97 protein-coding genes and 1 pseudogene (2 of these 98 running past the window's edge) are annotated in these 115343 nt (G+C 56.5%); 42 read left to right on the plus strand and 56 right to left on the minus strand.

The window, feature by feature from the left end; genetic code table 11:
* Nucleotides 1-604 carry the final stretch of an L-asparagine permease gene (gene ansP, locus AAIE02_RS07350; protein ID WP_008458826.1) on the plus strand. The gene continues 845 nt to the left of window position 1, outside the view, so the window shows 604 of its 1449 coding nt (coding positions 846-1449); the start codon falls outside the window, past its left edge; it ends in the stop codon at nucleotides 602-604.
* 82 nt (nucleotides 605-686) lie between these two features.
* Here the strand turns inward: ansP and AAIE02_RS07355 are convergent, their stop codons facing one another.
* From AAIE02_RS07355 to AAIE02_RS07365, 3 genes are read right to left on the minus strand one after another with little or no spacing between them, the layout of a single operon-like run.
* Nucleotides 687-1346, minus strand: coding sequence for an anti-sigma factor (locus AAIE02_RS07355; RefSeq protein WP_498532278.1), 660 nt, complete (start codon nucleotides 1344-1346; stop codon nucleotides 687-689).
* Nucleotides 1343-1897, minus strand: coding sequence for an RNA polymerase sigma factor (locus tag AAIE02_RS07360; protein ID WP_498532279.1), 555 nt, complete (start codon nucleotides 1895-1897; stop codon nucleotides 1343-1345). The genes AAIE02_RS07355 and AAIE02_RS07360 overlap by 4 nt, the downstream gene beginning before the upstream one ends.
* A gap of 43 nt (nucleotides 1898-1940) precedes the next feature.
* Nucleotides 1941-2501, minus strand: a complete 561-nt coding sequence (locus AAIE02_RS07365; protein WP_166992351.1) for a fasciclin domain-containing protein — start codon at nucleotides 2499-2501, stop codon at nucleotides 1941-1943.
* Nucleotides 2502-2728: 227 nt separating this feature from the next.
* Here AAIE02_RS07365 and pqqU point away from each other — a divergent pair, with 227 nt between their 5' ends.
* Both pqqU and AAIE02_RS07375 read left to right on the plus strand, forming a co-directional pair.
* Nucleotides 2729-4876, plus strand: coding sequence for a TonB-dependent receptor PqqU (gene pqqU / locus AAIE02_RS07370; protein WP_498532280.1), 2148 nt, complete (start codon nucleotides 2729-2731; stop codon nucleotides 4874-4876).
* A gap of 47 nt (nucleotides 4877-4923) precedes the next feature.
* A complete protein-coding gene (locus tag AAIE02_RS07375; RefSeq protein WP_336707194.1) occupies nucleotides 4924-5379 on the plus strand; it encodes a GNAT family N-acetyltransferase in 456 nt (151 codons plus the stop codon).
* Here the strand turns inward: AAIE02_RS07375 and AAIE02_RS07380 are convergent.
* Nucleotides 5356-6255: a LysR family transcriptional regulator gene (locus AAIE02_RS07380; RefSeq protein ID WP_498532281.1), complete on the minus strand. Its 900-nt coding sequence runs from the start codon at nucleotides 6253-6255 to the stop codon at nucleotides 5356-5358. The genes AAIE02_RS07375 and AAIE02_RS07380 overlap by 24 nt on opposite strands.
* Before the next feature lie 114 nt (nucleotides 6256-6369).
* Between AAIE02_RS07380 and AAIE02_RS07385 the strand changes: the two genes are divergently transcribed.
* The 3 genes from AAIE02_RS07385 (at nucleotide 6370) to yidZ (ending at nucleotide 9220) form a co-directional block, all read left to right on the plus strand.
* Nucleotides 6370-6882: an SRPBCC family protein gene (locus tag AAIE02_RS07385; protein WP_336981251.1), complete on the plus strand. Its 513-nt coding sequence runs from the start codon at nucleotides 6370-6372 to the stop codon at nucleotides 6880-6882.
* A 204-nt stretch (nucleotides 6883-7086) separates the two neighbouring features.
* A complete protein-coding gene (locus tag AAIE02_RS07390; protein ID WP_498532282.1) occupies nucleotides 7087-8271 on the plus strand; it encodes an MFS transporter in 1185 nt (394 codons plus the stop codon).
* Nucleotides 8240-9220: an HTH-type transcriptional regulator YidZ gene (gene yidZ / locus AAIE02_RS07395; protein WP_166992333.1), complete on the plus strand. Its 981-nt coding sequence runs from the start codon at nucleotides 8240-8242 to the stop codon at nucleotides 9218-9220. Before AAIE02_RS07390 ends, yidZ begins: the two co-directional genes overlap by 32 nt.
* 74 nt (nucleotides 9221-9294) lie before the next feature.
* Here yidZ and AAIE02_RS07400 read toward each other — a convergent pair whose 3' ends face one another.
* Nucleotides 9295-9870: a PadR family transcriptional regulator gene (locus AAIE02_RS07400; RefSeq protein ID WP_498532283.1), complete on the minus strand. Its 576-nt coding sequence runs from the start codon at nucleotides 9868-9870 to the stop codon at nucleotides 9295-9297.
* 11 nt (nucleotides 9871-9881) lie between these two features.
* On the minus strand, nucleotides 9882-10646 hold the full coding sequence (locus AAIE02_RS07405; RefSeq protein WP_498532284.1) for a siderophore-interacting protein: 765 nt from the start codon (nucleotides 10644-10646) through the stop codon (nucleotides 9882-9884).
* A gap of 261 nt (nucleotides 10647-10907) precedes the next feature.
* Between AAIE02_RS07405 and AAIE02_RS07410 the strand changes: the two genes are divergently transcribed.
* Nucleotides 10908-11129 (plus strand): HP1242/YdcH family protein, encoded by a 222-nt coding sequence (locus tag AAIE02_RS07410; RefSeq protein ID WP_008458803.1) that lies wholly within the window; start codon nucleotides 10908-10910, stop codon nucleotides 11127-11129.
* Between the two features lie 50 nt (nucleotides 11130-11179).
* Here the strand turns inward: AAIE02_RS07410 and AAIE02_RS07415 are convergent, their stop codons facing one another.
* From AAIE02_RS07415 to AAIE02_RS07425, 3 genes are all read right to left on the minus strand, one after another.
* A complete protein-coding gene (locus AAIE02_RS07415) occupies nucleotides 11180-12568 on the minus strand; it encodes a hypothetical protein (protein ID WP_498532285.1) in 1389 nt (462 codons plus the stop codon).
* 106 nt (nucleotides 12569-12674) lie between these two features.
* Nucleotides 12675-12986: a N(4)-acetylcytidine aminohydrolase gene (yqfB, locus tag AAIE02_RS07420; protein ID WP_008458801.1), complete on the minus strand. Its 312-nt coding sequence runs from the start codon at nucleotides 12984-12986 to the stop codon at nucleotides 12675-12677.
* A 39-nt stretch (nucleotides 12987-13025) separates the two neighbouring features.
* Complete coding sequence (locus AAIE02_RS07425; RefSeq protein WP_166992322.1) at nucleotides 13026-14228, minus strand: NAD(P)/FAD-dependent oxidoreductase; 1203 nt, start codon at nucleotides 14226-14228, stop codon at nucleotides 13026-13028.
* A 172-nt stretch (nucleotides 14229-14400) separates the two neighbouring features.
* On the opposite strand from AAIE02_RS07425, the gene AAIE02_RS07430 reads away from it, so the two are divergent.
* From AAIE02_RS07430 to AAIE02_RS07440, 3 genes and pseudogenes are all read left to right on the plus strand, one after another.
* Nucleotides 14401-14907: an RrF2 family transcriptional regulator gene (locus AAIE02_RS07430; RefSeq protein ID WP_008458799.1), complete on the plus strand. Its 507-nt coding sequence runs from the start codon at nucleotides 14401-14403 to the stop codon at nucleotides 14905-14907.
* Nucleotides 14908-15172: 265 nt separating this feature from the next.
* Nucleotides 15173-16132, plus strand: a pseudogene (locus tag AAIE02_RS07435) (PLP-dependent cysteine synthase family protein); the annotation flags it as partial.
* A gap of 22 nt (nucleotides 16133-16154) precedes the next feature.
* Nucleotides 16155-17297, plus strand: coding sequence for a trans-sulfuration enzyme family protein (locus AAIE02_RS07440; protein WP_498532286.1), 1143 nt, complete (start codon nucleotides 16155-16157; stop codon nucleotides 17295-17297).
* 123 nt (nucleotides 17298-17420) lie between these two features.
* Here the strand turns inward: AAIE02_RS07440 and AAIE02_RS07445 are convergent, their stop codons facing one another.
* Complete coding sequence (locus AAIE02_RS07445) at nucleotides 17421-18077, minus strand: GntR family transcriptional regulator (protein ID WP_166863791.1); 657 nt, start codon at nucleotides 18075-18077, stop codon at nucleotides 17421-17423.
* A gap of 184 nt (nucleotides 18078-18261) precedes the next feature.
* Between AAIE02_RS07445 and AAIE02_RS07450 the strand changes: the two genes are divergently transcribed.
* From AAIE02_RS07450 to AAIE02_RS07480, 7 genes are read left to right on the plus strand one after another with little or no spacing between them, the layout of a single operon-like run.
* Entirely contained in the window at nucleotides 18262-19755 is a 1494-nt protein-coding gene (locus AAIE02_RS07450; protein ID WP_166992315.1) for an ABC transporter substrate-binding protein, read from the plus strand.
* Nucleotides 19752-20612 (plus strand): ABC transporter permease, encoded by an 861-nt coding sequence (locus tag AAIE02_RS07455; RefSeq protein WP_166873644.1) that lies wholly within the window; start codon nucleotides 19752-19754, stop codon nucleotides 20610-20612. The genes AAIE02_RS07450 and AAIE02_RS07455 overlap by 4 nt, the downstream gene beginning before the upstream one ends.
* Nucleotides 20612-21526 carry an ABC transporter permease gene (locus AAIE02_RS07460; protein WP_008461517.1) on the plus strand — a complete coding sequence of 305 codons (915 nt, stop codon included), beginning with the start codon at nucleotides 20612-20614 and terminating at the stop codon, nucleotides 21524-21526. The genes AAIE02_RS07455 and AAIE02_RS07460 overlap by 1 nt, the downstream gene beginning before the upstream one ends.
* Nucleotides 21523-22857 (plus strand): M20 family metallopeptidase, encoded by a 1335-nt coding sequence (locus AAIE02_RS07465; protein ID WP_498532287.1) that lies wholly within the window; start codon nucleotides 21523-21525, stop codon nucleotides 22855-22857. Before AAIE02_RS07460 ends, AAIE02_RS07465 begins: the two co-directional genes overlap by 4 nt.
* 36 nt (nucleotides 22858-22893) lie before the next feature.
* Nucleotides 22894-23892 carry a 1-aminocyclopropane-1-carboxylate deaminase/D-cysteine desulfhydrase gene (locus AAIE02_RS07470; RefSeq protein ID WP_336981270.1) on the plus strand — a complete coding sequence of 333 codons (999 nt, stop codon included), beginning with the start codon at nucleotides 22894-22896 and terminating at the stop codon, nucleotides 23890-23892.
* Between the two features lie 2 nt (nucleotides 23893-23894).
* A complete protein-coding gene (locus AAIE02_RS07475) occupies nucleotides 23895-24890 on the plus strand; it encodes an ornithine cyclodeaminase (RefSeq protein ID WP_498532288.1) in 996 nt (331 codons plus the stop codon).
* Nucleotides 24880-25695 carry a sulfurtransferase gene (locus AAIE02_RS07480; RefSeq protein WP_498532289.1) on the plus strand — a complete coding sequence of 272 codons (816 nt, stop codon included), beginning with the start codon at nucleotides 24880-24882 and terminating at the stop codon, nucleotides 25693-25695. Before AAIE02_RS07475 ends, AAIE02_RS07480 begins: the two co-directional genes overlap by 11 nt.
* Here the strand turns inward: AAIE02_RS07480 and AAIE02_RS07485 are convergent, their stop codons facing one another.
* Nucleotides 25696-27324: a dipeptide ABC transporter ATP-binding protein gene (locus AAIE02_RS07485; protein ID WP_498532290.1), complete on the minus strand. Its 1629-nt coding sequence runs from the start codon at nucleotides 27322-27324 to the stop codon at nucleotides 25696-25698.
* A gap of 151 nt (nucleotides 27325-27475) precedes the next feature.
* Here AAIE02_RS07485 and AAIE02_RS07490 point away from each other — a divergent pair, with 151 nt between their 5' ends.
* A complete protein-coding gene (locus AAIE02_RS07490; protein WP_498532291.1) occupies nucleotides 27476-28459 on the plus strand; it encodes a nickel/cobalt transporter in 984 nt (327 codons plus the stop codon).
* 11 nt (nucleotides 28460-28470) lie between these two features.
* On the opposite strand, the gene AAIE02_RS07495 is transcribed toward AAIE02_RS07490, so the two are convergent.
* From AAIE02_RS07495 to patD, 4 genes are all read right to left on the minus strand, one after another.
* The gene (locus AAIE02_RS07495; protein WP_008461495.1) at nucleotides 28471-28644 is read right to left on the minus strand and encodes a GhoT/OrtT family toxin; all 174 of its coding nucleotides are present in this window, start codon (nucleotides 28642-28644) and stop codon (nucleotides 28471-28473) included.
* Nucleotides 28645-28726: 82 nt separating this feature from the next.
* Entirely contained in the window at nucleotides 28727-29455 is a 729-nt protein-coding gene (locus AAIE02_RS07500; RefSeq protein ID WP_498532292.1) for a YnfC family lipoprotein, read from the minus strand.
* Between the two features lie 131 nt (nucleotides 29456-29586).
* A complete protein-coding gene (gene lysM / locus AAIE02_RS07505) occupies nucleotides 29587-30033 on the minus strand; it encodes a peptidoglycan-binding protein LysM (RefSeq protein ID WP_008461492.1) in 447 nt (148 codons plus the stop codon).
* Between the two features lie 67 nt (nucleotides 30034-30100).
* Complete coding sequence (patD, locus tag AAIE02_RS07510) at nucleotides 30101-31525, minus strand: aminobutyraldehyde dehydrogenase (RefSeq protein WP_498532293.1); 1425 nt, start codon at nucleotides 31523-31525, stop codon at nucleotides 30101-30103.
* A 281-nt stretch (nucleotides 31526-31806) separates the two neighbouring features.
* Here patD and AAIE02_RS07515 point away from each other — a divergent pair, with 281 nt between their 5' ends.
* Nucleotides 31807-32235, plus strand: coding sequence for a TOBE domain-containing protein (locus tag AAIE02_RS07515; protein WP_008461486.1), 429 nt, complete (start codon nucleotides 31807-31809; stop codon nucleotides 32233-32235).
* 45 nt (nucleotides 32236-32280) lie between these two features.
* On the opposite strand, the gene AAIE02_RS07520 is transcribed toward AAIE02_RS07515, so the two are convergent.
* Entirely contained in the window at nucleotides 32281-33072 is a 792-nt protein-coding gene (locus AAIE02_RS07520; protein WP_166992285.1) for a polysaccharide lyase family 7 protein, read from the minus strand.
* Between the two features lie 144 nt (nucleotides 33073-33216).
* Here AAIE02_RS07520 and AAIE02_RS07525 point away from each other — a divergent pair, with 144 nt between their 5' ends.
* Nucleotides 33217-34089 carry an MBL fold metallo-hydrolase gene (locus AAIE02_RS07525; RefSeq protein WP_498532294.1) on the plus strand — a complete coding sequence of 291 codons (873 nt, stop codon included), beginning with the start codon at nucleotides 33217-33219 and terminating at the stop codon, nucleotides 34087-34089.
* Between the two features lie 27 nt (nucleotides 34090-34116).
* Here the strand turns inward: AAIE02_RS07525 and AAIE02_RS07530 are convergent, their stop codons facing one another.
* The 12 genes from AAIE02_RS07530 to AAIE02_RS07585 all read right to left on the minus strand — a co-directional run bounded on the left by AAIE02_RS07530 (nucleotide 34117) and on the right by AAIE02_RS07585 (nucleotide 45659).
* Nucleotides 34117-34647: a GNAT family N-acetyltransferase gene (locus AAIE02_RS07530; RefSeq protein ID WP_498532295.1), complete on the minus strand. Its 531-nt coding sequence runs from the start codon at nucleotides 34645-34647 to the stop codon at nucleotides 34117-34119.
* Nucleotides 34634-36061: an aminotransferase-like domain-containing protein gene (locus AAIE02_RS07535; protein ID WP_336981289.1), complete on the minus strand. Its 1428-nt coding sequence runs from the start codon at nucleotides 36059-36061 to the stop codon at nucleotides 34634-34636. Before AAIE02_RS07535 ends, AAIE02_RS07530 begins: the two co-directional genes overlap by 14 nt.
* A 131-nt stretch (nucleotides 36062-36192) precedes the next feature.
* Entirely contained in the window at nucleotides 36193-37500 is a 1308-nt protein-coding gene (locus AAIE02_RS07540; RefSeq protein ID WP_166874469.1) for an ABC transporter substrate-binding protein, read from the minus strand.
* A gap of 7 nt (nucleotides 37501-37507) precedes the next feature.
* Nucleotides 37508-38581, minus strand: coding sequence for an ABC transporter ATP-binding protein (locus tag AAIE02_RS07545; protein WP_498532296.1), 1074 nt, complete (start codon nucleotides 38579-38581; stop codon nucleotides 37508-37510).
* 5 nt (nucleotides 38582-38586) lie between these two features.
* The gene (gene gpdQ / locus AAIE02_RS07550; RefSeq protein ID WP_498532297.1) at nucleotides 38587-39411 is read right to left on the minus strand and encodes a glycerophosphodiester phosphodiesterase GpdQ; all 825 of its coding nucleotides are present in this window, start codon (nucleotides 39409-39411) and stop codon (nucleotides 38587-38589) included.
* Nucleotides 39412-39422: 11 nt separating this feature from the next.
* Nucleotides 39423-40310, minus strand: coding sequence for a carbohydrate ABC transporter permease (locus AAIE02_RS07555; RefSeq protein ID WP_166863751.1), 888 nt, complete (start codon nucleotides 40308-40310; stop codon nucleotides 39423-39425).
* The gene (locus AAIE02_RS07560) at nucleotides 40300-41175 is read right to left on the minus strand and encodes a carbohydrate ABC transporter permease (RefSeq protein ID WP_442892178.1); all 876 of its coding nucleotides are present in this window, start codon (nucleotides 41173-41175) and stop codon (nucleotides 40300-40302) included. Before AAIE02_RS07560 ends, AAIE02_RS07555 begins: the two co-directional genes overlap by 11 nt.
* Before the next feature lie 182 nt (nucleotides 41176-41357).
* Nucleotides 41358-41660, minus strand: coding sequence for a hypothetical protein (locus AAIE02_RS07565; RefSeq protein WP_336981295.1), 303 nt, complete (start codon nucleotides 41658-41660; stop codon nucleotides 41358-41360).
* Between the two features lie 104 nt (nucleotides 41661-41764).
* Complete coding sequence (locus AAIE02_RS07570; RefSeq protein ID WP_336981297.1) at nucleotides 41765-42580, minus strand: ABC transporter permease; 816 nt, start codon at nucleotides 42578-42580, stop codon at nucleotides 41765-41767.
* Entirely contained in the window at nucleotides 42577-43410 is an 834-nt protein-coding gene (locus AAIE02_RS07575; protein WP_336981299.1) for an ABC transporter permease, read from the minus strand. The genes AAIE02_RS07570 and AAIE02_RS07575 overlap by 4 nt, the downstream gene beginning before the upstream one ends.
* Nucleotides 43411-43466: 56 nt before the next feature.
* Complete coding sequence (locus AAIE02_RS07580; RefSeq protein WP_498532298.1) at nucleotides 43467-44606, minus strand: ABC transporter substrate-binding protein; 1140 nt, start codon at nucleotides 44604-44606, stop codon at nucleotides 43467-43469.
* Between the two features lie 27 nt (nucleotides 44607-44633).
* Nucleotides 44634-45659: an ABC transporter ATP-binding protein gene (locus AAIE02_RS07585; RefSeq protein WP_498532677.1), complete on the minus strand. Its 1026-nt coding sequence runs from the start codon at nucleotides 45657-45659 to the stop codon at nucleotides 44634-44636.
* A gap of 161 nt (nucleotides 45660-45820) precedes the next feature.
* Here AAIE02_RS07585 and AAIE02_RS07590 point away from each other — a divergent pair, with 161 nt between their 5' ends.
* The 4 genes from AAIE02_RS07590 (at nucleotide 45821) to AAIE02_RS07605 (ending at nucleotide 48953) form a co-directional block, all read left to right on the plus strand.
* On the plus strand, nucleotides 45821-46591 hold the full coding sequence (locus tag AAIE02_RS07590; RefSeq protein WP_498532299.1) for an MBL fold metallo-hydrolase: 771 nt from the start codon (nucleotides 45821-45823) through the stop codon (nucleotides 46589-46591).
* 8 nt (nucleotides 46592-46599) lie between these two features.
* Complete coding sequence (locus AAIE02_RS07595; protein WP_498532300.1) at nucleotides 46600-47607, plus strand: LacI family DNA-binding transcriptional regulator; 1008 nt, start codon at nucleotides 46600-46602, stop codon at nucleotides 47605-47607.
* A 9-nt stretch (nucleotides 47608-47616) separates the two neighbouring features.
* The gene (locus AAIE02_RS07600) at nucleotides 47617-48387 is read left to right on the plus strand and encodes an inositol monophosphatase family protein (protein WP_498532301.1); all 771 of its coding nucleotides are present in this window, start codon (nucleotides 47617-47619) and stop codon (nucleotides 48385-48387) included.
* 251 nt (nucleotides 48388-48638) lie between these two features.
* Nucleotides 48639-48953 (plus strand): tlde1 domain-containing protein, encoded by a 315-nt coding sequence (locus AAIE02_RS07605; RefSeq protein ID WP_498532302.1) that lies wholly within the window; start codon nucleotides 48639-48641, stop codon nucleotides 48951-48953.
* Between the two features lie 941 nt (nucleotides 48954-49894).
* Here AAIE02_RS07605 and AAIE02_RS07610 read toward each other — a convergent pair.
* Nucleotides 49895-50548, minus strand: coding sequence for an Ssp6 family T6SS pore-forming effector (locus AAIE02_RS07610; protein ID WP_498532303.1), 654 nt, complete (start codon nucleotides 50546-50548; stop codon nucleotides 49895-49897).
* Between the two features lie 559 nt (nucleotides 50549-51107).
* Here AAIE02_RS07610 and AAIE02_RS07615 point away from each other — a divergent pair.
* The 4 genes from AAIE02_RS07615 to AAIE02_RS07630 all read left to right on the plus strand — a co-directional run bounded on the left by AAIE02_RS07615 (nucleotide 51108) and on the right by AAIE02_RS07630 (nucleotide 54093).
* A complete protein-coding gene (locus AAIE02_RS07615) occupies nucleotides 51108-52502 on the plus strand; it encodes a cytochrome ubiquinol oxidase subunit I (RefSeq protein WP_336981308.1) in 1395 nt (464 codons plus the stop codon).
* Nucleotides 52502-53515, plus strand: coding sequence for a cytochrome d ubiquinol oxidase subunit II (gene cydB / locus AAIE02_RS07620; protein WP_336707222.1), 1014 nt, complete (start codon nucleotides 52502-52504; stop codon nucleotides 53513-53515). The genes AAIE02_RS07615 and cydB overlap by 1 nt, the downstream gene beginning before the upstream one ends.
* Nucleotides 53515-53637 (plus strand): DUF2474 domain-containing protein, encoded by a 123-nt coding sequence (locus AAIE02_RS07625; RefSeq protein WP_008461441.1) that lies wholly within the window; start codon nucleotides 53515-53517, stop codon nucleotides 53635-53637. Before cydB ends, AAIE02_RS07625 begins: the two co-directional genes overlap by 1 nt.
* 168 nt (nucleotides 53638-53805) lie before the next feature.
* A complete protein-coding gene (locus AAIE02_RS07630) occupies nucleotides 53806-54093 on the plus strand; it encodes a YdgH/BhsA/McbA family protein (RefSeq protein ID WP_008461440.1) in 288 nt (95 codons plus the stop codon).
* 38 nt (nucleotides 54094-54131) lie between these two features.
* Here the strand turns inward: AAIE02_RS07630 and AAIE02_RS07635 are convergent, their stop codons facing one another.
* From AAIE02_RS07635 to nfrB, 4 genes are read right to left on the minus strand one after another with little or no spacing between them, the layout of a single operon-like run.
* Nucleotides 54132-55046 (minus strand): DUF4434 domain-containing protein, encoded by a 915-nt coding sequence (locus AAIE02_RS07635; protein WP_498532304.1) that lies wholly within the window; start codon nucleotides 55044-55046, stop codon nucleotides 54132-54134.
* Nucleotides 55046-56569 (minus strand): NfrA family protein, encoded by a 1524-nt coding sequence (locus tag AAIE02_RS07640; protein ID WP_498532305.1) that lies wholly within the window; start codon nucleotides 56567-56569, stop codon nucleotides 55046-55048. Before AAIE02_RS07640 ends, AAIE02_RS07635 begins: the two co-directional genes overlap by 1 nt.
* Nucleotides 56569-57429, minus strand: a complete 861-nt coding sequence (locus AAIE02_RS07645; protein ID WP_498532306.1) for a tetratricopeptide repeat protein — start codon at nucleotides 57427-57429, stop codon at nucleotides 56569-56571. The genes AAIE02_RS07640 and AAIE02_RS07645 overlap by 1 nt, the downstream gene beginning before the upstream one ends.
* Nucleotides 57426-59651 carry a cyclic di-3',5'-guanylate-activated glycosyltransferase NfrB gene (gene nfrB / locus AAIE02_RS07650; RefSeq protein ID WP_166992224.1) on the minus strand — a complete coding sequence of 742 codons (2226 nt, stop codon included), beginning with the start codon at nucleotides 59649-59651 and terminating at the stop codon, nucleotides 57426-57428. Before nfrB ends, AAIE02_RS07645 begins: the two co-directional genes overlap by 4 nt.
* 316 nt (nucleotides 59652-59967) lie before the next feature.
* On the opposite strand from nfrB, the gene AAIE02_RS07655 reads away from it, so the two are divergent.
* Nucleotides 59968-60297, plus strand: a complete 330-nt coding sequence (locus AAIE02_RS07655; RefSeq protein ID WP_008461433.1) for an SMR family transporter — start codon at nucleotides 59968-59970, stop codon at nucleotides 60295-60297.
* Between the two features lie 42 nt (nucleotides 60298-60339).
* On the opposite strand, the gene AAIE02_RS07660 is transcribed toward AAIE02_RS07655, so the two are convergent.
* Nucleotides 60340-60888 carry a helix-turn-helix domain-containing protein gene (locus tag AAIE02_RS07660; protein WP_008461431.1) on the minus strand — a complete coding sequence of 183 codons (549 nt, stop codon included), beginning with the start codon at nucleotides 60886-60888 and terminating at the stop codon, nucleotides 60340-60342.
* Nucleotides 60889-60994: 106 nt separating this feature from the next.
* On the opposite strand from AAIE02_RS07660, the gene AAIE02_RS07665 reads away from it, so the two are divergent.
* The 9 genes from AAIE02_RS07665 (at nucleotide 60995) to AAIE02_RS07705 (ending at nucleotide 69837) form a co-directional block, all read left to right on the plus strand.
* Nucleotides 60995-61654: an AzlC family ABC transporter permease gene (locus tag AAIE02_RS07665; RefSeq protein ID WP_336981386.1), complete on the plus strand. Its 660-nt coding sequence runs from the start codon at nucleotides 60995-60997 to the stop codon at nucleotides 61652-61654.
* Nucleotides 61654-61977, plus strand: coding sequence for an AzlD domain-containing protein (locus tag AAIE02_RS07670; protein WP_008461429.1), 324 nt, complete (start codon nucleotides 61654-61656; stop codon nucleotides 61975-61977). The genes AAIE02_RS07665 and AAIE02_RS07670 overlap by 1 nt, the downstream gene beginning before the upstream one ends.
* Nucleotides 61978-62295: 318 nt before the next feature.
* Nucleotides 62296-62535 (plus strand): DUF2554 family protein, encoded by a 240-nt coding sequence (locus AAIE02_RS07675; RefSeq protein WP_039302993.1) that lies wholly within the window; start codon nucleotides 62296-62298, stop codon nucleotides 62533-62535.
* 118 nt (nucleotides 62536-62653) lie between these two features.
* Nucleotides 62654-64279 carry a TIGR04028 family ABC transporter substrate-binding protein gene (locus tag AAIE02_RS07680; protein ID WP_166992221.1) on the plus strand — a complete coding sequence of 542 codons (1626 nt, stop codon included), beginning with the start codon at nucleotides 62654-62656 and terminating at the stop codon, nucleotides 64277-64279.
* A 9-nt stretch (nucleotides 64280-64288) separates the two neighbouring features.
* Nucleotides 64289-65233, plus strand: coding sequence for an ABC transporter permease (locus AAIE02_RS07685; RefSeq protein ID WP_008461425.1), 945 nt, complete (start codon nucleotides 64289-64291; stop codon nucleotides 65231-65233).
* Nucleotides 65230-66090, plus strand: coding sequence for an ABC transporter permease (locus tag AAIE02_RS07690; RefSeq protein WP_498532307.1), 861 nt, complete (start codon nucleotides 65230-65232; stop codon nucleotides 66088-66090). The genes AAIE02_RS07685 and AAIE02_RS07690 overlap by 4 nt, the downstream gene beginning before the upstream one ends.
* Nucleotides 66087-67706 (plus strand): dipeptide ABC transporter ATP-binding protein, encoded by a 1620-nt coding sequence (locus AAIE02_RS07695; RefSeq protein WP_498532308.1) that lies wholly within the window; start codon nucleotides 66087-66089, stop codon nucleotides 67704-67706. The genes AAIE02_RS07690 and AAIE02_RS07695 overlap by 4 nt, the downstream gene beginning before the upstream one ends.
* Complete coding sequence (locus tag AAIE02_RS07700) at nucleotides 67703-68749, plus strand: putative FMN-dependent luciferase-like monooxygenase (RefSeq protein ID WP_213714456.1); 1047 nt, start codon at nucleotides 67703-67705, stop codon at nucleotides 68747-68749. The genes AAIE02_RS07695 and AAIE02_RS07700 overlap by 4 nt, the downstream gene beginning before the upstream one ends.
* Nucleotides 68746-69837, plus strand: coding sequence for an alkylhydroperoxidase domain protein (locus tag AAIE02_RS07705; protein WP_336981325.1), 1092 nt, complete (start codon nucleotides 68746-68748; stop codon nucleotides 69835-69837). The genes AAIE02_RS07700 and AAIE02_RS07705 overlap by 4 nt, the downstream gene beginning before the upstream one ends.
* A 69-nt stretch (nucleotides 69838-69906) precedes the next feature.
* On the opposite strand, the gene paaK is transcribed toward AAIE02_RS07705, so the two are convergent.
* The 11 genes from paaK to paaA are packed head-to-tail and all read right to left on the minus strand — an operon-like array spanning nucleotide 69907 to nucleotide 79421.
* Complete coding sequence (gene paaK / locus AAIE02_RS07710; RefSeq protein ID WP_166863696.1) at nucleotides 69907-71223, minus strand: phenylacetate--CoA ligase PaaK; 1317 nt, start codon at nucleotides 71221-71223, stop codon at nucleotides 69907-69909.
* A gap of 23 nt (nucleotides 71224-71246) precedes the next feature.
* A complete protein-coding gene (pcaF, locus tag AAIE02_RS07715) occupies nucleotides 71247-72455 on the minus strand; it encodes a 3-oxoadipyl-CoA thiolase (protein ID WP_166992203.1) in 1209 nt (402 codons plus the stop codon).
* Entirely contained in the window at nucleotides 72452-72877 is a 426-nt protein-coding gene (paaI, locus tag AAIE02_RS07720) for a hydroxyphenylacetyl-CoA thioesterase PaaI (protein ID WP_166992200.1), read from the minus strand. The genes pcaF and paaI overlap by 4 nt, the downstream gene beginning before the upstream one ends.
* Nucleotides 72867-74291, minus strand: a complete 1425-nt coding sequence (locus AAIE02_RS07725; RefSeq protein ID WP_498532309.1) for a 3-hydroxyacyl-CoA dehydrogenase — start codon at nucleotides 74289-74291, stop codon at nucleotides 72867-72869. The genes paaI and AAIE02_RS07725 overlap by 11 nt, the downstream gene beginning before the upstream one ends.
* Before the next feature lie 2 nt (nucleotides 74292-74293).
* Nucleotides 74294-75082 (minus strand): 2-(1,2-epoxy-1,2-dihydrophenyl)acetyl-CoA isomerase PaaG, encoded by a 789-nt coding sequence (gene paaG / locus AAIE02_RS07730; RefSeq protein WP_498532678.1) that lies wholly within the window; start codon nucleotides 75080-75082, stop codon nucleotides 74294-74296.
* Complete coding sequence (gene paaF / locus AAIE02_RS07735; RefSeq protein WP_008461413.1) at nucleotides 75082-75849, minus strand: 2,3-dehydroadipyl-CoA hydratase PaaF; 768 nt, start codon at nucleotides 75847-75849, stop codon at nucleotides 75082-75084. The genes paaG and paaF overlap by 1 nt, the downstream gene beginning before the upstream one ends.
* Nucleotides 75849-76916 carry a 1,2-phenylacetyl-CoA epoxidase subunit PaaE gene (gene paaE, locus AAIE02_RS07740; RefSeq protein WP_166992191.1) on the minus strand — a complete coding sequence of 356 codons (1068 nt, stop codon included), beginning with the start codon at nucleotides 76914-76916 and terminating at the stop codon, nucleotides 75849-75851. The genes paaF and paaE overlap by 1 nt, the downstream gene beginning before the upstream one ends.
* A gap of 7 nt (nucleotides 76917-76923) precedes the next feature.
* The gene (gene paaD, locus AAIE02_RS07745) at nucleotides 76924-77418 is read right to left on the minus strand and encodes a 1,2-phenylacetyl-CoA epoxidase subunit PaaD (RefSeq protein WP_166992188.1); all 495 of its coding nucleotides are present in this window, start codon (nucleotides 77416-77418) and stop codon (nucleotides 76924-76926) included.
* 10 nt (nucleotides 77419-77428) lie between these two features.
* Nucleotides 77429-78184, minus strand: coding sequence for a 1,2-phenylacetyl-CoA epoxidase subunit PaaC (gene paaC / locus AAIE02_RS07750; RefSeq protein ID WP_498532310.1), 756 nt, complete (start codon nucleotides 78182-78184; stop codon nucleotides 77429-77431).
* 8 nt (nucleotides 78185-78192) lie between these two features.
* Nucleotides 78193-78480 (minus strand): 1,2-phenylacetyl-CoA epoxidase subunit PaaB, encoded by a 288-nt coding sequence (gene paaB, locus AAIE02_RS07755; RefSeq protein WP_008461407.1) that lies wholly within the window; start codon nucleotides 78478-78480, stop codon nucleotides 78193-78195.
* A gap of 11 nt (nucleotides 78481-78491) precedes the next feature.
* A complete protein-coding gene (gene paaA, locus AAIE02_RS07760) occupies nucleotides 78492-79421 on the minus strand; it encodes a 1,2-phenylacetyl-CoA epoxidase subunit PaaA (RefSeq protein WP_166992182.1) in 930 nt (309 codons plus the stop codon).
* A 284-nt stretch (nucleotides 79422-79705) separates the two neighbouring features.
* On the opposite strand from paaA, the gene paaZ reads away from it, so the two are divergent.
* Both paaZ and tynA read left to right on the plus strand, forming a co-directional pair.
* Nucleotides 79706-81751 (plus strand): phenylacetic acid degradation bifunctional protein PaaZ, encoded by a 2046-nt coding sequence (gene paaZ / locus AAIE02_RS07765; protein WP_498532311.1) that lies wholly within the window; start codon nucleotides 79706-79708, stop codon nucleotides 81749-81751.
* A 298-nt stretch (nucleotides 81752-82049) separates the two neighbouring features.
* Complete coding sequence (gene tynA, locus AAIE02_RS07770; RefSeq protein WP_498532312.1) at nucleotides 82050-84323, plus strand: primary-amine oxidase; 2274 nt, start codon at nucleotides 82050-82052, stop codon at nucleotides 84321-84323.
* A gap of 70 nt (nucleotides 84324-84393) precedes the next feature.
* Here the strand turns inward: tynA and AAIE02_RS07775 are convergent, their stop codons facing one another.
* The 3 genes from AAIE02_RS07775 to AAIE02_RS07785 form a co-directional block, all read right to left on the minus strand.
* On the minus strand, nucleotides 84394-84978 hold the full coding sequence (locus AAIE02_RS07775) for a hypothetical protein (protein ID WP_498532313.1): 585 nt from the start codon (nucleotides 84976-84978) through the stop codon (nucleotides 84394-84396).
* 1112 nt (nucleotides 84979-86090) lie between these two features.
* Nucleotides 86091-86795: a class I SAM-dependent methyltransferase gene (locus tag AAIE02_RS07780; RefSeq protein WP_498532314.1), complete on the minus strand. Its 705-nt coding sequence runs from the start codon at nucleotides 86793-86795 to the stop codon at nucleotides 86091-86093.
* A 257-nt stretch (nucleotides 86796-87052) separates the two neighbouring features.
* Nucleotides 87053-87682 (minus strand): hypothetical protein, encoded by a 630-nt coding sequence (locus tag AAIE02_RS07785; protein WP_498532315.1) that lies wholly within the window; start codon nucleotides 87680-87682, stop codon nucleotides 87053-87055.
* A 554-nt stretch (nucleotides 87683-88236) separates the two neighbouring features.
* On the opposite strand from AAIE02_RS07785, the gene AAIE02_RS07790 reads away from it, so the two are divergent.
* Entirely contained in the window at nucleotides 88237-89088 is an 852-nt protein-coding gene (locus AAIE02_RS07790; protein WP_008461399.1) for a hypothetical protein, read from the plus strand.
* 34 nt (nucleotides 89089-89122) lie between these two features.
* Here the strand turns inward: AAIE02_RS07790 and AAIE02_RS07795 are convergent, their stop codons facing one another.
* The 5 genes from AAIE02_RS07795 to AAIE02_RS07815 form a co-directional block, all read right to left on the minus strand.
* Nucleotides 89123-90298, minus strand: a complete 1176-nt coding sequence (locus AAIE02_RS07795; RefSeq protein WP_166992168.1) for an HlyD family type I secretion periplasmic adaptor subunit — start codon at nucleotides 90296-90298, stop codon at nucleotides 89123-89125.
* Nucleotides 90295-92475, minus strand: a complete 2181-nt coding sequence (locus tag AAIE02_RS07800; RefSeq protein WP_498532316.1) for a type I secretion system permease/ATPase — start codon at nucleotides 92473-92475, stop codon at nucleotides 90295-90297. Before AAIE02_RS07800 ends, AAIE02_RS07795 begins: the two co-directional genes overlap by 4 nt.
* Nucleotides 92476-92615: 140 nt before the next feature.
* Complete coding sequence (locus tag AAIE02_RS07805) at nucleotides 92616-108848, minus strand: Ig-like domain-containing protein (RefSeq protein ID WP_498532317.1); 16233 nt, start codon at nucleotides 108846-108848, stop codon at nucleotides 92616-92618.
* Nucleotides 108849-108984: 136 nt separating this feature from the next.
* A complete protein-coding gene (locus AAIE02_RS07810; protein ID WP_498532318.1) occupies nucleotides 108985-110328 on the minus strand; it encodes a TolC family outer membrane protein in 1344 nt (447 codons plus the stop codon).
* 845 nt (nucleotides 110329-111173) lie between these two features.
* Nucleotides 111174-112676: an aldehyde dehydrogenase family protein gene (locus tag AAIE02_RS07815; RefSeq protein ID WP_498532319.1), complete on the minus strand. Its 1503-nt coding sequence runs from the start codon at nucleotides 112674-112676 to the stop codon at nucleotides 111174-111176.
* Between the two features lie 190 nt (nucleotides 112677-112866).
* Between AAIE02_RS07815 and feaR the strand changes: the two genes are divergently transcribed.
* Entirely contained in the window at nucleotides 112867-113781 is a 915-nt protein-coding gene (feaR, locus tag AAIE02_RS07820) for a transcriptional regulator FeaR (protein WP_498532320.1), read from the plus strand.
* 71 nt (nucleotides 113782-113852) lie between these two features.
* Here feaR and AAIE02_RS07825 read toward each other — a convergent pair whose 3' ends face one another.
* The 3 genes in view from AAIE02_RS07825 to AAIE02_RS07835 are tightly spaced (at most 14 nt apart) and all read right to left on the minus strand, a layout consistent with a single transcriptional unit that may run on beyond the window.
* A complete protein-coding gene (locus AAIE02_RS07825; RefSeq protein ID WP_498532321.1) occupies nucleotides 113853-114176 on the minus strand; it encodes a YdbL family probable chaperone protein in 324 nt (107 codons plus the stop codon).
* A gap of 14 nt (nucleotides 114177-114190) precedes the next feature.
* Nucleotides 114191-114382, minus strand: coding sequence for a YnbE family lipoprotein (locus AAIE02_RS07830; protein ID WP_008461390.1), 192 nt, complete (start codon nucleotides 114380-114382; stop codon nucleotides 114191-114193).
* Nucleotides 114379-115343 carry the final stretch of a YdbH family protein gene (locus AAIE02_RS07835; RefSeq protein ID WP_498532322.1) on the minus strand. 1681 nt of this gene lie beyond the right edge of the window, so only the last 965 of its 2646 coding nucleotides appear in the window; the start codon falls outside the window, past its right edge — the gene reads right to left on this strand; its stop codon occupies nucleotides 114379-114381. Before AAIE02_RS07835 ends, AAIE02_RS07830 begins: the two co-directional genes overlap by 4 nt.

The following is a 115343-nucleotide window of genomic DNA, read 5'->3' on the forward strand; positions in this document are numbered from 1 at the left end:
TCAGGCGGGACAAAGCCCGTTCGTGACCTTCTTCTCGAAGCTCGGCGTGCCTTACATCGGCGACGTGATGAATATCGTGGTGTTAACCGCCGCGCTCTCCAGCCTGAACTCCGGCCTGTACTGCACCGGGCGTATTCTGCGTTCGATGTCGATGGGCGGTTCCGCGCCACAGTTCATGTCGAAAATGAGCAAGAATCAGGTGCCGTATGCCGGGATTCTGGTCACCAGCGGCGTGTACGTGCTTGGCGTGTTCCTCAACTATCTGGTGCCTTCGCAGGTATTTGAGATCGTGCTGAATATGGCGTCTCTGGGCATCATCACCTCCTGGGCGTTTATCGTGCTGTGCCAGATTCGCCTGCGCAAGGCGATTAAAGAAGGGAAAGCGGACGACGTGAGCTTCAAGCTGCCGGGCGCGCCGTTTACTTCCTGGCTGACGCTGCTGTTCCTGCTTGGCGTGCTGGTCTTGATGGCGATGGATTACCCGAACGGGACGTTCACGATTGCTTCTATTCCGGTGCTGGCGATTCTGCTGACGCTGGGCTGGTTTGGCGCTCGTAAGCGCGTGCATGAAGTGGCTCAGCAGGTCCACGATCACCACGAGTAGTGCCCCTCAACCTAACCCTCTCCCCACCGGGGAGAGGGGATACGTATCCCCTCCATCGCCATCACATTCGCAGTAAACTTATTCACAATACCCCGCTATACACTACCGGCCCCGTCGGCTGCCCGGTTGGCGAACCGCCCTGCGGCTCCAGGCTGATAGCGATCGTCACGCCTCGTGACAACGTCACATTTCCATTGCTAACCTGAGTCACCGCTTTGCTGTCCAAAAGCCCAAGCGAGACGGGCTTCGCGCCAACCGGGATAGCCCACAGCTGCAGGCTATTGCTGGCGGAGACGGAGGCCAGCTGCAGCGGCGTCAGGCGCAGCGTTTTACGGTCGCTGTCGGCGCTCACCAGCCACTGCCCCTGCTGGCTGGCACCGTTAAGCACCATAAGCGGTGCCAGCTCCGGTGCTTTGCTACTGAAGTATGGCACCAGCGCAACTGCAGCCAGCCCGGCGGCGAGCGCCCAGCCAAGATAGTTCCAGTTCCAACGCGAGCGCACGACAGCATTCCGCTCGGGCGGCAGGCTAAGCTGAATTTTCTTCCACACCGTTTCCGGCGGAAGCTGCGGCTGGGTCTGGCTGTCCAGGCCACCAAGCAGGGTTTGCCAGCGGCCCACGAGCGCGGCGAGATCCGGCTCGGCATGGAGACGTTTTTCGAAGCGCAACCGGGCACTCCCGCGCAGCGTGCCCAGCGCGTATTCAGAGGCCAGGGCGTTATCTATTTCTTGGCTGCTGTTCATAGTCCGACGCAATCCTTAAGGTGATCCAGCGCCCGCCGAATCCAACTTTTCACCGTGCCGAGGGGCTGCTGTAGCCAGTCGGCGATATCGCCGTGGGACATCCCCTGGTAGTAGGCCAGCACCACGCTCTGCCGCTGCTCGCTGGTCAAATTGTCCAGGCAACCGCGCAGGCGGCCTGCCTGTTGTTCATCGCCCCAGCCGTTGTCCCCTTCATTTTCAATGTCGGCCGCGTTGTCGCCGAGTTCGTCTTCCTGATTTGCCGCGCGGGACTGGTCGCTGCGCAACCAGTCGATACAGCGGTTGCGAACGATGTGGGTCAGCCAGGTCACGGGGGCGCTGATGGCCGGATCGTAGCCTGAGGCTTTATTCCATACCGTGAGAAAAGCATCGTGCAGAATCTCTTCGGCCCACGCCCGGCGCTGCACGGTACGCAGCGCCACGGCAAACAAATGGGGGGACGTCAGGCGATAGAGTTGTTCAAATGCGCGGCGGTCGCCCTCAGCAACCGCCCGCATCAGTTTTACCTGCTGTTCTACCAGAGTTTTATCCATAATTTTCTCGACCAGGCGACGGGCCTGGATCGAGTATAGACACTCACTTCGGCATCAGTACGGTATCAATCACGTCTATCACGCCATTTTTCTGGTTCACGTCATAGGTGCTGATATTGGCGATGTTGCCTTTCCCGTCTTTAATCTGGATATTGTGCGGGCCATTGTTCATGATCCACAGCGGCTGGCCGTTCACCGTTTTTAATTCTGCGCTGCCGCCACCCTGCTGGATTTTTTTCTCCAGCGCTTTCATGTCGTATTTCCCTGCCACCACGTGGTACGTCAGGATGCTGGTCAACGTGGCTTTATTTTCTGGTTTCACCAGGTTGCTGACCGTGCCCGCCGGCAGTTTGGCAAACGCGGCATCGGTTGGGGCAAAGACGGTAAACGGCCCTTTGCTCTCCAGCGTATCCACTAAACCTGCGGCCTTCACCGCCGCAACCAGCGTGGTGTGATCTTTAGAATTCACCGCATTTTCAATGATATTTTTCGACGGGTACATCGCCGCGCCGCCGACCATAACAGCGTCGTGATTCATCGCGGCAATGCATAGAGAACTGAAAAAAACGGAGGCGCACACGGCGGAGGTAAAGTACTTGTTCATGTTCAATTCCTCAATTGTAGGGAGCAAGAGAGTTCCTCACAGTCTGATATACGATTGAGGGGGCGCCGCTGGATGCAGAAAAAATTAAAAATATTTCGCCGTTAATTTCATCAGTCATAACCTATTGTTAACGTTACGTGCGCTAATAATTTTCAAAACTTACACACAGGAACTAACATATACAGTTCACAATCCTGACAATTGCGCATACCGTAAAACACTCCCCGATGAAGAAACCCCAGAAAAAAACGCTCCACACGCATAAAACCGCCCTTTCCCTTCTCCTGATCCCGGCTTTCACTCCCGGTTTTACACAAGCCGCTGACACACAGCCCAAAGACGAATCTACGCTGCTGGTCACCGCTAAACCGACAACCGTTTCTGAACTCGATACGCCAGCTGCGGTCAGCGTGGTGTATGGCGATGATTTGCGCCAGGCCGCCCCACGGATAAACCTGTCGGAAAACCTCGGCAGCGTGCCGGGCCTGCAAATTCAAAACCGCCAAAACTATGCTCAGGATTTACAGCTTTCCGTGCGCGGTTTTGGTTCACGCTCGACGTACGGCGTGCGCGGCGTGCGCATGTATGTGGACGGCATCCCGGCCACCATGCCGGATGGCCAGGGGCAAACGTCCAATATCGATTTGAACAGCGTGGACAGCGTGGAAGTGCTTCGCGGCCCGTTCTCAGCGCTCTACGGCAACTCGTCCGGCGGTGTGGTTAACGTCAAAACGGAAACAGGCCGACAGCCGCCAACCGTTGAGGCCAGTAGTTACTACGGTAGCTTTGGCAGCTGGCGCAACAGCGTGAAGGCCACCGGCTCCACCGGCGACGGCACGCAGGCCGGAGATGTGGACTATGCAATTTCTGCCTCGCGCTTTACCACGCACGGCTACCGTGACCACAGCAGCGCGCAGAAGAATCTTGGGAATGCGAAGCTCGGCGTTCGTCTGAATGACGTCAGCAAGCTGACATTGCTGTTCAACAGCGTGGATATTGACGCCAACGATCCCGGCGGCCTGACCGAGCAGGAGTGGCGCGATAACCCAACGCAGGCCCCCCGCGCCGATCAGTACAATACGCGAAAAACAACGAAGCAAACTCAGGGCGGCCTGCGCTACGACCGTCAGCTCAGCGAGCACGATGACCTGAGCGTGATGATGTACGCGGGCGTGCGCGAAACTACGCAGTTTCAGTCCATTCCTGAATCAGCGCAGAAAAACCCAACGCATCCGGGGGGCGTGATCCAACTGGCAAGGCATTACCAGGGCATCGATACCCGCTGGACGCACAGCGGTGAACTCGGCGGCGTGCCGGTGAGTTTCACCACCGGGCTCGACTACGAAACAATGATCGATAAGCGCAAAGGCTATGAGAATTTTGTGACGGTGAACGGTGCCACGGTGCTCGGCGAACAGGGCAATCTGCGCCGGAACGAGCGCAACCTGATGTGGAACCTCGATCCGTACCTGCAAAGCACGTGGCAGCTCACCGATAAACTCAGCCTGGATGCGGGCGTGCGCTTCAGCTCGGTCTATTTTGATTCCAACGATTATTACATCGTCGGGAAAAACGGCGACGACAGCGGCAGCGCCAGCTATCACAAGTGGCTGCCTGCCGCCTCGCTGAAATATGCCGTCACCGACGGCTGGAATATTTACACTTCCGCTGGCCGCGGGTTTGAAACGCCGACCATCAACGAGCTGTCTTACCGCGACAACGGCGCGGCCGGGCTTAACTTTGCCCTGCAGCCTTCCACCAGTACAACGGTAGAAGTGGGCAGCAAAAACCGCATTGGCAACGGCCTGTTCACCGCCGCCCTGTTCCAGACCGACACCGACAATGAAATCGTGGTGGATCAAAGCAGCGGCGGGCGTACCACCTATAAAAATGCCGGTGAAACTCGCCGCCGCGGGCTGGAGCTTTCCCTTGATCAGCAGTTTGCCGCCGACTGGCGACTGAAAATGGCCTGGACGTACCTGGAGGCGACCTACCGCACCAACGTATGCGGGGTAAATGACTGCCGCGACAACCGAATGCCGGGCATCGCCCGTAATATGGGGTACGCATCGTTTGGCTACGCGCCTGAAGACGGCTGGTATGCGGGCGCAGATGTTCGCTACATGAGTGATATCCAGGCCGACGATCAGAACGACGCCAAAGCCCCGACCTGGACCACCGTGGGATTGAACACCGGCTACAAACTTCACGTGCGGCAAAACTGGCTGCTGGACATCTGGGGGCGAGTTGATAACTTGTTCGACCGCGACTATGTCGGCTCGGTGATTGTCAATGAAGGCAATGGCCGCTATTTCGAGCCAGCGCCAGGGCGTAACTATGGCGTGGGCGTCAACCTCAGCTACAGCTTCCAGTAAGCTTTTTCCCCTCCGGCTTTTGTCGGGGGAGATTAAAAAGGAATTTTATGTCACCTAATCTCACCCTTCGGGATGCCACCCTGGCGGACATCGAGACTATTTTCACCATCCGTACCAGCGTCAAAGAGAATCATCTGTCGCGCGAAGAAATGGCCGAAATGGGCATCACACCGCAGACTATTGCCGATATTATTGCCGAATCGCCGTGTATCTGGCTGGCAGACGTGGAGGGTGAGCCGGCCGGTTTCTCGATGGCGATTGCCGAAGAAGCCTGCCTGTTTGCCATGTTCGTTCTGCCTCAGTTTGAAGGCCTGGGCGTCGGCAGACTGCTGCTGGAAAAAGCCGAGGCGTTTCTCTTTGCTCAGCAGCCCACTATCTGGCTTGAAACGGCGGCAGCCAGCCGCGCCGCTGCGTTTTATCAGCGCCACGGCTGGCTGGCTGTGGGTGAGCAAGGTGGGGAAGATATTCGCTTCGAAAAATCACGCCCCGCAGCTGCGAAATAACAACTCCCTTACCCATCGGTGCGCGCTGTCGTGATGCGTGCGCTCATGCCAGGCGGCGACTTTGGTAAAACCAGGGATCGCCAGCGGCGGCTGATGGCTGACGATACTCCCTTGTCCGGCAATAAGCCTCGCGGGTACCACGGCGATCAGATCGCTGGTTTTTAAAATCTCGGTTAAAAATAAGAAGCTCTGCACCGACAGACTAACCCGCCTCGAACGCTTTATTTTTTGCAAAGCGCTGTCGGTCACGCCGCTAAACTCCCCACCGCTCCACGACACCAGCGCATGATCGCAGGCGCAAAACTGATCCAGGGTGATCGCCCTCTGCCGGGCCAGGCTATGCTGCTGCCCCATCGCACAAACGTAATGCTCCTCATACAGCGTATGAACGTGGAGGTCAGCCGACAGCGAAAAAGTCGTCATGATGGAAAAGTCCAGCTCGCCGCTTTCCAGCATCGGCTGAAGCTGGCCGTCAACCGGCGGGCGCACCGAGACGCGCATATTCGGCGCTTCACGCCGGAGTGCATTAATAAAAGGCAGCACGATGGCCTGCAGCGCATAGTCCGTGGCCGCGAGGGTAAACGTCAGCGTAGATGTTTTAGGATCGAACTCAGCCGGGCGCAGCAGCAGTTCAACTTCGTGCAGGATGCGTTTCACTTGCTGCTCGAGCTGTAACGCTCGCTCCGTTGGCACGATGCCCCGCTGGCTGCGGATAAACAGCGGATCGTCGAAGCTTTCGCGCAGCCGCGTCAACATCCCGCTGACGGCAGGCTGCGTCAGAGACAGGCGCGAGGCGGCGCGAGTTACGCTGCGCTCCTGCAGCAAAGCATCGAAGGTTTTCAGTAAGTTAAGATCCAGACTGCGTAAATCGCGCATCGCCTGCCTCCAGATATAAAATTACATTATATCTGAGATTAAATTTGACGATTGGTTTTATATCCAGCGTGTCGATATTCTCGCCTCACAGTAACGAAACGTGAGGAATCCAAGATGCATTCAATTCATTGGCCGCAGGGCTTTATCCCCGGTTTTAGCGACAACTTCGCTTCTAACGAAATCATTATGATCGGGCTGGACGCCAGCGAAGTCTGGCGCTGGCTGACGCAAACCTCGGCCTGGGAACGCTATTACAGCAACGTGTCCGATATTGTGTTTCATGATGCCAGCGGGCCGACGTTAACGGCAGGGTCGCGCTTCCGCTTTACGACATTTAGTTTCCCGGTTGAAGCCGAAGTGGTGGAGTTTGTCGCCCCGCAGGGGGAAATCCCAGGCCGTCTCGCCTGGCACGGCTGGGTTGGCAGCGAAGCGTCCCCAGAGCTGGACGTGCATCACGCCTGGCTGATTGAGAATCTCTCGTCTGGCCGGGTACGCATCTTGACTCAGGAAACGCAAAACGGGCAGCCCGCGCGTGACCTGGCGAGGACGTTGCCTAACCCTATGCTAAACGCACATCAGGAGTGGATTTGCGGCCTGGCAAATTATGCGCTGAGCCACAAGAAATAGCGTTAAGGTTTTTGCCCCGCCGTCTGTGCCGTCTGCCAGCGTTATAAAATACCCACCATGTAGCGCTGTTCCTCATCGGCCAGCGCTCTCCCCGACCGTATCGCGTGCTAATTTCCTCACAGGAAAAGAGTGTTGTCCAGATGGCAATTCGTATCTGCAGGATTCTCCCCTTATGCTGAGCGTCGCTATTACACTGAGGACGCCATGACACGCTTTCTAATCTGCAGTTTTGCCCTGATTTTGCTCTACCCTGCGGGCATTGATATGTATCTGGTCGGTTTACCGCGTATTGCGGCCGATCTTAACGCCAGCGAGGCGCAGCTGCATATTGCCTTCTCCGTTTATCTTGCCGGAATGGCCTGTTCCATGCTTTTTGCCGGCCGCGTGGCGGACCGCTCGGGGCGTAAGCCGGTGGCAATATTCGGTTCGGTAATTTTTATTGCCGCCTCCCTGATATGCGCCTCGGCGCAGCACAGCACGCTGTTTCTGGCAGGCCGGCTGGGTCAGGGGATCGGGGCGGGAGCCTGCTACGTGGTCGCTTTTGCAATTCTGCGGGATGCCCTGGATGAGCGACGCAGAACCAAAGTGCTCTCGTTAATGAACGGAATCACCTGCATCGTGCCGGTGATGGCGCCGGTGCTGGGGCATCTGATTATGCTTATTTTTCCGTGGCAAAGTTTGTTCTATACCCTGACCGGAATGGGGCTCGCGGTATTGCTGCTTTCCCTGCTGGTACTGAAAGAGACGAGGCCAGCAGCCAACGGTGCCAGCTCATTGGTTTCTTTGCCGAAAGCCGAGTCGTTGATTAACCGTTTCTTCCTCAGTCGGCTGACCATAACAACCCTTAGCGTAACGGTCATCCTCACCTTCGTTAACACCTCCCCCGTGTTATTGATGGAGGGGCTGGGTTTAGCTCGCGGGGAATACGCCACCACAATGGCGTTAACGGCCGTCGTCAGCATGAGCGTTTCATTCTCTACTCCGTTTGCCCTGAGCATATTTCAGCCCCGCACAATGATGATAACGTCTCAGACGCTGTTTCTGGCGGCGGGTCTGCTCCTGAGCATGGCCGATTCAAACTTGCTCACGCTGGTCGGACTCACGCTTGTTTGCGCAGGTTTCTCCGTCGGATTTGGCGTGGCCATGAGCCAGGCGCTGGGGCCATTTTCACTTCGGGCAGGAGTAGCCAGCTCAACGCTCGGAGTGGCACAGGTGTGTGGTTCATCATTGTGGATATGGCTGGCCGCCATTTTGCGTATCGATGCGCTGAATATGCTGATCGGAATTCTGATTGGCTGTAGCATTGTCAGCCTTTTACTGATTTTCCTTGTCGCCTCTCCCAGAGCCGTAGTTGAGTATGAAGAAAACAATCAACAGCCTCGATCTTAATTTGCTGCTCTGCCTGCAGTTGCTGATGCAGGAGCGCAGCGTCACCCGCACGGCAAAACGGCTGAGCGTCACGCCTTCGGCGATCAGCAAATCGCTGGCAAAACTGCGGGCGTGGTTTGATGATTCATTATTTGTCAATACTCCTCAGGGACTCGTCCCTACGCCACTGATGGTAAGCATGGCTCAGGAACTGGCGGACTGGATGCAGATGAGCCATCAGCTGCTGGATAACGCTCACCATGAGACGCCGAGCGGACTGAAGTTTGAGCTTGTGGTTGAATTACCGCTGATGATGATCATGTTCAATGCCCTGTCGCAGCAGATTTATCAGCGCTATCCTCAGGCGACTATCAGGCTGCATCACTGGGATTACGACGCGCTGGACGCCATTACGAGTGGAAGTGTGGATGTTGGTTTCACCGGTCGTGAGAGCTATCCGCGTTCTCAAGGGCAGCTGAGTCTGCCGTTGTCTATCGACTGTGAAGTGCTCTTTTATGACTCTCCCTGTGTCTGGCTGAGGGAAGATCATCCGGCTCTCCAGGAAGAGTGGAACCTGGACACTTTTTTGCGCTATCCCCATATCAGCATTTATTGGGAACAAAGCGATACCTGGGCGCTGGATGATATCCTGAGAGAAATGGGGCGCAAGCGGGATATTGCGTTGAGCCTGCCGGGATTCGAGCAGTCTCTGTTTATGGCCGCTCAGCCCGGGCACTCTCTGCTGACGACCGCTCCGGGCTACTGCCGGCATTACGGCCAGCTTCACCACCTGCCGCTGGTCTCACGTCCCCTGCCGTTTGATGCCGGGCTTCTGCAAAAATTCCGGGCACCCTATATGATGATCTGGCACAAACGTAACCGCCATAACCCGAAAATTATCTGGCTCAGGCAGGCGATTAAGGCGCTTTATGCCGATCTCGTTATCGCCGGTAAAACAGCCAATGTCTAAACGTTTTCCAGCTAAGCAAGGCCGATAGAATCCCGGCGCGAGTGAATGTTTCTTCCCCCGCGCCAGGGCAGGCTCTAGCTGCGTTCGATGTCTTTTGCCGCCTGATCCAGCGTGTCGATAATCTTATACAGCGTCTCTTTCGACAGCTCGGCGCTGCCCAGTTTGGCGTGCAGCGCCGTTTTAAAATTATGAATAGCCCGCTGCACTTCGGGCAAACGGCGGTTGTCGCCGAGAACGCCAAGGGTAGCGAGTCGAGTGGTCACCGCTTCCAGTTCGAGCTGCTGCTCTTCAAGCGAGGTTTGTCCTTCCGCCGTCAGCGTGAAGGATTTTTTCCCACTTTGCCCTTCGCCCACCGTAATAAAGCCCATCTCCTCCATCAGCGTCAGGTTCGGGTAAATAATACCGGGGCTCGGCACATATTCCCCTTTCGCCATCCCTTCGATGGATTTGATCAGTTCGTAGCCGTGGGCCGGGCCATTTGCCAGCAGATGCAGGATCAGCAGGCGGATATCGTTGGCGTCAAACAGACGTTCGCGGCGATGGCGAGCGCGCCCCTCCGGGTGGCTTTGCTCATGGCGGCCATGACCGCCCCTGCCGCGATGCTGTTCGTGGCGCTCGCATTTGTGCTGTCTCAGATGATTAATACGCATAGTTTGGGACCTTATTTGTCATGCCAGTAGGCGACGGCGCGTACCAGGTCGGCGTCCAGGGCGCGGACTTCCAGCAGGTAATCTCCCAGCGCTTTAGCCTCTTTGCCTTCGCCAACAATCCAGATGTAATAGTCGTCGGCAGGGATCTCAATCTGCTTCAGGTACCCGGCGATCTCCGCGTGAGTTAACGCCCGCACATTTACCGCAGGGAATTCGCTCAGATAGCCCAGGCTGTCGGGATCATGGCAGTTAACTAAGACTTCGACCTGAACATCCTGACTCAGCGACTGCAGACGGCGGCGCACCGCAGGCAGCCCGCTTTCATCGGTCACGTACAGCTGCCAGTGATAATCCGTTGGGGTGACCAGAGAGCCCCGTGGGCCACCGATGAACAGCTTGTCACCCGGCTGCGCATCTTTCGCCCAGCTGCTGGCAACGCCGCCGTCGTGCAAATAGAAATCCAGGGTTAATTCACCGCGATCGGCATTGAAATCCAGCGGCGTATAGTCACGCGACTGTGGGCGAGCCCCCTCTCCCCAGACAATGCCCTCGCTGGTGACCTGCGGCGGAGTGAATTCGCCATTTTCAGCCGGGAAGAAGACTTTGATGTGGTCGTCAAATCCCTGGGAAGAGAAATCCGCCAGCTGCGGGCTGGTGAAGACCAGACGGTAAAACGTATTGGCAATCAGCGTTTTCGTTTTAACCGTTAATTCACGAAACTTCAGTTCGTTACGAACCCGAACCGGCACTTTTTTAGCGTTATTTTGCGTTGTCATAGCGTACCTTTTAGGTGTGTAAGATATATCATAGACATATCTTAGAGCACGACACAGCGGCTGTCTTTATCATTTTGCGGCGTTATCACCAGGTTTAAACAATGAGAATGACATCCATTCCGGCAAGGTGCTGCCGGGATCGCAAATTGACAAAACGATGCTTTTTTGTACTTTCCCTTATCGCAAATTCGGTTCTAAACTGAAGTTGGCATCAGCCAGTTGTTAATCCACTCACCAACCTACTGACCAGGGAGGCCTGACATGTTTCCTGAGTACCGTGATTTGATTACCCACCTGAAGTCCGAAAACCCCCGCTTTCTCAGCCTGTTTAACAAACACAACCGTCTTGATAGCGAGATTTTGCGCAAGGAGGGGCCGCAAGGGACGGGATACAACGATGAAGTTGTGCAGATGAAGAAAGAAAAACTGAGGGTAAAACAAGAGCTTTATCAGATGTTGAAACAGGCCAGCCAGCCGGCCTGATAGCATTGAAACCGGGGAAGGGTTTGCCCTTCCCTTGTTGTCTCCAGAGGTTACAGCGCCACACCCAGCGCCCGCAGTATGCCAATCATTTTCCCAGCCCCCAAATAGTTCAGGTGATCGCCGTCGCGGAAATCTTCGCGTGCAAAAGCGGGATGTTCTGAGAGATCGATAAAACGCGAATGCGCCCCTTCAAGGTCTGCAAAATATTGGCGATGCGTCTGTTTCATCTCAGCATCAAGATTGTCCACGTAGTCTGACGGGAAAGACGGCGTTAGCCAGATAACCTTTTTGCCTTTTGTCGCCAACAGAACGCTCATCTCAGCCACGCGGGGTTTATTCTCTGCAAGCGTTGTCTGGTGCTTCACTGATTTCGAGTGAGAGATCCCCCGCTTCTGGGCTTCCTCTTTCTGCTGCATGGCAGGGAGTGAGTCGCTGCGGGCAAAAACAAGGCGTGCGGACGCACAAATTTGCGTCCTGGCATTATTATCCTCGAGTCCATATATCGCTTGCCCTTGCACCGGCGTCGGCATCACCAGCCGGCTAAACGCCTGCATGCCGTCGGCGGTTATCCCTTCTTCCGGCTTTATCCTGTAATGGCTATTGAGCTGGCTCCAGGCGTGGATGATTTGCTGGTTAAAGTCATCTTTTGTTTTTAACAGGTCGCTGTACAGATCAAAGAAGCCCAGGCAATACACAAAGTTTTGCACGTGCGGATAACGCTCAATAATATGCGCCGTTAATTGCTGGGCCTGCTTCAGCCCCAGGCTGTGGGTAGAAAGATTTATGCTGTGTTCAAACAGCGCGTCAGGGAAGCCATAAAAACTGTAGGAGTTACCTATAATGACTGTTCTGACGTTTGGATTAGCCAGCGCGGTATATTGCTGCGCCAGCAAATGCGCGTACTGAGTAGCTGTTGTGCTTAAGGGAATGAAATTATCAATCAGCAAATCGTACAACGAAATGCAGCCTATGGCCTGAGGATGTTCAACCGCAAAGGCCAGCTTTAATCCCTGCGGATCGTAGAGAATAAAAGGGGCCGTGCTGGCGGTAATTTTGTTATGAAAAGCGGTGATTTCCTGCTGATTTGTCTCTTCATAACTGAGGTAATAGAGGTTATTGATGGCCGAATCTCTGAAGCGCGATCCGAGCATTTGCAGCTTGTTCAGCTCGCCAAAATAAAAAATATCGATACCGTTGCGCGCCAGCGCGCTCAGCCAGAAAAGATAGAGTGACAGGTAGAGTTGATTCAGGTTTTGCTGTTTACCTTCCAGCCAGTCACTCAGGGCATTAATCAAATCGAGCGTAATATTGCTTTCATCCAGGCACGCCTGGTTTGAGAAAAGATAATCGGCGAGCCTCTGAGGAACCTGAGCCGCCTGCTCAGCGTTTTCTATGTCCCTCAGAAAATGCTGGAGCTGTTTTAAAAAGTGATTTTGCATAATGTCTTGTTGTATTCGCGCAAGAAGTATCGCTGATACTACCAGTCACCAATACAAGCAAACGGACGATTACCCCTCTTCCATCATGCTAATCTCGGGCGAAGGTTCACTTCACCAGCCGGAACGAAATCTCGTACAACGCATTCAATCCTGGATAGATTTCACCAATCACCTGTTTAAGCTCTGCCAGCGTCATGTTCTCCTGGCGGGCGTGCTCCTCGTCCAAATCATCAAGCAGCACCGGCGTCACGCCGATCACGTCGATCGTACAGAAATAGACGTCATCTTCGTAGCGGCCCACGCGCAAACGCTGGCCGGGCTGAAAATGAGATTCGCTGCTGTCGCGCAGCGTAATCGTTTTTAGCCCGGCGATAATGTCGTGCTCAAAGCGGCGGAAAAAAGTGATATCGTTAGCCATGCTACCTCCTGATAAACATTCGGCAGCATGATAAATCCCTTAGACGAACGGCGCTAACGGATCCGCCGTTTCAAAGGCGATTTTTCTGTCTGCCACCGGCGGGTAAATGAGTTCCTGAGTAATCGACAACTTAATTTTCTTCGCTTCCTCGCGCACGTGCGTCACTTTTTGCTCCCAGCCTTCGGTAAACACCGCGCCCCAGCCGCCGAGATCGAGACAGGTGACATAGTTAATCTGGCGGTACGGCAGTGGCGCGACGTCCAGCAGACTTGCCGCCACGTTATAGCCCACAAAGCGGCCTAGCATGATGGCGTGCTGGCAGGTCATTAGCGCGAGGTTGCCCTGTTCATCCGTCTCGGCACGCGCCACATCCCCCGTCGCAAAAATAGCTGGCTGCCCTTCCACCCGCAAAAAAGCATCCACGTGCAGACGGCCTTGCTTATCACGTGGGGCATTAATCTGCGCGGTTAGCGGGCTGGCCTGCACGCCTGCGGTCAGAATTACCGTGCTGGAGGCGATGCGTTCGCCGTCGGCCAGTACAATGCCGTTCGCATCAATTTCGCGGACGTCGGTATTCAGTCGCCACTCCACGCCCAGCTCTTCGCTGGCGGTAGCAATCACATCCCGCAGTTCGCGGCTGTAGCGACCGCCGATTTTATCGCCCCGTTCCACCACAATAACGCGAGCATTTGTTTCTTTGCCCAGTACCGCGCGCAATCTGCCCGGCAGTTCGGTCGCCATTTCAATGCCTGTAAAGCCGCCGCCACAGACAATGACCGTGTTGCGGGCTTCGCTTTCCGGCTGCTGCGCTAAGTCTGAAATGTGCTGCTCCAGGCGCAGGGCGCTCTCGAGCTGGTCGAGGTCGAAAGCATGCTCTGCCGCGCCGTCGATCAGGTCGCGTTTGAGGTTGCTGCCGGTAGCCAGAACAAGCCGATCGTACTGTCGCGGTGTGCTGTTGCCCTGTTCGTCACGGTACCAGACGCACTGATTGACGCTGTCGATACGCTGCGCCTCGCCTTTCACAAAGGTCACGCCGGTAACGTCGAACAGCGGCTGAAGAGGAGCGACCAGCGAAGCCACCTCGGTTTCGTAAAAACGTGGGCGAACGCGCAGCTCAGGCTGGGGAGCCAGCACGGCGATCTCAATGTCGTCACGGTTATGCATCGCCACCAGTCTGGCCGCGCTCAGGGCCGCCCACATACCGGCAAAGCCGGCGCCAAGGATCAGGATCTTCTGTTGCATGGTTCTACTCCGGTAAAGGCCCTCAGTGGCCAACGACTGCGACTATACTTGTCGCAGTTAACTACGACAAGATCTTTCGGAGTTTATTTTTAATCCTCTGTTTTCGGGGTTACAGATTGCATCGCGTGAGTAAAATCCCTACATTACCTGGATTAAATGAGTCGGAGGCAGCATGGCGTTTTACAGTTCGGGCGTGGAGTACGGCATTCATAGCCTGATATGCATGGTGGATGGCAAAGGCGAAGGCCGCGAAATGAACGTGCGCGAAATCGCCGAACTGCAGGGCGTGCCCTACGACTACCTCGGTAAAATTTTCACCAAACTTTCCAGGGCGGGGCTGGTCATCAGCAGCGAAGGTAAAGGCGGGGGGTTTATCCTTTCTCGCCCGCCGGACCAAATCAGCGTGCTGGACATTGTGGCAGCCATCGACGGTGAGAAAAGTATTTTCGACTGCAAAGAGATTCGACAGCGACTGGCCGTCTTTGAAGCAACGCCGCCCGAATGGGCCTGCGAAGGGATTTGCGGCGTGCGCGCGGTAATGAACATTGCCCAGCAGCGTATGGAAGAAGCGCTAGCCCAGCATACCGTACTGGATCTGGCCCGCCGCATGTACCGCAAGGCACCGGATGAATTTGTTATCGAAGTCCAGGACTGGATCCGCGACCGGCGGAGCAATTAGCCTTTCGCTTAGTACAATTTCGCAGATTCAAAGCCAGCCAGCGCATAAGCCGCTGGCTTTTTTGTGTAAAAAACAGGCTTAAACCGGCAAAAGACGGCTCGTTTAGCCATCCCCCATTCCGGACATCCGAACGGCTTTCCTTCCCTACCGCCAGAGCAGCACATTATATTACTTTCCGATCTAAACCACGGGTTTATGTTCTTTAGAAGCGTCAATTCGCCGCCCTATCATTCCATACATGAACACTTTTCATGTTGAGAGAACGATGATTGCCGATTCCGTCCTGGACCTGATAGGCCACACCCCGCTGCTGCGGCTCAATCACCTTGATACCGGCCGCTGCGAGCTGCTGCTTAAGCTGGAAAACCAAAACCCCGGCGGTTCAATTAAAGACCGCGTTGCCCTGTCGATGATCGAACATGCCGAGCGCAGCGGTAAGCTGCAGCCGGGGGGCACGATTATTGAAGCCACAGCGGGCAACACCGGGCTGGGGCTGGCGCTGATTGCCACGCAAAAAGGGTACCCGCTGATTCTGGTGGTGCCGGACAAAATGAGCCAGGAAAAGATTTTCCACCTGCGAGCGCTGGGCGTGGACGTGCGCCTGACCCGCTCGGACGTCACTAAAGGCCACCCTGAATATTACCAGGATTACGCCCTGCGGCTGGCGGCAGATATCCCGGGCAGCTATTACATCGATCAATTTTCTAACGCAGCAAACCCGCTGGCCCACACCAGCGGCACGGCCGTTGAGCTTTGGGAGCAAACCGGGGGCCACATTGACGCCATCGTCGTAGGCGTCGGCTCCGGCGGCACGCTGGGCGGCCTGCAGCAGTTTTTCCACCAGCATTCCCCGCAAACCGAGTTTGTGCTGGCCGATCCCTGCGGCTCCATTCTTGCCGATGTGGTTGAGCACGGTAGATATGGCGAAGTGGGCAGCTGGCTGGTGGAAGGCATCGGTGAAGACTTTGTGCCATCGCTTGCCGACTTTGAGCGCGTCCAGCACGCATACCGGATCAGCGACCGCGAAGCGTTTTCCACGGCCCGTGAATTGCTAACCCACGAAGGCATCCTGGCGGGTTCTTCAACTGGCACCCTGCTCGCCGCCGCCTTGCGCTATTGCCAGGCACAGAACACGCCGAAACGCGTGGTCACCTTCGCCTGCGATAGCGGTAACAAATATTTATCAAAAATGTTTAACGATCAATGGCTCAGCCAGCAAAACCTGGCGTAACTATTAAGGAAAATTCATGAATAAATTTGCTACCCAGAGCGTGCACAGCGGTACTTTCGAGGATGCACACGGCGCGGTGATGCCACCGATTTATGCCACATCGACTTTTGCCCAACCGGCACCTGGCCAGCATACCGGTTTTGAATACTCGCGCAGCGGCAACCCCACCCGCCAGGCGCTGGAAACGGCGATTGCCGAACTCGAAGGCGGCCAGCGGGGTTACGCGTTTGCTTCTGGCCTCGCGGCTATCTCAACCGTGCTCGAGCTGCTGGACAGCGGCAGCCATATTATCGCCGTTGACGACGTGTACGGCGGCACCTGGCGACTGATTGAAAACGTGCGCAAACGCAGCGCCGCGCTCCAGGTAAGCTGGGTAAAGCCTGACGATCTCGACGGGCTGCAGGCGGCCATTCGGCCTGAAACGCGCATGATTTGGGTGGAAACCCCCACCAATCCGCTGCTCAAGCTGGCAGACCTGGCGGCGATTGCGGATATCGCCAAACGCCATCGCCTGATAAGCGTGGCCGACAACACCTTCGCTTCGCCTGCGCTTCAGCGCCCGCTGGAGTCCGGGTTCGATATCGTGGTGCACTCGGCCACCAAATACCTGAACGGCCATTCTGATGTTGTCGCCGGGCTGGCGGTGGTCGGCGCTAATGACGACCTGGCGCAGCAGCTGGGTTATTTGCAAAATGCGGTCGGCGGCGTGCTCGACCCGTTCAGCAGTTTCCTGACGCTGCGGGGCATTCGTACTCTGGCGCTGCGCATGGAACGCCACAGCAGCAACGCGCTCCAGCTGGCAGAGTGGCTTCAGACGCATCCTGAGGTAGAAAAAGTCTATTTCCCATGGCTGGAGACTCACCCGCAGCATCAGCTTGCACGCCAGCAAATGTCGCAGCCTGGCGGCATGATTTCTATTGTGGTTCGCGGGAATGAAAAGCGGGCCGAGGAAGTGATCCGTAAGCTGAAGCTGTTTACGCTCGCCGAAAGCCTGGGCGGCGTGGAAAGCCTGGTCAGCCAGCCCTTCAGCATGACCCATGCTTCTATCCCGCTAGAACAGCGTTTAAGTAACGGCATTGTGCCGCAGCTAATTAGATTGTCAGTGGGGATTGAAGATGCCGGAGATTTGCAGGCCGATCTCGCGCAGGCGCTGAGTTAGCCGAACGCCAATTAATGCTGCCATAAATATAAATGATGGCCTTTTGCTGGCTCTGAGCACATCCAGAGTAATACAAAAGGCCATTTATTTGCTGTGCGTTAATAAATTAAAGACGTTTAGTCTTTAACCAAAGTACTGTCGGCGTAAAATATCTGCCCCGTCGTCTATCGCTTTATGAATTGCTTTCACGCTGCGCTTTTCATCTTTTTCGGCCAGGGCTTCCAGCAGATCGTCGTAATTATGATGCCCCTGAGTCATTTCTTCCGACTGCGGGTACAGATAATTAAAACATGGTCCAATGCGCACCCAAAGCTGCTCAATTAATACGGTAAGCGTTGGCATCTCGGCGTACTCAAACAGCTGGAAACGAAACTCCCGATTGGCCTGCAGCGCCGCCTCAACGCTGATATGTTTCGCTTCAAGAAACGCATCGCAAAGCTGCTGCAAACGGGCGAGTTTGGTTTTATCCATGTAACGCGCCGCCTGCTCTACCGCCATACCCTCCAGATTTTTACGGATGGTTGTAATTTCGTGGTAGCGCCCCAGAGAAATTTCAGGCACCAAAAAAGCCTGCGCCGGCGTCGCGTCCAGTGCGCCAGAAGAAACAAGACGCAACAGCGCTTCACGCACCGGCGTAATGCTGGTGCCAAGCTGCTCTGCAATCTCTTTGGTCACTAATCTTGCGCCGGGTTTTAAGGTTCCCACGATCAACGCACTCTTTAACCTGCCCTCGACTTGCATGGTTAAACTCATTCTTTGCGCTTTTTCTAAGTCAAGCATGTTTATTTCCTATAGCAAAATAACTACTTTGTATTTGCAGTTTAATAACTGGCTTGTCATCAATGGAGTATATAGGATATATCATGTACTCTTACCACAAATTTATACCACCATGCGAATTAACCTGACGAAACATTCGATATCCGTCAATAATTTAGACGGTAACGTATAGGGATTGACTACAATGAAAGCATCTGGCCGTAAGCTCGCAACTCTGGCTGTATTAATTAGCCTGGTAACCCCCTTTAGCTACGCAAGTGAATTAGTTATAGCCCAACCGGCTTCCGCCACCGCGATGGATCCCGGTTTTCTTAAAGAAGCCGCCACCCTGGTGGACAATATTTTCGATACGCTGGTCCTGCGCGATAAAAACATGCAGCTCCAGCCCGGTCTTGCCACCTCCTGGAAAGCGCTGGATGACACGACCTGGCAATTCGACCTGCGCCCCGGCGTTACTTTCACCAACGGTGAACCCGTTAACGCGGCGGCAGTGAAATTCTCTATTGACCGCATTCTGGACCCGGCCAACCACGCGCCAACCATCTCTTACATCCGCACCATCAAGTCGGTGGAAGTGATCGGCGACTATCAGGTTCGCATTCACACTGACGGCCCTGACCCGCTGCTGCCAACCCGTATGAGCCGTTATCCGACCTACATCGTGCCGCCTGCCTATGTAAGTAAAGTCGGTGCTGCGGAATTTGCACGAAAACCTATTGGTAGTGGAGCATATACATTAAAAGAATTTATACCAGATGAACGTGTCGTTATGCAGGCTAATCCACATTATTGGCGTGGAAAACCTACAATTGACCAGGTGACATGGCGCCCAATCCCGGAAGCGACTGCCCGCATTACCGCCCTGTTAACAGGAGAAGTACAGCTGGTTGACAGCGTCCCTGCTGACCTCGTTTCTACGTTAAAAAATAAACCGGGCATTCATCTTGAGCAGGTGAAAGGCGGCGGATTGACTATTTATCTCGGCCTGAAGAATGGTGAGAAACCTTTAAGTGATGCGCGGGTTCGCCAGGCGCTGTCGCTGGCGCTGAATCGTCAAGCCTATACCACCCAGCTGCTGCACGGTTTTGGTACGCCAACCGGTACCATGGCTGGCGCCAAGGACTTTGGTTACCTCAATGTTCCGGCCCCTGAGCAGGACATCGCCAAAGCTAAAGCCTTGCTTAAGGAAGCGGGTTACCCGGACGGCTTCACGCTGAAATTCCAGGCGCCGCGTCGCTATATCGCCAGCGCCGAAGTGGCTCAGGCGATTGTGCAGGACTTGGCTGCCATCGGCGTGAAGGCGCAGCTTGAGGTGCCTGAGTGGTCCGTCTATACCCAGCAGGTGGCTTCCGGTAAACAGGCGGAAATGTACATGCTGGCGTGGGGCTCAACCCAAACCCTGGATGCCGATGCCGCGCTGTACCCTATCCTGCACTCCGGCGAGCCTTACTCCACGGTCAGCAACCCTGAACTGGATAAACTGCTGAACGCCAGCCGCTCAACGGTAGATGCGAAGAAGCGTGAAGTTATCCTGCAGGATATCCAGAAAGTTGTCGCCAAAGAGCAGCCGCTGATCCCGCTGTACCGCGAGGATTCTCTGTATGCCAACAGCGACAGCCTGAACTTTACCGGTCGCGCCGACGCCCGCATCCCGCTGTATGATTTGAGGCTGAAATGATTTTTCCCGGACGCGCCCTGACCCGTCGCCCTCGCCGCCTGATTTCAGGTGACGGGGCGCTGGGGGGCTTATTGCTTGGCATCGTGATCCTGCTGGCACTGGTGGCCCCGTGGCTGCCCTTGCCCGACCCGTTAACCAACAACCTGGCGGATACCTTCCTGCCGCCGGGCAGCGAAACGGCAAGCGGGATGCACTGGCTCGGCACCGATCAGCTCGGGCGCGATTTGCTGGCAAGGATCCTGGCGGGTACCCGCCTATCCCTGACGGTGGTGTTACTGGCGGCGGCAATTGCCGCCGTTATCGGTACCCTGCTGGGCATGCTGGCAGGCTATGTTGGCGGCTGGCTGGATGCCGTTATCATGCGCCTGATGGACATCCAGCTGGCGGTGCCGTTTATTCTGTTAATTTTGCTGGTGATGGCGCTGTTCGGCACTTCACTGGAAAACATTATTCTGATCATGGGCGTGACCAGTTGGGCGATTTACGCCCGCGTGGCGCGCGCCAAAACGCTCGAGTTACGCGAACTGGAATACATCGAAGCCGTTCGCGCCATGGGCTTTTCCACGCCGCGTATTCTGCTGCGACATATTCTGCCTAACCTCGCCACGCCGCTGGTTGTTCTGCTGACGCTGGATATTCCAAGGCTGATTGTCCTCGAAGCCTCCATTGGCTTTCTCGGGATGGGGATCCAGCCGCCAACGCCTACGCTCGGCAACCTGATTGGTGAGGGGCGTTCCTACATGCTGCTGGCGGAATGGCTGGTGCTGTGGCCGGGGCTGATTATCGCGGCGCTGGTGGTCGGCTGTAACCTGCTCGGCGACAGCCTGCTGCGTAAAACCCACACGAGGCTCGACTGATGCTGCGCTACATTCTTTCCCGCTTCGCGCAGGCCGTGCTGGTGATGTTTGGCGTCTCACTGCTGATCTTTTACAGCCTGCACCTGACCGGCGATCCTGCCGCGGTGATGATGCCGCCTGGCTCTTCCCAGCAAGAAATAGACAACTTCCGCCACGCAATGGGTTTTGACCGTCCGCTGCTCTGGCAATACGGCCATTACCTGACCGGCCTGCTGCACGGCGACCTTGGCCTGTCGCTCCGCTATGATCAGCCAGTGACCGAACTTATCGCCCAGCGCGTGCCTGCCACGCTGCTGCTGGCCGTTTCTGCCCTGGCGTGGAGCACCCTGGTTGGCCTGCTGCTTGGCCTGGTGAGTGCGGTCTGGCGCAACAGCGTTTGGGACTTACTCGCCCGCCTGTTTGCCTTCAGCGGCCAGGCCGTGCCGGTATTCTGGCTGGGTCTGTTGATGATTATCTGGTTCAGCCTGCATCTACGCTGGCTGCCCTCCAGCGGCTACGGCACCTTCAGCCATCTGATCATGCCCGCCATCAGTCTTGGGGCCTATTACATGAGCGCCATTGCGCGCCTGGTACGTGCCAGCCTGATCGACGTACTGGCTCAGGATTACATCCGCACGGCGCAGGCCAAGGGGCTAAGTTCGTGGCGGATCCTGATTCGCCACGGCCTGCGCAATGCGCTGATCCCGGTCGTCACCGTGCAGGGAATGTATTTCGCTTCCCTGCTGGGCGGCGCGCTGGTCACCGAAATTATTTTTGCCTGGCCCGGCATTGGCCGCCTTGCGGTGCAGGCCATTCAAAACCGTGACTTCCCGCTGGTGCAGGCGATTGTCCTGCTGGCCGCGCTGGTGTTTGTGGTAGTGAACCTAATCATTGATTTGCTGTACGTGGTACTGAACCCGAGGATCCGGCTATGAAGTCACTCGATGCAACGCTGGATCTCCTGCACCAGCTGACGCCTTTCCGAAGCGTGGCGGGCAATATCGACCAGCAGCGCGACCTGGCGCAGTGGCTTGAGCGTTGGTTAACTGAAGAAACTGACGCTGAAGTGCTGTACCCGGTCAGCCAGCAGCTTCAGGACGACGCACCGCCGCTGGTACACGTGCGAATTAATATCGGCTCGCCACGAACCCTCGTGCTGTACAACATGTACGACGTGATGCCCGCCGAAGAAGACGGCTGGGAGGTCGACCCGTTCGTGGGCGGCCTCAAACACTGGTCGGATAAAGGCGATGTGTTTATTTCTCGCGGGGCGGAGAACAACAAAGGCCCGCTGGCAGGCATGCTGAGGGTGGTGCGCGATCTCTATCACTCGGGCCGCCTGCATACCAACGTTGAAATCCTGCTGGAAGGCGAAGAAGAGATTGGCAGCGGCAACCTGCGCCGCTACCTCGCCCGGCAGCCTTGCCCGGTTGCCCCGGCAGAAGCAGTGCTTTTCCCTTCCCTGTGCGAATACGGTGGCGGCGCACCTCGCATATACCTCGGCTTCACCGGCCGCAGCGGTGGCCGCCTGGTAGTCAAAGGCGGCAGCTGGGGCGGCCCGAAAGCGGCAATTCACGCCAGCAACGCCGCATGGATCGATAGCCCGGTCTGGCGACTGGTGCAGGCGTTAAGCACTCTTGCCCCGCCTCACGCCAACGGCGTGCTCGAAACGGGCGAGCTGGACGAAGAAGCCAGCTCCATTCTGGACGACCTCGCGCGGGAATTTAATTTGGCGGACGAACTGACCTTCCGCCGCAGCGAAAAATACGCCATCACTGGCGACAGTTTCAGCAACCTGGCATACCTGCTGGGCAGCGCGGTGCTAAGCGTGTCGGAGATAGCCAGCCTGCCGCGCGGTGCTCAGGGCGTGATCCCTCCGGAAGCCTTCGCCGATGTGGTGTTAAGAACACCGCCCGTCGTCGATGGCGAACGCCTGATGCGGCGCATAAAAGAACAGCTTGCCAGCCCGGCACTTGCCGGAGCGGTGCTCGAACCGGGGGACAGCTACCCCGGCTACCGCTTCAGCATTGATGACGTCGGCGTGCTTGAGCTGATGGCGAGCTATCACCAGCAGCAGGCAAAACCGCAAATCTGGCCCTGGGCGCCAGGCTGCGCCCCGGCCTACGCCTTCGCCCCTGTGGCACCAGCCTTCCTGATCGGCGGCCTGGGCTACGGCGGCAACGCCCACGGCGTGAACGAATTCGTCACGCTCAGGGGCTTACAACGCTACCAACAATCGCTTAATGACTGGCTACTTGCCTTTTAAATACGGCCAGCACCCGGGAACCAGACAGGATAATGCATGAAAAACGTCAATGATTTTGAACGTGTTACGCTCGGATTCTTCCCCACGCCGCTGGAATCTTTACCTCGTCTGAGCGAAACGCTAGGCGTTAACATAAAAATTAAGCGCGACGACTACAGCGGTTTTGGCGGCGGTGGCAACAAAGTCCGCAAGCTAGAGTACCTGATGGCCGAAGCCTGCCGCGAAGGGGTAAAAGTGGTGATAACCACCGGCGGTCACCAGTCTAACCACGCGCGCATGGTCGCGGCAGCCGCCCGTAAATTTGGCATGAAGCCGGTACTGGTTTTACGCGGCGATGAGCCACAGACTTATCAGGGAAATCTCCTGCTGGATAAACTGTTTGGGGCAGAGCTGGAGTTCCTCGACCCGGAAGGCTATTTCACCCAGATTGAAGGCGCGATGCAGGCCCATGCCGATGCGGCCACGGCTCGCGGCGAAAAGCCAATGATCATTCCGCTGGGGGGGGCCACGGCGCTAGGTGCGCTGGGCTATGTTCGCGCCGTTGAAGAGATGGATGCCCAGCTTCGCGCCGCGGGCGAATCTGCCCCGGACGTGATTATCGCCCCCACCGGCTCCGGCGGCACGCTGGCCGGGCTGTATGTCGGCGCTCGCCGTTACTGGCCGAAAACGCAGATTATCGGCGTCAGCGTCAGCGCCAAAGCCGACTGGTTCCAGCCCCGAATCTCCGCCATGGCCGAGGACTGCGCTCGCCTGCTCGACTGGGATCAAACCTGGCAGCCGCAGGATATCCTGATCGAAGACGGATTTGTTGGCAGCGCCTACGGCGTGCCTTCTGACGGCGGCATTGAAGCGATTTATCAGGTCGCGCAGCAGGAAGGCGTGCTGCTGGATCCGGTTTACACTGGTAAAGCGATGCACGGTTTAATCACCCTCGCGAAAGAAGGCCGTATTGCCGCCGGCAGCAGCGTAGTGTTCATGCACTGCGGGGGCTCTCCGGCGCTTTACCCGTTCGCTCAAAAACTTCTGGAGCACTGATCATGCAGATAGTGAACCGTCAGCAGGTGGCCGACCTTGGGGGGAATGATCCGGTACAGGCTCTGCAGGACATCGAGGACACCGTGCGGTTGCTGAGGCGCGGCGAGGCAGCGATGCCCGCCGAAACCCACGTCAACCTCGATACGCCGCTGGGGAAGGTTTACGCCCTCCCGGCCAGGGTCGGCGGGCGGTTCAATGCGACGGGCGTAAAATGGACGGCGCATCGACCTCGCGCCAACGACGGCTATCCACAGGCGATGGCCACCACGCTGGTTAATCGCGCAGACAACGGTTTGCCGATAGGCCTGGTCGAAAGTGGCAGCCTGACCGCGACCCGAACCGCCGCCGTGTCGGCCCTCGCCTTGAAGCTGGCGGCTCCCCGCCGCCCTTCACGTGTTTTATTGCTCGGCGCTGGCGTGCAGGCCCGCGCTCATCTCGAGATGCTGGCTGCACATTTTCCCGATCTGGACATGGTCTATTGCTGGAACAAAACGCCGGAGCCTCTCGCCGACATGCTCAGCCATGCCGACAAACTCCCCTGGCCTGTCACCCAGTTTGAAACACTAAACGATGCCCTGCGCCAGCACTGGGACGCGCTGATTACCTGCACCAGCGCCAGCGAGCCGTTTTTACGCCCTGGCATCTGGCGGGCCGGCACCCTGGTGCTGCAAATCGGCTATCACGAAGTGGCCTTTGAGACGATTGCCGCCGCCGACAAGGTCGTGGTCGACCTTTGGGGAGACTTCAAGCTGACCAGCGCCAAAAGCCTGTTTCAAATGTACCGGGCCGGGCTTTTTGATGAGCAAAACGTCTCTGCAGATTTAACAAATTTACTGATCGATGGCTGGCGACCTGCGGAAACGGACAAGGTTTATTTCTCTTCTTTCGGCCTCAACGTGTTTGATATCGCCCTCGCCGCCCGCGTTCTAAGCGCTGCTGCCGAACAGGGCAAGGGCAGCAATCTGCCTTTTGGCTGGGAGACCACCGATGCTGATTAACGCGCCCGATCTGGTAAAACGAATCGAGAACGGCGAGTTATTCGCGCTGATCGATGTCCGTGAACGAGAAGCCTGGCAAACGGCCTCCCTACCGGGCGCGCTGAATCTTAACGTCTACGACTATTTTGTGTCTGACTCGACCCCGAAAGGTTACGCCGCGATGGCCGGGGCATTTGTTCATGCCTGGCAACAGCTCTGTATCGCGAGAGGGGCTACGCCGGTATTCTTCGAACAAACCGTGGGCATGCGATCTCCGCGTGGATTATGGTTTTTGTGGTTTGCGCTGGGTGCAGAAGGACTGATTCTGGACGGCGGTGTAGAAGCCTGGGCAGATGCCGGGGGGAAATTAACGCCGGGGAAAGGTCCAGCTACGATTGTTTCTGACGCCGGAGCCCCTGAATGTCAACCGGCCATGCCTCAGCTGGCCGCCACCCGCGCCGAAACGATCGACGCCGATCCGGCATCAACCTTACTGCTGGACGCCCGCAGGCCAACGGAATATGACGGCAGCTTTGTGCATGAATGCTGCGCGCGAGCGGGACGTATTCCTGGCTCAAAACTGCTTTTCTGGGAAGATGCAGTCGAGCATGGCCGGTTCAAATCCGCTGCAGCGCTGGCAAGCCTTGCCGCCGAAGCCGGATTTACGCCGTCAAAAAGAGTGATTGCCTGGTGCCACCGTGGCGCTCGCGCCGCCACGGTTCTGGTGGCTCTCAAACTTGCAGGTTACCAGGACGTGGCCGTTTACGTCGGCTCCTGGCATGAATGGGCGAGTCACCAGGAATTACCGCTGCTTAGTGGGGAGTAATCACCCCACCTTCCGCAGCTTCAGCGCCTGCTGAATATCCGGCGCGGCGGCAATCAGCTGCCGCGTGTATTCATGCTGTGGCTTGTCCAGCACCTGCTTTGTGGCCCCCGTCTCCACAATTTCACCGCGATACAGCACCACCACTCTGTCACACGCCTGACGTACGGCGCCAAGGTCGTGGCTGATAAACAGCACGGTCAGACCCAGGCGGTCACGCAGATCGGCGAGCAAGGCGAGGATCTGCCCTCGCACCGAAAGATCCAACGCCGAAACGGCTTCATCGGCCACCAACAGTTCGGGTTCAAGCGCCAGCGCCCGCGCAATGGCAATGCGCTGCCGCTGCCCACCGGAGAAAGCCGACGGCAGACGATTCGCCGCCGCAGCATCCAGCCCGACCAGCTCCAGTAGTTCGCGAACGCGGCTTTGAACTTCCCCCGCGGGTCTCAATTTATGCACGCGCAGCGGTTCGGCAATTTGCTCCCCCACCGGCATTTTGGGATCGAGGCTGGCGTAGGGATCCTGGAAAATAATCTGCGCCCGGCGGCGCATCCCCCGCTGCTGCTCACGGCTGGCGCGACGAACGTCCAGACCATCAAAAATAATGGTGCCGCTGTCGGCCGGAATTAAACCTATAGCCGCCCTGCCGAGCGTCGTTTTACCCGAACCGGACTCGCCGATCAGCCCGACGATCTCGCCTCGTTCGATTTCGAGACTGGTTGGCTTGAGCACGGTCTGGCGGCTGTCCGGGAAAAACGGCAGCGTATGCGCCTGCGGGTAGCTTTTGGTGAGCTGCGACAGCTGCACCAGCGGCGAACGGGTAACGTTTTTGCGCCTGGCTGGCTGAGGCTCCGGCTGAGAAGCGGCAATCAGTCGACGGGTGTAGTCGGCCTGCGGCGCGGTCAGCAGCGTTGGCACATCGCCCTGCTCAACAATATTGCCCTGATACAGCACGCAGGCACGGTCTGCATAGCGAGCCACCACGCTTAAATCGTGGGTGATGAACAGAATGCCCATTGCCATTTCCTGCTGCAGTTCCTGTAGCAAAGTCAGGATTTGCGCCTGAATGGTGACGTCCAGCGCGGTGGTGGGTTCGTCGGCAATCAGAAGCGCAGGTTTGCAGCTAATGGCGCTGGCAATCATCACGCGCTGGCGCATGCCGCCGGAAAGCTGATGAATATACTGTTTTGCCCGCTGCTCAGGGTTCACAATTCCGACCCTGTCCAACAATGCGACCGCCTCACGGTGCGCCTGCTTCCAGCTGAGCTTTTGGTGGCGCACCAGCACTTCCGCAATTTGCTCCCCCACTTTCAGCACCGGGTTCATGCTGCTCATCGGCTCCTGAAAAATCGTGGCGATTTGCTGCCCGCGAAGCTCTCGCGGATAGGTTTTCCCCACAGCCGATACAACCTGTCCGTTAAACGTCACGTCACCGCCCGTTTGCCGCACGCCAGCAGGAAGTAGCCCCATCACCGCCAGCGAGGTTAAGGTTTTCCCTGAGCCTGATTCGCCTACCAGCGCAACAACCTCCCGGCGTGCAACGCTGAATGAAGCGTCCTTCACCAGAGGTTTACCTTCCAGCGTACTGATACAAAGCGAATTAACGGTTAACAGCGGGGTTTGATCGGTCATACGGGTTCCAGACGGGTGCTAACAGCGTGATTTTTGAGACTATAATATCTGCCCCAGTGCGACAAGATGATTTGCTGATAGCTTATTCATTTGGTCTTACTCTCCGGCATTATTTATACTTTAGTCATGCTGACCTGATGTGATTGCCGCCATGACAACTCAAACTTTTCCCCGCCGTTGGGTGCTGCCTGCGGGCTTATTGGCCTTGCTGTTAAGTACCCTGGCGCTGGTGTTTATCAGCCATCACTGGAGCGCTTTTATTCAATGGTGCCTGAGTATGCAGATCAGCCTGCACCGCTACCTGGTCTTCTATTTACTGCAAATCAACAACCACCAGTACATCGGCGGCGTCTGGCTGCTGGTCGGCAGCTTCTTTTACGGCGTACTCCACGCCATCGGCCCCGGGCACGGTAAATTTATCGTCACAACCTACCTCAGTACCAACCAGGAAACGCCTCTCGCCGGACGAGTGGTGCCGTTTCTCGGCAGCCTGATGCAGGGCGTGAGCGCCATCGTATTTGTCTTTGTGCTGGCGATTGCGCTTAATTTGTCCAGCGGCGATCTCAGCGAAAGTCGCTGGTATGTGGAAAAAATAAGCGCGGTGATGATTGGCTGTTTCGGGATTTTTATTGTGCTGAAAGCGCTGCGACAGCAAGCGCCGCTCAGGATGAAATCCTTCACGCCGATAAGCAGTGATGCACCAACGCTGAATCATCATTCACACGATGATCGGTGCGGCTGCGGGCACAACCACGGCGTTAGCTACGATGCCCGGGGCGGCAACTGGCTCACGCACCTGGGCGTCATTCTGGCGATTGGCGCTCGGCCTTGCAGCGGGGCCATCATGATTTTGGTGTTTTCGAATGCGTTGGGATTTATTAGCTGGGGCATTGCCGCGGTGATGACTATGGCTTTCGGTACAGCCCTGTCGATTCTCGGGCTGTCCGTGTTGGTCACCCGCACCCGCGACTCGGTGAGCAAACTCTGGCTTTCGCGCACTCCTACTCAGGTTCGCATTATCACCACCGGGCTGAAAGTGCTTGGCGGCTTGCTGATCGTGCTTTTTGCCGCGGTGCTATTTATCACCACGATTCCCGTTAGCGCCAACGGCGACTTTATCGCGGCAGGCTGTTAGTTCAGAACGGGTTAGAACAGAGAGAACAGCAGCGCGACCGGGAAACTCATCGGCCAGGTGGCGCCAATCAGCACTGAACAAAGCAGCTTAATGCGTTTAGAGTCTTTGGCGAGCAGCCAGGTGATCCCGGCGCAGATTAACGCCATTACGGCGTAAAAAACCAGCATGTGTTGATAAAGCGTCATACAAGACATTACTACTTGTTAAAATTTTTTGCAGAATATGCTCTTTTTTATGACGCAGATCAAGTTTAGAAACTTTATTTACTCAGTAATAGCTGACTTCCGTCGTCACCTGCTGCCGCTGGGTCTGCTGCGTTTTTCCGATGCCGGTCACCAGCGTGATATCGCAGGCGATGGGCGACAAGTGCTCGTCGTAGCGGCAGTGGCTTTCCATCGTCAGGAACGGCGTTCTCATCGTTTCAGTCACCAGTTTGTAGTCAAACGGACGGCGCTCCGCATCCTCGTAGCTGACTTTGGTTTGCGAAGCCACTTTGTCATTGAGGTAAAAATCGATCTGACGAGGGTGGCCGTTAACATCGTATTCATGGTGAGCGATGCGCTGCCCGCCCGGCATGAAAAAAATATCCTTCAGCAGCCCGCCAGGCCAGTAGGCATATTTCACTTCGCCCAACTCATCTTTTCTCTTTTTCACCAGACACTGTTCATCAAGCTTGAGGGTTAACGGTTTGCCGTTTTGGGTCCCCGTTAGCGCGTTGCCTTCGCGGTGAAGCTGTAGCACCATTTTTTGCGCCAAGTCTCTGATATCAAGGCTGGTCACACACCCGGTACGGTCTACCATTAGTCGGTTCTCATAGTTGACTTCCCCTGACGGATGCTTCATGACGGTATGCATTTCGCGCACGTTGCCTGCCGGGGCATTGAAATCAAACATTGTCGCCAGGTTGGCGATAACCGGGTTTCTTGCCGTTTGGGCATAAGCGAAAGAACAGAAAACAAGTGGGATTGCCAGCAGAATGGCTCTTTTCAACGTCATACATCATCCTTGATAGCAGGCCAACACCTCGTCGGCAAATAGCAGAAAATAAACAGATTAATTCTGAGGTTTAACGTGACACTTTACGCGATCCACCAAACAAAACCCACCGAAGTGGGTTTTTAGGGCACTTACAGCTTAGGAATAATCAGTACCTGTCCGGGGTAAATTTTATCCGGGTGGCTTAGCATCGGTTTATTCGCTTCAAAGATGGTGTTGTACTTGTTGGCATCGCCATAGACATGTTTAGAAATGGCGCTCAGCGTGTCGCCTGATTTCACCGTATAGTAAGTGGCTTCCTGCGCAGCATCCGTCGCCTGAATATTATTTTCAACGCTGCTGATACCGGCCACGTTACCTACCGCCACCTGAATTTTTTCTTTCAGCGCCTGAGTCAGCCCGTCTCCCCCGGAGATCACCGCTTTGCCGTTTTCTACGGTAACATTCACTTTGTCAGCGCCCGGAATACCGCTGTTTTTCAAATGCTCCTCAAGCTTGCTGCCCTGCTCGCCTTCGTTCCCCTTCAGCGAGTCCCACAGTTTGGCGCCCGCATCTTTGACAAAATCAAATAATCCCATGGTCTTTTCTCCTGTTTACTGGTCCCTGTAAGCCTGGCAAAAGCAGCCAAAACCGCCAGTCGCAAGCTCAGTGCTTAATCATCACGTGCCGAATAACGGTGTAATCCTCCAGCCCGTAAAGCGACATATCTTTGCCGTAGCCGGACAGTTTTTGCCCGCCGTGTGGCATCTCGCTCACCAGCATAAAGTGCGTGTTCACCCAGGTGCAGCCATACTGCAATCGGGCACTCAGGCGATGCGCCCGGCCCACGTCCTGCGTCCATACCGAAGAGGCCAGGCCGTAGCTGGAGTCGTTGGCCCACGCCAGCACCTGCTGCTCATCGTCAAATTTTGTGACGCTGACGACCGGGCCAAACACCTCTTTTTGCACAATGGCATCGCCCTGCTTAGCCCCGGCCAGCAGCGTAGGCTGGTAGTAATAGCCCTCGCCTGCGACTTTACTGCCGCCGGTAATCACTTTGATATGCGGCAGCACTTTGGCTTCCTCCACGGCTTTACTGACTCGCTCAAGATGTGCCTCTGAACTCAGCGGCCCCAGCTCGGTGCTTTCGTCCTCAGGAGGCCCATATTTGAGACTGGCCACGGCTTCCCCAAGCTGCTCAACCAGCCGGTCGTAAATCCCGCTTTGAGCGTAAATCCGGCAGGCGGCGGTGCAGTCCTGCCCGGCGTTGTAATAGCCAAAGGTGCGCACGCCTTCGACCACCGCCTGTAAATCCGCATCATCGAACACGATAACCGGCGCTTTGCCGCCCAGCTCCATGTGCGTGCGCTTAATTGACGGGGCGGTGTGGCTAATAATGTGTTCCCCGGTGGCGATAGATCCGGTGAGCGACACCATGCGCACTTTTTCATGCCCGGTCAGCGCATCGCCGACGGTTTGCCCGCGCCCAAACAGCACGTTAATCACGCCCGCCGGGAAGACATCCTTCGCCAGTTCGGCTAGCTTAAACGCGGTCAGCGGCGTAATTTCGGACGGTTTGATCACCACGCAGTTCCCGGCGGCCAGCGCCGGAGCCAGTTTCCAGGCCGCCATCATCAGCGGATAGTTCCAGGGAGCAATAGACGCCACCACGCCGACCGGATCGCGGCGGATCATCGAGGTGTGCCCGCTCAGATATTCTCCGGCGGCCAGGCCGCTCAGGCAGCGGCTCGCCCCGGCAAAGAAGCGAAAGACATCCACCACTGCCGGGATCTCATCGTTGAGCACGCAGTGGAAAGGTTTGCCGCAGTTCTGCGACTCCAGCCTGGCGAAGGCTTCCGCGTGTTGCTCGATGGCGTCCGCTAGCGCCAGAAGATGTTCGGCACGTTCTTTCGGCTGCGTCTGCCCCCATGCGGCAAAAGCTTTATCCGCCGCCAGGACCGCATCGTTAACTTGCTGAGCCGTGGCTTCCGCCACCTCGAGCAGCACCTGCCCCGTGGCCGGGTTGTAGACAGGCTGCTTCTCTCCAAGGCCAGCCACAAGCAGGCCGTTAATCAATAACTGACTTTGCATCCCTATCTCCTTTCCCGTTCTGATAATCATGGCCCCAGCGGCGTTCTGGCTTAAAAGGACTGAAGTAAAAAGCATAGCGTCGGCTTGACGGCGGCAGCGGTGCCGGGCGGTGATTTTCACCAGGTTGTGATGCACTGCGCAGTAAGCCTGTCCCGGCGCTCCCCTTTGGTATAACAGGCCGCGGCGCAAATGAGGTATCTATTGAAAATTAATATGAAAAGAAGGCGGGATCCCCCTATGCTTTAGGCAGTCTTTTTCTTAGTTCACCGCCAGGAGGCACCATGAGTATTTCCGCCCGCAATCAGTTAACCGGCACCATCAGCAACGTCACGGCCGGCGCCGTTAACGACGAAATAGAATTAACCCTGAACGGCGGCGGCAAGCTGGTCGCTGTGGTGACCCGCAGCAGCAAGGAAGCCTTAGGCCTGGTTAACGGCAAAGAAGCGTTGGCCCTGATCAAAGCCCCGTGGGTGGTGCTGGCCAGCGAAGACTGCGGCTATCACTTCTCCGCCCGGAACCAGTTCCCAGGCGCGGTGAAAGCCATCGCGGAAGGCGCGGTGAACACCACCGTGCATATTCAGACGGACGCGGGTTTTGCATTAACCGCCGTGGTGACTAACGAAGCCGCTGATGAAATGGCGCTGAAGGTGGGGTCTCGCCTGCTGGCACTGGTGAAAGCCTCATCCGTGCTGATTGCGGTAAAAAAATAACGCCATAACGTCCGGCAGCCACTCCGGCTGCCGGTTTTAACTCGCTTACTTGTAGCGTACGTCAAGCTTGCTGTAGGCCACCACCGATTCAGAACCGTCCTTGTTTTTGTCCTGGTTGTAGTTGCCCGCCTTGAAGTACAGCTGGATCCCTTCCCAGCCCTGCTTCGGATAGTCAAACGTTTGGCTGGCCTTTTTGCCTCCGGCGCTGGCCTCCACCGTCACCTTCATGCCGCTCGCCGTGCCTTTGGCTTTGATGCTGTAATCAATTTTGTCTTTCAGCCCGACGCCCGAAAGCAGCGTGGTGCGTTTTTCCGGGTCGCCGTAGTTTTCTTTCACGCCCGCCACTATCGCGCCGTCTTCCCAGCGCAGTTTCAGCATCTCTGAGCCGCCGGGTTTGTCGCCGTGAATTTGAGCAAAAATAATTGAGCGCGTGGACGGATTTTTGACGATATACACCGACCCGCGCTGCTCATTGTCAAACTCGCTGCCGTTAACAAAATTGTGCGTGGCTCTCAGCTCGACGCGAGGAAATTCACTGTGCGGCGTAGATCCAAACCCGGACGGTGCTTTAAACACCATCGCCCCCGCCGGAATGGCAGAATCACAGCTTTTGTCCCCACCGCAGTTACTGTAGAAATAGCGGTTATGCAGCCCCGACGTGATCTTCACTTCATTCGGTTTTTCACTGCCATCAAAGGATTGCAGCAGATAGTCCTTTGTCAGCACCGGGTAGTTTTCACCCGGAGCGGTCTGGCCGCTCTCGGCCCATGCGCTACCGCTCAGCGCAGCCAAAAAAAGGCTGACAGGCAGCCCGTAACTTAGTGTTTTACGCTTCATCTTTAACCCCAATGCAAAATGTAAACCCGCCCAAGCAGCTAACCACTAATCAGCGTAGATGCTTTACTTAAAATCTGTTGCGGTAACATGTCAGTAGTAACAATGGGTTTCCGGTAATTAACCTGATGCATAAAGGGAACAGTCATGATCAAAAAACTGCTCGTTTCAGTTCTGTTTGCGGCCAGCTACTCCGCCTTCGCGCTGGCGGATAACGCAGGCGCGGCGTTTAAAACTTTTCCGCTCGGCAAGCTTGAGCTAACCGCGCTGCACGATAAAAACAACACCCTGCCCAATGATGGCAAAGTGATTGGCGTCGACGTGGGAGAAAAATCGGTGGCCGAAGTGCTGTCTGCGGCGGGCGCGCCGACGGACAAGATTAAGCTCAGCGTCGATGCCCTGCTGGTGAAAGACGGCAGTAAAGTCATTCTGCTGGATACCGGGCTTGGCCCCAACGCTCAGGGCCAGCTGGTTGAGAGCCTCGCAAAGGCGGGTTATAAGCCAGAGCAGGTAACCGATGTGCTGATCACCCACGTTCACGGCGACCATGTTGGCGGGCTGCTGACGGCGGACGGCAAGCAGGCATTCCCCCACGCCACGGTGCAAATCTCCGCCCCGGACTGGGCATGGCTGCAAACGCTGCCGAAGATGAAGGCGCTGGCTGAGGCCATCCAGCCGCAGGTGAAAACCTTTAAGCCAGGCGACGAGGTGCTGCCGGGGATCACCTCTGTGCCGCTGCCGGGCCACACGCCGGGGCACGTTGGCTACCAGATTGTCTCCGGCAAGCAGCGACTTTTAGACATTGGCGACTCGGCGCACAGCTCGATTGTGTCGCTGACGAAGCCCGAATGGGCGATTGCCTATGACAACGATCGCCAGGAAGGCATAGCCAACCGCAAAGCGCTGCTAGCCAGACTGGCCGCCGATCGTGAACTGATTTTTGCCCCGCACTTCCCGTTCCCGGGCGTCGGGCATATTGTGGCTAAAGGCGACCATTACGTTTTTCAACCGACAGAATAGCGGTGACACCAGCCGGTTCGCCGGCTTTTAAACCTCCTGCCGGTGTATCTGATACCAGACATGCCGGAGCAGCGGATGCTGCTCCGGCACCATGGGATGGTCAAACTCTCCGCTTCGGCGCATGCCCAGCTTCTCCATCACCCGCTGAGACGGCAAATTTGGCAGTGCGGTAAAAGCCACAATGCTGTCCAGATCGTATTCGTCGAAACCAATGCGCAGCGCTTCCCTCGCGGCCTCAGGCGCGTACCCTTTGCCCCAAAACGCTTTTCGAAGCCGCCAGCCGACCTCGACACAGGGGCCAAACGGCAGCGAGTAGCCGGGGCGATTCAGGCCCACAAATCCGACCAGCTCACTGCTGCGTTGCTCTTCCACCGCCCAGAAGCCAAAGCCGTTTTCAGCCATACGCTGACGGAATGTCTCGAGGTAACGCTGGCTCTCTTCCGACGTCAGGGGCTGCAAGAAATAGCGCATCACCTCCGGGTCAGCGTTCATTTCGGCAAACGGAACCAAGTCCTCGTCTCGCCACGCTCTCAGCAGCAATCTTTCAGTCTTGTACATGGTGTTCCTCAATCAATTCCTTGATTAAACGTGACAACGTCACCACGGCCTGGCGTTCTCTTTCGCCCCAGTTCCACGAGGCGTTGAAGCGGAAATAGTTATCCCAGACCCTGCCGGTGGTGAACATTTTCCCCGGGGCGATGCTTATCTTATGCGCCAGCGCCCGCTCGTTAAGCAGGCTGGTATCCAGCCCCTCCGGCAGTTCAATCCACAGGAAATAGCCGCTTTCGCTGCGGTGGATTTTGACTTCAGGAGGGAAAAGCTCACTTAGCGTTTGCCAGGCCTGCTGCTTGCGTTCTGCCAGCTGCCGCCGGAGGCGGCGCAGGTGTGTGTCATAGCGGCGGGTAGCCAGAAAATCGACCAGCGCCAGCTGCATCGGCGAACTGGTGGACAAGGTGCTCATCAGCTGCAACTGCTGAATGCGGCGGGCGTGCTTCCCGGCGGCGACCCAGCCGATGCGAAATCCGGCCACCAGGCATTTTGAAAACGAGGAGCAATGCAGAGTCATATCGTGGGCATCATACGCCCGGGCAGGCAGCGGCCTTTCCCGCCCGTAATAAAGCTCGCTGTACACGTCATCCTCAATCAGCGTGACGTTATGTGCCCGCAACAGTTGCACCAGCCGCGCTTTTTTCTCCGGCGGCAGCGTCACGCCCAGCGGGTTCTGGCTGTTGGTCATTAGCCAACAGGCTTTGACCGGGTATTCGGCCAGAGCCTGCGCCAGGGCATCGAGATCGATCCCGCTTACCGGGTCAGTGGCGACCGAGAGCGCTTTCAGCCTCAGACGCTCCAGCGCCTGCAGCGCGCCGTAGAAGCAAGGGTTTTCGACAATTACCCAGTCACCCGGCTCGGTCACCGCCTGCAGACTGAGGTTGAGCGCCTCAAGCGCGCCGGCGGTGATGACAATTTCGTCCGGTGAAACATGCATCCCCTGCTGGGCGTAGCGCTGGGCGATGGCGTGGCGCAGCGCTTCGTTGCCCGGCGGCAGGCTTTCAATCACGCTGATGGCGGTCGCCGTTTTGCTGACCGCCGCCATTGAACGGTGGAGCGCCTGGAGCGGAAACAGGCGAGGATCCGGGAACGCAGAGCCAAACGGCACCACGGAAGCATCCGTGCTTGCCTGCAGCACATCAAAAATATAGGTATTGATATCGACGGTTTCCGCGCGAGTGACCTGCACCGCAGGCGGCGCGGTGCGTGCCACCGGTCGGGGCGCAACGTAGTAGCCGGACTGCGGCCTGGCCACAATCGCCCCCTGGCTTTCCAGCATCTGATAGGCGTGGCCGACGGTCATAAAGCTCATGCCACTGTGGCCGACCTGCTCGCGCAGCGACGGCAAACGATCCCCCGGCTGCCAGACGCCGAGGGCAATCTGGTCGAGGATCTGCTGTGCCAGCTGCTGGTACTTTTTCATGCGCTGCTCCCTGTCTATATCACAGCGCTAAAAATACGCTGTTTTGTACAACTGTTATAGTCAGAAAGTGAGTTTTTAACACGAAGATAGCGGGCGGTAAAACCGCCCGTGAAAAGGTAAACGTGGGGATTTTACTTCACATCGGCCAGCGCGGTTTTCTCAACATACGGCTTCATCAGGCTGTCCGCCGTTTGCTGGGCAGATTTCGCTGCCGCTTCCGGGGTCACCTTTTGATCGTTCACCACCGCCGCCAGCTGGTTTTCCATCGCCTGACGAACGGCAACCGTTTCATAAGTCGAATACCAGGGATGGGCATATTTCAGCTGATCCAGCGCGATTTGCGCCCGCGGATCTTTCTGCAGGTATTCTTTCATTTCCGGCGTGTCGTAGGAGGCCTTCAGCGGGGAGAAATACCCGGTGAAACGGCTCCACGCGCCGTTAACCTGCGGGCTAACCAGATACGTCAGGAACTGATAAGCCGCCTTTTTCTGCGCGTCGGAAATGCCCTTGAAGCTGACCAGGCTCGCGCCGCCGATAGGCACCGCCCGCTGTTCTTTGGCGGGCATCATCGCCACTTCCATATCAAAATCTTTGCTGTTTTCGCGCATAAAGCCCAGCGCGCCGGTGCTCAGCATCGCCATGCCCAGTTTACCGCTGAAGAACGCAGCGCTGATCTGCTTGGAGTTAAGCACGCCGGACGGCATCACTTTGTCGCGGTAAACCATGTTCTGCCAGAAGCGCAGCGCGCCAATGGTGGTCGGCGAGTCGTAATACACTTCGCCCGGATAGTTTTCGTTGAAGTAGTTACCGCCATTGGCTCGAACCAGCGAGGAGAAGATCCAGCCGCCGTAATCGTCGTTGGTGGACGGCAGCATGATGCCCCACTGCCCTTTGCTGGCGTCGGTCAGCTTCTTCGCATCGGCCAGCATTTCGGCCCAGGTCTGCGGCGGCTGCTTGATGCCTGCCTGATCGAACATGGTTTTGTTGTAGTACAGGATTGGCGTGGAGTTATGGAACGGAATCGCGTACGTCACGCCCATTACCTGGGCATTCTTGTGCATTGCTGGCCAGAAATCGTTCATCAGGAAATCGCCCGCCTTGCGGTTGCCGTATTTAAACAGCTCGTCCATCGGCAGGATTTCGTCTTTTAGCGCAAGGTCGGTGGTGAAGTTGGCTGACATGATGACCAGCGCCGGCGGCTGCCCGGCTTTCTGGGCGGATTCCGCTTTAATTTTGGTGGTGTCGTAGCTGCCGGTAAAAATACCGCGGACTTCGACGTCCTGCTGCGAATCGTTAAACGCCTTGATGACGCGGGTCATCTCCATTGTCAGCTTGCCGTCGACCGGCGCCGGGAACATAAAATCAATTTTCTCTTTTGCCAGCGCTGCGCCGCTCACGGCCAGCGAACAGCAAACGGCAAGCGCCCGCCATTTATGCATCAGGGGGTTAAACATGGTCAATCTCCTGGTGTAAGTTGTGGTGAAGGTCTGTGTGGAAAAGGTGTATATCCGATGAAGAAAAACCGAGGGTAAGCGTATCGCCTTTTTCTGGTACCTCGCCGCGGTGGCGACGGGTGTAGCGTAACGTTCCCAGGGGGGTACTGACATGGAGCAGATAATCTGCGCCCATCAGTTCTCGTTGCAGCACCGTCGCCGTTAGCGTCAGGTGCCCGTTTTCTGGCCTGTCGGTGAGGTGCTCGGGGCGGATCCCGAACCAGACGCTTTGCGCTTTTTCCGCAGCAGGCGGCAGAGGCAAATTCAGCGTGGCAGGCAAAACGCGGCCCTTTTCACAAGGCAGAGAAACCAAATTCATGGCCGGGGAGCCAATAAAACCGGCAACAAACAGGTTGGCTGGATGGGCATAAAGGTGCTCCGGCTCGCCCACCTGCTGCACCACGCCGCCGTTCATCACCACTATGCGATCCGCCATCGACATGGCTTCCGTCTGATCGTGGGTGACGTAGATGGTGGTGGTTTTAAGCTGATGATGCAGCGCCATGATGCTGTCGCGCACCTCGGTGCGCAGGCGGGCATCCAGGTTAGAGAGCGGTTCATCCATCAGGAACAGACGCGGATTGCGCACAATGGCTCTCGCCATTGCCACACGCTGGCGCTGCCCGCCGGACAGTTTGGCCGGTTTACGGTCGAGCATTTCACCCAGCTGCAGCATCGTGGCCACCTGCTCGAGGCGCGGCTGCCAGCTGGCTTTATCTTCTTTACGGATCTTCATGCCAAAGGTGATGTTGTCCCGTACCGTCAGGTGCGGAAACAGCGCATAATTCTGGAAGATCATCGCGAAGTTGCGCTCACGCGGCGACATCGCAGTAATGTTCTCGCCGCCGAGCCAAATCTCGCCGCCGCTAACCTCTTCCAGCCCCGCCAGCATCCGCAACAGCGTACTTTTGCCGCAGCCGGACGGCCCGACCAGAACCACAAACTCGCCTTCGTCGATGCTGAGCGACAGCGCGTCCAGCGCCGCTTTGCCTTCAAACTGCTTGCTTACCTGATTCAGTCTTAACATGGCGATTAATACTCATCCGTCGGGCAACTGATCGCCGCGTCATACAGCCACGGGCCAGCATAATGCGCCAGAGAATGCTGATAGCTGACCCACTGGTCGCCCACCTGGCGGTGCATCAGGCAAGACGGCGGCGACAGATCGTAATACGGGCGGCTGTCCTCAAAGTGATACGGAACCTGGTGAACCGTGCCGGGAATCGTCGCTATCGTTGCCTGGCGGTATTGGGTCATCGTCAGGCTGTGGTTGTGGCCGCAGAAAATACGCACCAGCGCCGGGAAACGGGCGACCAAATCAAGCAGCAGGTGCCCGTTTTCGCAGGCGATTTTGTCCATTTGCGCGTTGCCCAGCGGCAGCGGCGGATGGTGCATAAAGACCGCCGTGGGCTTGTCGCCGCTCGTGGTTAACTGCGCTTCAAGCCAGGACACGGTATTGTCGGTCAACCAGCCCTTAGAGTGCCCGGCGAGGCTGGAGTCGATAAACAGCAGCCTGGTAGCGAAGTCGTCCACCGCATAGCGGATGTTTTCCGGGTCGTCACCCAACGGCGGGCAAAGCGGGCGCAGGTATTCCAGAAAATGCGATTTATCGTCGTGGTTGCCGGGGATCAAATAAAGCGGCGACTTGATGGTGCCGAGCACCTGGCGCGCGACCTCGTACTCTGAAGGGCGCCCGCAGTTGACGATATCCCCGCTGACGATGACCGCATCCGGGCGCTCACGCAGCGCGTTCAGCTGCGAGGCCACGTCGGCATTGCCCGCGTTGATGTCGATAAAGCCGTACAGTTTCTGGTTCTGACTGCGGAAATGGGTGTCGGAAATATGGGCCAATAACATCACTCAACTCCTTACTTGATACCTGAAAAACCAAAACTTCGCAGAAACTGCTTCTGGAAGGCGATAAAGGCGAGCATCAGCGGCAGGCAAACCATAATGGTCCCGGCGCTGATGGTGCCCCACTGGCCGCCGGATTCGGCGCCCATAGCAAACGAAACGAGCCCGACCGTCAGCACCTGCTTGTCCGGGTCGTTGAGCATCATTAGCGGCCACAGGTACTCGTTCCAGTGGTAGGTAATACTCACGGTGGCGAAAGCCAGCACCGACGGCCAGCACATCGGCAGTAGCACGCGGTAAAGCACCTGCCACCAGCGGCAGCCCTCCATCAGCGCGGCCTCCTCCAGCTCTTTCGGGATGGCGAGAAACGCCTGACGCATCAGGAACACGCCAAACGCGGAGGTGAAATACGGCATCATCACGCCGGTCAGCGTATTGAGCAGGCCCAGCGCTTTGAGCGTCATCATGTTTGGCACCATCATCACGACAGGCATGATCATCAGCTGCACCAGAAACAGCAGGAACAGCGTCTGTTTGCCGCGAAACTCATGGCAGGCAAAAACGTACCCGGCGGTGGTGATGGTGATGAGCTGCACGAAGAAAGTACCGAAGCTGAAAATCAGGGTATTGGCGTACAAGCTGAGCCAGTCGGCGCTCTGCCACGCATCACGGAAGTTATCCAGCGTGAGCGGAAAACGCGGCAATATTGAGGCCATGCCTTCCCCGAAGGTGCTGGCGCTAAAAGCCGATGAAAGCATCCAGATAAACGGACTAACCCACAGCAGCGCCAGGCAGCACATCAGCACGGTGAGCGTCACGCCCTTTGATTTTCGCAGGCGCAACCACAGCGGCTGCGGTACGCTACGCGCGTTGACAACGGACCCAGAAAACTCAACGCTCATGGTGGGCGCCCCTTTCCAGCAGTTTGAGGTTAACGAACGAGAAGACAAACAGTCCGGCCAGCGTCAGGAAGGTGGCGGCAGAAGCTTTGCCTAAATCATGGGTGTCCCAGGCGAGACTCTGGATGTAGTACAGCAGCACGGTGGTGGCGTTATCCGGCCCGCCGCGCGTCATCACCGCCACGTGGTCAATCTGCGTAATCGAGTAGATAAGCGCCGTGGTTACCACAAAGCTCAGCGTCGGGCGAAGCAGCGGTAAAGTGACTTTGAAGAATACCTGCGTGGAGGTTGCCCCTTCCATGATCGCCGCTTCACGCGCCGAGGCTGGCAGGCTTTGTAAGCCGGCGAGGAAGAACAGCATGTAATAGCCCGCGAACTTCCAGACACCAATCAGCGCCAGGGCGTACAGCGCGCTGTTGCTGCGGCCGAGCCAGTTGTTATTCATCGGCCCGAACAGCTTCGCCAGGTAGTAATCCAGCATCCCCATTCCCGGCATAAAAATGAACAACCACAGCGCCGCAGCGCTGACCATGGGAATGATCATCGGGAAGAAAAACGCCGTCCGCAGCCAGCGGTTAACGCGATGATTTTCCCACAGCGCAACCGCCAGCAGCAGCGCGAGCGCCACGCCGGGGATCACGGTCAGCACGATATAGAACAGATTATTCATCAGCGATTTCCAGAAAACCGCGTCGGCAAAAAGGCGAACATAGTTACCTGCGCCCACATACGCGCCGGCCTCGCCCGCCAGACGCGTATCAAACAGGCTGTCGTACACCGAGCGGATCAGCGGGAACCAGGTAAAGAGCAGTAAAAAGATCAAAGATGGCGTGAGGATCAGCCACGGAAGCCAGGGACGTTTTGCCATTGTCTGCAAACCTGTCAGGGGTCAGAAGTCAGTCAGTATGGGAGGGGTTTATGGCAGAAACGTGACGGGGAAATGGCAGTTTTGCGCCAGATAAAACAGGCAGCGTCCCGGCTGAGGGATAACTGCCTGTCGTTCAAAGAGATTGTCTTTGCAGGGATATATTCTTTAACCGTGCAAAAATGCTACTGCATCTGCTCCAGACTGGCCTTTTTCGTTTTGCGGTTATAAAGACACAGTTCTTTGCCAGGCACCGGCTGGCTGTTCTTAAATTTGTAGCTGCCTGAAATCACCACCGCCGAGTAACCGACCTCGTCGCTGAAGTCAGTGCGCTTCCCTTCTATCTTTTTCTCCTGCAGGGCGCTGATGGCGAGACAGCCTTTTTGCACGTCTTTGTCCAACTGCTGCCAGGCCGCTTCCGAGGAAGCCAGGCTGCTAAAGGTCGTCAGTAAAACCGGAATTGCGGCGAGAGCATATCGCTTCTTCATGGACACCTCGAAAACAAACGGATAACGGGCTTTCACTCCCCTCAGGCGGATAATCTAAAACATTATCCGCCCGGAATTATCTGTATTGTAGCCAATGCCCTGTATCACTTGCCCAGCTTCGACAGCATCTCAGGCCGCATAAACTTATGGATGACCAGCATAAACAGCAGCGACGGTACCAGCAAAATCAGCGCGGTAATCGACGATACCTGGTAATTCCCGGACATGCTGGCGTTGTAAAGCAGCAGCGGCAGCGTGGTGATATCCGGCGCGCCGACGAAAAAGGTGCCGGTAAACTCATCCAGCGATTCCAGGAACACGAAAATCCCGGCGGCCATGATCCCCGGTAAAGCTTGAGGCAGCACAATGTGCCAGAAGGTAAACAGCGGCCCTGCCCCTAAATTACGGGACGCCCGCGCCTGCAGCGGGTCAACAGCCGAAAACGCGGCTACGCAAATCCAGACTGAATACATCAGGCCATGTACGCTGTGAACCAGCACCACGCCAGCTACCGTGCCGTTCAGCCCCCACTGATAGAAAAGCCGCGCGATGTTCATATACACCGTCAGGTTTGGAAACGCCTGCGGGATCAAAAACAGTAGCATAAACACCACCCGGAACGGCATCGCGCGCCGGGAAAGCGCGTAGCCGGCGGGAACGGAAATCAGCAGGCAAACCAGCACCGACAGCACGGCAATAAACACGCTGGTCAGCAGCGAGCCGGACACATCGCTGTACGGGCTAAACACCTGATACCAGTACTTTAATCCCCACTGGCTCGGCAAGATATGCGGATAAAACCAGCTTTCCGCCACCGTCCAGACAAGCAGGTTTAGCAACGGGCCGAACATCGCAAACAGCATAAAGGCCAGCAGCAGTACCTGCAGCGGCAGGCCGAATCGGCCTTTTATCAGGCTCATGCTTCCCCTCCTTTCTGGCGCAGGCTGTGGCGCAGATAAAACCATGACAGCGCCCCGCAAATCAGCAGGGAGATCACGCCCAGCGCGTTAGCCACCGCATAATCGCTGTAGGAGTTAACGCGGAATGCCATGTCGACGGTCAGCATCGTTGGCGTTCCGGTGCCAATCATCAGCGGCACGGACAGCACGGACATCATGGTCACCGTGGAAAGCACCAGCGCGACACCAATAGCCGGTAACACCTGCGGTAAAATAATGTCGAACAGAATGCGAACTCGCGAAGCCCCCAGGTTTCTGGCAGCCAGCACCTGCGCAGGCTCCAGTGCCGCCATCGCCCCACAAATCAGCAAGGTGGCAAACGCCAGCTGCTTCCAGACAAAGGTAATGATGATCCCTTTCCAGCCGAGCCAGGAGATCGTGTCCAGTGGCTGCACCAAATCGCTGGCAACCAGCAGGTTATTCATCAGGCCGTTTTTGGCGAGAAACGTGCGCATCATCTGCGCGGCAACGATGAACGGAATAAACAGCGGCAGGCGGTAAAGCATGCCCAGTAGCCGTACAACGGGGCGGCAGGAAGAAAGCGTGATCACCGCCGAGATCGTTATCGATAACGCGGCCAGCAGCGCAACCGACACCAGCACGATAAACACCGTGAACAGGATATCGTTGGAGTACAGCGCCAGGACTTTGGCAAAGTGCTGTAACGTCAGCGCCCCGGCGTCCGAAGTAAAGGCAGCCACCAGAGAAAATCCCAGCGGATAGAGAAACAGCACCACAATCATCAGCGCGGCGGGGCTCACCAGCAGCAGATAGTTTAACGAAACGCGCATAGCAAACCTTTGGACTTGAGCGTGGCGCCCGACCTGAACCGGGCGCCGGGAAAGGATTAGTTAGACACCTGGCTTTCGTACCCTTCTTTGATGTCGTCAAAGTAAGGCGCTATCGGGAAGCTTTTGCCGTAATCGGCAAGCGCTTTCGGGGAAATCTCGGCAAACAGTTTGCTCCAGGTTGCGTCATCCAGCTTCGGTTTGACGTACTTAGCGTCAATGCCCGGATACCAGTTGAACTGCTTCACGATCCCGTCGGCCTGCACTTCCGGGCTGGTTGCCAGCGCAATGAACTCGCGCGCCAGTTCAGGCTGTGCCGCTTTGGCCGGCGTGACGTAATACATCGGCTGCCCCGGCATGCCCGGTGAAAGCAAAGCGAGCTTGATGGACGGCGGCAGCTTGCCCTGATCTTTCCAGGTGTAGAACATATCCACCCAGACCGGTCCCATGGCGATTTCCCCTCGGGTCAGCATATCCAGCGTACCGGCGTTGCCCGGCGTAAAGGTCACGTTCTTATTAAACGCTTTCAGATTCTCAAAAGCCTGCGACCAGTTTTTCTCTACGCTCTTATCGTAAGGCAAGGCGGATAAACGCTGGGCGTCGGTGCCGTAGGCGTAGATCCAGCCAACGACAAAACTGACGCCGGACATGCCGTTTTTAATGCCGTTGTAGCCGAACGCCTGCGGGTGTTTCGCCGCCCACTCAACCAGCTCGTCATAAGAGGTCGGTGGCGCTGTCATGGTTTCACTGTTCCAGGCGATAGCCGTCTGGCTCAGGAACATCGGCATCACATAGCCGTCCACGTTCACGCCCAGTGCATTTTTCGCGTTATCCGCGGAGACCATGTCGCCCGTTTTGATGTGCTGGCGGTATTTTTCCAGCAGCCCTTTTTCCACCAGTTCGCCGCCCGCTTTCTGGTGAACCACCGCCACGTCGATATCCCAGGTTTTGGCCCCGCTCTGCTGCTGAGCGCTCAGTTTTTCGATGATTTTATTCGAGCCTGCGTCCCCCGGTCCGGTGCCGACCACGCGCACTTTCACCCCCGGATGCGCGGCCTCAAACTTTGGCCCCAGCCAGGTTTTGACGTAATCCACCATATTCTGGTCACCGGCGGTGGCCACGTTTAAAACGGTTTCCGCCTGTACGCCATAACTTAAAAACAGCGCCGTGACGGCGGCAAGTCTGGTTTTAGTAAACATAATTACCCCTCAGAAAAATAGACTGGTTCAAGCTGTGTGGGACGAACTAAAAATATGCAGGGCTGACTCAGGCACATGCAGCCTGACTTTTGTATTCAACGGCAAATTATCAACGGAGTCGGCATGGAAAAGACGCTGCCGATAGCGAATGGCGTAACGATAGTTGTGGCCAATAAAAGCATTTTGCTCAACCACCCCTTCAAGCGTTAACCCACCCTCCGGGAAAGATTTATTTAATGATGAAAGCGCGGCATCCGAACTTCTGAAATAGATTTCCTGGTCACCGCTATTATTTAGCGAGGCCAGGCCCAGGGTATTTATTTCTTCCGCCGTAATACGGTTATCGGCTCCCATAAAATCAGCCACAAAGGGCGTGACGGGCTTTTGATAAATCTCTTCCGGGGTGCCGATTTGCTCGATTTGGCCATTATTCAGCACCACAATGCGGTCGGCCATCACCAGCGCTTCCTGCTGGTCGTGGGTGACGATCACCGAAGTGAAACCCAGCTTTTTCTGCAGTTGCTTGATTTCGTGGCGCACGTTCAGCCGGACTTTGGCATCCAGATTCGACAGCGGCTCATCCAGCACCAGTACGTCTGGCTCAATGGCCAGCGCGCGCGCCAGGGCCACGCGCTGCCGCTGCCCGCCGGAAAGTTCGGTGATTTTAGCCCCGGCAAGGCCGGTCAGATTCACCATCTGTAATAGCTCAAGCACTCTGGCCTGAATCGCGTCCCGCCGCCACTTGCGTAGCTTCAGGCCATAACCAATATTTTGTTCCACCGTTAAATGCGGCCACAGCGCATAGCTTTGAAATACCATGGTGATATTTCGCTGCTCAGGCGGGCTTTGGGTAATATTATTCCCGGCCACAACAATGTGGCCCTGCTTAACAGGAATAAACCCACACAACGCGTTCAATAACGTTGTTTTCCCGCAGCCGGACGGGCCCAGCAATGCAATCATCTCGCCTTTCTTCACGGCAAGATTAATTTCTTTTAGCACCACTTTTTCGCCGTAACTAATTTGCAGGTGCGCCATTTCCAGGTAGCTCATAACGGTATCCGACATGTTTGTTTACGTCTTTTTTGCTCTGAATGAACACGTGTTCATTTCGCTGTAAAAAAAATGAAACGCCGCTCAGAGATGATGTGAGCCTACTGTGGCGTGTCTTTGTGACACTTTAATTAACCGCGATAAATTTTTAGCGAGGGGCAATGAAAATCGACGTGCTTGGCTGCGGCAGCGCTTTCTCCCGCTGGCAAAATACTTCCGCGCTGCGGATTGTTGATGACGAAAACCGGCAATGGCTTATCGACTGCGGCCCCACCATTCCTCGTGCGCTGTGGCAGCGCGGCGGCGGCATCAACGACATCGACGTGCTGTTTTTCACCCACGTGCATCCCGACCACTGCACCGGGTTAACGGCGCTGCTCAATCACTGGAAGAGTTTTGCCCGCCAAAAGCCGCTGGTGATCTACAGCCAGCCGGCACAGCGCGAAGTGTTGATGCAGCTGGCCTCGCTCGCCAACTGGCCAGAACCTTCGCTCTGCTTCCCCATCGAATGGCGCGACAGCGAAGCTGATTTTCACTGGCATCACTGGCGGATTCGCACCGCCCCAACGCGCCATGAAATGGCCAATCTGGCGCTGCGCGTGGATATCCGGGAATATGCTTTGTTCTATAGCGGCGACGGGCGGCCCACCGAAGCGTCTATCGCGCTGATGGCCGGCGTGGACCTGGCGTTTCAGGAGTGCGCCTCGCTGTCTGAACTGGCGGAGGACGCTTCCCACGGCGACTTCCCCGGTTGCATGAAGCTTTTTACTTCTCTGGGGCTGCCGTCGCTGGGGTTGTACCACTGTAACGATGCCATTTTGCCCGCGCTAAAGCTGGCCTGCCGCCCCCACGCCGGGCTGTTCGTCAGCCAGAACGGGCTGCAGTACGACTTCCATCAGCAGCGGTTTTACACTGAGGATTATTTGCCTTGAGTTCGTCGATGCATAAACAAAGCGTGACCGCCGAAGATGTGGCCCGCCGGGCGGGCGTTTCGCGCGCCGTGGTTTCCAGGGCGCTGAGCAACAACGGCAGTATTTCCCCTACCACACGGGAACGCGTGCTGCAGGTAGCCGAAGAGCTGGGTTATCAGGTCAATTTTCTTGCCCAGGGCCTTAACCGCCGCCGCAGCCATCTGATTGGCGTCATCGTGTCGCGCATCAACGATCCGTTTCGCAGCAGCCTGCTTGACGGCCTTCTAGGCGAAATTCAGCGCAACGGCTTTCAGGCTCTGGTGACAGAGATCCGCTCTGAGCAGGAGCTGGCGGAAACGCTGCGCCACTTCACTCAGTTTCGCGTCTCCGGCGTCATCGTCACCTCCGGCAAGCCTCCCGAAGCGCTGGTGAACGAGTGCGTGCAGCAGCATATTCCGGTGGTTGGCATCAACCGCCAGCCCGACATTCCCGGCGTGGATTACGTCTGTTCGGATAACGCCGCCGGGGCAGTGCTGGCCGCCGAACAGCTGGTCAACAGCGGGTGCAAACATTTTGGCTGGCTCAATAATCACTCTTCTACCTGGGCCGGCAGAATGCGCGGCGAAGCGTTCCGCCAGGCGCTGATCGAACGTGGTGTAAACGTTGAGCAAAACCTTGCTTCGCTGCTTTGTGAAGAGGAGGGCTATGAAGGCGGCTGGCAGGCTGCAGCGGCTGTAACGCAGATCCCCGACGGTATTTTCTGCGCCAACGCTCAGCTGGCATGTGGCTTTCTCGACGGGATGCGCCAGCGCGGCAAATATGCGCCACAGGATTTTCAGCTGATCGGCTTCGACAACACGCCACAAACGGCGCAGTACAGCTACCGACTCACCACCCTCAACCAGGATGTGGCGGAAATCTCCCGGCTGGCGCTGGCTCACTTGCTGGAGCGCGCCCGAACGCCTGCACAGCCTTCACGCACCAGTTGGGTGAAGGTCAACCTGATTCATCGACACACGTCAATCTCCCTTACTTAAGAGCAAAACATGACCGAACAACAGCTACAGGCGTTATGCACGTTAATCCGCGAAGCCGGCGCCCGCGCCCAGGCGCTGCGCGATGCAGGCTTAAGCGTGGAAAAAAAAGGTCGCCAGGATTTCGTCTCACAGGCGGACATTCTGGTTGAGCAAGAGATTAAAAGCTGGCTGCGGACGTATTGCCCGCAGGACGGCTTTCTGGGGGAAGAAAGTGGCCTGGAGGAAGGCGAACGCGGCGTCTGGGTGCTCGATCCGGTTGATGGCACCACTAACTTTATTCTTGGCATGGACTATTGGTGCGTCTCCCTCGCTTACGTCAGGCAGAACGTGATTGAGCTGGGAATTATCTACGCTCCCGACCGCGATGAGTTCTTTTTTGCCCGCCACGGGGCGGGCGCATTCCTGAACGGTAAACCGCTCAAGCTTCACGATCCATCCCCGGAAGGCGTGGTCATCGGCCTGGGCCGTTCCAGCCGCGCGCCGGTTCCACTTTATGCGCGCACTATAGAAGATGTGCTGAACGACGGCATGGAGTACCGGCGTTTTGGCGCAGGCGCGCTGATGCTGGCGCACGTTGCCGCGGGCCAGGTCCACGCCTACTACGAGGAGCATATGAACAGCTGGGACGCGCTGGCCGGGCTGCTGCTGATCACCGAGGCGGGCGGCAGCAGCACTGCATTTCTCGCCAACGGCGGCCTGTTGCAAGGTAATCTGGTACTGGCCGGCTGCACCAGCGTGCAAGAAAGATTAATGGCGCTGCTGGAAGGGGCCGTCGATTAATTAAGGATTTAATAGTCGCCACTTTAATTCCGGTGGCGACCTGATTGTTTTATTTCAAATGATACCGACAGTTATTATTTAATAATATTTATTACACTCAATCTATAAATCCCATCAATAATTAACCATCCGATGAAAACAAAAATTGCGTCAAATCATTTTTTATTGACTTAAAAAAAAACAAAAAAAATAGAAAGCGTGATAAACAGCATATACCCTATCCATTCCCAAAATATGGACATGGATCATTTGTGGCTTTACATGGAAAATTTGTTATCAGCGATGCCGATTACGCCCCTCTTAGTTTTTCCGACGTGGGTACATTTTTCGCCTTTTCAGGTAATGGTGCGTATCTCAACCGGGATGCATGCGCAATGATACCGATAAAAGGACCAATACCCGCAGGTAAATACAGGATTGTTGACCGTCCAGAGGGGCTAAAATCGATGAACGTGAAAATCGTCGGTATCACTCCGGTAATGCACAACGTTAAAAACGTGGACATGGAGAAGCACAACCACAACGAATCTATCTTTAAAGCCTACGGCACAATAACGGTATGGTAATCACTAAAATCCTGGCAGCGATTGTTCTGTGTGCAATTTATTTTTTAGTGATCAGTATTTTATGGGCTGAAATTTTTACAATTCAACGTGGATATCAGTTTGCAAAGATGCTGGGAGTTTCGGGGGATGAGAGTGTTTATAATCTTATTGCTGATTTAAGCCTGGCAATATCAACCCTCGGATCGTGCATACTCACTTATTTATCGTTTAAGCTGCTAAATCATAAATAAAAAATAATGCCGGAGACTATCCGGCATTTATTTAGGAAAAAGCAGATCAATTAAGCTATTACTATTTTGATTTTCAATACAGAAAACGAATCGCCGTTGTGGCTCGAAATTATCAGCAGCCTTGCTTACGCCCCGGCTGGCAACGTCTCCATCGTTATGTAGCATCAACCGGAGATAGCTCCAGTCCGCGGCGGATTGGGGAATAGTTTTGGAGGAATTTGGGGAAGCGTTATTCAGGGTGAGAAACTGTTATCCCTTTTTCGTGCCCCTCTGTTTCTACATCCCGGGCGTGGAACTAAAACGGGTGTACTTACACCAACAGCATTAAGAGCCGCAAGATATTTTTAAAATCGCAGTAGATATTGATCTCCGCAACAGCCATAAGAAGACTCCTTATGCCGCTGAACATAAGGAGGAAGCAGGTTGCCCTGACGGCAAAAGGCAGGACTGATAAGCTTTAGGGACATAGTTCCGAGTCCCCTTGAACATCTAACTCAGGACTTTCAATCTCAGGATAATTATCGCCATTTCTCAGGAATTATCTTTGAAATCAAATAAGTCACTACTAAAACCATCCCAATTGACACTCCTCTCTCCAGCCATGTTTCGAAATGAAAGAAAAAATATATAGAAAGCCAGAATATAACACCACCCCAAAGCGCACCAGAGTAATGTATTAAGATTTTTATCAACTTATTTTTAGCACTATTTTCAGATTCGTTTTTTTTGAAGTTCATTATCTAGTTCATCAATGATTTTATTAAATGCCGATTGTCCGAAAGTCTGTCTTATATGGATGGCTTCCAGAAAAGGTTGCAATGCAGGCTCCAGAAAAAAATAGAGCAAATCATAATCATACTTCCTCAGGCTATTATATACCTCAGGTGCATATGTTTGCAGCCTGAAAGATGTGTAGATGCTTCTTTCTATCATACCACCTGAAAGCAGAACATTGCCCAAAGCACTTCCTCTAACCCCCACAGTGAAGCTGGCCCGCTGAGCAATAACTTGGGCTATTCTGCCCGAAACAACAGTATTTCCTACAGCTCTACCCGTGACTGAAAAAAGTGTCTTACTGTATAAACTGTTTTGTTTTTCTTGCGGTATATATTTATTAAATACACCCAGAACATTTTCAACCGTTTTTATGAAGTTTGAGTTTTGCAAAATGCCATGTTGAAGTGCTTTAGCCATACGGATACGTTCATTCCCCCTGATATAACGAGAATCGGTATCAAGAAAACCATATGCAAGATACCCCAAGTCTTGGGGTATTGACATGACACCGTGAAAAAAGCCACTGACTGAATCTGGTGAGATGATTATTTTAGCTATTCGTCGTGCAACATCGATGTAAGTACTCATAGATCCCTCTATCTTTCTGTTTCCCGTATACCTGAGAAATGCTTAGCACATTCACCATAACACTACTGAACCATTCTCCCTAACGCAAATTTCTCTTCCACCATAACCTACTCGCAATTCATAACTAGCCTGTGACAAAGATTTAGTTTCAACAGTACTCTGTACTGAATGATTTTATATAAGTTAATTGCTTTGATTTTTAGATCGTATCCTCCTCAGCAGTTCTTCCCCCGCAGCGCGGTGTTTTCCATCAGCATCGCGGTTATCAACCCAGCTCAAGGATATTTGGGATAGTTATTTGCATATAACGCAGGGCAAGAAAGGGAATAAACTAGCGATACCTCTTTCATTAAGTTTCGTTTCATGAGCAGCGCTCTTTGGCTGGACGTATATTGCAGTCTGATTTTTATCCAGTTTTGGGGAATAGTTTTGGAGGAATTTGGGGAAGCGTTATTGAGGGCTAAAAACTGTTATCCATTTTTGCAGTCGCTCTGTTCATACAACCCAGACGTGGCGCGGCCTACAATCGAGCCGAATAATTTGCTATGCGGAGTTCTGCATGTTCGGTTTAGACGCTTTTCACCTGGCGAGGATCCAGTTTGCTTTCACTGTCTCCTTCCACATTATTTTCCCGGCCATCACCATCGGGCTTGCCAGCTACCTCGCGGTACTTGAGGGGCTCTGGCTTAAGTCTAAAAACCCGGTTTACCGCTCGCTGTACCACTTCTGGTCGAAGATTTTTGCCGTTAACTTTGGCATGGGCGTGGTCTCCGGGCTGGTCATGGCCTACCAGTTCGGCACCAACTGGAGCGGGTTCTCGCAGTTTGCCGGCAGCATCACCGGCCCGCTGCTGACCTACGAAGTGCTGACCGCTTTCTTCCTTGAAGCCGGTTTTCTGGGCGTGATGCTGTTCGGCTGGAACCGCGTTGGCCCGGGTCTGCACTTCTTCGCCACCTGCATGGTGGCGCTCGGGACAATCATTTCCACTTTCTGGATCCTCGCCTCAAACAGCTGGATGCAAACCCCTCAGGGCTTTGAGATCCACAACGGACAGGTCGTCCCGGTGGACTGGCTGGCGGTGGTCTTTAACCCGTCATTCCCTTATCGCCTGCTGCATATGTCCGTGGCGGCGTTCCTCAGCAGCGCCTTCTTTGTTGGGGCCTCCGCCGCCTGGCACCTGCTGCGCGGCAATAACACGCCAGCCATTCGCACCATGTTTTCAATGGGCCTGTGGATGGCGGTGATTGTCGCCCCCCTTCAGGCAATGATCGGCGACATGCACGGCCTGAATACGCTCCAGCATCAACCGGCTAAAATCGCCGCCATTGAGGGACACTGGGAAAACCGTCCCGGCGAGCCGACGCCGCTGCTGCTGTTCGGACTGCCGGATATGGACCAGGAGCGCACCCGCTTTGGCCTGGAAATCCCGGCGCTCGGCAGCCTGATCCTCACCCACAGTCTGGAAAAACAGGTGCCTGCCCTGAAAGAGTTCCCGAAAGAGGACCGCCCTAACTCGCCGATTGTCTTTTGGTCGTTCCGCGTGATGGCGGGCTTAGGCATGCTGATGATCCTGCTCGGCGTCGCCAGCCTGTGGCTTCGCTACCGCGACCGGCTGTTTGAGAGCCGCCCGTTCCTGCACTTTGCGCTGTGGATGGGGCCCTCGGGGCTGATTGCCATTCTCGCCGGGTGGATTACGACGGAGGTTGGCCGCCAGCCCTGGGTCGTTTATGGCCTGCTGCGCACCAAAGATGCCGTGTCTGCCCACGGTACGCTGCAAATGAGCCTCAGCCTGGCCGCTTTCTTTGTGGTGTACATGTCGGTGTTTGGCGTCGGCTACGGCTACATGATTCGGCTCATCAAAAAAGGCCCGCAGCCGTTCGACGACCATCCGGCACAAGGCACCCCATCCCGCCCGCTGTCTGCGGTCGCTGAATCACTCGAGGAGACGCGCTAATGGGCATCGATTTATCTGTTATTTGGTTTGTGATCATCGTCTTCTCCACCCTGATGTATATCGTGATGGACGGTTTCGATCTGGGGATTGGCATTCTGTTTCCGTTTATTCGCGACGCTGATGACCGCGATGTGATGGTCAACAGCGTGGCACCGGTCTGGGACGGGAATGAAACCTGGCTGGTGCTGGGCGGGGCTGCCCTGTTTGGTGCCTTCCCGCTGGCGTATGCGGTTATCGTCGATGCCCTGACTATTCCGCTCACGCTGATGCTGGTGGGGCTGATTTTTCGCGGCGTCGCCTTCGAGTTCCGCTTTAAGGCCACGCCGGCGCATCGCCCCTTCTGGGACAAAGCGTTCCTGGGAGGATCGATTCTGGCGACTTTTTGCCAGGGTATCGCCGTCGGCGCCGTTATCTCAGGCTTTTCAGTCAGCGGGCGGCATTTTGCCGGTAGCCAGCTTGACTGGTTGACGCCGTTCAACCTGTTCTGCGGCCTGGGTCTGGTCATAGCCTACGCTTTACTGGGTGCCACCTGGCTGGTGATGAAAAGCGAAGATCCGCTGCAAAGAAGAATGCGGAGCCTGACCCCAGCATTGCTGCTGGCGCTTTTGGCCGTGATAGCGGCGATCAGCCTCTGGACGCCGCTTCGCCACGCGAATATTGCAGAGCGTTGGTTCTCCCTGCCAAATCTGCTGTTCCTGCTGCCGGTCCCGCTGCTTGTCGTGCTCTTCAGCCTGTGGCTCTGGCGCAGCGTGCGGGCAACCGACAGCCTGCACGCCACACCGTTTGTGCTGACGCTGGGGCTGGTTTTTCTGGGCTTTAGCGGGCTGGGCATCAGCATCTGGCCAAACATCATTCCGCCGGACATCACGCTGTGGCAGGCCGCTGCGCCACCGCAAAGCCAGGGCTTTATGCTGGTTGGCGCGCTGTTTATTATTCCGATAATCCTGGTTTACACCTTCTGGAGCTATTACGTATTCCGCGGGAAGGTGCAGCCTGGCGAGGGCTACCATTGATGAAAGAGACCGCTAAACGTGTCATGTGGATGGTTATTCTATGGAGCGTCAGCGTATTTGCACTGGCCGCAGTGGGGATGGGATTTCGCCTGCTGATGACCGCCGCAGGCTTTAAATCTTAATTCGCTGAGCCGTGCGTCGTGGGAAGGAATATGTTCAGTCCTTCCCGCTAACTCATTCTGAATCTATGGTGAAGAAATTGATTTTCTTTAAAACTGTGCTAATTCTTTAATGCGTTAATGAGGAAAAACAGTTAACCATTTCAATGAAACATTCAGAGGATGACAAAGATGAAATATATGCTACCCGCACTGGCTTTAACGCTGTTGGTTTCATCACCTGTTTTTGCGGCAAAACAAATTACTCATGAAGAATCATCTGGTTATACAAAAGTTGGCGATCTTTCCCTGGAACAAGACGGGACCCCGACCGTCGGACACAAGGATTTATCCAAAGAGGTAAATCAAAAGTGTGAAGCGTCCAACGTGAAGCCTGCCGACTGCTTTTATGTGATAATCGCTGCCACCGGCGACGAGTCTAATCATAAAAATATTAATATCGAAGTCTTTAAGAAATAAATAACCAGACGGCCCTAAAACAGGGCCGTCATTCATTTTTATTTCACCTCTGTTTTCACGCTGGCCAGCGGCACATTACGATATTGTAATATTCCAGCGGCAACCTCTAAATAACGCAGCGAAAAATACACTCTGTCCTGCCCCGCTGCGGGTTTGACAGACATTAAGCGCTTCTGCTCGGCAGTAGAAACAGGCTCGGCGCTAAAGTGAGCGGTATTTTTATCCTGACGGAAGAGTTCGATCACCTCACCGCTGCTTTGCGTTTGCCGGTACAGCGCTCGCGCAGCTGGCGTTAACACGCCCGTCCCGGCCCCGTCCTGCACCCAGATTTTCACCCCGCTGTGGCTAAGGGTCGTCACCCATTTTTGGTAGCCATCCGGCGACATATTGCCGGCAAAGAAGCTGCTGACGGCAACCGGTTTATCGGCCACCGAGGCGAGAGACTCATGGGTTTTTGTCAGCCATGCCAGCGCGGCCTGCTGCATATCCGGGCTTCGCCAGCGGCGGTCGTCCAGCTCGCTGCTGATGTACCAGCCCGCAATGTTTTCAGCCCCGAGCACCTGCGTCCAGCGCGTGGCAACCGCCACGTCCTGGGCGCGCAGCAGGTTAAAGTAACTTTCCAGCGCAGTGAGCGGCTGATTTTGCCGTTCGAAGAATTTATCGTCCGCGGCCAGGCCCAGCACCAGCTTCAACCCGCTGTTTTTTACCAGGCGAGCCTTGCCCTCCAGCCAGTTTTGCGGTTCCCCGCCGGCGAAGGCGTCCCCATAGCGGCTCCACTGAAAGACCAGAGTATCAATGCCCTGTTGCTTCAGCTGCGCCAGCATCGTGGTCCATTGCTGGTCGGTCATCGACATATCACGCAGCTGGGGCTGATACATTACCGCGTTGATAGCAAAGGCAGACGCCGGGCAAAACAGCACGGCCGCCAGCGTTAATGCCGGAGTAAATTTCATTACCAACGCACTCCTATGGTAAGGAACAGACTGTTTTTGGAATCTATATCGCGGTTACGGCCGTCGAATACCCGCTGGTATTCCAGCCCCACGCTCGCCTTGTGGGGATAAGCATCATAATGTGTTTCGCCAAACCAGGTGTTATAGCGAACGCCTACGCCGCCGAGCCTGTTATCCGTACTGCGTGAATGCCGCGTCTGGTTGTTGTACTGCACATGCCAGTAAGGTTCGATCGTGTGCCGCTCCGAAACCTTGTGGTGCCAGCTTTGTCGGTAATCGGCCGTGTACAGCTGATAGTCGTATTTCACGAAATGCGCCGCGTCCAGATAGAGGTTCTGCGCAAACCAGCCTTTACCCAGCGGGTGCCAGTCATCGCTGTACTCCCCGCCGTTCAGGAACGAAGCGCTGGCTCGCAGCATCATATCCGTCCGGGCATCGTCCGCCTTATCGAGAGGAAGCTGCTGCTCCACCGCCAGATAAATAACCTGCTCACGCAATGGCTTCCAGCGAACGCCCATTCCCACCATCGGCTGATAGATAGGCGCGATATTGCTGTGCCCTGCGCTGCCGGCAAACAGTCGGGTATAAACCGAAAGCTGATCGCCATCCAGAATTTGATTCTGACCAATGCGGTATTCAGCTTCAGCCTGGCCATAACTACGGTTGCTTTTATCTCGTGAGACGCCGCCGCCTGCGCCCGCTTCATTTTTAGAGGCGGAAGTCAGGCCCAGCGAACTGTCAAAGGAGAACGTCCAGCGCCGCTGGCTATCTTCGTGCACGCGGCGGAAGGCGAAGCGCTCTTTTTGCTGCGCGTCGGTTAAGCCTTTGGACGGGGTCAGCGTGTTGTCGATATCATCCACAACGCGTTCGCTGTAGCGTTTGGTTTGAGGCTTGTCATCCAGCCGCTGGTTGATATAAACCATCTGTCGCAGGATTTCCGGCGAGTCAGGCATGGTTTGCAACGCTTGCTCCAGCTCGCTGCGCGCACCGGGCATATCTCCCGCTTTAAACAGCGCAAAACCGCGCGTGGCGTGATCCTGCTCCGGCGGGGTCTCAAAGTTCAGCTCCGGCATGGCTCGCTGCCAGGCCACCTGTCGCCAGTAGTCAAGCGCGGCGCTGTCTTTCGCCAGCCAGGCGCTGCGCGCTGCGGCACGGATGTCTTCATCGCTAAGCGTTTTAACCGGCACGCTCCGCAGGCTACTTTGCGCCAGCGCGTAGTCTTCTACGGCAAACGCCAGATAAGCCACCTGCCGCGCGTAGTAAGGATTAGCATCGCGGGATTGAGCCTGCTGGGCGGCATACAGCGCCATTCCCGGCGAGGTTTGCTGGTAGCATTCCGCGAGGTGCGACCAGCTCTGCGCATCGTACTGCGGCGACATGTCGCCCAGGATGGTGATAACTTTATCGCACTGGTCTTTAAGCACGCGCGCCTGCGCCATACGAATTTCAGCGGCGGAAAGCGGTTTTGGCTTCACAACCGGCAGCGTTGCCTCTGGTAGCTTCAGCCCGCCCCACGTCACCATCAGATAGCGCCAGTTATGTTTCTCACTGTCCGTATCAAAGGCAGGCTTGTGGTGGACAAGTAATTTTCCAGTTCGGGATGTTTCTTGCGCTCCGCCAGGGACTGCGCGTAGGCCAGCTGCATACCCGGCGTGTTCATGACGCCCTGCTGCTGGAGATCCAGAATACGGCGATCGCGCCCAAGATGAAGCAGGATGGCAAACCACTGCTGATACTGCTCTTCACTCAGCGTCGCCAGCCTGTCCTGCAGGGCAAAGCCGCGATCGGCTGTTTGCCACTCCTGCAGGTAAATAGCGCGCTGAGTCAGGTTGTTAATCAACGTGTGCCCCGCAGGCGAGGTGCGAAACGCATCGTCGTTAAACTGCTGCAGCGCGATATCCAACGCCCCAAGCTTAACGGCAAAGTTACCCACTTCGGCGCGGCATACCACGGAAGGAGAAGCGTTACATTCGTCGTTAAACGCCAGCAGTTGCTCACGCGTTGTCACATTTTTAGCTGGAAGGGGAATAGCGTCCCGCGCCCGACGGACCTGCGCGTTGTCTGGCGTTTTGCGTAGTTGCTCATTCAGCAGCGCAGCCGCTTTATCGTCATGGTGAAAATGGCGATACGCTTCGGCAAGCCAGAGCGTCAGTCGGACGCTATCCGGGGCCAGCTCGCGGGCGTGCTGAAAACTGCTGATGGCACGCTGCTCATCGTTGGCTTTCAGCGCCTTTTGCGCGCGCTCAATGTGTGGATACACCTTGAAGTAGCGGTAATCGCTTAACCCCAGATCCTCTTTCGAACCTTCGGTGGCCGCCAGGGAATACCCGGCGATCATCAGGCCGCATGTCAAAATAGCTAACGGTTTAAGGCTGAACTTCATGCTATTTCTCCTGCAAGGCTGGAGATTTGCAGGCTGCTCAACCCGGCTTTATGCATCAGCCCATTTAAAGAAGGCTGGAGTATTTTTTGCTGTTCCAGCGCACGATCGACCGCGTGTTGGTCGACAACTTGTTCCTGCACCAGGAAATCACCAAACTGCATTTCACTGCGCTCATAGCGCAGCAGTACCGCTTTCAGTACAGCCTCATCCAGGTGACTTTCCGTAATCAGCACTTCGGCAAACAATATTTGCCCGGAGACATATTCCTGCCAGATAGCCTCGGCCTGATCCGAAGTTAACATTTCCGCATTGACCGCTCTGGAGAGCAGTTCCGACGGGTCGTTTTCAGACTGGAGATACCAGCGACGTAGCCCCACCACAACTTCACCTCGCGGCACGATAACGTAACTTACTGGACGCTGAACTTTGCGCCCCAGCGCAGCAAGAGAGACGGGATCAATGGCACTTTCGCTGGCAAAAATCAGCGTTCCCTGCTCCTCGCGTAGCGGAAGCACCGCGTAGTGCAGCGCCACATTTGCCGGCACCGATTTAACCAGCGCCTCATCTAAACGACGGCTGTCGATGATTTCCATCGGCACGCTTGCCTGTTCCGCCAGAGCATTCGCTAGCTGTTGGGCCGTAATCACCCCGCGATTAACGAGGCTCCCCCCAAGTTTGAGGCCAGGTACTCTGTTTTGCAGCGCTTCCATCAGTTGCTCTTCGCTGATAACGCCCTGGCTGACCAGAATTTCACCCAGCGGACGAAGAGCACGGTTGCGGGTATTGACTGTCGGGAAGTCATGGGTTGTTTTATCCCAGGCAACGCGCCTCGGATCACCATGCTGGATCACCTGACGAATTGCACGCCAGTTGGCCATAAAGTTGATTAAGTTGCCCCAGAACAGGCGTGGAATGGACATCAGTCCCTGCCCTAAGCCGTAGTAACCGGTGACGAAGATAATTCGCTGTAAAATTCGGTTGGCCATCAGGAAAAAGTTTATCCACAGCAGAGTGCTGAGCCATGCGCCACCGACAAAGATCGACAGGAACTGCCAGGCGCCTTCTACGCTGCGCTGATAAATTAACAGCGCCACCAGCTGCAGCATCACCAGCATGGCGGCAAAACTCAGGAAGTTAGCCACAGCGCCTTTCCGGTCGCGCCACAGGAAGTAGTTAAGTACCCAGTTATTGCTCCAGCGATGCGTCTTAAATCCCTGAAAAACGATACCAATAATCCAGCGGGACTTTTGGCGCACCGCAGTCGTATACGTATCCGGGAAATATTCGCGCACGCAGATCACTTTTGCGGTGCGTTTACGCTGGCCGAACGGCCTTGCGGAACGATCGGTGTCATCCACCACCGGGAAGCGACAGAATATCTCCTCCATCCCTTTTTGCCGCAGGCGGAAACCGATGTCATAGTCTTCGGTCAGACTTTGCACATCAAAGGCGATACCGTCACCATCAGCAAGCAGCGCCAGCACCGCGCGGCGGCTGAAGCAGGTGCCGACGCCAGCGCTTGGCACCTGGCCTGCCAGCGCTTCACGCACCGGGACATCCTTGCCGTGGAGCTCGGAGAACTCGTCGAGATAGCTCAGGCTGGTGAAATGGGTCCAGCGGCGCTCGAAGGGGTAAACCGGAATCTGAATCAGATCTTTACGGTCAACGAGGTAGTTGAACAGCCGCAGCTCCATCGGGGAAATAACATCCTCTGCATCGTGCAGAATAAACCCTGAAAAGGAGAACCGGGCGTTACGCTCAAACTGCAAAATCGCATCAAGGATATTATTCAGGCAGTCGGCTTTACTGGTTGGGCCTGGGCGGGCGCAAACCACTTTGTGCACGTTAGGGAAACGGGCACACACCTCATCGACGTCGCGCTGCGTGTCAGGATCGTTGGGGTAGGTACCGACAAAAATATGGTAATTCTCGTAGTCGAGCGTGCTTGCCGCAAGGCTCGCCATATTGCCAATAACGCCGGTTTCATTCCAGGCCGGCACCATGATAGCAAGCGGCTTTTCCTGTGGTTCATACAGCTGCTTATAGCCTAAATGATTATGCCGACGATAAACGGTACAGGCGCGCCAAAGGCGGCGGAACCAGAACACAATATCAATAAACAGATCGTCGATTCCGCTGATAAGCATCAGAATCGCCAACCCAATCGCTATGACCTTCAACCCATACAGATAAGTAGAAAAATAGTCTACTAACCAGTCCATGCCTCACCCCGAGGTTATTTATCGTTAACGACACTACACGACATCGCAGGCATACGGTCAGCCCCAAATGTTACCGGTATCATAGTTGATCAGAAAAATCTTACAAAGGATAATATTTTGCTATTTTCTTTCCTCAACATTAAAGGCACTGCTCGTTAACCATATAACCAGCTCAAGATTCTTTAATTAACAAATTAAACAGTTCATAAACATTCATCAGGATGCGTTCGCCTTTTTACCTGGCCGTCTTTCGAAAAATACGGCACCAGGTCAGAATAGCGCTCCGCAACCGCCGTCTCTCACTGGATACACCGACATGACCTACAGCTGGCTTATTCTCGCAATCGTTGCCGAAGTGATTGCTACCACCGCGTTAAAACTTTCCGATGGTTTCAGCCGCCTGTGGCCAAGCGTCGTCACGATTCTTTTTTATGCTGTCGCATTTTACGCGCTATCTATTACCATGCGCACTATCCCAACCGGGATCATTTATGCCATCTGGTCCGGCGCCGGCATCGTGCTCATTGGTATGATTGGCTGGCTTTTCCTCGGGCAAAAACTCGACTGGCCTGCCCTGGCAGGGATGGCGCTGATTATACTCGGTGTGCTGGTTATTAACCTCTTTTCTAAATCCGTTGCACATTAACGAGCGCCGTCCGGGCTGTCTTATCACGGCAGCCCGGGTCTGTTAATTTTGCTCGGCCACCATAATGGCCATCGTGTCCGGCTCCAGCGCCCGGAAAATATGCGGCTGATCTGCCGGGTAGCAAATATAGTCCCCGACACCCAGCTCTGCGGCAGACTCCGTCAGGCCGACCAGAGCCCGCCCCTGCGTCACAATCATATGCTCCACCGAACCCGGTGGATGCGGCTCTGAAAGCCTTGGCGTGCCGGGCTGCGCTTCGACCAGATAGATATCCCGACGCACGCCTGGCGGACAGGTTGCCAGCAAAATAGCGACATAATTAGCCTGTTCGGCGGCAATGCGGCTGCCCTCACCCCGGCGAATAATCTGCGTCCGGGCGCTTTGCGGCTCCAGCAGCGTGGCGAACGGAATATTTAACGCCACGCACAGCGCCCAGAGCGTCTCCAGGCTAGGATTACCGTTCCCGGCTTCCAGCTGTGAAAGCGTGGATTTCGCAATCCCGGCCCTGCGGGCGACTTCCGCCAGCGACAGCCCCGTCCGCCCACGTTCACGCACCAAACTTTTTGCGATGGTGTCTATTGGCTGGGTCATAAAACTCCCCCACTGTTCGTTAAAATGAACGATTCGTTCGCTTGATATGGTAACAGATTGCGGTCATTATAATGGCGATTTCGTTCGATATGGAAAACATAAGATGATGCGAGAACATCTCCGTACCCTGCCCGGAGACACCAAAAAAGCGATATTTCTGGTCTGCCTGGCCGTCGGCGTCGTGGGCGTCTCCTACGGCTCGCTGGCGATGGCCTACGGGTTCCCACTCTGGCTGCCGGTTCTGGCCTCTTTTGTTGTGCTGGCGGGGGCATCCGAATTTATGTTTATCGGTATTATTGCCAGCGGCGGGAATCCTTTTGCCGCCGCGATGGCCGGTCTGCTGGTCAACGCCAGACATATTCCGTTTGGCGTCGCCGTGCGGGAACTGGTGGGCACACGCCTGCCAAGCCTGTTGGGCTGCCATATCATGAACGACGAAAGCGTGGTGTTCGGGCTGTCCCAGGCCACGCCTGAAAAACGCAAAGCCGCCTACTGGCTCTGCGGGGCTGGCGTCGCGATCTTCTGGCCCGCAGGAACGCTGCTTGGCGCAGGCGTAGGCAGCCTGCTTCCCTCGCCGGAGGTTATCGGGCTGGATGCTGTATTCCCGGCTATCCTGCTGGCGCTGGTGATCCCGGCGTTTAAAAGCCGTACCACACTGGTTCGCGCCTCGACCGGGGCCGCCATTTCACTTGCCGCCACGCCTTTCGCCCCCGTTGGCCTGCCGGTACTGCTTTCAATGCTGGGCCTGCTGGCGAGGAAAAAATAATGACCAATACATTCACCGTGCTTGCCGGCCTGGCCGTGCTTTCCGCAGGAACATGGCTGATGCGCTTCAGTGGCGCAAAGCTCGGCAGCAAGCTGGCGCTTTCCGAACGCTCGCAAAAGCTGCTTAACGACGGGGCAACGACGCTGCTGTTTTCGGTGGCGCTGGCAACCACCTTTTTTGAAGGCGCGCACTTCGCCGGATACGCCAGGTTTGCAGGCGTTGCCGTGGCCGTATTCCTTGCCTGGCGCAAAGTGCCATTGATTTTTGTCATTATCGCCGCGGCGCTGGTTACCGCGCTCCTGCGCCTCGCCGGTCTTCACTGATGGGCTGCCGCTTTTGCGCGGCCCTTCGCATATTCCGCCTTAACCGCAGCGCAACAAAACGCCTTCCTTGCCCGTTTTTACCTTGCTGACAAACCTTTAAATCACTTTTGATTCACCGAATAGTTTCGCGCGGGGATTATCGCTAGAGTAGCCAGGTTGCGTGCTGACGCTGCCCCTCATCCCGGCCTTATCCCCAAAAGGGAGAGAGAGAAAACAAACTGCGCATGGTTTTTATTCCCTCTCCCCTTTGGGGAGAGGGTTAGGGTGAGGGGCGCAAACAACAATGGCTCAAGAAAAAAAACCACGAGGCGTGGCAAGATGGCAATAAAACAACCGCTCAACATTATCCTGTTATTAATTGTTACCGCACTCTTCTCCGGCCAGACCATGGCTGAACGTCACGGACATGAATACTTCGTGGTGAAAGATATGGACATTCAGCTTAGCCACCAGGCAGACAGCGACGAACTGCGCCAGGCGGCAGAAGATTCCGCTGATGATTTTCGCGAACACCATCATGCGGTCACCCACAGACGGCCAGCCACCTATTTACGTTAAGTCGATTTTCAACAATCGTTAGTAAATTTTCTTCGTTCTCATCCTTTATTGCCTGAGTTGTTATGGGTTTCAAGGCGCTGCGTGCGCCGCTAACAATCAGACAATAAAGGATAACACCATGCCATCATCGCCTCGCCAGAATACGATCGCTCGCGGTCTGGCATTAGCAGCAGCCTTTGCTGCTTTCAGCCCCAGCGCCGCCCCGGTAAAAGGCGGGGAATTGGTCTACCTGGAACAACAGGCTCACACTAACCTTTATCCTCCGGCCGGGGGCTTTTACCCGAACGGCGGCATCCTGAACCAAATTACCGACAAACTGACCTGGCAAAACCCCAAAACGCTGGAAGTGGAACCGTGGATCGCCGAATCCTGGACCAGCAATGCCGACAAAACCGAATACACCTTCAAGCTGCGCCCTGGCGTGACTTTCTCCGACGGCACCCCTCTGGATGCCAATGCCGTGGCCAAAAACTTTGATACCTACGGCCTCGGCAACAAAGCCCTGCGCCTGCCGGTATCTGAGGTGATCAACAACTACGACCATAGCGAGGTTGTTGACCCGCTGACCGTCAAATTTTTCTTCAAAAAACCGTCGCCGGGCTTTTTACAGGGCACGGCAACCATCGGCTCCGGCCTGGTTTCCCTGAAAACGCTGTCGCGCACCTTTGACGAACTGGGCGATGCCCGCAATATCATCGGTTCCGGCCCGTTCGTGGTGCAAAACGAAACCCTGGGCCGGGAAGTCGATCTGGTCGCGCGGAAAGACTACCAGTGGGGGCCGAAAAACAGCCCGCAGCAAGGGCCAGCTAATCTCGACGGCATTAAGATTCTGGTGACGCCGGAGGACAGCGTGCGCATCGGCGCGCTGCTGGCGGGCCAGGCGGACTTTATTCGCCAGGTGCAGGCCTATGACGAAAAACAGGCCACAGATCAGAAGTTCCCCCTTTACGCCGCCCCGACCCGAGGCGTGAACGACGGCATAGCGCTGCGCCCGGATAACCCGCTGGTCGCTGACGTCAAAGTTCGCCAGGCACTGCTGCACGGCACCAACGCTCAGCAGGTTGTCGACACCCTGTTTTCCGCCAACTATCCGGTTGCTACGTCGGTGATCGCCAGCACCGCAGCGGGCTATGTTGACCTGCGCGACAAGCTGAAATATGACCCGGCGCTGGCAAATAAACTGCTTGATGAAGCCGGATGGAAAAAAGGCAGCAACGGCGTTCGCCAGAAAGACGGCAAGCCGCTGGCGCTGACCATTTACGAATCCCTGCCGCAGCCGCAGAACAAAGAAGTGCTACAGCTGGTTGCCCAGCAGTGGAAGCAAATCGGCGTGGGCCTGAGCGTGCGCGCCGGGGATGCCGGTAGCCGGGTGCTGGATACCAACGATCCGCATAAAACCGGGGTTAACGTCATCGAAGTAGGTCGCGCTGACCCGGACGTGATCAAAAGCCAGTTCCATCCGGCCAACCGTGACGCCCTGCTGCAAAAAGGCGGCCTCAGCGCCGCCTCCCAGTTTACCGACGACAAGCTGAACGCCCTGCTGGTGGGGATCTCTTCCGAAGTGGATCCGCAGAAGCGCCTGGCGCTGGCGGGCGATGCACAGCGCTACCTTATCGACCAGGCCTACGTCATCCCGATCTTTGAAGAGCCGCAGGTCTTTGCCGGTGCACCGTGGCTGAAAGGCGTGGCGTTTGAAGCGGTCGGACGCCCGTCGTTTTACGCCGCCTGGCTTGAAAAACACTAAGGGGCAACCATGACACGTTATCTGGCCGGGCGCATAGCCCAGGCGTTGCTGGTACTGTGGGCGGCCTATAGCGTGTCGTTCATTCTTCTGCAGCTCTTGCCGGGCGATGCCGTCCTGATCAAATTCCAGAACCCGGATCTCGGCCTGAGCGCCGAGCAAATTCAGGAGATGCGGGTGATCTATGGCGAAAGCACCCCGCTCTGGCAGCAATATTTGACGACGCTCGGCCATATGCTGCGCGGTGAGTTTGGCTACTCCATCGAGGCTGGAGTGTCCGTCAGCCAGCTGATTGCCGCCAACCTTCCTTCGACGCTGCGGCTGGCCGGGCTGGGTTTTGCCGCCGCGATTATTCTTGCCGTGGGCATTTCAGCGGCCTCTACGCTGGCCCCGCTTCGCTGGCTGAGAACGCTCTTTGCCAACCTTCCGGCGCTGTTCATTGCCGTCCCGACGTTTTGGCTCGGCATTGCGCTCATTCAGCTGTTTTCCTTCCAGTGGCGGCTGATTCCGGTGATCAATCCCGGTTTCTGGCAGGGGCTGATTTTGCCGGTCGCCACGCTTGCGGTGCCCATTAGCGCCCCGCTGGCCCAGCTGCTGATGCGAAATATCGACCAGGTGCTGACCCAGCCGTACGTCGCCGTTGCCAGGGCAAAAGGCGGCAGCCGCGCCGGGGTACTGTGGCGGCACGTGGCCCGCAACGCCCTGTTGCCGGTGCTGACCGTGGCCGGTTTGCTGCTGGGCGAGCTGATTGCCGGGGCGCTTATCACCGAAACCGTCTTTGGCCTTAACGGCCTGGGCCAGCTGACGCAGCGGGCGGTGAATAATCAGGATGTCGCCGTGCTGCAGGCGGTGGTGATGATCTCCGCCCTGAGCTTCGTGGTCATTAATCTGCTGGTGGATGTGCTTTATCCCCTGCTCGATCCGCGCCTTAAATCTATTCGGGGAGTCACCGCATGACGACCGTTGATATTAATACTCCGCTGCCGCGCCGTGCGGTAAGCCGCTTTTCGGGCCTGCGCGCTAACGTTCAGCCCGGTCTTTGGCTAGCCTGGTTAACGCTGATTATTGTCGCACTTTGGGCGCTGTTCCCGGCGCTATTCACTCAGTGGAGCCCAACCGAAGGCGTCCCAGGCGCGCAGCGTCTTGCACCTCAGGCCGGACACTGGCTGGGCACCGATCAGCTTGGCCGCGATCTCTACGCGCGAATCGTCTGGGGCGCATCGCATTCGCTCTCCGGCGCGCTGGTCGCGGTAGCGCTCGGGCTGGTGGTCGGTACCGCGCTGGGTGTCCTGGCCGGAGCAACCGGCGGCAAAACGGAACACGCGCTCATGCGAGGCGTGGATGTGCTGCTGGCGATCCCCGGTCTGCTGCTGTCGCTCAGCGTGATTATTCTGCTTGGTTTCGGCACCGTGAACGCCGCTATTGCCGTGGGCGTGACGTCTATTGCGAACTTTACCCGCCTGGCCCGTGCAGAAGTGGTTCGCATTCGCCACAGCGATTACGTCGAGGCTGCGGTCGGCAGCGGTGGCACATTCCTACAGGTGCTGTGGCGCCATATTTTGCCGAATGCTTTGACCTCCGTGTTGGCCTTTGCCGCGCTGCAGTTCGGCTCCGCCATTCTGGCGCTGTCTACGCTGAGTTTTCTGGGTTATGGCACGCCGCCGCCGACGCCGGAATGGGGCCTGTTGATTGCCGAAGGTAGGAACTATCTGGCAACGGCCTGGTGGCTTTCCACCTTCCCCGGCGTGATTGTCGTGGCCGTCGTGCTTGCCGTCAATCGTCTTAGCCACCCTTTTGCCCGGAGATCGTCATGAATACACCGCTGCTAAAAATCACCGACCTCAGCATCGCCTGGCGCCAGCGCGGCGGTAACAAACGCGTGGTGCATAACGCCTCCTTTAGCCTGAACGCTGGCGAGGTGCTGGCGATTGTGGGTGAATCCGGCTCAGGGAAAACCACCCTCGCCCAGTCGATTATTGGGCTGCTGGGCGACAACGGCGTAATTGAATCCGGTGAAATTCAGCTCAACGGGGAAGCCATCAGCCGCTGGTCTGAACGCCAGCTCGATGCCCTGCGCGGAGCCAGCATCAGCCTGATCCCGCAGGATCCTGGCAGTTCCCTGAATCCGGTAAAAACCATCGGCGAACAGGTGGCAGAGGTACTGAAACTTCACACGCGGTTGCCTAAAGCCGAGCGGGAAAGCCAGGTTGTGGCCCTGCTAGAAAAAGTGGGCTTGAGTCACCCGGCGCAGCGCGCGGGGCAATATCCGCACCAGCTTTCCGGCGGGATGAAGCAGCGGGTGCTGATCGCCATGGCTATCGCCCTGAAACCCGCGCTGATTATCGCTGATGAGCCGACCAGTGCGCTGGACGTTACGGTGCAGAAACGCATTCTTGATTTGTTGGATACTCTGCGGCGCGAGTCCGGTACGGCTGTACTGTTTGTGACACACGACCTGGCGCTGGCCGCCCAGCGTTCCGACCACATTCTGGTGTTCCGCGACGGGAGAATCCAGGAGGCTGGCCCCACGAATGACGTCGTTCGACAGCCTAAAAACCCCTATACGCGCCAGCTGTTTGCCGATGCGCCAGGGCTGTCGCGCACGCTGCGAGCCTGGCCTTCACGCGCCCCGCAAACGGCGGCCATCGAAATCCGTAACCTAAGCCAGCACTTCTCCCTGGGGAAAGGCAGTGACCAGACGCTCCGGGCTCTGGACAACGTGTCATTTACCGTAGCCAAAGGCACCACCCACGCGCTGGTTGGCGAGTCAGGCTCAGGTAAATCCACGCTGGCGCGCATTCTGCTTGGCTTCCAGAAGCTGGACAGCGGGCAAGTGCTGATCGACGGCATCGACACCACCGGTCTCAGCCCGGAAGCGCGCCGTCAGCTCCGGCAGAAAATTCAGCTGGTGTACCAGAACCCCTTTGCCTCACTCGACCCGAGCCAGACGCTCTTTCGTATCATCGAGGAGCCGCTGCTTAACTTCGGCAAGCTGTCGAAGGCCGAGCGGCGCGCCAAGGTAGAGGCGATTACCGAACGCGTGGCGCTCCCGCTGGAGGCGTTGACCCGCAAACCTCGTGAGCTTTCCGGCGGGCAGCGGCAGCGCGTGGCTATAGCCCGCGCGCTGATTCTTGAGCCACAAATTCTGGTGCTGGATGAGGCCACCTCTGCGCTGGATGTCACGGTACAGGCACAAATTCTGCGCCTGCTTGACGACCTGCAGCAGCAGCTCGGCCTGACTTACCTGTTTATCTCCCACGACCTCGCCACCGTGCGCCAGCTGGCCCACAGCGTTTCGGTGCTGCGCGCCGGAGAACTGGTGGATAACGGCCCGATTGCCGACGTATTTAACGCCCCGGCCAGCGATTACACCTGGCAGTTGCTGAACGCTATTCCCGATATTGGCTTTGGCCATAAGGACGTTGCATGACCATTAAACGACTGGGCTTTTTTACCCGCCTGCTTGACCATGCCCCGGCAGCCGAACGCTACCGGCTGGCAACGGAACAAATTATTCACGCCGAATGGCACGGTTTTGATGCCGCCTGGGTGGCGCAGCATCACTTCCATGAAGCCGAAGGCGGCCTTCCCGCCCCGCTGGTGTTTCTCAGCCACGTGGCGGCCCATACCCGACGCATACGCCTTGGCACAGGGATTATTACCCTGCCGATGGAATCCGCGCTGCGCGTGGCCGAAGACGCGGTTGTCCTGGATCTGCTGAGCGGCGGGCGCTTTGAACTTGGCGTCGGCTCCGGCGGCACACCGGGCTCCTTTCCGGCATTTGGGTTACAAAGCGCGGAAAGGGGCAAAATTTACGCCGACAACCTCTCATTGCTGCGCTCAGCCCTGAACGACGAGCCGCTGGCGGGCACGGATAACCATCTTTACCCGGCCTCCCCGCAGCTAAAAAACCGCATCTGGCAGGCGACTTTTTCCGTTGACGGCGGCGCGCGGGCAGGAAAAGCGGGCGACGGGCTGATGCTTTCCCGCACTCAGCCTCGCCCGGCTGACGCGCTGGATACCCCGCTGGATGAGATACAAAACCCGATCATCGATGCCTATCTGGACGCCTTACCCGAGGGCGTTGAGCCTCGCATCCTTGGCTCCAGAACCGGGTTTGTCACCGACGACGGCGAGCTGGCAAGGCAGCTCGCGGCCAAAGGGCTGCGCCAGCAGGCAGAGCAGCATCGGGCGCAGGGGCATCCGGTATTGGGCGAGACGCTGGATAGCCATATTGCCTCGTTTGACGTTCACCTGGGGACGCCGCAGCAGGTCATTGCCTCGCTGACACGCGACAGCACGCTCCAGCGCGTGACCGACCTTTCGTTCCAGGTGCACTCCATCGATCCGCCGCATGCCTACATTTTGCGGTCTATTGAACTGCTGGCGCAGCAGGTTGCTCCGGCGCTCGGCTGGGTTCGCAGCAGCGCCCGCCCAACCTCTACCTCGTCATTGTCTAAGGAGTCATTATGAGTCATTCGGATTTGCTCAATCATCTGGCGGGCGTTATTCCCGGCACCGCGCTTGCGGAAGCGCGGGAAATCCGCGAGGCCGCCACAGCCCATGCGCAGGGCAGCTATGAGGCGCTTTTCGGTGAGGCCAGTTCAAGTGGCCTGAGCCTGCCAGAAAGGCTGCATCTCGCGAGGCGAGTGGCGGACTGGCACGACGATGCCCGGCTCACGGACCATTACGCCCAGCGTCTGGCTGGCCAACCCGCCAGCGAACGCTTCAGCGCCTGGCTCGATCATGCCGAAAGACTGAGTTTCCAGCCGGTGCAGGCAGGCCCGCAGGACGTCCAGACGCTGATTCAGGCAGGCTTTAGCGAAGAAGAAGTGGTGACACTGTCACAGATTATTGGCTTTGTGGCCTTCCAGAGCCGACTGCTGCGCGGCCTGCGCCTGATTGGCGGCCAACAGGCAAACGGCGAACAGGTTCGCATTCCTGCCGCCGGCGAGTGGCACCGCCAGCCGTTAACCGCCAGCGGCAAATCCGCCCCGGTGACGTTTACCCAGGCCGAGCTTAACTGGGAACCCTGGATAGCCGCCCTGCCTTACGCGGAATTCGCCCCGGAAGAGCAGGAAACCCTGAAACGTTTTGGGCACCAGGACTCGGATTATTTCCGCCTGCTGGGCCGCAATCTGCCGGTACTGGAACAGCGCACGCTCACCGATAAAGGCATTTTCTATACGCCGGGCGGTTTGCCCCGCGCCGAGCGCGAACTTGCCGCCACGGTTGCCAGCAAGATCAACGGCTGCATTTACTGCGCCTCCGTGCACGCCCGCAAGGCCAGCCAGCTGTCAAAACATAATGAAGCGATTGAACGTCTACTGGCCATCGAACCTGGCGGGACGCTGAGCGACGGGCAATCCCCTCGCTGGCAGGCGGAAATTAACTTTTCGGCGGCATTATCCGCCACTCCGGCAAGCGCCAATGCGCAACAGATACATGCCCTGAGGGAACTGGGATTAAGCGAGCTTGAGTTGTTGGATTTGGTGCAGTCCACGGCCTTTTTCGCATGGGCCAACCGTCTGATGCTGACCCTGGGCGAGCCGTTTAACTGATTGCAGGCAGGCAAACGTGCCGGGGAATTATGATCCACCGGCACGCTTAAGTGAAACCGTCACGGATGATTAATGATTCGCCGCCTGACGAAGATCGCACACCCGGATAGCTTTTCCTTCTGAACGCGGCAGGCTGCCGCAGTTCACAATGGTGATATCCGTTGAAATCCCCACCATCGACTTAATGCGGTGGCGCAGCTCATGGCAAACCGCGCAGCGCTGTTCGTGGCTGAGATACAGGCTGCTTTCCTTCAGTTCCACCTTGATCGCCAGGGTATCCAGGTGCCCGCGACGATGCACCTCCAGCTGATAATGCGGTGCCAGGTGCTGGAATTTCAGGATCTCTTCTTCCAACTGGGACGGGAACACATTCACGCCCCGGATAATCAGCATATCGTCTGAACGGCCGGTTATCTGATCCATTCGGCGCATGGTACGAGCGCTGCCCGGCAGCAGGCGCGTTAAATCGCGGGTACGGTAGCGGATCACCGGCAGCGCCTCTTTGGTCAGCGTGGTGAACAGCAGTTCGCCGTGCTCGCCGTCGTCCAGCGGGACACCGCTCTGCGGGTCAACGATTTCCGGGTAGAAATGGTCTTCCCAAATCGTCGGGCCATCCCGGGATTCCAGGCATTCCATTGCCACGCCCGGCCCCATCACTTCCGACAGGCCGTAGATATCCAGCGCGGTAATGCCCAAGCGACGTTCAATTTCCGCCCGCATCGCTTTGGTCCACGGCTCCGCACCAAAGACCCCGACGCGGAGCGAGCAGCCGCTGGCGTCGCCGCCCATCTGCCGTTCCAGCTCTTCAATCAGGTTCAGGCACCAGGACGGCGTGACCATGATCATGTCCGGTTTAAAATCACGGATCAGCTGCGCCTGTTTTTCCGTCTGGCCGCCGGACATCGGAATCACTGTCGCCCCGAGGCGCTCTGCGCCGTAGTGCGCTCCCAGCCCGCCGGTAAACAACCCGTAGCCGTAGGAGACGTGAATTTTATCTTTTGGCGTTCCGCCTGCGGCACGCAGCGAACGCGCCACAAGGTTAGCCCAGGTATCAATGTCGTTTTGGGTGTAGCCCACAACGGTAGGTTTGCCCGTGGTGCCGGAGGAGGCATGAATGCGAACGACCTGCTCCATCGGCACGGCGAACGTGTCAAAAGGATAGTTATCGCGCAGATCCTGCTTGGTGGTGCACGGGAATAGGCGAATATCTTTCAGCTCTTTAAAATCGTCAGGGTGCACGCCCACGGCGTCAAATTTGCGCTTATACATCGGGACGTTGCTGTAAGCGTGATTCAGCGTCCATTTCAGGCGCTGCGTCTGCAGGGCCTGAAGCTCATCCAGCGATGCGGTTTCAATCGATTCCAGCTTAGTTTCAGAGGTTATCATTATTAGGGTACTCGCAGGTTTGACTAGCTCACACGCTCAAGGACCAGGGCAATGCCCTGACCCACACCGATACACATGGTGCAAAGGGCATACCGCCCGCCGCGCCGGTGCAGCTCCAGGCTGGCCGTTAACGCCAGTCTGGCACCGCTCATCCCCAGCGGGTGTCCCAGGGCAATCGCGCCGCCGTTAGGATTCACATGCGGGGCATCATCCGGAAGCCCCAGTTGGCGAAGCACGCCGAGCGCCTGCGCGGCGAAGGCTTCATTGAGTTCAATCAGATCCATGTCGTGGATGCTTAATCCGGTCATCTCCAGCACTTTACGTACCGCAGGCACCGGCCCCAGCCCCATCAGGCGAGGCTCCACGCCCGCCGTCGCCATCGCGACTATGCGCGCCTTAGGCGCCAGGCCGTGCTGCAGCGCGGCAGCTTCGCTGGCGATAAGCAGCGCTGCCGCCCCGTCGTTCACGCCGGAAGCATTGCCCGCCGTCACGACGCCGTTCGCGCGGAACGGCGTTTTTAGCGCCGCCAGCTGTTCAAGCGTGGTTTCCGCACGCGGGTGCTCGTCTTCCCTTACTTCCGTCACCGCGCCTTTGCGACCGCTTAGCGTGACCGGCACAATCTCTTCAGCCAGAATGCCTGTCTGCTGTGCGAGAGCGGTACGCTGCTGGCTGCGAAACGCAAACCGGTCCTGGTCTTCACGGCTTATTTTTAACAATTCCGCTACATTCTCTGCCGTTTCCGGCATGCTGTCAGTACCAAATTGCGCTGCCATGAGCGGGTTCACAAAACGCCAGCCAAGGGTGGTGTCAAACATCTCGGCCTGACGCTGGAACGGCGAGCTGGCTTTGGCCATCACAAACGGTGCCCGAGACATGGATTCCACCCCACCTGCCAGCATGAGCTGAGCGTCACCGGCTTTGATGGCGCGAGCCGCAAAGCCCACGGCATCCAGCCCGGAGCCGCACAGGCGGTTGATCGTGGTGCCCGGCACAGTCTGTGGTAAACCGGCCAGCAGCGTCGCCATGCGTGCCACGTCGCGGTTATCCTCCCCGGCCTGGTTCGCGCAGCCAAAAATCACGTCGTCTACGGCGCTCCAGTCGAGAGTGGGATAGCGTGCCAATAGCGCTTTTAGCGGCAGCGCGGCCAGGTCATCCGCGCGCACGCTCGCAAGCGCGCCGCCGTAGCGGCCAATCGGGGTGCGTACCCCATCGCAAATAAAAGCCTGACTCATAATTTTTCTCCTGAAACCGTCGTCCCGATGCGATGTGCGCGGCCGCGAAACAGCGCCAGCGTCTTCTCGTCCTGATTACTGATCTCGATGTCGTAGACGCCCGTCTGCCGCCCCTGCTGGCGCACCCTAGCCACCGCTTTAAGCCGGTCCCCCGCCTTGCCGGGACGCAGAAATTCAATGCTGCAGCCGGAGGCCACCGCCGCCAGCCCCTGGCTGTTGCAGGCGTAGGCAAAAGCGGTGTCGGCGAGCGTAAACAACTGCCCGCCGTGGCAGGTCTGGTGCCCGTTAAGCATGGCCTCAGTGATGGTCATGGTGAGCAGCGCAAAACCGTCGCCCATCTCAACCACTTCAATGCCCATCTGTCTGGCGCAGTTGTCCCGCGCGTACATCACGCGGGCGTTATCCCAGGCGTTAGTGCTCATGTTGGTTCTCCAGCAGCGCGCGCTGGCGCAGTAAAGAGGTCGGGCGGTAGCGTTCTTCGCCGTAATGGCGCTGCAGATTCTCCAGCAGCGTCAGAATGTTTTGCCAGCCCAGGCGGGCTCCCCAGGCCAGCGGCCCGTGCGGATAGTTCACGCCGAGCTGCATGGCGGTATCGATGTCGTCTTCCGCAGCCACGCCTTTCTGCAGCGCATCCAGCGCTTCGTTGGCGAGCATCGCCACGGTGCGCCAGGCCAGCATGCCGGGGTAGTCACCGATCACCAGCACCTGTTTACCCTGCTGCTGGAAGTAATGGGTGACCTGCGCCAACTGCTGAGGCGTGACCGAAGCCGACGGCGCTAACACTTCCAGCGAAGACTCGGCGAGTCTGTCCCGCAGAACTACCGGGCGTTTCAGCTCGGCCGACATGGCGGTGGCCGTAATACCGCTGGTTATGGCAACGGCGATGCCGTCAATTTCAAGAGTTTTGCCGACCTGCGTGACCTGTTTAGCCGCCAGTTCGGCAGGCACTTGAGGCTGATATGCCGGTTTCGCCTCAAGCGGCCAGCGGTAGACGCCCTGCCCGGTTTTCTTGCCCAGCCGCTTGCCAAGCACCAGTTCCTGCTGGGCGAGAGAAGGCAGGAAACGACGCTCCTGCCAAAAGGCGTTAAACACCGAGCAGGTGACGGCGAAGTTGACGTCCTGACCTATCAGATCCGTTAACGCCAGCGGCCCCATCGGGAAGCCCGCCCCGTCGCGTAACGCGGCATCAATAGCCGCCGCCGGGGCAACCTGCTCCTCCAGCGCGCGCCAGGCTTCAGCATAAAAAGGCCGAGCCACGCGGTTAACGATAAAGCCCGGCGTGGAATGGCAGCGCACCGGCTGTTTACCCCAGCGCAGAGCCAGCTCGCAAAGCCGCTCGGCAATCTCCGGCGAGGTTTCCAGGCCGCTGACCACTTCGACCAGTTTCATCACCGGCGCAGGGTTAAAGAAATGCAGTCCGACCACGCGCGCCGGGTGGCTGATGCCGCTGGCGATGGCGGTGATAGAAATGGATGAGGTATTGCTGGCAAAGACTGTCTCAGCCCCGCAGACCGCCGCTAAATCGCGGAAGATGGCCTGCTTGACGTCAATTTGTTCGGCGGCGGCCTCAATCACCAGCGCGGCCTGAGCCAAATCAGCCAGCGTTTCCGCCGGATGCAGCCGGGCAAGCGTTGACTGACGGAGCGCCTCGTCAAGTTTGCCTTTGGCTACGCGGGCGCTGAGTACGGTATCAATGCCGCCTATCGCACGCTTTGCTGCGCCGGGCTGAATGTCGTACAGCCATACCGGATGACCCGCGCTGGCGGCCACCTGGGCAATACCTGCGCCCATGGTGCCGCTGCCAATCACCGCAATCACGGCCTCAGGAGTTAACATACTTATTTCCCCTTAAAGGTGGCCGGGCGCTTCGCCAGAAAAGCAGACACCCCTTCGCGGTAATCTTCGCTGCGTCCAGCCAGGCGCTGATAGTCGCGCTCCAGGTCGAGCTGGGCGTCCAGGGTGTTGGTTTCCGAGGCGTAAAGCGCCTGCTTGATAAGCCCCAGGCCAAAGGTCGGCTGGGTGGCAAAGTGCTGGGCCAGCTGGCGGGCGGTATCGCTGAGCTGTTCGTCGTCCACGACCTGCCAAATCATGCCCCAGTCGTGCGCCTGCTCGGCGGTTAGCGTGTCGCCAAGTAACGCCAGCCCCATGGCACGCGCCCGCCCGGTCAGGCGAGGCAAGAACCAGGTGCCGCCGCAGTCGGGCACCAGCCCCAGCTTGCTGAAAGACATAATAAATTTTGCTGAACGCGCGGCGATAACCATGTCGCAGCCCAGCGCCAGCGTAGCCCCGGCTCCCGCCGCCACGCCGTTAACCGCCGCAATCACCGGCTTTGGCAATTTCGCCAGGCGGCGCAGCAGAGGGTTATAAAACGTTTCAACCGAGTAACCGAGGTCCGGGGCGTCACCGCTTGGGTCAACGTTGCGGTCGTTGAGATCCTGCCCGGCACAGAAGCCGCGCCCTGCGCCAGTGATTAGCAGGCAGCGGATGGTTTCGTCCCGCTCTGCCTGGGTGAGAACTTCCGCCAGTTGGCGATGCATTTCGTCGTTGAAGCTGTTCAGCCGCTCCGGGCGGTTGAGGGTCAGGGTCATCACCCCGTTTTGCACATCGCTGACAATAAAACTCATGATTAACGTCCTTTGAATTCAGCAGGTCGTTTTTCCAGGAAAGCGGCGAGGCCTTCCCGACGATCTTCGGTGGCGGCGAGCAGCGTAAACAGCTGGCGTTCCTGCAGCAGCCCCTGGCTCAGGCCCGTGTTCTGTGCCTGTTGAAGCGCATTTTTGGCGGCCTGCAGCGCCAGCGGCGCATGACGGGCAATACCGGCGGCAAGCTTCTGGGCGTATTCCAGCGTTAGGGCTGCGGGATGCACTTCGGCGACCAGCCCGGCACGTAAAGCCCGATCCGCGTCGATAGCTTCGCCGCTCAGCACCATGCGGTAAGCCAGCGCTTTGCCCACGCTACGAATAAGCCGCTGCGTGCCGCCCGCGCCGGGCATAATCCCCAGCGTGATTTCCGGCAGGCCGAAGCGCGCGTTATCCCCGGCCACGATGATGTCGCTCAGCAGCGCCAGCTCGCAGCCAGCCCCGAGCGCATAGCCGTTCACGGCAGCGATCAGAGGTTTAGGGAAACGCTCGAGACGAGCCCAAAGCTGTGGCCGGGGGTCGTTGAGCGTGGCGGGCATATCCCGGCTGGCCATCTCTTTGAGATCGGCTCCGGCAGCAAAAAAACGTTCGCTGCCGGTAATGACGACGGCACCAATGGCGGCGTCCTGCTGCGCAGCTTCGAGCGCTTCGGCAATCAACGTCAGCAGCGCGTTGTTGAGCGCGTTCCGCGCCTGCGGGCGGTTCAGCGTCAGGGTTAACACCCGGCCGTTTTGCTGGCTAAGAAGTTCGCTCATCACACCCCCTGCGCGTCAAAGTCGAGCACCACGTCGTCGCCCTTCGGCAGCGCCTGGCAGCTCAGGACGTAGCCTGCGGCCAGCTGATCCGGCTCCAGGCTGTAGTTGACGCCCATTTCCACTTCGCCCTGCAGCACCTTGCAGCGGCAGGTGGCGCAGACGCCCCCTTTGCAGGCATACGGCAGATCCGCGCCCTGGCGCAGGGCCGCGTCGAGAATGCTTTCGTCCCCGGCGGTCAGGGTAATCTGGCGATCTACGCCGTCCTGGCGCAGGATGACGGTTTTACCCGCAGCCTGAGCGCGGGAACGGGCACCCGGCGCAATGCCCGGCGTGTTGAAATGTTCGAGGTAGATATCCTGAGGCGCGACGCCCATCTCTTTCAGCGCGGTTTCGGTGGCCTGCATCATGCTTTGCGGGCCGCAGATAAACGTGCGGTCAAAGCCTTTGACGTCCAATAGGTGGTCGCCAAGCTGCTTCAGTTTTTCGCCGTCCAGCCGGCCGCTGAGCAGGTCGCTGTCCGACCTTTCCTGACTGAACAGGTAAATCAGCTGCAGGCGCTGCGGGTAGCGATCTTTCAGGTCGGCCAGCGCCTGGCGGAACATCATGCTGGCGCTGCTGCGGTTGCCGTAAACCAGGGTCACGCTGCTTTCTGGCTCGGTGGCGAGCGTGGCGCCGATAATGGCCAGCATCGGCGTGATGCCGGAGCCGACGGCGAGTGCCAGATAGTTGCCGCGAGTTTCCGCTTCCGGCTGGTAGCCAAACGTTCCCTGCGGCACCATCACCTCGAGCGACATCCCGGCGGTTAAATCGCTGACCGCATATTGTGAAAAACGGCCGCCTTCAATGGCTTTTACCGCCACGCAGATTTCGCCGGGATCCTCAGAGCGGCAAATAGAGTAGCAGCGGCGCAGCTCTTCCCCGCCCAGCCGGGCTTTCAGCGTCAAATGCTGCCCTGGACGAAAGCGGTACTGCCCGCGCAGCGCGTCCGGCACCGCAAAGGTAATCGCTACCGCCTCTGCGGTTTCGGGTTCGATGCGTGCCACTTTCAGGGAATGAAACGTTGTCATGGCATCCTCAAATACATTTAAAGTAATCAAAGGGTTCCCGGCAGCTATCGCAGCGGTAAAGCGCTTTACAGGCCGTGGAGCCGAATTCACTGATGAGCGACGTGTGTTCGCTCCCGCAGCGTGGGCAAGTCACCTGGGCGGCGACCGTCGCGTGGCAGGCATGTCCCTGCGGCGGGCTGATGCCGTATTCGCGCAGCCGGGTTTTAGCCTCCGGCGACATCCAGTCCGTCGTCCAGGCGGGATGCAAAACCTGCCTGATGTGCACCGGACTCAGCTTTGCGCCTTCCAGGGCTTCCCGGATGGCGGCCAGCAAAAATTCAGTGGCCGGGCAGCCGGAATAGGTTGGCGTAAAACCGATATGCCAGCCGTCCGGGCGGTGCTCGACGCTGCGCACCATCCCGAGGTCGGTGATGGTCAGCACCGGGATTTCCGGGTCACTGATTTCACTCAGCAGACGCCAGACGTCGCGGACGGCAGCGGGCTGAAGCGTGGCGGTTTGCATCCTCTCCTCCTTACCACTGCTGGTTCGGGTAAGCGCGCTGCAGGTACTGCATTTCAGCCAGCAGCGGGCCGAGGTGTTCGGTGTGTAAGCCTTGCTTACCGCCGGTGCGGTATGGCTGCTCTGCCGGGGCCTGCAGCGAGGCATCGCTCAGTGCGGCGGTCACTTCTTGCAGCCATTCGGCCTTGAGGCTACGCGGGTCGACGGCGATGCCCTGCTCCGCCAGCATGGTTTCCAGCTCATCGACAACGAACATTTCGCCGCTGAAGCGCCATAGTTTGTTTAAAGCACTTTGCGTTTTCGCCTGCGAAAGCTCAGTGCCGTTGCCCAGGCGAACCAGCCAGCCACGGCTGAAGCGCAGGTGATAGCGCACTTCTTTAATGGCTTTGGCTGCGATGGCCGCCAGCTGCGGATCTTTGCTTTCTACCAGGCGGCTGAACAGCGAGACGTGCCACGCGTCCAGCAGGTACTGACGCACCAGCGTTTCGGCGAAATCACCGTTGGGCTGTTCCGCCAGCAGCAGATTGCGGTACTCGCGCTCGTCGCGCCCAAAGGCCAGCCTGTCTTCGTCGAGGTGCTCGCCTTCGCGCTCGGCGGCGTAGGTCAGGAAGTTGCGCGCCTGGCCGAGCAGGTCGAGGCCAATGTTGGCCAGCGCCAGATCAATCTCCAGCTCCGGCGCATGGCCGCACCAGGCGCTCAGGCGTTGGGCCAGCACGAGGCAGGTGTCGCCGAGGCGCAGGCTGTAGGTCGCTACAGGATCGAGTGTCATTGGCGGCCTCACATGTGCTCGATGCCGTCAGGCAGCGTGTAAAACGTTGGGTGGCGGTAGACTTTGCTGTCTGCCGGGTCGAAAAACTCCGGGCGCTCTTCCGGCTGGGAGGCGACGATTTCGCTCGCTTTCACGACCCAGATGGAGCAGCCTTCGCTGCGGCGGGTGTAGGCGTCGCGCGCGTTTTCCAGCGCCATCTGGTCGTCGGCGGCGTGCAGGCTGCCAACGTGGCGATGGGACAGCCCTTTTTTATTGCGAATAAAGACTTCATACAGCGGCCAGTAAATTTTGCTCATCTCTTACTCCTTCAGGCGGCGGTGCGGGCCTGTTGTTTTTCGGCATACGCAAGGGCGGCTTCGCGCACCCATGCCCCCTCTTCCCAGGCTTTGCGCTTGGCGGCGAGGCGCTCTTCGTTGCATAAGCCGCGCCCGGCCACCACGTCGTTGAATTCCTGCCAGTCGATGTCGCCAAAGCGGTAATGGCCCGTGACCTCATCGCGATACAGATCGGGATCCGGCACGGTCATGCCCAGCAGCTCAACCTGCGGCACGGTATTGTCGACAAAGCGCTGACGCAGCTCGTCATTGCCGAAGCGTTTGATTTTCCAGGCGAGGCTTTGGGCGCTGTTCGGCGAGTTGTCATCGTTGGGTCCGAACATCATCAGCGCCGGCCACCAGAAGCGGTTAATGGCGTCCTGCAGCATCTGCCGCTGTTCGGGGCTGCCGTTCGCCAGCACAGTGCAGGCTTCAAATCCCTGCCGCTGGTGGAAGCTTTCTTCTTTGCAGATTTTCACCATCGCCCGGGCGTACGGGCCATACGAGGTCCGGCACAGCGCGACCTGGTTGACTATGGCTGCCCCGTCCACCAGCCAGCCAATCACGCCGATGTCGGCCCAGTTGAGCGTCGGGTAGTTAAAGATGGAGGAGTATTTCATCTTTCCGTCGAGCATCTTCTGGTAGATATCTTCCCGGGCGCAGCCCAGGGTTTCCGCCGCGCTGTAGAGGTACAACCCGTGCCCGGCTTCATCCTGCACTTTGGCCAGCAGAATGGCCTTGCGGCGCAGGCTGGGGGCGCGAGTTATCCAGTTACCTTCCGGCAGCATGCCAACGATTTCCGAGTGCGCATGCTGGCCTATCTGGCGGATCAGCGTTTTGCGGTAAGCCTCCGGCATCCAGTCCTGTGGTTCGATGGCGGTTTCCTGCTGGATGCGCTCATCAAAGCGTTCTTGTTCTGTCACGGCATCACCTTATGATTCAATTTAATCCAACAATCTGCGATATCGCGAATCACTTCATTATTAAAAGTTACAGATAAGTTAACGAGGATCGCAAAGATTACACCGCGCGTTTGTGATGCCTATCACGCTAAATATCGTAAAAACCAGACTTATCATTGAGATAAATCAATAACAAAAAACACAATCCATCACAATGTTAAAAATTCATTAAATTACATCTTGATTTTTATGATTCATAAAACAAACACTGTAATGATTAAATGCAGCATGTAATGGAGAGTGAGATGCAACAGTTAACCAGCTATCTGTCCGGGACGTGGTTTAGCGGCCAGGGAAAAGAAAGAACTATTTTTCATGCCGTTAGCGGCGAACCGCTGTGGCAGGTGACCAGCGAAGGGGCGGATATGGCGGCGGCAAAGCGCTTCGCCATTGCGCAAGGTGGCGAAGCGCTGCAGGCGATGACGTTTATTCAGCGTGCCGCGATGTTAAAAGCGGTGGCTAAGCACCTGCTGGCGCAGAAAGAAGCGTTTTACCAGGTCTCTTACCAGACCGGTGCCACCCGCGCCGACAGCTGGGTAGATATAGAAGGCGGCATCAGCACGCTGTTTGCCTACGCCGGAATGGGCAACCGCGAGCTGCCGGACGACACGCTGTGGCCGGAAGACGAATTGATGCCGCTGTCCAAACAGGGGGGATTCGCGGCCCGCCACGTACTCACTTCGAAGTCAGGCGTAGCGCTGCACATCAACGCCTTCAACTTCCCCTGCTGGGGAATGCTCGAGAAACTGGCCCCAACCTGGCTGGCCGGGATGCCCGCGATTATCAAGCCCGGCACGGCGAGCGCGCAGTTAACTCAGGTGATGGTGAAAGCGATTGTGGAATCAGGGCTGGTGCCTGACGGGGCGATAAGCCTGATCTGCGGCGGCGTGGGCGATCTGTTTGAGCATCTGGATGAGCAGGACGTGGTGACGTTCACCGGCTCGGCCAGCACCGGCAAGAAGTTACGTTGTCACTCAAATATCGTTGCCCGTTCAATTCCCTTCACCATGGAAGCCGACTCGCTGAACTGCTGCGTACTGGCGGAAGATGTCACGCCTGAACAACCTGAATTTGCGCTGTTCGTGCGGGAAGTCGTGCGCGAGATGACCGCCAAAGCAGGGCAAAAATGCACCGCCATTCGCCGGATTATCGTGCCGCAAAACCGGCTGGGTTCGGTGATTGAAGCGCTGAAAGCGAAACTGGAAAAAATACAGCCCGGCGACCCGGCACTGGAAGGAGTGCGCATGGGGGCGCTGGTCAGCCTTGCGCAGCGGGATGACGTACAGCGGAAAGTCGACCAACTGGTTGGCGCCGGCTGTGATGTCCTGCTGGGCGGCAAGGCCGATACTGCACAGCCGGGCGCGTTCTTCCCGCCAACCCTGCTGCTTTGCCAACAGCCTGACGAAACGCCTGCGGTGCATGAGCTTGAGGCCTTCGGCCCGGTAGCGACCGTGATGCCATACCGGGATGCCGAACATGCCATGGCGCTGGCTCGCGCCGGTCAGGGCAGCCTGGCGGGGACGCTGGTGACCGCCGATGAGCAAACGGCACGTCACTTTATTCTCGGCGCGGCCCACGCTCACGGGCGCATTCAGGTGCTGAACCAGGAGTCTGCAGTGGAGTCCACCGGGCACGGTTCTCCGCTGCCGATGCTGGTGCACGGCGGCCCAGGCCGCGCGGGCGGCGGGGAAGAACTCGGCGGCCTGCGGGCGGTGAAGCACTATATGCAGCGCACCGCTATTCAGGGCAGCCCGACGATGCTGGCCGCCGTTAGCGGGCAATGGAACTACGGCGCAAAAGTTCACGAGGACGCCTTGCATCCATTCCGCAAACATTTTGAGGAGCTGCGCATCGGGGAAAGTATTCTGACTGCCCGCCGCACCGTCACCGAAGCTGATATCACCAACTTCGCCAACCTGAGCGGCGACCGGTTCTACGCCCATACCGACAAAATTGGCGCGGCGGAGTCGTTCTTCGGCGAGCGCGTGGCGCACGGTTATTTTGTGGTGTCTGCCGCCGCCGGGCTGTTTGTTGACCCAGGCGTCGGGCCGGTGATTGCCAACTACGGCATGGAAAATCTGCGCTTTATCGAGCCGGTAAAAATCGACGATACCATTCAGGTGCGCCTGACCTGCAAACGCAAAACCGCCAAGCCGCAGAAGACGGCGGAAGATAAGCCGGTTGGCGTGGTGGAATGGGCGGTGGATGTCACCAACCAGCATCAGCAGATTGTTGCGCGCTACTCGATCCTGACGCTGGTGGCCCGTCTGCACGGTGATTTTGCCTCATAAGAGTTCGTCACCGAGTTTGGTTTTTACCCTCACCCTAACCCTCTCCCTAAATGGGAGAGGGAATAAAAATCTTCCCGTCGTTTATTTTCTCCTTCTCCCTCTGAGGTGAGGGCTGAATTTAGCCCGACGCTCATCGACCCGGAGTCACAATCCTTCCCAATCCTACATTCTGGCAACCACAGCAAAACACTTGGCAGGGAGCACAAGGGAAGCCCTGGCGGAAGTTGTTATGTTGAATCCGACAGTCTTTATCCAGCACGCACATAACAACAAAACGCACTTTTAAGGTGAGAAAGCGATGACAATGAAAACTGGAAAAAAAGCGCTGGCGCTGGCTATTGCGCTCCTGACTTCGGCGGGGATTAACGCCCCCGCTTTTGCCCACGGCGGCGAGGCACATATGGTGCCGATGCAAAAAACGCTGACGGATTTTGGCGCCGACGTCCAGTGGGACGATTACGCGCAGATGTTCACCCTCGTGAAAGACGGTGCCTATGTGAAGGTGAAGCCTAATGCCACCTCCGCCATCGTTAACGGCAAAACGCTGAAGCTTGAAGTGCCGGTGATCTTTAAAGGCAAAACGGCGTTTATCTCCGAAGGGTTTATCAATGAAGTCTTCCAGTCCGGGCTGGATCAAACCTTTGCCGTCGAGAAAAAGCCGCACCCGCTGAACTCTCTGAGCGCCGACGAAATTAATAAAACGGTGGAGATAATCAAAGACGCGGCTAACTACAAGCCGACTATTCGCTTTACCGAAATCTCACTACGCGAGCCGCCTAAAGAACAAGTCTGGAAGTTTGTGATGGACGGCACCAGCGTCAGCCAACCACGCGAGGCGGACGTCATCATGCTGGATGGCCGCCATATTATTGAAGCCACGGTCGATCTGGCCGCCGGGATAGTTAAGAGCTGGAAGCCTATCGAAGGCGCACAGGGCATGGTGCTGCTGGACGATTTTGCCAGCGTGCAGTCAATCATCAACAACAGCAAAGAATTCGCGGAAGCGGTGAAAAAACGCGGTATCAGCGATCCGTCGAAGGTCGTCACAACGCCGCTGACGGTCGGCTATTTCGACGGTAAAGACGGCCTGAAGCAGGATCAGCGCCTGCTGAAAGTGGTGAGCTACCTTGACGTCGGCGACGGCAACTACTGGGCGCATCCGATTGAAAACCTGGTCGCGGTGGTGGATCTCGAGCAGAAAAAAATCATCAAAATTGAGGAAGGCCCGGTCATTCCTGTGCCGATGACGCCCCGCCCTTATGATGGCCGCGACCGGCAGGCTGCCAACCTCAAGCCGCTGGATATCATTGAGCCGGAAGGAAAAAACTACACCATTACCGGCGACACGATTCACTGGCAAAACTGGGATTTGCACCTGCGCCTGAATTCCCGCGTTGGCCCGATGATTTCCACCGTGACCTACAACGACAACGGCACTAAACGGAAGATCATGTATGAAGGGTCGCTCGGCGGGATGATTGTGCCGTATGGCGACCCGGACATCGGCTGGTATTTTAAAGCGTATCTGGACGCCGGGGATTACGGCATGGGCACGCTCACGTCCCCTATCGTGCGCGGCAAAGATGCGCCGGCGAACGCGGTTCTGCTGGACGAAACCCTGGCCGATTACACCGGTAAACCCACCACCATTCCTCGAGCTATCGCTATTTTCGAGCGTTACGCCGGGCCGGAATACAAACATCAGGAAATGGGCCAGCCGAACGTTAGCAGCGAACGCCGTGAGCTGGTGATCCGCTGGATAAGCACCGTCGGCAACTACGACTACATCTTTGACTGGGTCTTCCATCAGAACGGCACCATTGGCATTGATGCAGGCGCGACCGGCATTGAGGCGGTCAAAGGCGTGAAGGCCAAAACCATGCATGATGCCACCGCCAAAGAAGATACCCGGTACGGGACGCTGATCGACCATAATATTGTCGGCACAACGCATCAGCACATCTACAACTTCCGTCTGGACCTGGACGTGGATGGCGAAAACAACAGCCTGACCGCGATTGACCCGGTGGTGAAGACAAACACCAGCGGTGGCCCACGCACCAGCACCATGCAAACCAATGAATACGCGATCAAAAACGAGCAGGACGCCGCGCAGAAATTTGATCCTGGCACTGTCCGCCTGCTGAGCAATCCGAACAAAGAAAACCGCATGGGCAACCCGGTGTCCTACCAGCTGATCCCCTACGCGGGCGGGACTCACCCGGTCGCCACCGGCGCGAAGTTTGCCCCGGACGAGTGGATTTATCATCGCCTGAGCTTTATGGATAAGCAGCTGTGGGTGACCCGCTACAACCCGGATGAGCGCTATTCCGAAGGGAAATACCCGAACCGCTCTGCGCACGACACCGGTTTAGGGGCTTACAGCAAAGACAATCAGTCACTTGAGAACACGGATAATGTGGTCTGGCTAACCACCGGCACCACGCATATCGCCCGCGCCGAAGAGTGGCCCATCATGCCGACCGAGTGGGTACATGCCCTGCTGAAGCCGTGGAATTTCTTTAACGAAACGCCGACGCTTGTGAAATCAGAGGAAACGACCACTAAATAAAGGGTTTGCGGCGCACTATTACAGCGCGCCGTTTATTTAAGACTAAGTCCTGATTGCCTGCAGCCGTCAATTAGCAGTGGGTAATGGAATTGTTTCTATTCATATACACCGGCGGAGAGGGTTCAATTAGCTTAGGCTTAATCCTATGCGGAAAAGGATACCCCCTAACACCAAAATAATTATTATTTAATGAGCCAACCACACCACTCCAATGGCAAAGCACTGGAGAATGCCCTCCGTACGCCCATATTTTTCGTTGCGTTATATTAGCTAACTTTTGCGCTATACTCAGTTCCCCTGAATTTTTCATTGCCGCGCCTGAATAACAAGCCACTAAATGTAAAGGCCTTTTATCTTGATATAAGTCAAGTGAGTACCTGCGGATAAGGTAATGATAAAATTCCCTGGGAGTGTAATACGATGCCTCTTGATTTTTACCGATGTTTTCATCAGGAATTACCAGACTACCACAAGGAGAACCATGAATCATAATCCCTGGCTCCCCCGTCCCCATAAAGTCACTAACGTATCCACATTTCCATATAAACCGTTCTGATATCTTAGTTAAATAGATTTTTTCCATAGCAAAAGTTTTATAGTGAGTCCATGGCCTTGCATTTTCCGGCTCAAAATTTATCTGCAGATTATGTTTCAACTCCTGCAACGACAGAGGCCGGGGCGAACTCTTTTTTTTAAAAAACTCATGGTAATACTCCAGTTATTTTATCCGAAACGATGCCGATGGAGATTATTATAAAATAACATCAGAGTCTATTTGCAGAGTTTTAATTAAGATGCAAATTAATCAGAGTTGAATACCTGCCAGTCGTTGATGAGTCGCTATTGGCAGAGTTTTATTTATCCAGATGAGTGTAGTTCAAGTAACTTAGAACTAAAATTAATAGAAAATATTTCTTCGCACGACAAGTATTTTTAATGTGGTAAACACAGCACTTCACAAGCCACATGCTGACAATGCTGACAATGCTGACAATGCTGACAATGCTGACAATGCTGACAATGCTAAGATATGGCATACTCTTCACCATAAACCTATAATTAATGCAGCAAAACATGCACACTGAAAAACACTGACTAATTAATATCTCTCACACCCTATTTTTTTCATGTTCAATAAGAATACGAAGTGACTAATTTTCACATGAATCTCTTAACTTTATTTAACTTACAAATTGAAACATCACCCATGTCATTTATCATCTCATCCAATTCTTGATGATCACCGTAATAATGGACTTGTTCATAATCACCATATGATAATATTTCTGCATGTAAGGCACTCGCCAATTTCTGCACAATACTTAGCTCCTCTGAGCTTTCTTCTACAGCATCAAAAAAACAGCAAACCAGATGTAAAGTGCGCTTATTCTTTGATAAGTCAATGAAGTAATTAATGACAGGATGTTGATAAAACTTTGCTGGCGATAGCAAACAAATTTTTGCCTGCTATTCAAATCGAAAAAGATGATTGGGCCCTCCGGAAAACCGTGAACAAAAATACCGGGACCACCCGTTTTTCATAAATCACTGACATACCCTAAATGCCAAAAATCTTTTTATTTCGCGTGATAAATCTCAAAGGATTTATAGTAAGTGACGGGATTTTCAGTTTCAGTTTCAAAATTAATAAGCAGATTTTCTTTCAATTGTTGCAGCGTAAGGACTGAGTCTTTTTTGTTTTAAAGAAAGACATGAGAACACTCCACGGATTAAAACCAAACGATCCATTCGCTGTTTAGCTGCATGCTACCCCCGCCCGCCTGAAGATTTTACCGCCTGCCAGCCGTGAATCAGCAGCGACTGGAAGAACGGTGTTACGCTGGCGAACCCGGCTTCGCGCAGCAGAGCTTCGGTCTGGCGAGGCGGCAACAAGAGCAACCGCTGGTTGAGCTCAGCTTTTACCTCAGCAATATCGCGCTGGCGTTGGGTATAGGCCTGCTGCAGCGCAACCCAGTTTCTTAATTGCCCGTCAAAATCGGGATCCGCCATATCTCCCGCTATTTCTGCGGCAATCAGCTGTCCCACGGGTTTTAGCCTGTCGCCGATGTGCTGATAGATCCCGCCCCGCTGCGGATGTTGAATAAAATGCGCCACCAGTAAGCACAGCGCAGCATCAAATTTATCCTGTTCCGGGACGTCTTTGACGTGGCCTACAATCAGCTCACAGCGGCCACTCAGCCCCTCCCGTTCAAGCTTTTCTGCACAGACGGCCAGCATATCGGGGGAAGGATCGACCCCGGTAAAATGCCAGTCAGGATGCTGTTTTGCCAGCCGGACGATTTCGGTGCCGGTCCCTACGCCCACGCAAAGCACTTTCGCCTCAGTTGGAAGATCCCTGAGAAGCAATGACAGCAAGGCGTGTAGGTTGTTAGAGATGTCTTTCAGACGTTCGCTGCTGGCATCGTACTGGCGGGAAAATTCCGCGTTAAAGATATCATTTGTGTCGTTCATCACTTCACCTCCGGCGGTGCACTGCGGCTAAACATCACCATCATGGATAAAAGGTCAAATGACCTCTTAAATATCATGTAACTTACGATATCACATGAAAGATGGGTATAGAAAGACTTTGTATCTTGCTTTTCTGACGCCTGCCGAAGCCTGTTTTTGTAGCAAATATAATAATCGCCGTTTTCTTTTCACAACGCTATGTAAAGGGCAAGCCCTGCCCTTTAGTTATTTCGATGTTGTTCGCCGCTGGCTAAAAATCACCGATTTCTTAACGAGTTAAAGGGTGAAGCTGGAGTAATCAATTTCCCGACAAGGGGTAATCTCGGATTATTATCAAAACGATTTCGCTCCTTAAAAATAGCCCCCTGATTATTTAAAAGACCTAAAATCCCTTGATATTCCGATTTATAAGATAAACGTTCATATCCACCATATACATATATTCTTCTCTGCAATACATTAGCTAACCTCTGCGCCACGCTAAGCTCTTCAGAATTTTCTTTTGCCTCGCCAGAATAACAGCTTAAAAGATGTAGCGGTCTTTTATCTCTCGAGAGATCAAGTGAATGGCGAAAAATAAGATAACGGTGAAGATCTTCCGGTGTAAATGTCTGATAAACAGGATCAGGTCCATCCCCCATGATGTATAACTTACCGCTTTGAGAACCATGCACCATAAGACCCGGCTCTCCTGTACCCAAATAATCACTGACGTATCCCAGACGGAGTCGGGTAGCTTTCCCATTCTTTTTCTCACCTATTTCAATCGCTTTATAATGAGCAACTGGCTTTGCATCAGCAGGATTAAAATCAATGCTTAAATTTCTCTTTTTTCGTTCAAATAAAAATTGATCAATGCTTTTACAAATAGTCATAGCAATATCCATATCATAAACAAGGCATAGGACATTATAATAAAATAGCGAGAAGCACCATGAACAAAATCTTAATTAAGGTATTATCCCCCGCTCTGAACGGAGAGCATTTTAAGCCCGAAAAAAAAATAGAAAATTAAAGATGAAGCAGAAACAAAAGTGAGTACTTCGTTGGCATAATCCTTAATCATTTTACCGAAGTCGCCGCAACTTTAACTGCTACATCGGCTGCAAACCTGACGGAAAAGACAGCAATCCAGGCGTAACGCTCGCTGCATGTTTTTTGTACATGACCTCACACTGCTTTCCTCTGCCCGGAGATATTATTTCCACATAATTTCAAAATCAAAAAAATGAGAACGATAAGCATTTTTGGTTAATAAAAATTAAAAACAAGAAAAAACAGAATCATATTTTTAACTTTAAAATAAACAGTGATATACTCAAAAACGATATCAACTTGCAATCACTAAATAAAAATCACGTATAACGTGCATTTTATCTCTGCCTTTAGCAGTCGTTTTATGGAGCATTTGCGCCATAGCTGAATACCGAGAAAAAACAATATGACACGACACAAACTTCAAGACACCATCGATAAATACAGCCAACAAGTTAAAAAACATCCTCGTTTTCGAGAAGCCATACAGCATCATTATGATCACCTGTTAATCACCTATAAAAAACAACCTCTTTTTTATAAAACCATTCTGCAAAGCTCGCGCTTTCATGTGGTTCTGGCCCTGCTCTGTTTTCACTACGGTGACCGCCAGGCGGTGCTCGCAGACATCAAAGAGTTTTGCGTAAAAATGGGGTTGACCAGCCTGAACACAGTGAATTCTCTGGTCACGCTCCTGCGCATCACCGGCAGAATGACGCTTGAAAAAAGTGAGGATGACCGCCGGGTTCTGTTGTATTCCCCGAGCGTAAAGGGTCTCAATGAAACCCGCAGCTATATGCAAATATCCATCCCTTCATTGAAATTTTTGCTACCGGAAAATGCTCTGTCGTTTCACGCTCTGGAGGATGAAAACACATTTGCGAATTTTTTCCGGCGCAGCGCCAACCTTCTTTTTGACGAAGTCATTTTAAGTCGACTGGTCCCCAACAGCGCCATGTTTGTTGACAAAGATGCCGGGCATATCATTATGTTGAGAATATACCTGAGGGCAAAACAGGATGATGATGGCCGCTGGTGGCTGAAGCCTAATTATAATAAAACGTCCAAAGATCTTTTTGTCTCGAGAATGCATCTGAGACGCATTGTTAATTGCGGCATTATGGCCGGATTATTCAGTGAAGACAGTGAGGGCAAGCTCGAAATACACCGTGCCTTCATGGAGACGGCTGAGTCTTATTTTGGATATTATTTTTCCTTTATCATGTACGGTCTGGATATCGACCCGACGATATTTTGAACAGCATCAAGCCGGCTTTCGCCGGCTTTTTTGATTATCGTTCTCTGAGCGCTTCCTTTGCTTTGTTCAGCGGTTTCAGCAGGTAATCGAGTACCGATTTGCTACCGGTTTTGATATCCACGGTGGCAATCATCCCCGGAAATATCGGAAACGTTTTCCCGTCCCTGTTTGTCAGTTGGCTGACATCGGTGCGGATGTAAACCCGATAGTAGTAAACATCACGTTTGACCTCATCCTGAATCGTATCCGGTGAAATAGTGGTCACCACGCCCTTTAACCCGCCATAAATCGAATAGTCATAGGCGGTGATTTTCACCAGCGCCTTTTGGCCGGGATGAATAAACGCCACGTCACGAGGTGAAATTTTTGCCTCAATCAGCATTTGATCGTCGAGCGGAACCAACGTCATGAGCTTTCCGTTTGGCGGGATGACGCCGCCCACCGTTGTGACCTCAATGCCCTTCACTATCGCCCTGACCGGCGCGGTAAATTTGAGCCGGGTTAACGAATCCTCCCGCCCGCGCATCACCGAGCGCTGGGTTTCAATTTCTTCGTTAGTTTTCGCCAGCTCTTCGCGCGCGCGCACGTAATACTGGTTCTGCATTTCGGTAATTTTGTTTTCCAGCTCGTTTTTTTGTCTCTGCAGGCGCAGGACCTCCACGCTGCTTGCCGCGCCCTGTTTAACCAGCGGCTGCGTCATCGCCAGCTCGCGCTGAACCAGCGAGATGGCTTCCCGCAATCCGGCAACCCCTTTTTCAAGACTGCTCCGGCGCGAGTTATAAAGCGCGGTTTCCTGGCGAACAAGTTCGCTATCTCCAGGTAACATGTCGGGAAAAACCAGCGGCGTGCCGCTCACTTCAGCCTTCAGTCGTGCGGCGGTAGCCATCGCGGCATGTAGCCTGGATTCACTTTCCTGCACACCGGACTCGGTTTTGGTGCGATCGAGCTGCGCGAGAACCTGGCCCTTCTCTACAATATCCCCCTCCCGAACGTCCAGTTTGTAGAGGATGCCGCCTTCCAGGGACTGAATAACCTGCTCGCGAGAGGACGGCACGACTTTGCCAGACCCGGTGGTCACTTCGTCCAGAGAGAAAAAGTTTGCCCACAACACAAATGCGAGCAGCATCAGTCCAAGTGCCCACGCCACCAGGCTTGCTCGTGGAAGCGCCGGCTCTTTCAGTCGGCTGTTATAACGCGTGATGTCGTTCATGCCCGAACCTCCGTGTCACCTGCCGGTTTTAAGGTCGCGGTTCTGCGAGGGGCAGCTTTTTTTTCCATAAGACCGTGCTGCTGCAAGATTTGGTCCCTTGGGCCGTCCATTACGATGCGGCCGTTATCCAGCACGATGATGCGGTTAACCAACTGCAAAATTGGGATACGATGCGTGGCCACCACCAGCGTGCGGTTGCCGAGCCACGGGCCAAGCTGCTGGATAAGCTGCTGCTCGCTGACTTCATCCAGCCACGCTGTAGGTTCATCCAGTAATAAGATTTGCGGCTGCAGGATCAGCGTTCTGGCCAGCAAAAGTGCCTGCCGCTGGCCGCCCGATAGCCCACTACCGCCTTCGCTGATCGTGTAGTTGAGGCCATTTTTCTGTTTTTGCACAAATTCCAGCGCCCCGCTTAGCGCCAGCGCCCGGTGGATTTCTTCGTCCGTGGCTAACGGGCGCCCCATGGTGAGGTTGTCACGTATTGAGCCGAAGAAGAGCCGCGCCTGCTGGCTGAGCAGATTCATGTCGCGTCTCAAATCGGCAGTGTCGATTTGCCCGAGACTGGTGTCGTCCAGCAAAATCTGGCCGTGCTGAGGCGTTTGCATCCCCGCCAAAAGCTGAAGTAGCGTGCTTTTACCCGAACCGTTTCGCCCGAGCAGCGCAATTTTTTCCCCGGCGCGGATCGTCAGGCTGGCAATGTCCAAATCGTTGACCTTCTCTTCTTCATCGTAATAAAACGCCGCGTAGTTGAGCTGGTAGTTCCCCTGCAGGTGGGCTTTATGCACTTTCTTGCCCTGTTCAGGATCGTCCAGCGGGCGCTGCATCAGGTCGTCCAGCCCTTTGCGCGCCACCTTCGCCTGCTGCCAGCGCGAAAGCACGCCGGAAATCTGCGCCAGCGGCGCGATGGTGCGTGAGGCCAGAATGGACGTCCCCACCAGGGCGCCGGTGGTCATGTCGCCGTTAATCACCAGGTAACAGCCGACGAGCAGCACCACGGCATAAACAATGGACTGCACTTCCTGCGTCCAGGTCATGAGCAGGCTGGTCAGCCAGCGCTGTTTCATCCCGACCGCCGCGGCAACGTCGTTGGTGTTGTTCCACTGGTTCTGGAACCGCTGTTCGGCGCGCAGCAGTTTAATGTCTTCGATGGACTGCACGGCTTCTACCAGCGTGGCATTGCGAATGGCCGACTCGCGCATCCCCTCATTCGAAAGGTGCGCCAGCGGGCGCTGCACCAGTAAACCGGGGATCAGCAGCAGCGGGATCGCCAGCAGCACAACGAACACCAGCGGGCCGCCTATCAGCCAGAGAATAAAAACAAACAGCAGGAAGAACGGGATATCCGATACGGTGCTGATGGTGGTGGAGGTAATCAGCTCGCGCACCGACTCCAGCTCGCGAATTTGCGAGATAAAGGAGCCGGTAGATTTTGGCCGGGCGCTGTTTTTGATGCGTAACGCCCTGGCAAAAACCCTGTCGGAGATACGCAGGTCGGCCCGTTTGCCGACCACATCGGCAATATGCACGCGCAGCATACGCATGGTGAATTCAAAGAGGATAGCCAGCATGACGCCGCCAAACAGCACCCACAAAGTGGGCACCGACTGCGAGGGCACCACGCGGTCATACACCTGCATGGAAAAGATCATCCCGGCCAGCGCCAGCACGTTGGCCGCCATCGCCACCAGCATGATATCGCCGTAGCGTTTCCAGTCTTTCAGCGCCAGCGTCCAGAACCAGTTTTTCTGATAGGGCTTCACGTAATCATCGACGCGTGCATCGGGAATCGAATTCAGCGGGCGCAGCACAACCAGGCTCTTTAGCCTTTTGGCCAGCACATCCCGAGCGATCACCGTCTCCAGACCGCCATCGCCGCTAAGCTGCAGGCTTAGTTGCCCGTGATTATCCATATGGGTAACCACCGCTATTTGGCCCCCCTCAAGCTCGGCCACCAGCGGCAAGCGCCACGGGTCGATAAGCGAGACGTCCGCCGGGGCGCGACGCATCGCTAAACCAAGCTGGCGGGCCATATCTTCCAGCACCAGCTGCTGCGGGCTTTGGTTTTCCTGGTTAACCACCACGCGGGCGTGCTCTTCCGAGAAATCCAGCCGATAGTGGCGCGCGACGGCCAGCATGGCCTGCAGCCAGGGTTCATAGCTTGTATTCGTTGAAGTCATGATGTTTCACATCCTGCGAAAATGCCAAAAAACGCCTGTGTCGTCCTTTCCGCGGCTTGTTTCATAAACATGTTTTATACCGGGTAATAAAAGTTAAGCTGCTGATATTCTGCCGGACTTAAGGCCCGGCGGAATAAGGGCTAGATAACTAACAGTTGGTGGTTAGCCAGCAGCGTGGCGAGATCGGTTTGTACCCCGTTGAGCGTGACTACCGTGGTCGGGTCAAAGACGCCGCCCTTACCGTCGCGGTCAATTTGAATCTCAGTGCTGCTGCCGTTCTGCACCACTTTGATGTAGTCCCCGATATTGCCCGCCCCGGCCCCCAGCTGCGCAACGCCATTGATGTAATGCGCCGATGCGTCCCCGGCGTAGCCGCTGCCCTGCAGCAGCTCACGAAGGTCAATACGGTCGCTGTCCGCCGTACCTTCCCAGGTTCCCACGCTGAAGCCGTTCACCACATCATGGCCGTTGCCGCCGGTGGCATCCGAACTGTTCAACAGCTTGTAGAGCAACGTATCGTGGCCGCCGCTGCCGATGTTGAAGGTGTCGTTGCCGCCGCCGCCTTCGAAGGTGTTGTTCCCGCTATTGCCGGTGATCACGTCGTCATGGCTGGAGCCGACGATCCCTTCGATGTTGGTGAAGGTTGCCGTGTTAAAGCCGGTGTTTTGCGCCCCGGTTTTACCCAGATCAACGGTGATACCTACCCCGGAGTTACGGAAGTCAACCACATCCATCCCGCCCGTCGCGCTCCAGGTCTGGTGATCGGATGAAGTTTCCCAGCCGCCGCCGCCGTTATAGACGTAGGTTCCCTGCTCGGCGATAAAGGTATCATTATAGCCAGTGCCGTTCAGCGTGCCGCCGTGAACGCCGGTGGCGGCCTCCGCCGTCAGGGCATAGCTTTCTTTCCCGTCTCCGGCGGTTAGCCCATTCCAGGTCACATTGCTGGTGACGCCGTTAATCGCTCTGACCAGCTCGGCATGGTAGGTTTCATTCGGGTTGAGGCCGTAGAAGCTCACCAGCGCCGACGCGTCGTTCGCCCCAATGCCCGACTGGGCGTTGATAATCTGCGTCGAAACCAGCTTCCCGGCAGAGTCATACAGCCGGACGGTATTGCCGTAGAAGACGTTGATCCCTTCACTGTCGACAATGCGCAGGTGCATCGCGGTACCCGGGGCGATGGTGTTGGTGTTGGCCACCAACACCACTTTCCCGTTTTGCTGAGACACCAGCAGATCCTGAGTACCGTTCCAGTCGTAGTCCGCCACCGCAACGCCCGTGACGTTAACCAGTCCTTTTGCCAGTTGGCTTTCGGTCCAGTTTTTGCCGGTGCCGTCGTTGCTAAACAGACGCGCTGTCTGACTGGTGCCGTAGGTGGAAAACTTAACAATATCCATGTCGCCATCACCGTCCCAGTCCACGGCCACGGACATATAGCCCGCGTTAGCCGCCGTCGACGTAGACTCCACGCTGGTGTAGTTGCTGTTCAACTGACCATTGCCATCGTTGTAGAAAATCTTCCCGCTGTAATTCACCGTCGCAGAGGTCACGCTCCGACCGGTGGCGATATAGAGATCCAGGTAGCCATCGCCGTTGAAGTCGGCCCACGTCATGGAGGCAGCGGTCGTCGTGTTCGCTGCGTTATCGACAAACACGTTGGCAATAGACTGCAGGGTCGTCAGCTTGCTGCCGTTGTTAGAAATCACGCTCAGCGCACTGGTCCCGTTGCTGTTGGTATGCTGAACAATATCGATGTTACCGTCATTGTTGATGTCCACGCCGGACAGTTCGCGGTAGCTGACGCCGGTCAAGCCGCCGTTGCCATTGGTCCCGTCGGCCACCATGCTACCCTTGTTGTTAATCAGGTAGGTTCTGGAGTCGCCCCCGGCGTCACCGTAGGCCAGGTCGACATAACCATCGCCGTTTTTGTCATAGGCGATAACGCCGCCGTACCAGATCGTGGTGCCGTTGGCCTGGGTACTGGTGGTATAAGTGCCATTGGCGTTGGCGATCCACATGGTCTGTACCGCGTTGCCGTAAGTGGTTTCCGTGCCGTAGATATCAACGGTGCCGTTACGGTCAAAGTCCAGCGCGGTGTAGCTGACGGTATTCGCACGCGTATTAGGCAGCGACGTCTGGGTGTAACTGTTCAGATCCGTGCCGTTGTATACCGAGGTATTGGTCACCAGCGTCCACAGGCCGTTATTGTTGAGCATTAACGTGCTGGCGCTGTTGTTCGCATTGCCCGCCGTGTTCGCCCAGCTGGTGTCATTGGCCGTTTCGGCATGCACGACCAGCGATCCTGTCTGGATCCCGGTGTTGTTGCCGTTACCCGCGCTGCTCTTCACTTGGGCGGTGACGTTGTAGCTGTTCAGCCCCAGCAGGTCGCTGTCAGGAATTTGCAGATACCAGCGGTTGGATGAAGGATCGACCACCACCGGACCTCCGCGCTCGGAGCTGTACGTTTTGCCATTCACGGTCACGACCACGAATTCACCATTCATCAGTTGGGCACTGACATCCCCGGTGAGAATCGGCGTGGTATCTGAAGTCGATACCGCATCTACGTGGGCAATTGTCGTCGGCACCGAGGTATCGACCGTCAGCGTGAAGTCGTTCGACTCGGTGTAGTTCCCCGCTTTGTCCGTCACGCGCAGAACATAGTGGTAATTTCCGTCCAGCAGGCCAGAATCCGCAAAGGTCCAGCTTGTACCGCCGGTAATGGTCACCTTGCCTACCAGCACGCCATCGCGGAAGATCTGGGCAATTTCACCGTCGGCCAGCGCATGGTTCAGCGTACCGTTCAGGACCGGCGAGGTATCGTCGGTGGAGTAGCTGCTGTCGAAATTACCGGTACGCTCGCCGTCATTATCCGTATAGCTGACGATAGTGCCGACGGTATCCGGCGCCACGGTATCAACGGTGACAACCTGGGCTGCGGTTGAACCCACGTTTCCGGCCTGATCGATAATCCGCACCTGATAAAGATGGTCGCCGTCCGGCAAAGTACGTCCATCCACGTAATGCCACGCCGTGCCGTTCACCACGGCATCCACCCAGCTCTGACCGCCGTCCAGGCTGATTTGCACGCGCTCGTCGCTGGCAAGGGCGTGGCCCAGGGTGCCGTTCAGGGTCAGCGTGGTATCCATAGTGATAAAGTCGCTGGCGCTCTGCCCGGTATCATCCGAAATACTGTCGATGGTGATGCCGTAGGTTGGCGCGACGGTATCTACCGTTACCGTCTGGCTGGTGGTTGCTCCCACGTTTCCGGCAAGGTCGACAACGCGAACCTGCCAGGTGTGGTTACCGTCCGCAAGCTGGCGGCCATCGGTATAGCTCCAGCTTGTCCCGTTGACGGACGTGGCGTTAACCCAGCTGGCTCCGCCGTCGAAGCTCACCTGAACATATTCATTTTTGCCAAGCACCGCGCCAAGTGAGCCGTTCAGCGTCAGCGTGTTATCGTTGGTGATAAAGTCGCTGTTGCTGAAGCCGCTGTCGGTGGTGATGCTGTCCACGGTAACGGTGATAGCCGCATCCGGCGGCGTGGTGTCTACCGTTACCGTCTGAGAAGCGCTCTGCCCGACATTACCCGCAGCGTCGACCACGCGAACATAGTATTGATACGTGCCGTCAGTTAACGTTCGCCCGTCGGTAAAGTACCAGGTTGTGCCTACCGTGGTGACCGTTTTCCAGGTGAGGCCGCCGTCCATGCTTATCTGCACATATTCGCCGTCCAGCAGTGAAGCGCCCAGAGAACCGTGGATAGTCAGCGAGGTGTCGCTGGTGACAAAGTCGCTATTACTCAGCCCTGTATCGTCGGCAATGCGGTCAATGGTGACGGATTTGCTCGCATCCGGCGCCACGGTATCAACGGTGACCAACTGGCTGGTGGTTGCCCCGATATTGCCCGCATCATCAATCACGCGCAGTTGATAGAGATAATCCCCGTCGGCCAGCGTGCGGCTATCGATGTAGCTCCATGTGGTGCCGCTGATACTCACGTCAACCCAGGTTTTTCCGCCATCAATACTGATCTGGGCATGTTCACCGGCCGCCAGCGTTCCCCCTAACTTGCCGCTAATGGTCAGCGTATTGTCACTGGTAATAAAGTCGTGCGCATCGAGACCCGTATCCTGGGTAATGGCCTCAACGGTAATGGTTTTACTGGCATCCGGCGCAACAGTATCAATAGTTACGTTTTGCGTTGCCGTCGAGCCCACGTTGCCGGCATTGTCGATGACGCGTACGTTATAGGTCACGATACCGTCCGGCAGCGTGCGCCCGTCGGCATAGCTCCAGGATTTGCCGTTAACCACAAGGTCAATCCAGCTGGATCCCCCGTCGAGGCTTATCTGCGCCTTTTCGTTATTGCCGAGTGCCGCGCTCAGGGAACCTTTCACCACCACCTTGTTATCGGCGGTAATAAAGTCAGTCTTGCTCAGCCCGGTGTCGTTTTGCAGAGCGTCAATGGTAATGGTCATCTGCGGCGGTGTGGTGTCCACCGTGACGGTGCGATCTGCTCCCGCACTGTTACCGATGCTGTTGCTGACGCTGGCATGAATCACATACGAGCCGCCATCGACCAGCGCGGAAACCGCACCGCTGCCGAGGGTGTAGCTCCATGTGCCGTCGCCGTTGACCGTGGTGGTATAGCTCTGATTATTCAGGGTGATAGTCACCGTCTGGCCCGCAGGCGCGTTGGTCACGCCGCTTATCACCAGCGGAGTGCCGTGTTCTGCGGCGCTGACAATGTTGTCCTGCGCGAAGTCATTGACGCTGATGGTCGGCACCTCGCCGTTCAGGGTCACCTGCTTATTCGCACTGCTGCTGTTCCCGGCTTTATCGCTAACGCTGGCGGAAATCTGGTAACTGCCGTCTGTCGCGCCCAGGAAGTCCTGTGCCGGGACGGTCACAGACCATGTTCCGGTGTCGCTCACCACCGCCTTATAAGAGTGATTATTGAAGGTAATGGTTACCGTCTGCCCAGGCTGAGCGTCAGTGGTGCCGCTAATGACCTGGCCTGCCTGCTGCTCGGCGCTGTTGATGATGTCGTCCCCCGCCACCTTGTTAAAGGTGATGGTTGGCGGGGTGGTGTCCACCGTCAAAGTACGATCCGCGCTGCCCGGGTTTCCTGCCTTATCCTGAACGGAGGCGCTAACGGTGAAGTCACCGTCGGTAAGCTTCGCCAGGTCGTCCGCGGCAACGGTCACGCTCCAGGAGCCGTCCGCCTGCACCGTAGCTTCGTAGCTCCCGCTTCCCAGCTTAACGGTCACTTTTTGCCCGGCTTCCGCGCTGCTGGTACCGCGAATGGTTAACGGCAGTTGCTGTTCCGCCGCGTTGATCACGTTGTCACCGGAGATATCGGCGAGGGTGATGACCGGCGCTGCGGTGTCTATGGTGATGTTATGGCTTGCCGAAGTGGCGTTATTTGCGCCGTCCGTCGCCGATGCCACGACCGTGTAGCCGTTACCATGCACCAGGTTTTGTACCTGATTCGCCGGTACGGTAACGCTCCAGCCGCCGCCTTGTTGAACAGTGGTGTGGTACTGTACGCCGTTCAGCGTAACGGTCACCTGAGTGCCCACGGCCAGTTCAGCGCTACCTCCGCCGATAACTAAATCCTGCTGAGATTCTGCGGCGTTAATCACGTCGTCATCGCTGATAGTCCCGATGGTTAGCCCGACACGGACGGCGTTAACCTCAACCGTATGGGTGTTAGTTCCCTCGTTGCCGGCGCTGTCGGTGAGCGTGGCGGTAATCGTTGCCGTGCCGTTTTTCAGCGATGAAATCGCCGAAGCCGGGACGCCTATGCTCCAGTTGCCGTTGGCATCTATCTGGGTGACATACTGAGTGCCGTTGAGGGTAATAACAATTTTATTCCCTGCCGCTGCGCCGCTGCTGGAGCCAGAGATAATCTGCGCCTGAGCGTGCTCTTCAAAGTTGATGATGTCGTCACCCGCCACGACGTTAAAGCCGATCGTCGGCGCGGTGGTGTCTAGCGTTATCGTTTTGCTGCTGGTTGATCCGTTACCCGCCGCATCGCTGACGCTCGCACTAAGCTGATAGTTGTTATCTGCCAGGCTCCCCAGGGCTGTAGCATCAAGCGTTACGCTCCAGGTGCCGTCCGCTTTCACTACGCCAGTATAGGTTTTTCCGTCCAGGGTCAGCGTGACCGTCTGTCCGGCTTCCGCGTTTGACGTTCCTGTGACGACGACGCCCGCGCCTGCTTCTGCGGCATTAATAACGTTGTCCGTGGCAATGGGGTCAATGGCAAGCCCCGGCGGCGTGGCATCCACGCTGAACTCACGCTCTGCGCTGGCTCCGTTGCCGTTCACGTTAGTCACGGTAGCTTTTACTGACGCATCGCCATCCTTCAGCCCAGCCATATCGCCTGCTGGCACGGTGTAACTCCAGCTCCCGTCGACCGCAACCTGCGCCGTATAGGTGTGCCCGCCGAAAAGAATGGTGACGTTTTGCCCGGCCTCAACGTTCTGGGTCTTACCTGAAAGAACCAGATCGGCCCCTTTCTCAGCCGCGTTAAGCACGTTATCTGCTGTGATAGCGTCAACGCTGACCGCAACCGGACTGAGGTCGACATTCACCATGCGATCGATAGAGATCGGGTTCCCCGCGCTACTGCTGCCAGCGGCAGTAACAGTGACATTGCCTGCCGCCCACTGGCTGACATCTTCCGCAGGTACGGCGGCCGACCAGGTTCCGCTGGCGCTCACCGTTGCCAGGTAGCCTTTGCCGTTGATGGTGACGGTCACGGTACTGCCTGCGCTCATACCGCTAGCGCTTCCGCTAACAATCAGGTTCTGATTGTGTTCAATGGCGTTGATCACATCGTCCCCCGCCACGGTGTGGATCCGAAGACCCGGCAGGCTGGCATCAATGGTAAATTCACGTTCTGCCGTGCCGCTGTTGCCGTGCCCGTTAGTGACCGAGGCCGTGGCGGTGAGTTTTCCGTTCCCCAGGGCGGTAAGCACGCTAGCAGGCAGGTCGAGGCTCCAGCTCAGATCGCTCTGCACCGTCGCGGTGTAGGTTTTCCCCCCCAGATTGATCGTGACTGTGTCGCCGGCTGCCGCATTGCTGACTTTTCCGCTCAGAGTCTGGCCTGCTGCGATTTCAGACGCGTTAAGGACGTTGTCTGCGGTCACTGGATTAATCGTGACGCCCGGCGCGGCGGTGTCTACCAACAAACTGGCGTGAGTGCTGGCACTGTTGCCGATAGCGCTTGTTGCGGTAGCGGTCAGCGTATAGTTGGCTTCGCCCAGCCCGGCCAGATCGCCCGGCTGAACGTCAACGCTCCAGTTACCGCTGGCGTCGGTGGTGGCGGTATAATTTTTACCGTTCAGCGTGACAATAACCGCAGTGCCCGGGGCCAGATTAGCGCTGGTCCCGCTCAGGGTTAATGTTTCTCCTTTTTCACTGGCGTTAAGCACGTTGTCACCGCTTAACGGATTGAAGCTGAGCGACGGTAAACCGGTATTGACCACAACGTCATGGCTACCGCTCCCCGTATTACCTGCTGCATCCGTCAGGCTGGCGTGAATAGTGACGGTGCCGTCCGCCAGCTGGCTGACGACGCTGGCCGGGACGCCAATGCTCCAGTTGCCCGCAGCGTCCACGGTGGTGGTCCAGCTGTTGGAGCCAATGGTCACGGTAATTTTGTCCCCTGCCGCAGCGCCGCTGCTGGAACCGGAGATAATTTGTGCCTGCCCGTGCTCGGCGAGGTTAATCACATCGTCGCCCGCAACCACACCAAAGGAGATGGTCGGCACGGTGACGTCCACGCTGAAGTTATGGTTTGTGGAGGTGTGGTTGCCTGCGGCATCGCTGACGCTGGCTGCAACGGAATAGACGCCGTCACCAAGCGCAGAAGCTTTCTCCGCCGGAACGGTTATGCTCCACGTTCCGTCAGCCTGCACGGTGCCGGTATAAGTTTCATTGTTCAGCTTCACGGTCACGGTCTGGCCCGGCTCCGCATTGCTGGTACCGTTGATGACCAGCGGCTGCCCGGCCTCGGCTGCATTGAGCACGTCATCCCCGGCGATAGTGTTGATTTGCAGGGTCGGGGCTGCGGTATCCACGCTGATTTCACGCCCGGCCGATGCTCCGTTACCGCTCACGTTAGCGACGCTAACTTCCACAGAAGTCTCGCCGTCTTTCAACCCTTTCATATCATTAGCCGGTACGGTGAATGTCCAGCTACCGTCGCTTGCTACCTGAGTAGTGTAGGTGTGCCCGGCAAAGGTAATGGTGATGGTCTGCCCGGCCTCCACATTCTGTGTTGCCCCGGACAGCAATAAATCAGCGCCCTTCTCGGCAGCGTTCAGCACGTCGTCCCCGGCAATCTGGCCGATGGTTATCGCCACCGCGCTGAGATCAACATTGACGGTGTGATCGATGGACACCGGGTTGCCTGAGCTGCTGGTTCCGCCTGCCGAAACGGTAATATCCCCGGCCTGCCACTGGCTGACTTCGTTTCCTGGCACCACAGTCTGCCAACTGCCGTCGGCACGTACCGTCGCGGCATAGTCTTTACCGTTGATGGTCACAGTTACCGCACTGCCTTCGCTCAGGCCACGGCTGGTGCCGTTGATGACCAGGTTCAGGCCATGTTCAATGGCGTTGATAACGTCATCGCCCGCAATGGTATTAATCCGGATGCCCGGCAGGGCCGCGTCGATAGTGACTTCGCGAGAGCCGGTACCGGTGTTACCCGCGCCGTCCGTCACGGAAGCATTAATTTTAAGCGAGCCGTCGCCCAGTGCGGTCAGCACATCCTGGCTAAGGGCCAGGCTCCAGGTGAGATCGCTTTGCACCTTCGCGGTATAGTTGACGCCGCCGATGTTAATGGTCACGTCTGCGCCGGCCTGCACGCCGGTCACGCGCCCGGTGATCGTCTGGCCAGCGGCCAGCTCGGAGGCATTGATAATGTCGTCGATCGCCACGGCATTGATAATAACGCCCGGCAGCGTAGAGGCGACTTCCAGCGTGCTGCTCTGGCTGCCAGCGTTACCCACGCCGTTGCTGGCGCTGACGGAAACCTCATAGAAGGCCTCGCCAAGTTTGCCCACGTCGCCTGCTGGTACGGTGGTGGACCATTTGCCGTCGTCGCCCACGGTAGCGGCATAGTTTTTACCGTTCAGATGTACGGTGACGGTGCTCCCGCTCGCCAGCCCGGTAGAGGAACCGCTGATGATGACATCCCCGGTTTTCTCATCGGCATTGAGGATGTTGTCCCCCGCAATAATGTCGATGGTCAGGGTTGGTGCCGCGGTATCGACCTTGACGCTATGAATCGCATCGCCGGTATTGCCCGCTTTGTCGGTAATGGAGGCCGTCACGGTGTAGGTGTTATCGCCCAGCGCGCTGATATCCGCCCGCGGGATGCCGACGCTCCAGTTCCCGCTCGCGTCCACTACGCCGGTGTAGCTTTTACCGCCTAGCGTAACGGTAACAATATCGCCAGCCTGCGCGCCGGTGCTGGTACCGGAGATCACCTGCGCCTGGCCGTGTTCGGTCTGGTTAATCACGTCGTCAGTAGCGACGGTGCCGATGGTCACTTCAGGCACGGTTTTATCAACCAGCACGTCGCGGCTGGCGCTGTTCGGGTTACCCGCGCGGTCTTCCACGCTTGCGGTGACGGTGACGTTACCATCAACCAGTTTACCGACGTCCGATGCAGGTACGGTCAGGCTCCAGTTTCCGTCTGCCTTTACCGTTGCCTGATAGCTTTCGCCGTTCAGCTGCACGGTCACGGTCTGGCCCGCCTCTGCGGTACTGGTTCCGCTGATAATCAGATCCTGCTTAGCCTCTGCGGCATTCAGCAGGTTATCCTGGCTGACAGGATCCACGGTCAGGGTCGGAGCAAGGCTGTCGACGCTGACGTTTTGCGCCGCTTCTGTGCTGTTGCCATTTTTGTTGGTCACGCTCACCTGAACGGTGGTGTCACCCTCTTTCAGGTTCACCATATCCGCCGCCGGGACGGTGTACTTCCAGCTGCCGTCCGCCTGAACCGTGGCGGTGTAGGTGTGTCCGGCAAAGGTAATGCTGACGGTTTGCCCCGGCTCTACGTTTTGCGTCGTGCCGGAGAGTTCGAGGTTGGCGCTCTTTTCAGCGGCGTTCAGTACATTATCGCCGGTTATGGCGTTAATGCCGATCACCACTTCGCTGAGATCGACGGTAACCTGATGCTGGATAGCCACATCATTTCCCGCGCCGCTGCTGCCCTTCACCTCAATGGTGACGGCACCTTCTGCCCAGCGAGCGACATCTTCTCCCGGTACGGCGGCCTGCCAGCTGCCGTCCGCGCGAACGGTTGCCGCGTAGTCTTTACCGTTAATCGTTACGGTTACCGCGCTGCCCGCGCTGAGGCCGGTGCTGGTACCGTTGATAATCAGGTTCTGGTTATGCTCGATGGCGTTAATCACGTCATCGCCCGCGACGGTGCCCACGCGCAGCCCCGGCAGGTTCGCGTCGATAACAATATCGCGACTGCCGCTGCCTGTGTTGCCGTGTCCGTTGGTCACAGAAGCAGTAATGGTCAGCTCGCCGTTGCCCAGCGCGGTGAGGATCTCTTTGGAAACCGACAGGCTCCAGCTTAAATCGTCCTGGACGGTCGCCTGATACAGCTTGCCGCCGAGATTAATAGTGACAACGTCACCTTTTGCCGCCCCGGTGACGAGGCCGCTGAGCGTCTGGCCGCTGGCGATTTCCGTGATATTGAGAATATTGTCGCTGGTGACGTTGTTGATAGTAACGGTTGGCAAGGCGCTATCGACCTGCACGCTGTGGCTGTCGCTATTGCTATTGCCGTGGGCGTCGGTTACCGCCGCGGTCACCGTGTAATTAGCCTCACCCAGCTTGCTGACGGCAGAAGCCGGAATCGTTGTGCTCCAGCTGCCGTCGGTTCCGGCCACGGCCTGGTAAGTAATCCCGTTCAGGGTGACGGTGATGAGGGTGCCAGCGGGCTGGTTGCTGGTCCCGGAAAGCACAAGGTCCTGCCCCTTTTCCGTCGCGTTAATAACGTCATCCACCGCAATGGCGGCAATCGAGATCGCCGGCAGCGCGGTATTCACGCTCAGGCCGCGATCGGCGCTGCCGCTGTTGCCAGCCGCATCGGTGACGCTGGCGGTGATGGTGTAGCTGCCGTCCGCCAGGCCATTAATGACCGACGCCGGGATGCCGACATTCCAGTTACCCCCGGCATCAAGCGTTGTGGTGAAGGTGAACGACGTTCCCTGCCCGTTGGTCACCACGACGGTAACCACATCCCCCGCAGCAGCTCCGGTGCTGGTGCCGCTCACGGTGTGGGCCTGGTTATGCTCGCTGGCATTAATGATGTCATCGCCTGCCACGGTATCGATAGTCAGCTTCGGCTCGGTAATATCAACCAGCATGCCGCGATCGGCGTTTGCAGGGTTACCTGCTTTGTCAGCCACGGAGGCGCTGACGGTGATGATGCCGTCCTTGAGCGCGGCTAAATCATTGGCCGGAACGCTGACGCTCCAGCGGCCATCGGCGCCAACGGTCGCGGTATAGTTGACGTTATTCAGCGTCACCGTAACGTCCTGCCCCGGCTCTGCGCTGCTGCTGCCGCTGACAATCAGCGGCTGCTTCGCTTCTGCGGCGTTAAGCAGGTTATCCCCGCTCAGCGGATCGATAAGTAGCGTTGGCGCGCTGGCGTCCACGCTGTATTCCTGGGCGGCGTTTGCCGGGTTACCGTTCACGTTGCTGACGCTGACGGTCACCTGGGCATCACCGTCTTTCAGTTTTGCCATGTCGGCGGCTGGTACGGTATAGCGCCAGCTCCCGTCGTCATTCACGACGGTGGTATAGCGATGCCCGGCGAAGGTAATGCTGACGGTCTGGCCCGGCTCAACGTTAGTGGTCAAGCCGGAGAGCACCAGATCGCTGCCTTTTTCTGCCGCGTTCAGCACGTTATCGGCCGTGACGCTATTCACGCTGATGGACACCGGCGCTAAATCGACATCCACGATACCGTCGATGCTGACCGGATTTTGGGCGCCATCCTCTGCTTTTGCGGTTACCGTCAGCACGCCGTCAGGCCAGCGGCTAACGTCGCTTCCCGGTACGGCGGCGCTCCAGGTGCCGTCGGCGTTTACCGTTGCCAGATAGTCTTTGCCGTTTAGCGTCACGGTCACCACGCTACCCGCGTTGAGGCCAATGCTGGTGCCGCTGACAATGAGATCCTGGCTATGCTCCGCGAGGTTGATCACGTCATCGCCCGCGATAGTATTAATACGCAGGCCCGGCAGCTGGGCTGCGATCGTGATGTCATGATCCGTGCTGCCGGTGTTACCGCGCCCGTTGGTGACGGAGGCGTGAACGGTAAGCTCACCATCGCCCAGCGCGGTGAGCATCTCTTTGCTCAGCGGCAAACTCCAGCTCAGGTCGCTCTGGACGGTAACCGTATAGCTTTTACCGCCAAGAATGACGGTAACTTCATCTCCTGCCGCCGCGTTGAACGCGCTGCCGCTGAGCACCTGTCCGGCGTTAACCTCCGCCAGGTTAATGATGTTGTCGCCCGCGACGGTATTAATAGTGATGACAGGCAACGAGCTGTCGACCAGCACGCTGTGACTGGCAGAATTGCTGTTACCGCTGGCATCCGTGACCGATGCGTTAACGGTATAGCTAGCTTCACCCAATTTTGCGACGTCCGGCGCCGGGATCTTAACGCTCCAGGCACTGCCGTTAACGACGGCAGCATAGTCAACACCGTTCAGATTCACGGTGATTTGTGTCCCGTCCGGCTGGTTGCTGGTCCCGCTAATGGTAACTTCTGCGCTCTTTTCTGCCGCGTTAATCACGTCATCCTGCGCGATGACATTGATGGTGATTTGCGGCAGTCCGGTAGCAACATCAAACGCCAGCGAGCTGCCGCCGACGTTGCCTGCTTTATCCGTCACCGCGACCGTTGCGGTATATTTGCCGTCTGCCAGACCGCCTATCACCTCTGCAGGCAGGCCAATGCTCCAGTTTCCACCGGCGTCCAGCACCGTAGAATACTCGACGCCGTTAACGGTGACTTTAACGCTGTCGCCCGCGGCCGCGCCGGTGGCTTTACCGGACAAGATCTGCGCCTGGGAATGTTCGGTGCGGTTAACGATGTTATCGCCAGCGAAAACATTGATGGTGACCACCGGCACGGTGGTATCGACCAGCATGCCGTGGTTGATACTGGCCGGGTTGCCTGCTATGTCGCTGACGCTGGCGCTGATAGACCAGTTACCGTCGGTTAGATTAGCCAGGTCTGCAACCGGCACGGTGATGCTCCATGTGCCATCGGCCAGCACCTGGCCGGTGTAGCTTTGGTTATTGAGGTTCACGGTGACCGTTTGCCCCGGCTGTGCGGTGCTGGTACCGGTGATGACCAGGTCTTGTGCCGCTTCGGCATGATTAAGAATATTGTCAGCCGTGACGCTGTGGAGCGTGATTGACGGTGGCTGGGTATCGACCAGCACTTCCCTTGCGCCGCTGGCGCTATTACCGCTGGCATTGGTAACGCTCACGGATACTTCTGCTCGGCCATCAATCATGTCGCGCATATCCGCCGCTGGCACGGTATACGTCCAGTCACCGTTTTCGTTAACGGTTGTGGTGTAGGTGTGCCCGGCAAATTTAATGACTACAGTTTGCCCGGTTTCTACGCCCTGAGTTTTCCCGCCCAGGGTAAGATCTGCGGCCTTCTCAACCGCATTCAGCATGTCATCGCTGGTCACGCTGTTGATGGAGATAGCGACGGAGTTCAGATCAACGTCCACCGGGCGGGAGGCCGCAACCGGGTTGCCCCATTCATCGGCAGAACTGGCGCTAATGTCCAGCTTACCGTTCGGCCAGATGGCCAGATCGCTTGCCGGGATCCCTATTTGCCAGGTGCCGGTGGCGCTTACAGCCGCCGGGTAATCCACGCCATTCACGCGTACGGTAATAATTGTCCCAGCGTTGAGGTGTGAGCTGGTGCCGCTCACCGTCAAATCCTGATGCTGCTCGATGGCGTTAATCACGTCATCCCCGGACACGGTATTGATGCGCAGCCCCGGGAGCTGAGCGTTGATATTAAAGCTGCTGTCGCCCCGGCCGGTATTGCCGTGACCGTTGGTCACGGACGCAACCACGGAGACATCGCCATCGCCCAGCGCCTGCAGGTCGCCCGCAGAAACAGTGATGCTCCAGGTCAAATCGCTTTGTACTTTGGTGGTGTAGTTTTTTCCACCTACGTTAAGGGTAACCGTGTCGCCTTCACGCGCGCCGGTGACTCGCCCGCTCAGCGTCTGGTCGTTAGCGATTTCGCTGTTGTTGATGCGGTTGTCGCCCGCGAAGGTCGACACCACTACCGTAGGCAGTGCCGTATCAACCAGCAGCGTCGCATTCGCCGTCCCCGTATTTCCCGTACTGTCCGTGCCGCTGACGCTCAGCGTGTAAGTGGTATCGCCCAGCTTGACGACATCCTCAACGGGTACCTGAACCTGCCAGACACCGCCCTGAACGTCCGCGGTATAATTGACGTTATTCAGCCTGACGGTGACGGTGCTGCCGTCCGGTAAATTGCTGGTGCCGCTCAGCGTTAACGGCTGAGTCGCCTCAATGGCGTTCAGCACGTTGTCCTGGCTTATCGGATGGAAGGCAACCGCTGGCGGCGTAGAGCTGACGGTGATGTCATGGTCTACTCGGCCACTGTTTCCCGCCGCATCGGTGATAGTTACGGTAACGGTATTTGTGCCTTCCGGCAGCGATGAAATAACTTCTTTGGGTACGCCCACGCTCCAGCTGCCGTCCTGCTGCACGCTGGTTTGGAAGGTTTCTCCTCCAATAGAAACGGTGACCTTGTCTCCAGGGGCTGCGCCACGGCTGGTGCCAGAAATGATCTGTGCCTGACCCTGTTCGCTGACGCTGAGAATATCATCCCCGGCCACGGTATTGACGCTGGCTTCCGGCGGCGTGGTGTCTACCAGCAGGGACGCGTTAGTGGTGGTGGTGTTACCCGCTTTATCGCTGACGCTGAAGTTCAGCGTGTAGCTATTGTCCGCCATAGTCTGCACATCATCCGCCGGCACGGTCATGCTCCAGTTGCCGTCTGCGCTTACCGTTGCGGTATAGGTTTTGCCGTTCAGCTTAAGCGTGACCACCTGCCCGGCTTCGGCGTCAGTTTTACCGCCGATGATCACCGCCGCGCCGTGTTCAACCGCATTAATGATGTTGTCGTCGGCGATGGCATTTACCGTCAGCCCAGGCGCTTTCGTGTCCACCACCAGCGTTTCACTGGCAGTGACATTGTTGCCTGCGGCATCTTTCCCGCTCACGGCTACCGTCCAGCTCCCGTCCGCCAGGTTTTTGGCGTCGGCTGCAGGCACGGTTACGCTCCAGCTGCCGTCGCTACCTACGGTTGTGCTGTAAGTTTTCCCGTTCAGGGTGAGGGTTAACGCCGTGCCGCTGGCCAGCGCCTGCGAACTGCCGCTGATGATAACGTCATTTGCCTGCTCCGCCGCGTTGATCATATTGTCGCCTGCCGTCGTCGCGACGGTCAGTGAAGCCTGAGCGGTAACAACATTGAGGGTAATATCCCCGGCAGAGGTGACTTTATTGCCGTCGATTTGCACCACGCTGTAGGTGTGCGTCCCGTCCGGCTGCTCGCTCAGCAGCACTTTCCAGTTGCCGTTGCTGTCGACCATGGTGCTGGCAATGGTGTTGCCGTTGCTGTCTTTGACCTGAATAGTGGCTCCCGGCTGTCCGGAGCCGCTGAAGGTTGGCGTTGCGTCATCGGTCACCGCGTTGCTGCTCAGCAGCCCTTTGCTGTCGCCTTTGTTGTCGGTAACCGTGAACGTTGGCCGGGCGCTTTCGACCTCTTTGGTATTGTCGATAACGGTGGTGTGTGACTTCCCGCCGCCGTGTGCCAGCAGCGCCCCGATACCCGCGCCCCCGGCCACGGCACCAGCAACCCAGCCCCACGGCACATCGCCGAGCGCAGAGCCGTCCATGAATGGTGCAATGGATTCAATGGGGACGGAGGTTGCCGTTAAAGCCGTGCCCTGGGTGCCAACCGCGGCGCCCGCTTCGTCGAAAGTGATATGCGTCAGTGCCTTGCCGTCATCAAACACCAGTTCTGAATGGTGCCCAGACCGCCCTTCTTCCTCCACAAAATAGCCATTGCAGCGAATAACGCTGCCGTCTTTCATGTATACCAGCAGATCGTTGCCCTGACGCAGATAGTGCGCCACATCTTTAGCGCTGCCGTGAATCTGAATGACAGAGGGGGATGAAAGCGACACAGAGAGATTCCCATCGCCTGTTACCAGGGTTTTCTCTGCGTCCTTGCGGGAAATAACTTCAAGAATCTTACTCATAGCACTTCTCCTTATATATGCCGGAACGAGGCATACGGTATTAATTTTTGGATGTGGAAACCCCTGAGAATTCCGGATCTCATTTCACATCAACTTATTTTTATGTGGCGGGGCTAAGCCACTACTTTCACACCATTTATTTCAAATCCGGTAATTTCGAGGCGGCATTTTTCTCGACGCCTGTCAGGGGCAATAGATTATCAACGGCGGCTGCGTAATTTACTGCCGCCTGCCAGCCGTCGAAGTCCGCATTAATTTGTGCATAGGCCGCCTGGAACACATCCTGCTCCACGCTTAATAAGTCGTTGAGACTGCGTTTGCTTAATTTATATTCATTTTTATAAACTTCCCGCGCGCGTCGGGCATTTTCCAGCTGGAGTTTTCCCGCCGTTTCACGGCCTCTGGCCCCGTTCCAGTCAGCCATTGCCACGGACGCTTTTTGCAGCACGTCGAATTTCGCCTGCTCAACCTGAGAAGCCGCAATACGTCTGGCTCCCTGAGCCTGCTCGACCTGGGCGGAGACCGCCCCGCCCTGATAGATAGGCGCGTCCACGCTCAGCTGAATCTGATCGTCCCAGTACGCGCTGTTGTTGGACTGGTAACGAGTGCGTCCGCCTTTCAGGCTCAACGTGGGCCAGTGGCCCGATTTCGCTTTCTCTACGGCATACCCTGAAGACTCACGCATGGCCTCCGCCGCCAGCACGCTCGGGATCAGCGAGTAATCAATGTTGTCGAGCGGTTCCTGTTCAAGCGCCAGGCGTACCGGCATGGCCTGATATTGCGCGGCGTTGATTCCGGTTAATACCGCCAGTCTCGCTTTCGCGCTTTGGAGTGCCGCCTGATATTGTTCAAGCGTTGAGCGCATACCGGCAATGCGAGTCTGGGTTTGCAGCACGTCCGAACTCGAGCTCAGCCCGGCATCCGCCCGCAGTTTTGCCATGGTGTTGACGTTTTGCAGCGCGGCAATACTCTCTGTCGTTGCCGCGATCAGCGCCTGGTTACGCTTCACATCGACATAGGCCTGCGCCGTTTTTTCTGCCACACCGGTCAACGTCGCCATAAGCTGGTAGCGATAGCTCTCACGCTGGCTCTCCTGCTGACTAATATTGCTGCTGGTTTTCCCAAAGTCATACACCAGCTGCGTCAGGCTAAGCCCGTAGGCAGCCGAGTTCTTGAGGGAACCGCTAGAGTCCGTGGTACGCGAATGCCCGGTGCTGCCGCTGAGGGAGATCTGCGGCATCCAGGCGCTTCGGGCTTGATCAATCTGCGCCTGACCAATCCCGAACTGAGCTGCCTGCTGAGAAACAGCAGGATCGCGGTCAAGAGCGAACAGAATACTTTCGTTCAGCGTGAGGGTTGCCGTTTGCGCGATGCCGGGTGCTGTGGCCCAGGCCGGCGCTGGTGCGGCATTCACCCGCATGCCGCTGCCGAAAAAAATAACGGCAAGCATCGCGACCTGCAGGGAATAAGACTGAAGCATAAACGGCAATATCCTTATCCATTAAATAATCAGGATGATGTTGCTCCTTCCTGCATTGGGAATAAACAGGCACGGATGGGTAGCTGATGTATTTAAACGACTGTAATGGTTGAATTAAAACGCCCACATTATGGCGCCCCGTTTATTTCTGGAGCGAGACGTTGTGACTATAAAGAGGTAGAAAGCTGTCGACCGCTTTCATGTCTTCTTAATAAATGAAGGTCATGATTTCACGCTGCCTCTATATATAAAGGCGTTACGCAATATGACTTATTTAGTCCTGCGGAGCAAATCACTTAGATCCTTTTTCCGAATCATCCTTAAGAAAAATCCTACCAAATAAAAATTAACCTCACCAATGATTTATTGTTAATAGTATGTTACTCAAAAGGAGGTGCTCTGAAAAAACAGATCGATTGATCTCGTGAATAGAGACATCGTGATAAATAGCTAATAGTTATAATTCATAAGCTTATGGCATAAGCATTGATTTACATCAATTTTACATTCCAGCGAAGTTCTTCAATAAATCCGTGCTGCTCATTTTTGGTTGTTTTTCCATAAATGTTACATTGTCGCAAGTTCTACGCAAAATAAGGGCGTTGGGCAGATGTTAACCCTGGGCGATCGTCACGGAAAAAAATCATTTCATGACTAAAATAACGTCTTCTTGACAAAAAAATGCAAAAAAAAGACCGGGGGGAAACCCGGTCTGAAGGTAGCAACATTTCTTATCAAGATTAATGGTCAAGATCGGACAACGATCTTCCCTCGCGGGAGGGGACCTGCAGATTACCAGCGGCAACTTATTCCGGGACGTGATAAGTACCGAAATGTGCCAACGTTCAGTAACGCACGCATACGGTTTTGGTTTCGGTATAGGCGTCAAGCCAGTCCGGGCCAAAATCACGCCCGTAGCCCGACTGCTTCATGCCGCCAAACGGCATATTCGCGTCGATTAGCGTATGGCTGTTCACCCAGACAGTGCCCGCCTGTATACGGCCAGTGTACTGCATTGCCGCCTGCAGGTTGTTGGTCCACAGACTTGCCGTCAGGCCGTAGTCGCTGTCGTTGGCCTGTCGCAAGGCTTCTTCCGCATCCGCCACGCGCACGAGGTTAACCACCGGGCCAAAGACCTCTTCTCTGGCAAGGCGCAGAGAGGCGGCAGGGTTCACTACCAGCGTTGGCGCAATATAGTAGCCGCTGCCCTGCGGGCCTGAATTCCCGGAGATTAGCTCCGCGCGCTGCTCTTGCGCCTGCGCCAGATATCCGGCCACTTTTTCCTGTTGCACTTTCGATACCAGCGGGTTGATGTGGGCCGCTGGGTTCATGCCCGCCCCCACGTGCAGCGATTTCACCGCTTGCTCAAAGCCGCTCACCAGCGTGTCGAACAGCGGGGCTTCGATATAGATCCGCGAACTGGCGGCGCACACCTGCCCCTGGTTAAGGAAGCTGCCCGCCATTAAGCCTGCGATGACCATCGCCGGGTCGGCATCTTTCAGAACAATTGCCGGGTTTTTCCCCCCCAGCTCCAGCGTGACGCGCGTTAGCCTGTCCGCAGCTGATTTGGCAATGCCTTTGCCCGTCGCCGTCGAGCCAGTGAAGCTGACTTTGGCAATCAGAGGATGTTCGGTCAGGGCTTTACCACAGCCGGAGCCGCTGCCGGTGACAACGTTAAATACGCCGTCCGGCACGCCTGCTTCTGTAGCCAGTTCGGCCATACGCAGCAGCGTTAGCGGCGTAGTTTCTGATGGTTTGACGACAATCGAGCAGCCTGCCGCCAGCGCCGGCATCACTTTCCACATGCCAATAAGCAGCGGGAAGTTCCACGGCACGATCCCGGCCACGACCCCCACGGGTTCTTTGCGCGTCCAGGCCTGATAGCGCGCCCCTTCCGGCATCGGGATAGAAACATCCAGCGTCTGGCCGCTGATTTTCGTTGTCAGGCCTGCGGTATAGCGCATCCAGTTCAGCGTGCAGCCCACTTCAAATGCGCGAGAGATGTTAATGGACTTGCCCTGCTCCAGCGTTTCAAGCTGCGCCAGTTCTTCCGTGTTTTGCTCAAGCAGGTCGGCAAACCGCAGCAGGATCCGCTCCCGCCCGGCAGGCAGCATGTTGGCCCATACGCCGCTGCTGAAGGCACGCCAGGCAGACGTTACCGCGCGGTCGACATCCGAGGCGCTGGCGTCGGCACTGCTGGAAATTTGCAGCCCGTCAGCCGGGTTAAAGACCGGCAGGCGCCCTTCGCTGTCTGACGCCTGCCAGCGGCCGTCAATGTACAGCCCATGTGAACGCTGAAGAAACTGGCGCACACAGCCCAGCACGCTTACCGTTTCTGGCTCGGTCATAGCATCTCCTTATCAAGGTCATTATCGTGTAGCCCACCTTCATTCTAGGCGCTATGTTGAGGTTAGGGTTTTCTCCGGCTGACATTCGCTTTGCTGGCTGTGACACGCTACACAAATGTTGATGATGATTCTTTTTTTGAATCACGTTTACCTATAGTTATTGGCTTCTGGCGGCAATCAGTGAGGATATATGGCAGAAAAACAGTGCAACGAGCGATTCGAAAAATGGCTTGACCAGGTGAATCGCGCATGTGGTCGTTTTTCAGGTGCGGCGCTGGAGAGCGGGTTTCACGGCAGCCTGAGCGAACACCTTACCCATGCCATTAAACTTAGCGTGGTGGAAATTAACCAGGCACGCCTGCTGCGTACAAAGCAGGAAGTGACCCAAAGCAACGACGCCTGGTTTTATACCGTTTTTCAGCTGGAGGGCGAAGCCGTCATGGAGCAAGGCGATCGCCAGGCCGTGCTTACTCAGGGTGATATTACGCTGATTGATGCTGGCCGCCCCAGCTGTTTTACCTATACCGACGGGGCGAAGCAGGTTTCGCTTTTACTGCCGCGCCATCTGCTGGAACAGCACCTTCGCCAGGGCGAAGTCCCCTGCGCACAAAGACTCTCCGCAGAGATGCCTGTTGTGCGCCTGAGTCACAGCTTGCTGCATGAAAGTATGGGTAGCGAGGGGCTCAGTGGCGGAGAAAGTGAAGCCACGCTCGAAGCGATTGCCTGCCTGCTCGCGCCGGCGCTGATTCAGCACAGCCTGCCGGGCTCAAAGCGCGACCGCCACCTGCAGAAAGTCATGTCGCTGATTGATGACCATATTCAGTCCGAAACGCTGCGCCCGGAGTGGATCGCCGCCGAGTCGGGGATGTCGGTACGCAGCCTTTACCGACTGTTTGCCGATAAAGGCCTGGTTGTGGCGCAATACATTAAGAATCGCCGACTGGATCTCTGCGCCCAGGCGCTGCGCACGGCCAGCCACAGTGAAAAACTGGCGGGGATTGGCTACAGCTGGGGATTTGCCGATCACAGCCATTTTTCAACGGCGTTTAAGGGCAGGTTTGGCGTGTCGCCGGGGGAGTATCGCAAGCGTTTTCAATCAGCCTGAAAGGCAACCCTCACCCCGGCTCTCTCCCAAAGGGAGAGAGGGAAGACAAATGAGGGGGAATAGACATAAAGCTACTTCTTCATCCACTGCCCGTTCAGCCCGCGAACGTATTCTCCGGCAGGAGCCCTGTCCACCAGCTTCTGACCAGCCAGGCGAGCAACCTCATTGAGCGAGACATTGTTGGTGTCCGCCAGCTGCTGATAGTGCCGGGCGCGACCTTCATTGATGCTTTGTACCAGTGCCAGCGTCTCCGGATCCTGCTTGATGGGCGCAATATAGCCGCTTAGCGTTTCGCCCACCCGCCCATGCTCACGCGCTTCGTTTAGGGTCAGCGCCATCACGGATGTGCTGAACAACAGGCCAGCCAGCAGCACGCTTTTAATCATAGAGTTCATCGCCGTTCCCCTTCTCAGAACAGATCGCTACGGTTTTTAAGCAGGCTTTCAACGTCTTTATCCACTTTGATGTGGATTTCGTGTTCGATTTTGACGTTCATATTGATGGTGATCGGCTCTTTAGGGGCGGCCACTTCAATGCGCGGCGTGCAGCCTGTCAGCATCAGCGCCGCCGATGCCAGCAGCACAGGGGTAAAATAGTTCATTTGGGTTCCTCACAGGCTTCACCGGACTGGGTGCAGCGAGCCGTTGGCAGCGCGGCGTTCTCTTCCAGCCAGGTTTGTAAATTATCGCCAAAGCGCAAACTGCGCCACAGGGTAAACAGGTTTTCCTGATGGGTATAGTTGAGATTGACGGTGTTAGTTTTTCCCTCCACGTGGCTGATGCCGGTCACGCTGGAACGCATCCTGACCACGCCGAGGTTGTCGAGGTCGATTTGTGTCCATGATCGCGAGATCTCCATGTAGCGCAGCCAGTTGATTGCCGCGCCAGCCGCCATGTTGTTGTCCACGATGGCATCCGCCATGTCTTTGTCCATGCGGAAGGTCATTGGGCCAGGATTGGTCAGCCAGCCGTCTTTGATAATCCACTGCGGGTGATTGAGCCACAGCGGCAGCGCGCCGTTGAAGCGCCCGGACATACTGAACTGTTTAGGGTTGATGGCGGTGACGAGCTGGCTGGAGGAGAGCCCTTGCAGCCGTAAAAGCGCCGCGTCCCGCTGGGGCATGCGCAATTGCTGCATTGAGATCTTGCCGCCCAGCACATCCGCATTGACGTTGGTCAGCAGCAGCGGCTGCTGTTCGCTCCATGGATACCAGCCTTCCAGATCGGCGGTGATGTTTTGTGCCGCTATCTGGTTGCGAATTTCAGCAATGCGCAGCGTGACCGGCCTATGCCTGCCAAAGTGCCAGGTTGAATCGCTAAAGCGGAACGGCAGTACAAAATCGACGCCGTTAATCTGGTTATCCGGCATCCACACGCTGCCGCTTTTGACCACGCCGTGGCCCCCGGCTTCAAAGCCCTGCCCGGCCGCCGCGGAGAAGGCCACCTGGGCGTAGAGATCGCCCCCTTTCAAATCCATTTTCCAGTCGGCGGGCAGCAGCGGCTGGAACACGGTGAGCGTCTGTTTTGGCCACCACGCGTTGCCTCTCAGGCGCTCCCCGTCCC

This window comes from Cedecea sp. Ae19-4 (genome assembly GCF_059801165.1).

Coding starts and splice junctions, on each gene's coding strand:
- AAIE02_RS07585 (WP_498532677.1), bottom strand. CDS start 45,659: ATGAGCTACCTGGAAATGGCGCACCTGCAAATTAGTTACGGCGAAAAA.
- AAIE02_RS07460 (WP_008461517.1), top strand. CDS start 20,612: ATGCTGCGCTACATTCTTTCCCGCTTCGCGCAGGCCGTGCTGGTGATG.
- AAIE02_RS07685 (WP_008461425.1), top strand. CDS start 64,289: ATGACACGTTATCTGGCCGGGCGCATAGCCCAGGCGTTGCTGGTACTG.
- patD (WP_498532293.1), bottom strand. CDS start 31,525: ATGCAAAGTCAGTTATTGATTAACGGCCTGCTTGTGGCTGGCCTTGGA.
- AAIE02_RS07445 (WP_166863791.1), bottom strand. CDS start 18,077: ATGCTTGACTTAGAAAAAGCGCAAAGAATGAGTTTAACCATGCAAGTC.
- nfrB (WP_166992224.1), bottom strand. CDS start 59,651: ATGGACTGGTTAGTAGACTATTTTTCTACTTATCTGTATGGGTTGAAG.
- gpdQ (WP_498532297.1), bottom strand. CDS start 39,411: ATGTTATTGGCCCATATTTCCGACACCCATTTCCGCAGTCAGAACCAG.
- pqqU (WP_498532280.1), top strand. CDS start 2,729: ATGAAGAAACCCCAGAAAAAAACGCTCCACACGCATAAAACCGCCCTT.
- AAIE02_RS07365 (WP_166992351.1), bottom strand. CDS start 2,501: ATGAACAAGTACTTTACCTCCGCCGTGTGCGCCTCCGTTTTTTTCAGT.
- AAIE02_RS07640 (WP_498532305.1), bottom strand. CDS start 56,569: ATGGTGACGTGGGGCGGGCTGAAGCTACCAGAGGCAACGCTGCCGGTT.
- AAIE02_RS07655 (WP_008461433.1), top strand. CDS start 59,968: ATGACCTACAGCTGGCTTATTCTCGCAATCGTTGCCGAAGTGATTGCT.
- AAIE02_RS07570 (WP_336981297.1), bottom strand. CDS start 42,580: ATGAGCCTGATAAAAGGCCGATTCGGCCTGCCGCTGCAGGTACTGCTG.
- AAIE02_RS07430 (WP_008458799.1), top strand. CDS start 14,401: ATGGCGTTTTACAGTTCGGGCGTGGAGTACGGCATTCATAGCCTGATA.
- AAIE02_RS07830 (WP_008461390.1), bottom strand. CDS start 114,382: ATGAACTATTTTACCCCTGTGCTGCTGGCATCGGCGGCGCTGATGCTG.
- paaK (WP_166863696.1), bottom strand. CDS start 71,223: ATGATAACCTCTGAAACTAAGCTGGAATCGATTGAAACCGCATCGCTG.
- AAIE02_RS07600 (WP_498532301.1), top strand. CDS start 47,617: ATGACCGAACAACAGCTACAGGCGTTATGCACGTTAATCCGCGAAGCC.
- AAIE02_RS07690 (WP_498532307.1), top strand. CDS start 65,230: ATGACGACCGTTGATATTAATACTCCGCTGCCGCGCCGTGCGGTAAGC.
- AAIE02_RS07465 (WP_498532287.1), top strand. CDS start 21,523: ATGAAGTCACTCGATGCAACGCTGGATCTCCTGCACCAGCTGACGCCT.
- AAIE02_RS07805 (WP_498532317.1), bottom strand. CDS start 108,848: ATGAGTAAGATTCTTGAAGTTATTTCCCGCAAGGACGCAGAGAAAACC.
- paaZ (WP_498532311.1), top strand. CDS start 79,706: ATGCAACAGTTAACCAGCTATCTGTCCGGGACGTGGTTTAGCGGCCAG.
- AAIE02_RS07790 (WP_008461399.1), top strand. CDS start 88,237: ATGACACGACACAAACTTCAAGACACCATCGATAAATACAGCCAACAA.
- lysM (WP_008461492.1), bottom strand. CDS start 30,033: ATGGGATTATTTGATTTTGTCAAAGATGCGGGCGCCAAACTGTGGGAC.
- AAIE02_RS07520 (WP_166992285.1), bottom strand. CDS start 33,072: ATGAAGCGTAAAACACTAAGTTACGGGCTGCCTGTCAGCCTTTTTTTG.
- AAIE02_RS07385 (WP_336981251.1), top strand. CDS start 6,370: ATGCATTCAATTCATTGGCCGCAGGGCTTTATCCCCGGTTTTAGCGAC.
- AAIE02_RS07785 (WP_498532315.1), bottom strand. CDS start 87,682: ATGGATATTGCTATGACTATTTGTAAAAGCATTGATCAATTTTTATTT.
- AAIE02_RS07380 (WP_498532281.1), bottom strand. CDS start 6,255: ATGCGCGATTTACGCAGTCTGGATCTTAACTTACTGAAAACCTTCGAT.
- cydB (WP_336707222.1), top strand. CDS start 52,502: ATGGGCATCGATTTATCTGTTATTTGGTTTGTGATCATCGTCTTCTCC.
- AAIE02_RS07455 (WP_166873644.1), top strand. CDS start 19,752: ATGATTTTTCCCGGACGCGCCCTGACCCGTCGCCCTCGCCGCCTGATT.
- AAIE02_RS07815 (WP_498532319.1), bottom strand. CDS start 112,676: ATGACCGAGCCAGAAACGGTAAGCGTGCTGGGCTGTGTGCGCCAGTTT.
- paaE (WP_166992191.1), bottom strand. CDS start 76,916: ATGACAACGTTTCATTCCCTGAAAGTGGCACGCATCGAACCCGAAACC.
- yqfB (WP_008458801.1), bottom strand. CDS start 12,986: ATGGCTAACGATATCACTTTTTTCCGCCGCTTTGAGCACGACATTATC.
- tynA (WP_498532312.1), top strand. CDS start 82,050: ATGACAATGAAAACTGGAAAAAAAGCGCTGGCGCTGGCTATTGCGCTC.
- AAIE02_RS07680 (WP_166992221.1), top strand. CDS start 62,654: ATGCCATCATCGCCTCGCCAGAATACGATCGCTCGCGGTCTGGCATTA.
- AAIE02_RS07705 (WP_336981325.1), top strand. CDS start 68,746: ATGAGTCATTCGGATTTGCTCAATCATCTGGCGGGCGTTATTCCCGGC.
- AAIE02_RS07675 (WP_039302993.1), top strand. CDS start 62,296: ATGGCAATAAAACAACCGCTCAACATTATCCTGTTATTAATTGTTACC.
- AAIE02_RS07590 (WP_498532299.1), top strand. CDS start 45,821: ATGAAAATCGACGTGCTTGGCTGCGGCAGCGCTTTCTCCCGCTGGCAA.
- AAIE02_RS07635 (WP_498532304.1), bottom strand. CDS start 55,046: ATGAAATTTACTCCGGCATTAACGCTGGCGGCCGTGCTGTTTTGCCCG.
- AAIE02_RS07545 (WP_498532296.1), bottom strand. CDS start 38,581: ATGTTAAGACTGAATCAGGTAAGCAAGCAGTTTGAAGGCAAAGCGGCG.
- paaC (WP_498532310.1), bottom strand. CDS start 78,184: ATGACACTCGATCCTGTAGCGACCTACAGCCTGCGCCTCGGCGACACC.
- AAIE02_RS07525 (WP_498532294.1), top strand. CDS start 33,217: ATGATCAAAAAACTGCTCGTTTCAGTTCTGTTTGCGGCCAGCTACTCC.
- AAIE02_RS07725 (WP_498532309.1), bottom strand. CDS start 74,291: ATGTTAACTCCTGAGGCCGTGATTGCGGTGATTGGCAGCGGCACCATG.
- AAIE02_RS07695 (WP_498532308.1), top strand. CDS start 66,087: ATGAATACACCGCTGCTAAAAATCACCGACCTCAGCATCGCCTGGCGC.
- AAIE02_RS07580 (WP_498532298.1), bottom strand. CDS start 44,606: ATGTTTACTAAAACCAGACTTGCCGCCGTCACGGCGCTGTTTTTAAGT.
- AAIE02_RS07615 (WP_336981308.1), top strand. CDS start 51,108: ATGTTCGGTTTAGACGCTTTTCACCTGGCGAGGATCCAGTTTGCTTTC.
- AAIE02_RS07645 (WP_498532306.1), bottom strand. CDS start 57,429: ATGAAGTTCAGCCTTAAACCGTTAGCTATTTTGACATGCGGCCTGATG.
- AAIE02_RS07535 (WP_336981289.1), bottom strand. CDS start 36,061: ATGAAAAAGTACCAGCAGCTGGCACAGCAGATCCTCGACCAGATTGCC.
- paaI (WP_166992200.1), bottom strand. CDS start 72,877: ATGAGCACTAACGCCTGGGATAACGCCCGCGTGATGTACGCGCGGGAC.
- AAIE02_RS07575 (WP_336981299.1), bottom strand. CDS start 43,410: ATGCGCGTTTCGTTAAACTATCTGCTGCTGGTGAGCCCCGCCGCGCTG.
- AAIE02_RS07410 (WP_008458803.1), top strand. CDS start 10,908: ATGTTTCCTGAGTACCGTGATTTGATTACCCACCTGAAGTCCGAAAAC.
- AAIE02_RS07700 (WP_213714456.1), top strand. CDS start 67,703: ATGACCATTAAACGACTGGGCTTTTTTACCCGCCTGCTTGACCATGCC.
- AAIE02_RS07630 (WP_008461440.1), top strand. CDS start 53,806: ATGAAATATATGCTACCCGCACTGGCTTTAACGCTGTTGGTTTCATCA.
- AAIE02_RS07390 (WP_498532282.1), top strand. CDS start 7,087: ATGACACGCTTTCTAATCTGCAGTTTTGCCCTGATTTTGCTCTACCCT.
- AAIE02_RS07475 (WP_498532288.1), top strand. CDS start 23,895: ATGCAGATAGTGAACCGTCAGCAGGTGGCCGACCTTGGGGGGAATGAT.
- pcaF (WP_166992203.1), bottom strand. CDS start 72,455: ATGAGTCAGGCTTTTATTTGCGATGGGGTACGCACCCCGATTGGCCGC.
- paaB (WP_008461407.1), bottom strand. CDS start 78,480: ATGAGCAAAATTTACTGGCCGCTGTATGAAGTCTTTATTCGCAATAAA.
- AAIE02_RS07405 (WP_498532284.1), bottom strand. CDS start 10,646: ATGACAACGCAAAATAACGCTAAAAAAGTGCCGGTTCGGGTTCGTAAC.
- AAIE02_RS07625 (WP_008461441.1), top strand. CDS start 53,515: ATGAAAGAGACCGCTAAACGTGTCATGTGGATGGTTATTCTATGGAGC.
- AAIE02_RS07810 (WP_498532318.1), bottom strand. CDS start 110,328: ATGCTTCAGTCTTATTCCCTGCAGGTCGCGATGCTTGCCGTTATTTTT.
- AAIE02_RS07560 (WP_442892178.1), bottom strand. CDS start 41,175: ATGGCAAAACGTCCCTGGCTTCCGTGGCTGATCCTCACGCCATCTTTG.
- AAIE02_RS07555 (WP_166863751.1), bottom strand. CDS start 40,310: ATGAGCGTTGAGTTTTCTGGGTCCGTTGTCAACGCGCGTAGCGTACCG.
- AAIE02_RS07440 (WP_498532286.1), top strand. CDS start 16,155: ATGAATAAATTTGCTACCCAGAGCGTGCACAGCGGTACTTTCGAGGAT.
- feaR (WP_498532320.1), top strand. CDS start 112,867: ATGGCAGAAAAACAGTGCAACGAGCGATTCGAAAAATGGCTTGACCAG.
- AAIE02_RS07375 (WP_336707194.1), top strand. CDS start 4,924: ATGTCACCTAATCTCACCCTTCGGGATGCCACCCTGGCGGACATCGAG.
- AAIE02_RS07670 (WP_008461429.1), top strand. CDS start 61,654: ATGACCAATACATTCACCGTGCTTGCCGGCCTGGCCGTGCTTTCCGCA.
- AAIE02_RS07495 (WP_008461495.1), bottom strand. CDS start 28,644: ATGACGCTTTATCAACACATGCTGGTTTTTTACGCCGTAATGGCGTTA.
- AAIE02_RS07780 (WP_498532314.1), bottom strand. CDS start 86,795: ATGAACGACACAAATGATATCTTTAACGCGGAATTTTCCCGCCAGTAC.
- AAIE02_RS07795 (WP_166992168.1), bottom strand. CDS start 90,298: ATGAACGACATCACGCGTTATAACAGCCGACTGAAAGAGCCGGCGCTT.
- AAIE02_RS07470 (WP_336981270.1), top strand. CDS start 22,894: ATGAAAAACGTCAATGATTTTGAACGTGTTACGCTCGGATTCTTCCCC.
- AAIE02_RS07515 (WP_008461486.1), top strand. CDS start 31,807: ATGAGTATTTCCGCCCGCAATCAGTTAACCGGCACCATCAGCAACGTC.
- AAIE02_RS07825 (WP_498532321.1), bottom strand. CDS start 114,176: ATGAACTCTATGATTAAAAGCGTGCTGCTGGCTGGCCTGTTGTTCAGC.
- AAIE02_RS07355 (WP_498532278.1), bottom strand. CDS start 1,346: ATGAACAGCAGCCAAGAAATAGATAACGCCCTGGCCTCTGAATACGCG.
- AAIE02_RS07660 (WP_008461431.1), bottom strand. CDS start 60,888: ATGACCCAGCCAATAGACACCATCGCAAAAAGTTTGGTGCGTGAACGT.
- AAIE02_RS07500 (WP_498532292.1), bottom strand. CDS start 29,455: ATGACGTTGAAAAGAGCCATTCTGCTGGCAATCCCACTTGTTTTCTGT.
- AAIE02_RS07450 (WP_166992315.1), top strand. CDS start 18,262: ATGAAAGCATCTGGCCGTAAGCTCGCAACTCTGGCTGTATTAATTAGC.
- AAIE02_RS07400 (WP_498532283.1), bottom strand. CDS start 9,870: ATGCGTATTAATCATCTGAGACAGCACAAATGCGAGCGCCACGAACAG.
- AAIE02_RS07490 (WP_498532291.1), top strand. CDS start 27,476: ATGACAACTCAAACTTTTCCCCGCCGTTGGGTGCTGCCTGCGGGCTTA.
- AAIE02_RS07540 (WP_166874469.1), bottom strand. CDS start 37,500: ATGCATAAATGGCGGGCGCTTGCCGTTTGCTGTTCGCTGGCCGTGAGC.
- AAIE02_RS07480 (WP_498532289.1), top strand. CDS start 24,880: ATGCTGATTAACGCGCCCGATCTGGTAAAACGAATCGAGAACGGCGAG.
- AAIE02_RS07530 (WP_498532295.1), bottom strand. CDS start 34,647: ATGTACAAGACTGAAAGATTGCTGCTGAGAGCGTGGCGAGACGAGGAC.
- AAIE02_RS07610 (WP_498532303.1), bottom strand. CDS start 50,548: ATGAGTACTTACATCGATGTTGCACGACGAATAGCTAAAATAATCATC.
- AAIE02_RS07425 (WP_166992322.1), bottom strand. CDS start 14,228: ATGCAACAGAAGATCCTGATCCTTGGCGCCGGCTTTGCCGGTATGTGG.
- AAIE02_RS07665 (WP_336981386.1), top strand. CDS start 60,995: ATGCGAGAACATCTCCGTACCCTGCCCGGAGACACCAAAAAAGCGATA.
- AAIE02_RS07565 (WP_336981295.1), bottom strand. CDS start 41,660: ATGAAGAAGCGATATGCTCTCGCCGCAATTCCGGTTTTACTGACGACC.
- AAIE02_RS07485 (WP_498532290.1), bottom strand. CDS start 27,324: ATGACCGATCAAACCCCGCTGTTAACCGTTAATTCGCTTTGTATCAGT.
- paaD (WP_166992188.1), bottom strand. CDS start 77,418: ATGCAAACCGCCACGCTTCAGCCCGCTGCCGTCCGCGACGTCTGGCGT.
- paaF (WP_008461413.1), bottom strand. CDS start 75,849: ATGAGCGAACTTCTTAGCCAGCAAAACGGCCGGGTGTTAACCCTGACG.
- AAIE02_RS07800 (WP_498532316.1), bottom strand. CDS start 92,475: ATGACTTCAACGAATACAAGCTATGAACCCTGGCTGCAGGCCATGCTG.
- AAIE02_RS07595 (WP_498532300.1), top strand. CDS start 46,600: ATGCATAAACAAAGCGTGACCGCCGAAGATGTGGCCCGCCGGGCGGGC.
- AAIE02_RS07360 (WP_498532279.1), bottom strand. CDS start 1,897: ATGGATAAAACTCTGGTAGAACAGCAGGTAAAACTGATGCGGGCGGTT.
- AAIE02_RS07415 (WP_498532285.1), bottom strand. CDS start 12,568: ATGCAAAATCACTTTTTAAAACAGCTCCAGCATTTTCTGAGGGACATA.
- yidZ (WP_166992333.1), top strand. CDS start 8,240: ATGAAGAAAACAATCAACAGCCTCGATCTTAATTTGCTGCTCTGCCTG.